Origin of the sequence: Bifidobacterium apicola, from assembly GCF_042846865.1 — a bacterium.
GTDB lineage: Bacteria > Actinomycetota > Actinomycetes > Actinomycetales > Bifidobacteriaceae > Bombiscardovia > Bombiscardovia apicola.
The window spans coordinates 1,672,476-1,787,818 of the sequence record NZ_BAAFQQ010000001.1 but is presented as its reverse complement, the minus strand read 5'-3'; the positions used below and the strand labels follow the sequence as shown (position 1 = coordinate 1,787,818).

Annotated in this window: 97 protein-coding genes, 5 tRNA genes and 1 pseudogene (2 of these 103 cut by a window edge); 22 read left to right on the top strand and 81 right to left on the bottom strand. The window is 58.5% G+C overall.

Translation table 11 applies throughout. The features are described from left to right. From uriT to ACGG9J_RS07435, 3 genes are all read right to left on the bottom strand, one after another. Positions 1-4, bottom strand: the beginning of a protein-coding gene (uriT, locus tag ACGG9J_RS07445; RefSeq protein WP_458859751.1) for a uridine transporter UriT. It extends 1,445 nt beyond the left edge of the window; only the first 4 of its 1,449 coding nucleotides appear in the window; its start codon is at positions 2-4; its stop codon lies off the left edge, out of view. A 5-nt stretch (positions 5-9) separates the two neighbouring features. Beyond that, positions 10-954 carry a uridine-preferring nucleoside hydrolase UriH gene (gene uriH, locus ACGG9J_RS07440; RefSeq protein WP_390134986.1) on the bottom strand — a complete coding sequence of 315 codons (945 nt, stop codon included), beginning with the start codon at positions 952-954 and terminating at the stop codon, positions 10-12. Positions 955-1,050: 96 nt separating this feature from the next. Next, on the bottom strand, positions 1,051-2,784 hold the full coding sequence (locus ACGG9J_RS07435) for a DUF2075 domain-containing protein (protein WP_390134984.1): 1,734 nt from the start codon (positions 2,782-2,784) through the stop codon (positions 1,051-1,053). Positions 2,785-3,280: 496 nt separating this feature from the next. On the opposite strand from ACGG9J_RS07435, the gene ACGG9J_RS07430 reads away from it, so the two are divergent. Beyond that, on the top strand, positions 3,281-3,613 hold the full coding sequence (locus ACGG9J_RS07430) for a nucleotide pyrophosphohydrolase (RefSeq protein WP_390135347.1): 333 nt from the start codon (positions 3,281-3,283) through the stop codon (positions 3,611-3,613). 10 nt (positions 3,614-3,623) lie between these two features. On the opposite strand, the gene ACGG9J_RS07425 is transcribed toward ACGG9J_RS07430, so the two are convergent. The 16 genes from ACGG9J_RS07425 to ACGG9J_RS07350 all read right to left on the bottom strand — a co-directional run bounded on the left by ACGG9J_RS07425 (position 3,624) and on the right by ACGG9J_RS07350 (position 21,196). Next, positions 3,624-4,379 carry an HAD family hydrolase gene (locus tag ACGG9J_RS07425; RefSeq protein WP_390134982.1) on the bottom strand — a complete coding sequence of 252 codons (756 nt, stop codon included), beginning with the start codon at positions 4,377-4,379 and terminating at the stop codon, positions 3,624-3,626. Between the two features lie 96 nt (positions 4,380-4,475). Then, positions 4,476-6,560 (bottom strand): DNA primase, encoded by a 2,085-nt coding sequence (gene dnaG / locus ACGG9J_RS07420; RefSeq protein ID WP_390134979.1) that lies wholly within the window; start codon positions 6,558-6,560, stop codon positions 4,476-4,478. Positions 6,561-6,617: 57 nt separating this feature from the next. Continuing rightward, positions 6,618-7,901 carry a deoxyguanosinetriphosphate triphosphohydrolase gene (locus tag ACGG9J_RS07415; protein ID WP_390134977.1) on the bottom strand — a complete coding sequence of 428 codons (1,284 nt, stop codon included), beginning with the start codon at positions 7,899-7,901 and terminating at the stop codon, positions 6,618-6,620. Positions 7,902-7,919: 18 nt separating this feature from the next. Continuing rightward, positions 7,920-8,378, bottom strand: coding sequence for an Ohr family peroxiredoxin (locus ACGG9J_RS07410; RefSeq protein ID WP_390134975.1), 459 nt, complete (start codon positions 8,376-8,378; stop codon positions 7,920-7,922). 70 nt (positions 8,379-8,448) lie between these two features. Beyond that, entirely contained in the window at positions 8,449-9,807 is a 1,359-nt protein-coding gene (gene alr, locus ACGG9J_RS07405) for an alanine racemase (RefSeq protein WP_390134973.1), read from the bottom strand. Positions 9,808-9,849: 42 nt separating this feature from the next. Continuing rightward, entirely contained in the window at positions 9,850-10,500 is a 651-nt protein-coding gene (locus ACGG9J_RS07400; RefSeq protein WP_390134971.1) for an N-acetyltransferase, read from the bottom strand. A gap of 376 nt (positions 10,501-10,876) precedes the next feature. Next, positions 10,877-11,359 (bottom strand): S-ribosylhomocysteine lyase, encoded by a 483-nt coding sequence (locus ACGG9J_RS07395; protein ID WP_390134969.1) that lies wholly within the window; start codon positions 11,357-11,359, stop codon positions 10,877-10,879. 62 nt (positions 11,360-11,421) lie between these two features. Next, positions 11,422-13,440 carry a RecQ family ATP-dependent DNA helicase gene (locus ACGG9J_RS07390; RefSeq protein ID WP_390134967.1) on the bottom strand — a complete coding sequence of 673 codons (2,019 nt, stop codon included), beginning with the start codon at positions 13,438-13,440 and terminating at the stop codon, positions 11,422-11,424. 91 nt (positions 13,441-13,531) lie between these two features. Next, on the bottom strand, positions 13,532-14,494 hold the full coding sequence (locus ACGG9J_RS07385) for a hypothetical protein (protein WP_390134965.1): 963 nt from the start codon (positions 14,492-14,494) through the stop codon (positions 13,532-13,534). Next, positions 14,491-15,351: an ATP-binding cassette domain-containing protein gene (locus ACGG9J_RS07380; RefSeq protein ID WP_390134963.1), complete on the bottom strand. Its 861-nt coding sequence runs from the start codon at positions 15,349-15,351 to the stop codon at positions 14,491-14,493. Before ACGG9J_RS07380 ends, ACGG9J_RS07385 begins: the two co-directional genes overlap by 4 nt. After that, complete coding sequence (locus ACGG9J_RS07375; protein ID WP_390134961.1) at positions 15,348-15,713, bottom strand: GntR family transcriptional regulator; 366 nt, start codon at positions 15,711-15,713, stop codon at positions 15,348-15,350. Before ACGG9J_RS07375 ends, ACGG9J_RS07380 begins: the two co-directional genes overlap by 4 nt. A 217-nt stretch (positions 15,714-15,930) precedes the next feature. After that, positions 15,931-16,752: an ABC transporter ATP-binding protein gene (locus ACGG9J_RS07370; RefSeq protein ID WP_390134959.1), complete on the bottom strand. Its 822-nt coding sequence runs from the start codon at positions 16,750-16,752 to the stop codon at positions 15,931-15,933. Continuing rightward, positions 16,739-17,533 (bottom strand): ABC transporter ATP-binding protein, encoded by a 795-nt coding sequence (locus tag ACGG9J_RS07365; protein WP_390134957.1) that lies wholly within the window; start codon positions 17,531-17,533, stop codon positions 16,739-16,741. Before ACGG9J_RS07365 ends, ACGG9J_RS07370 begins: the two co-directional genes overlap by 14 nt. 2 nt (positions 17,534-17,535) lie before the next feature. After that, positions 17,536-18,492, bottom strand: coding sequence for an ABC transporter permease (locus tag ACGG9J_RS07360; RefSeq protein WP_390135346.1), 957 nt, complete (start codon positions 18,490-18,492; stop codon positions 17,536-17,538). Positions 18,493-18,569: 77 nt separating this feature from the next. Continuing rightward, positions 18,570-19,547: an ABC transporter permease gene (locus tag ACGG9J_RS07355; RefSeq protein WP_390134955.1), complete on the bottom strand. Its 978-nt coding sequence runs from the start codon at positions 19,545-19,547 to the stop codon at positions 18,570-18,572. A 2-nt stretch (positions 19,548-19,549) separates the two neighbouring features. Beyond that, positions 19,550-21,196 carry an ABC transporter substrate-binding protein gene (locus ACGG9J_RS07350; RefSeq protein ID WP_390134953.1) on the bottom strand — a complete coding sequence of 549 codons (1,647 nt, stop codon included), beginning with the start codon at positions 21,194-21,196 and terminating at the stop codon, positions 19,550-19,552. Between the two features lie 144 nt (positions 21,197-21,340). Here ACGG9J_RS07350 and ACGG9J_RS07345 point away from each other — a divergent pair, with 144 nt between their 5' ends. Further along, positions 21,341-22,138 (top strand): type III pantothenate kinase, encoded by a 798-nt coding sequence (locus tag ACGG9J_RS07345; protein WP_390134951.1) that lies wholly within the window; start codon positions 21,341-21,343, stop codon positions 22,136-22,138. Here ACGG9J_RS07345 and ACGG9J_RS07340 read toward each other — a convergent pair. The 12 genes and pseudogenes from ACGG9J_RS07340 to ACGG9J_RS07285 form a co-directional block, all read right to left on the bottom strand. Continuing rightward, positions 22,095-24,197 (bottom strand): beta-galactosidase, encoded by a 2,103-nt coding sequence (locus tag ACGG9J_RS07340; RefSeq protein ID WP_390134949.1) that lies wholly within the window; start codon positions 24,195-24,197, stop codon positions 22,095-22,097. The two genes, ACGG9J_RS07345 and ACGG9J_RS07340, sit on opposite strands and share 44 nt — an antisense overlap. A 111-nt stretch (positions 24,198-24,308) precedes the next feature. Next, on the bottom strand, positions 24,309-25,085 hold the full coding sequence (locus tag ACGG9J_RS07335; RefSeq protein ID WP_390134947.1) for a pseudouridine synthase: 777 nt from the start codon (positions 25,083-25,085) through the stop codon (positions 24,309-24,311). Positions 25,086-25,094: 9 nt separating this feature from the next. Continuing rightward, on the bottom strand, positions 25,095-26,987 hold the full coding sequence (gene glmS, locus ACGG9J_RS07330) for a glutamine--fructose-6-phosphate transaminase (isomerizing) (protein WP_390135345.1): 1,893 nt from the start codon (positions 26,985-26,987) through the stop codon (positions 25,095-25,097). Between the two features lie 87 nt (positions 26,988-27,074). After that, complete coding sequence (locus tag ACGG9J_RS07325) at positions 27,075-27,887, bottom strand: amino acid ABC transporter ATP-binding protein (protein ID WP_390134945.1); 813 nt, start codon at positions 27,885-27,887, stop codon at positions 27,075-27,077. 16 nt (positions 27,888-27,903) lie between these two features. Next, the gene (locus ACGG9J_RS07320; protein ID WP_390134943.1) at positions 27,904-28,878 is read right to left on the bottom strand and encodes an amino acid ABC transporter permease; all 975 of its coding nucleotides are present in this window, start codon (positions 28,876-28,878) and stop codon (positions 27,904-27,906) included. Positions 28,879-28,987: 109 nt separating this feature from the next. Beyond that, positions 28,988-29,926: an ABC transporter substrate-binding protein gene (locus ACGG9J_RS07315; RefSeq protein WP_390134941.1), complete on the bottom strand. Its 939-nt coding sequence runs from the start codon at positions 29,924-29,926 to the stop codon at positions 28,988-28,990. Between the two features lie 289 nt (positions 29,927-30,215). Beyond that, positions 30,216-30,692 (bottom strand): SsrA-binding protein SmpB, encoded by a 477-nt coding sequence (smpB, locus tag ACGG9J_RS07310; RefSeq protein ID WP_390134939.1) that lies wholly within the window; start codon positions 30,690-30,692, stop codon positions 30,216-30,218. A 92-nt stretch (positions 30,693-30,784) separates the two neighbouring features. Continuing rightward, on the bottom strand, positions 30,785-32,188 hold the full coding sequence (locus tag ACGG9J_RS07305; RefSeq protein WP_390134937.1) for a CHAP domain-containing protein: 1,404 nt from the start codon (positions 32,186-32,188) through the stop codon (positions 30,785-30,787). Between the two features lie 86 nt (positions 32,189-32,274). Next, positions 32,275-33,198, bottom strand: coding sequence for a permease-like cell division protein FtsX (gene ftsX / locus ACGG9J_RS07300; protein ID WP_390134935.1), 924 nt, complete (start codon positions 33,196-33,198; stop codon positions 32,275-32,277). 734 nt (positions 33,199-33,932) lie between these two features. Continuing rightward, a pseudogene (ftsE, locus tag ACGG9J_RS07295) lies at positions 33,933-34,964 on the bottom strand (cell division ATP-binding protein FtsE); the annotation flags it as partial. Between the two features lie 97 nt (positions 34,965-35,061). After that, positions 35,062-36,195: a peptide chain release factor 2 gene (gene prfB / locus ACGG9J_RS07290; protein WP_390134933.1), complete on the bottom strand. Its 1,134-nt coding sequence runs from the start codon at positions 36,193-36,195 to the stop codon at positions 35,062-35,064. A 105-nt stretch (positions 36,196-36,300) separates the two neighbouring features. Then, positions 36,301-36,432, bottom strand: coding sequence for a hypothetical protein (locus tag ACGG9J_RS07285; protein WP_258326683.1), 132 nt, complete (start codon positions 36,430-36,432; stop codon positions 36,301-36,303). A 144-nt stretch (positions 36,433-36,576) separates the two neighbouring features. Here ACGG9J_RS07285 and dapD point away from each other — a divergent pair, with 144 nt between their 5' ends. After that, positions 36,577-37,536, top strand: a complete 960-nt coding sequence (gene dapD / locus ACGG9J_RS07280) for a 2,3,4,5-tetrahydropyridine-2,6-dicarboxylate N-succinyltransferase (RefSeq protein ID WP_390134930.1) — start codon at positions 36,577-36,579, stop codon at positions 37,534-37,536. Positions 37,537-37,580: 44 nt separating this feature from the next. Here dapD and ACGG9J_RS07275 read toward each other — a convergent pair whose 3' ends face one another. The 3 genes from ACGG9J_RS07275 to ACGG9J_RS07265 form a co-directional block, all read right to left on the bottom strand. Further along, complete coding sequence (locus tag ACGG9J_RS07275; protein WP_390134928.1) at positions 37,581-38,870, bottom strand: citrate synthase; 1,290 nt, start codon at positions 38,868-38,870, stop codon at positions 37,581-37,583. A 349-nt stretch (positions 38,871-39,219) separates the two neighbouring features. Continuing rightward, on the bottom strand, positions 39,220-39,996 hold the full coding sequence (gene map, locus ACGG9J_RS07270; protein ID WP_390134926.1) for a type I methionyl aminopeptidase: 777 nt from the start codon (positions 39,994-39,996) through the stop codon (positions 39,220-39,222). Between the two features lie 103 nt (positions 39,997-40,099). Further along, a complete protein-coding gene (locus tag ACGG9J_RS07265; protein ID WP_390134924.1) occupies positions 40,100-40,813 on the bottom strand; it encodes a DUF308 domain-containing protein in 714 nt (237 codons plus the stop codon). Positions 40,814-40,988: 175 nt separating this feature from the next. On the opposite strand from ACGG9J_RS07265, the gene ACGG9J_RS07260 reads away from it, so the two are divergent. Next, on the top strand, positions 40,989-43,082 hold the full coding sequence (locus ACGG9J_RS07260) for a M13 family metallopeptidase (protein WP_390134922.1): 2,094 nt from the start codon (positions 40,989-40,991) through the stop codon (positions 43,080-43,082). A 146-nt stretch (positions 43,083-43,228) separates the two neighbouring features. Here ACGG9J_RS07260 and ACGG9J_RS07255 read toward each other — a convergent pair whose 3' ends face one another. Beyond that, positions 43,229-43,720 (bottom strand): single-stranded DNA-binding protein, encoded by a 492-nt coding sequence (locus tag ACGG9J_RS07255; RefSeq protein ID WP_390134920.1) that lies wholly within the window; start codon positions 43,718-43,720, stop codon positions 43,229-43,231. Between the two features lie 1,159 nt (positions 43,721-44,879). Here ACGG9J_RS07255 and ACGG9J_RS07250 point away from each other — a divergent pair. Further along, complete coding sequence (locus ACGG9J_RS07250; RefSeq protein ID WP_390134918.1) at positions 44,880-45,734, top strand: exodeoxyribonuclease III; 855 nt, start codon at positions 44,880-44,882, stop codon at positions 45,732-45,734. A gap of 126 nt (positions 45,735-45,860) precedes the next feature. Here the strand turns inward: ACGG9J_RS07250 and ACGG9J_RS07245 are convergent, their stop codons facing one another. Continuing rightward, positions 45,861-47,675 (bottom strand): proline--tRNA ligase, encoded by a 1,815-nt coding sequence (locus ACGG9J_RS07245; RefSeq protein WP_390134916.1) that lies wholly within the window; start codon positions 47,673-47,675, stop codon positions 45,861-45,863. A 239-nt stretch (positions 47,676-47,914) separates the two neighbouring features. Here ACGG9J_RS07245 and ACGG9J_RS07240 point away from each other — a divergent pair, with 239 nt between their 5' ends. After that, entirely contained in the window at positions 47,915-48,379 is a 465-nt protein-coding gene (locus ACGG9J_RS07240; RefSeq protein WP_390134914.1) for a GNAT family N-acetyltransferase, read from the top strand. A 52-nt stretch (positions 48,380-48,431) separates the two neighbouring features. On the opposite strand, the gene ACGG9J_RS07235 is transcribed toward ACGG9J_RS07240, so the two are convergent. The 8 genes from ACGG9J_RS07235 to rpmE form a co-directional block, all read right to left on the bottom strand. Further along, positions 48,432-49,838, bottom strand: coding sequence for a PIF1 family DEAD/DEAH box helicase (locus tag ACGG9J_RS07235; RefSeq protein WP_390134912.1), 1,407 nt, complete (start codon positions 49,836-49,838; stop codon positions 48,432-48,434). Positions 49,839-49,878: 40 nt separating this feature from the next. Continuing rightward, on the bottom strand, positions 49,879-50,580 hold the full coding sequence (gene orn, locus ACGG9J_RS07230; protein ID WP_045935639.1) for an oligoribonuclease: 702 nt from the start codon (positions 50,578-50,580) through the stop codon (positions 49,879-49,881). A gap of 194 nt (positions 50,581-50,774) precedes the next feature. Continuing rightward, positions 50,775-52,322 carry an IMP dehydrogenase gene (guaB, locus tag ACGG9J_RS07225; protein WP_390134909.1) on the bottom strand — a complete coding sequence of 516 codons (1,548 nt, stop codon included), beginning with the start codon at positions 52,320-52,322 and terminating at the stop codon, positions 50,775-50,777. 66 nt (positions 52,323-52,388) lie between these two features. Then, a complete protein-coding gene (locus tag ACGG9J_RS07220) occupies positions 52,389-53,582 on the bottom strand; it encodes an MraY family glycosyltransferase (protein ID WP_390134907.1) in 1,194 nt (397 codons plus the stop codon). Continuing rightward, positions 53,579-54,238 (bottom strand): L-threonylcarbamoyladenylate synthase, encoded by a 660-nt coding sequence (locus ACGG9J_RS07215; protein WP_390135344.1) that lies wholly within the window; start codon positions 54,236-54,238, stop codon positions 53,579-53,581. The genes ACGG9J_RS07220 and ACGG9J_RS07215 overlap by 4 nt, the downstream gene beginning before the upstream one ends. 109 nt (positions 54,239-54,347) lie before the next feature. Further along, complete coding sequence (gene prmC / locus ACGG9J_RS07210; protein WP_390134905.1) at positions 54,348-55,298, bottom strand: peptide chain release factor N(5)-glutamine methyltransferase; 951 nt, start codon at positions 55,296-55,298, stop codon at positions 54,348-54,350. After that, a complete protein-coding gene (gene prfA, locus ACGG9J_RS07205) occupies positions 55,295-56,383 on the bottom strand; it encodes a peptide chain release factor 1 (protein ID WP_390134903.1) in 1,089 nt (362 codons plus the stop codon). Before prfA ends, prmC begins: the two co-directional genes overlap by 4 nt. A gap of 103 nt (positions 56,384-56,486) precedes the next feature. Further along, a complete protein-coding gene (gene rpmE / locus ACGG9J_RS07200; protein WP_015022244.1) occupies positions 56,487-56,699 on the bottom strand; it encodes a 50S ribosomal protein L31 in 213 nt (70 codons plus the stop codon). Between the two features lie 209 nt (positions 56,700-56,908). On the opposite strand from rpmE, the gene ACGG9J_RS07195 reads away from it, so the two are divergent. Beyond that, entirely contained in the window at positions 56,909-57,682 is a 774-nt protein-coding gene (locus ACGG9J_RS07195; protein ID WP_390134901.1) for a (S)-acetoin forming diacetyl reductase, read from the top strand. Between the two features lie 87 nt (positions 57,683-57,769). On the opposite strand, the gene ACGG9J_RS07190 is transcribed toward ACGG9J_RS07195, so the two are convergent. Beyond that, positions 57,770-58,981, bottom strand: a complete 1,212-nt coding sequence (locus tag ACGG9J_RS07190) for a MalY/PatB family protein (protein WP_390135343.1) — start codon at positions 58,979-58,981, stop codon at positions 57,770-57,772. Positions 58,982-59,081: 100 nt separating this feature from the next. Between ACGG9J_RS07190 and ACGG9J_RS07185 the strand changes: the two genes are divergently transcribed. Then, positions 59,082-59,948, top strand: coding sequence for a helix-turn-helix transcriptional regulator (locus ACGG9J_RS07185; protein ID WP_390134899.1), 867 nt, complete (start codon positions 59,082-59,084; stop codon positions 59,946-59,948). An 888-nt stretch (positions 59,949-60,836) separates the two neighbouring features. Here ACGG9J_RS07185 and ACGG9J_RS07180 read toward each other — a convergent pair. The 4 genes from ACGG9J_RS07180 to ACGG9J_RS07165 form a co-directional block, all read right to left on the bottom strand. Next, positions 60,837-62,741: an InlB B-repeat-containing protein gene (locus ACGG9J_RS07180; RefSeq protein ID WP_390134897.1), complete on the bottom strand. Its 1,905-nt coding sequence runs from the start codon at positions 62,739-62,741 to the stop codon at positions 60,837-60,839. A 406-nt stretch (positions 62,742-63,147) separates the two neighbouring features. Continuing rightward, positions 63,148-63,224, bottom strand: a tRNA-Ile gene (locus tag ACGG9J_RS07175). Between the two features lie 69 nt (positions 63,225-63,293). Next, positions 63,294-64,922, bottom strand: a complete 1,629-nt coding sequence (locus tag ACGG9J_RS07170) for a peptide ABC transporter substrate-binding protein (protein WP_390134895.1) — start codon at positions 64,920-64,922, stop codon at positions 63,294-63,296. 88 nt (positions 64,923-65,010) lie between these two features. Then, positions 65,011-65,637, bottom strand: coding sequence for an ECF transporter S component (locus ACGG9J_RS07165; RefSeq protein ID WP_390134893.1), 627 nt, complete (start codon positions 65,635-65,637; stop codon positions 65,011-65,013). A gap of 304 nt (positions 65,638-65,941) precedes the next feature. Here ACGG9J_RS07165 and ettA point away from each other — a divergent pair, with 304 nt between their 5' ends. After that, positions 65,942-67,618, top strand: coding sequence for an energy-dependent translational throttle protein EttA (gene ettA, locus ACGG9J_RS07160; RefSeq protein WP_390134891.1), 1,677 nt, complete (start codon positions 65,942-65,944; stop codon positions 67,616-67,618). A 46-nt stretch (positions 67,619-67,664) separates the two neighbouring features. Next, positions 67,665-68,570 carry an acyl-CoA thioesterase gene (locus ACGG9J_RS07155; RefSeq protein ID WP_390134889.1) on the top strand — a complete coding sequence of 302 codons (906 nt, stop codon included), beginning with the start codon at positions 67,665-67,667 and terminating at the stop codon, positions 68,568-68,570. A 104-nt stretch (positions 68,571-68,674) separates the two neighbouring features. Here ACGG9J_RS07155 and ACGG9J_RS07150 read toward each other — a convergent pair whose 3' ends face one another. From ACGG9J_RS07150 to ACGG9J_RS07105, 10 genes are all read right to left on the bottom strand, one after another. Then, positions 68,675-69,223, bottom strand: a complete 549-nt coding sequence (locus ACGG9J_RS07150) for a DUF3180 domain-containing protein (protein WP_390134887.1) — start codon at positions 69,221-69,223, stop codon at positions 68,675-68,677. Then, the gene (locus tag ACGG9J_RS07145) at positions 69,220-70,302 is read right to left on the bottom strand and encodes a dihydroneopterin aldolase (RefSeq protein WP_390134885.1); all 1,083 of its coding nucleotides are present in this window, start codon (positions 70,300-70,302) and stop codon (positions 69,220-69,222) included. Before ACGG9J_RS07145 ends, ACGG9J_RS07150 begins: the two co-directional genes overlap by 4 nt. A gap of 82 nt (positions 70,303-70,384) precedes the next feature. Beyond that, entirely contained in the window at positions 70,385-72,499 is a 2,115-nt protein-coding gene (gene ftsH, locus ACGG9J_RS07140) for an ATP-dependent zinc metalloprotease FtsH (protein WP_390134883.1), read from the bottom strand. Continuing rightward, positions 72,496-73,083 (bottom strand): hypoxanthine phosphoribosyltransferase, encoded by a 588-nt coding sequence (gene hpt, locus ACGG9J_RS07135; RefSeq protein ID WP_390134881.1) that lies wholly within the window; start codon positions 73,081-73,083, stop codon positions 72,496-72,498. The genes ftsH and hpt overlap by 4 nt, the downstream gene beginning before the upstream one ends. Next, positions 73,070-74,179 carry a tRNA lysidine(34) synthetase TilS gene (gene tilS / locus ACGG9J_RS07130; protein ID WP_390134879.1) on the bottom strand — a complete coding sequence of 370 codons (1,110 nt, stop codon included), beginning with the start codon at positions 74,177-74,179 and terminating at the stop codon, positions 73,070-73,072. The genes hpt and tilS overlap by 14 nt, the downstream gene beginning before the upstream one ends. A gap of 19 nt (positions 74,180-74,198) precedes the next feature. Then, complete coding sequence (dacB, locus tag ACGG9J_RS07125) at positions 74,199-75,650, bottom strand: D-alanyl-D-alanine carboxypeptidase/D-alanyl-D-alanine endopeptidase (RefSeq protein ID WP_390134877.1); 1,452 nt, start codon at positions 75,648-75,650, stop codon at positions 74,199-74,201. A 116-nt stretch (positions 75,651-75,766) separates the two neighbouring features. Continuing rightward, complete coding sequence (locus tag ACGG9J_RS07120) at positions 75,767-77,398, bottom strand: hypothetical protein (protein ID WP_390134875.1); 1,632 nt, start codon at positions 77,396-77,398, stop codon at positions 75,767-75,769. Next, positions 77,395-78,240 carry an ABC transporter ATP-binding protein gene (locus ACGG9J_RS07115; protein WP_390134873.1) on the bottom strand — a complete coding sequence of 282 codons (846 nt, stop codon included), beginning with the start codon at positions 78,238-78,240 and terminating at the stop codon, positions 77,395-77,397. Before ACGG9J_RS07115 ends, ACGG9J_RS07120 begins: the two co-directional genes overlap by 4 nt. Before the next feature lie 78 nt (positions 78,241-78,318). Beyond that, entirely contained in the window at positions 78,319-79,545 is a 1,227-nt protein-coding gene (locus ACGG9J_RS07110; protein WP_390134872.1) for a glycosyltransferase family 2 protein, read from the bottom strand. Next, the gene (locus tag ACGG9J_RS07105) at positions 79,545-80,984 is read right to left on the bottom strand and encodes an AI-2E family transporter (protein ID WP_390134870.1); all 1,440 of its coding nucleotides are present in this window, start codon (positions 80,982-80,984) and stop codon (positions 79,545-79,547) included. Before ACGG9J_RS07105 ends, ACGG9J_RS07110 begins: the two co-directional genes overlap by 1 nt. A 90-nt stretch (positions 80,985-81,074) precedes the next feature. Between ACGG9J_RS07105 and ACGG9J_RS07100 the strand changes: the two genes are divergently transcribed. Together ACGG9J_RS07100 and ACGG9J_RS07095 are read left to right on the top strand one after the other, a co-directional pair. Beyond that, a complete protein-coding gene (locus ACGG9J_RS07100; RefSeq protein WP_390135342.1) occupies positions 81,075-81,968 on the top strand; it encodes a glycosyltransferase family 2 protein in 894 nt (297 codons plus the stop codon). 60 nt (positions 81,969-82,028) lie between these two features. Next, a tRNA-Glu gene (locus ACGG9J_RS07095) sits at positions 82,029-82,100 on the top strand. A 127-nt stretch (positions 82,101-82,227) separates the two neighbouring features. Here the strand turns inward: ACGG9J_RS07095 and ACGG9J_RS07090 are convergent. Then, positions 82,228-82,527, bottom strand: a complete 300-nt coding sequence (locus tag ACGG9J_RS07090) for a hypothetical protein (protein WP_390134868.1) — start codon at positions 82,525-82,527, stop codon at positions 82,228-82,230. Between the two features lie 291 nt (positions 82,528-82,818). On the opposite strand from ACGG9J_RS07090, the gene ACGG9J_RS07085 reads away from it, so the two are divergent. Then, positions 82,819-84,843 carry a glycosyl hydrolase 115 family protein gene (locus ACGG9J_RS07085; protein ID WP_390134866.1) on the top strand — a complete coding sequence of 675 codons (2,025 nt, stop codon included), beginning with the start codon at positions 82,819-82,821 and terminating at the stop codon, positions 84,841-84,843. 98 nt (positions 84,844-84,941) lie between these two features. Here the strand turns inward: ACGG9J_RS07085 and ACGG9J_RS07080 are convergent, their stop codons facing one another. The 6 genes from ACGG9J_RS07080 to trmB all read right to left on the bottom strand — a co-directional run bounded on the left by ACGG9J_RS07080 (position 84,942) and on the right by trmB (position 91,755). Then, positions 84,942-86,249, bottom strand: coding sequence for an ABC transporter substrate-binding protein (locus ACGG9J_RS07080; RefSeq protein WP_390134864.1), 1,308 nt, complete (start codon positions 86,247-86,249; stop codon positions 84,942-84,944). A 131-nt stretch (positions 86,250-86,380) separates the two neighbouring features. After that, positions 86,381-87,427 (bottom strand): LacI family DNA-binding transcriptional regulator, encoded by a 1,047-nt coding sequence (locus ACGG9J_RS07075; RefSeq protein WP_390134862.1) that lies wholly within the window; start codon positions 87,425-87,427, stop codon positions 86,381-86,383. A 43-nt stretch (positions 87,428-87,470) separates the two neighbouring features. After that, a complete protein-coding gene (locus ACGG9J_RS07070) occupies positions 87,471-88,148 on the bottom strand; it encodes a DUF624 domain-containing protein (RefSeq protein ID WP_390134860.1) in 678 nt (225 codons plus the stop codon). A 22-nt stretch (positions 88,149-88,170) separates the two neighbouring features. Continuing rightward, positions 88,171-89,067 (bottom strand): carbohydrate ABC transporter permease, encoded by an 897-nt coding sequence (locus ACGG9J_RS07065; RefSeq protein WP_390134858.1) that lies wholly within the window; start codon positions 89,065-89,067, stop codon positions 88,171-88,173. Between the two features lie 6 nt (positions 89,068-89,073). Next, positions 89,074-90,045: a carbohydrate ABC transporter permease gene (locus tag ACGG9J_RS07060; protein ID WP_390134856.1), complete on the bottom strand. Its 972-nt coding sequence runs from the start codon at positions 90,043-90,045 to the stop codon at positions 89,074-89,076. A gap of 891 nt (positions 90,046-90,936) precedes the next feature. Continuing rightward, positions 90,937-91,755 carry a tRNA (guanine(46)-N(7))-methyltransferase TrmB gene (gene trmB / locus ACGG9J_RS07055; RefSeq protein ID WP_390134854.1) on the bottom strand — a complete coding sequence of 273 codons (819 nt, stop codon included), beginning with the start codon at positions 91,753-91,755 and terminating at the stop codon, positions 90,937-90,939. Positions 91,756-91,899: 144 nt separating this feature from the next. Here trmB and galE point away from each other — a divergent pair, with 144 nt between their 5' ends. The 3 genes from galE (at position 91,900) to ACGG9J_RS07040 (ending at position 93,179) form a co-directional block, all read left to right on the top strand. Beyond that, positions 91,900-92,910 carry a UDP-glucose 4-epimerase GalE gene (gene galE / locus ACGG9J_RS07050; RefSeq protein WP_390134852.1) on the top strand — a complete coding sequence of 337 codons (1,011 nt, stop codon included), beginning with the start codon at positions 91,900-91,902 and terminating at the stop codon, positions 92,908-92,910. Positions 92,911-92,982: 72 nt separating this feature from the next. Next, positions 92,983-93,056: transfer RNA gene (locus ACGG9J_RS07045), tRNA-Asp, on the top strand. Between the two features lie 47 nt (positions 93,057-93,103). Next, positions 93,104-93,179, top strand: a tRNA-Phe gene (locus tag ACGG9J_RS07040). A 66-nt stretch (positions 93,180-93,245) separates the two neighbouring features. Here the strand turns inward: ACGG9J_RS07040 and ACGG9J_RS07035 are convergent. From ACGG9J_RS07035 to ACGG9J_RS07025, 3 genes are all read right to left on the bottom strand, one after another. Beyond that, on the bottom strand, positions 93,246-93,785 hold the full coding sequence (locus ACGG9J_RS07035; RefSeq protein ID WP_390134850.1) for a low molecular weight protein-tyrosine-phosphatase: 540 nt from the start codon (positions 93,783-93,785) through the stop codon (positions 93,246-93,248). Then, entirely contained in the window at positions 93,785-94,453 is a 669-nt protein-coding gene (locus ACGG9J_RS07030) for a dihydrofolate reductase (protein ID WP_390134848.1), read from the bottom strand. The genes ACGG9J_RS07035 and ACGG9J_RS07030 overlap by 1 nt, the downstream gene beginning before the upstream one ends. An 89-nt stretch (positions 94,454-94,542) precedes the next feature. Next, on the bottom strand, positions 94,543-95,418 hold the full coding sequence (locus ACGG9J_RS07025; RefSeq protein ID WP_390134846.1) for a thymidylate synthase: 876 nt from the start codon (positions 95,416-95,418) through the stop codon (positions 94,543-94,545). Between the two features lie 142 nt (positions 95,419-95,560). On the opposite strand from ACGG9J_RS07025, the gene ACGG9J_RS07020 reads away from it, so the two are divergent. Further along, a complete protein-coding gene (locus ACGG9J_RS07020; RefSeq protein WP_390134844.1) occupies positions 95,561-95,974 on the top strand; it encodes an OsmC family protein in 414 nt (137 codons plus the stop codon). 94 nt (positions 95,975-96,068) lie between these two features. On the opposite strand, the gene ACGG9J_RS07015 is transcribed toward ACGG9J_RS07020, so the two are convergent. The 4 genes from ACGG9J_RS07015 to manA all read right to left on the bottom strand — a co-directional run bounded on the left by ACGG9J_RS07015 (position 96,069) and on the right by manA (position 100,672). Next, positions 96,069-97,115: a universal stress protein gene (locus tag ACGG9J_RS07015; protein ID WP_390134842.1), complete on the bottom strand. Its 1,047-nt coding sequence runs from the start codon at positions 97,113-97,115 to the stop codon at positions 96,069-96,071. A gap of 170 nt (positions 97,116-97,285) precedes the next feature. Then, positions 97,286-98,011 (bottom strand): C40 family peptidase, encoded by a 726-nt coding sequence (locus ACGG9J_RS07010; protein ID WP_390134840.1) that lies wholly within the window; start codon positions 98,009-98,011, stop codon positions 97,286-97,288. 70 nt (positions 98,012-98,081) lie between these two features. Then, positions 98,082-98,993: a CHAP domain-containing protein gene (locus ACGG9J_RS07005; RefSeq protein WP_390134838.1), complete on the bottom strand. Its 912-nt coding sequence runs from the start codon at positions 98,991-98,993 to the stop codon at positions 98,082-98,084. 293 nt (positions 98,994-99,286) lie between these two features. After that, complete coding sequence (gene manA / locus ACGG9J_RS07000) at positions 99,287-100,672, bottom strand: mannose-6-phosphate isomerase, class I (protein WP_390134836.1); 1,386 nt, start codon at positions 100,670-100,672, stop codon at positions 99,287-99,289. 176 nt (positions 100,673-100,848) lie between these two features. On the opposite strand from manA, the gene ACGG9J_RS06995 reads away from it, so the two are divergent. Beyond that, positions 100,849-101,136, top strand: coding sequence for a DUF2530 domain-containing protein (locus ACGG9J_RS06995; RefSeq protein ID WP_390134834.1), 288 nt, complete (start codon positions 100,849-100,851; stop codon positions 101,134-101,136). Here ACGG9J_RS06995 and ACGG9J_RS06990 read toward each other — a convergent pair. Then, positions 101,069-102,319 carry a sensor histidine kinase gene (locus ACGG9J_RS06990; protein ID WP_390134832.1) on the bottom strand — a complete coding sequence of 417 codons (1,251 nt, stop codon included), beginning with the start codon at positions 102,317-102,319 and terminating at the stop codon, positions 101,069-101,071. The two genes, ACGG9J_RS06995 and ACGG9J_RS06990, sit on opposite strands and share 68 nt — an antisense overlap. 201 nt (positions 102,320-102,520) lie before the next feature. Between ACGG9J_RS06990 and phoU the strand changes: the two genes are divergently transcribed. After that, positions 102,521-103,198, top strand: a complete 678-nt coding sequence (phoU, locus tag ACGG9J_RS06985) for a phosphate signaling complex protein PhoU (protein ID WP_390134830.1) — start codon at positions 102,521-102,523, stop codon at positions 103,196-103,198. Positions 103,199-103,385: 187 nt separating this feature from the next. Here the strand turns inward: phoU and ACGG9J_RS06980 are convergent, their stop codons facing one another. From ACGG9J_RS06980 to lysS, 4 genes are all read right to left on the bottom strand, one after another. Then, entirely contained in the window at positions 103,386-104,126 is a 741-nt protein-coding gene (locus ACGG9J_RS06980) for a phosphoglyceromutase (RefSeq protein WP_390134828.1), read from the bottom strand. 67 nt (positions 104,127-104,193) lie between these two features. Beyond that, on the bottom strand, positions 104,194-105,141 hold the full coding sequence (gene menA / locus ACGG9J_RS06975; RefSeq protein ID WP_390134826.1) for a 1,4-dihydroxy-2-naphthoate octaprenyltransferase: 948 nt from the start codon (positions 105,139-105,141) through the stop codon (positions 104,194-104,196). A gap of 66 nt (positions 105,142-105,207) precedes the next feature. Beyond that, positions 105,208-106,188 (bottom strand): 1,4-dihydroxy-2-naphthoate octaprenyltransferase, encoded by a 981-nt coding sequence (gene menA, locus ACGG9J_RS06970; RefSeq protein WP_390134824.1) that lies wholly within the window; start codon positions 106,186-106,188, stop codon positions 105,208-105,210. 24 nt (positions 106,189-106,212) lie between these two features. After that, on the bottom strand, positions 106,213-107,841 hold the full coding sequence (gene lysS, locus ACGG9J_RS06965; RefSeq protein ID WP_390134822.1) for a lysine--tRNA ligase: 1,629 nt from the start codon (positions 107,839-107,841) through the stop codon (positions 106,213-106,215). A 128-nt stretch (positions 107,842-107,969) separates the two neighbouring features. On the opposite strand from lysS, the gene ACGG9J_RS06960 reads away from it, so the two are divergent. Continuing rightward, positions 107,970-108,043: transfer RNA gene (locus tag ACGG9J_RS06960), tRNA-Pro, on the top strand. Between the two features lie 85 nt (positions 108,044-108,128). Here ACGG9J_RS06960 and ACGG9J_RS06955 read toward each other — a convergent pair. The 3 genes from ACGG9J_RS06955 to ACGG9J_RS06945 all read right to left on the bottom strand — a co-directional run bounded on the left by ACGG9J_RS06955 (position 108,129) and on the right by ACGG9J_RS06945 (position 113,147). Next, positions 108,129-109,601, bottom strand: coding sequence for an amino acid permease (locus tag ACGG9J_RS06955; protein WP_390134820.1), 1,473 nt, complete (start codon positions 109,599-109,601; stop codon positions 108,129-108,131). Positions 109,602-109,692: 91 nt separating this feature from the next. After that, entirely contained in the window at positions 109,693-110,130 is a 438-nt protein-coding gene (locus ACGG9J_RS06950; RefSeq protein ID WP_390134818.1) for a hypothetical protein, read from the bottom strand. Positions 110,131-110,135: 5 nt separating this feature from the next. Then, positions 110,136-113,147: a glycoside hydrolase family 2 TIM barrel-domain containing protein gene (locus ACGG9J_RS06945; protein WP_390134816.1), complete on the bottom strand. Its 3,012-nt coding sequence runs from the start codon at positions 113,145-113,147 to the stop codon at positions 110,136-110,138. Positions 113,148-113,370: 223 nt separating this feature from the next. On the opposite strand from ACGG9J_RS06945, the gene ACGG9J_RS06940 reads away from it, so the two are divergent. Then, entirely contained in the window at positions 113,371-114,390 is a 1,020-nt protein-coding gene (locus ACGG9J_RS06940) for a LacI family DNA-binding transcriptional regulator (RefSeq protein ID WP_390134814.1), read from the top strand. A 173-nt stretch (positions 114,391-114,563) separates the two neighbouring features. Continuing rightward, positions 114,564-115,343, top strand: the beginning of a protein-coding gene (locus ACGG9J_RS06935) for a DUF4037 domain-containing protein (RefSeq protein WP_390134812.1). Its footprint extends 1,251 nt past the window's final position; the window shows 780 of its 2,031 coding nt (coding positions 1-780); the start codon lies at positions 114,564-114,566; its stop codon lies beyond the right edge, outside the window.

Here is a 115,343-nt window from a genome sequence, read left to right as displayed (position 1 = left end):
TCATCGATCTCATCCAATCGCAGCGATGGCCTTGACCACCAGGTCCCAGAATCCCTGGAAGTCCAGCTTGACGGCCACCTGGGTGTGGCAGTCCTCGGCAGAAGGTTCCGGGCCGCGCAAGTCAGCCACGGTCATCCCGCAGGTCAGATCCCCCCGCAGCTCCACATCAACCGGGCAACGACGAGTGCTCACAATGGACGAGTCGATCAGATAGGCCACAGTGCAGGGGTCATGCACAGGCGGATCCACAAAGTCCTGGTTGTCCTGATAGGACTTGCGGAAGAAGTCCATCAGCCCGCTGACGAAATGGGCCAGATCAGTGCCGATGCCCTCGATGCGCTGCTGAACCTCCGGGGTGCACAGGGCCTGATGGGTCAGATCCAGCCCCACCATGGTGACCGGCCAGGGCTCGTTGAAGACGATATGTGCGGCCTCAGGATCCACCTTGATGTTGAATTCAGCAACAGCGCTCCAGTTGCCCACGTGGTAGCCGCCGCCCATGAGCACGACCTCGCGGACGCGATCGACGATGCGGGGTTCCTTGCGGACAGCCATAGCGATGTTGGTCAGGGGTCCAGTTGGCACCAGAGTCACTGTGCCCGGCTCCTCGCGCATGATGGTCTTGATGATCCAATCGACAGCGTGACCAGGATCCAGCGGCCGGGTAGGCTCAGGCAGCTCGACTCCGTCTAGACCGGTCTGGCCATGGATGGAGGCGGCCACCTCCTGAGGACGCACCAATGGTCTGTCACATCCTGCGTGGACCGGCACTTGGCGCGCGCGAGCCTTTTCCAGCACAGCCCTCGCATTGTAGGTAACCTTGTCCAAACTTTGGTTGCCGCCAACAGTAGTCACTCCGATCAGATCGATCCGCGGATCACCTACTGCCAGAAGGATAGCCACCGCATCGTCATGGCCTGGATCACAGTCCAGGATGATCTTGCGCGTCGTCATATAATCGCCTGCGCCTTTCTCTTGAACGTGTCATCGGCCATGGTATATGGCCCATGACATGTTACCCCTGATTGGCATTCCATCTATCCAGGCACGTCAGGCTGGTCGGTCTCGGACTTGGGCGAAGCCGCCCACTGCCCAGGCCAGCCGATCGCGAAGCTCAGAGTCCACCGCGAACAGCCCTAATCCGTGTACCCCCCGTTTGAGCAGCACATTGAACTCGTGCCGAAGATTGTCCACAGGATCCATCCCAGGTTCCGACCGTTGATTAGTCGCAAGTGTGTTACAGCTAAGCTTCGGCTTGAATTCGACCTTTCCATTCCTGTAGGTGACCGAGGGGCCAATGATGACCCCCGCATAATTGAGGTCAAAACCTTGGATGGTGAAGATGGAGCCCACCTCATCAATAGTGAAGGGCAGCTCGGCCCAAGCAATCCGGTGATTAGCAGCAGAATTTCCCTGCGCATCATATAGCTCGTAATTCCAGGGCATGGCGAATTCGCCCTCGTCGTCCTGACCCTCTTCGGCCCACACCCACTGGCCTGAACCCTCTTGGTGCAGTATGACCTGCCAGTGTCGGGAGGGATCGCGTGGATCCGGATGATTCTTGCTGCTGTAGGGCCAGTCATAAGTGGCCAAGAGTCGGCAAAGGCCCAAGGAGCCCTCGGCCCTTTGCTCTTGGTCCTTCTGACGAATGAACCTTCTCAAATCCTTAGGCGAGTCAAAAACCTTGATCTCATAAGGATGCTCCTGGGGATCCGGACGCAGTGGACCAATGACGCCATCCTTGGCTGTCATCCGATCCAGCCAGGCGCAGGTTGCAGGGTCAGCTTGAATACGCATCTGTTGATCCAAACGAACATGACTGACCTGGAAGGTATCCTCGTGCACAGACTTACCATCTCGTGACTTCTCGCGGATGAGCATAGACTGAGAGGCGGCCTCGTCATGCCCAGAACCCGTCAATCCTAGGAGCCGCCTTTCCTGGGCATCCACGAACTGGGACCCACGCAAGACCTGTTCCGGATCGAAGACGACAATGGCTACTTTTGCCCGCCGCAGAATGTCATAGAGCTGGTTGCTTCCAGAGTAGCTCTGCGAACCTTGTGTCAGCAGCAGGTGCGCCTCGTCAATCAGCACCACATCTGCCTTGGCATCAACGCTATTCATAGGGTCCGCTGCCCTGCCCGTGGACCGACCATTTCGATTGGTGTGCTTGCTGAACCGGTTGATGAACTGGACAGCCCCAACCACGCACTGGCCGCGTTTCTTTTGCAGTCCCAGCTTCAGTGCCATCTGGTTGTAGACATTAGCCTGCTCGGCCTGGTTGACAATGATGTAGGAGCGCTGCCTGGCCTTTGACGAATGGTTATCGTCCGTGCCGTTCAAGTTTCCATAGATGCCATATCTAGCACATATTTGATAGAAGAGATGGCTGAGCAAAACGGTCTTTCCGGTCCCTGACATACCCTGAACGACAATGACCTGGGTATCAGCATTAGCATCAATCCGCACCGGGCCCGTCGACTCCGTCATCGAGTGGAAACCCTCGCCACTTTTTTGAATAATGACCGACTCCAGCACATGCAGAACAGCCTCTTCAGCCCGCCGTTGTTCGTCGGTAAGCTTGCGGAAGGGCGAGGCCTTGAATAGGGCGGAGTCCAGGATCGCTTTCTCTTCCGGGAACAGATCGGGCTCCATCTCGTGCAGAGTCTGCCAGGCCTTGGAAAATATATTGTCGAATTCATCGCTGGTGTAGTACATGTCTTGAGCGTTAGTTCTACGGTTCATAACCAGCTTGACCGAGTCGACGCTCTGCATATACCCCATCAATCGATTTTCCATATCCAGCGTCAGAGACTTATTGAAGTGGCGATCACCGATAATGTATTGGCAAACCCTGTCGTGGTGATTGCGCATGAATCGTACCAAGCGTTCCCAATCCGTCCGAGTCCGTGGATCCAACTCAATATGCTGCCTGGTTCGAGAACGTATGTCATTGGTCTCCCCGACATAAACCACATAAGGAGACCCGCCACTATGCTTTTTGCCGCTGTCCCTTGCATTGGCGGAGACGATATATACCGTGGGATAGCGCAAGAATAGCTCCTCAAGGAGTCTATCCTCCAAATTACTGCTCTGACTGCCAACAGCTTTCCCTTGCTTGTACTCTGCAATGGCTTTGGAAAAATCTTCATCCCTGGAGTCGCCATAGGGCAAAGTGATCACCACAGGCTGCGGCGCGCTTGATGAATCCATGGTTTTCACTATGCCACGGACCCGCACCAATCTCATGGCAGGAGGACCGACTGATAGTCTCGAAATCATGATCAGCAAGGAAACAGAAACAGCTGTGATGGATTTTGTGCACGAACGCGACTGGGATCAATTCCACACCCCCGCTAACCTGGCCAAGTCCATCTGCATCGAAGCCGCCGAACTCCTGGAATGCTATCAATGGGGAGATGATCCCAGGGACGGAGACGAAGGCCACGTGACCGACGAACTGGCGGATGTGCTTACCTATTGCATCCAGCTGGCGGATCGGCTGGATCTGGACATGGATCGAATTATCATGAACAAACTGCAAAGAACGTCTGAAAGATACCCAGTGGCCACCTCTCGCGGTTCCAGCCGAAAATATCGGCCCTTGCAGTAGGCGAATGGATTCAGCAAGTCTGTGCTGCCGGTGACCCAGATGGTACGAGTCGCCTGGCGATCATTGCTGACAGGTCATCCAAGGTAACTCCAACATAGCTATTTATGGAAGCAAACTGAGGGCCTGATGAAGTGTCGACCGGATTGGTGCCGGTATAGGCCACTGTGGTGGCTCCTGAGGCCACGGCCGAGTTGATTCCCGTCAAGGTATCCTCAAAAGCCAAACAGGAGGCCATCTGAGCAGGTTTGTTGATGCCCAACAGACTGGCTGCATGCAGATAGGGCGCGGGATCAGGCTTCTGCGCCAACCCGTCGTCCCCGCAAACATAATCAGCGAAAGCCCCTTCGGGCGCCTTGGCCACCACAGCCCGAGCCATGCGGCGTGGCGACGTGGTGACCAGAATCGAGGGGATTCCAGCCTCAACAAGGCTTGCCAAAATGTCACGCACCCCGTCAATCCATGGCATGTGACGCGCCTCCATGGCGATCACTCCATCGATGAGCAAACCGGGGATCTGATCCTCAGAAACGTTAAGACCTCGATCGCGCATCAGCTTTGCCACCTTTGGCAGAGGTCTGCCAGAGACCTGCCAACCCATATCGGCATTCCAGTCTCCGCCATGTTCGTGTGCCAGATCCACCTCCGCCTGATGCCAGTAGGGCTCTGAGTCAATCAGAGTCCCGTCCATGTCCCAGAAGACAGCCAGCGGCCGACAACTCCCGTCAGACCGTGCTTTATCAGTCAATCCGGTATGGCTTGCTTGCATCTGATACTCCATGTTCATATATCCACCCTATCGGCAGGGCCCGTCGGAAGTTCAATGTCAACGAGAAAAAGAGAATTGACCTATCCAAGCACCAGTTCATTCAGCATTGCCGAAGACCTGGTTGCGCAGCTCATTGCGCTGGGTCTCGTATTGGGTGAGCTGACCAAGAAGATCGAACTTCTCCTGTCCGTCTGGCAACTGATTCATCCGATGCCGAGCAGAAGCAATCAGCCGCATGTAAGTGGCATCCAACAGTCTTGCCAAGAGCTCTGAGGCGTACTGACGCTCTTCCGGGCTAGGTTGCCTCAGCTGAGCATCCGCTTCCTTGGAGCCCACCCCCTGAACCTCTCCCCTGTTGACGACAATGGAGCCCGAGCCCTTCTGTCCATCCTCCTGATTATCCGTGTTCAAGGGCAGAGGCATGACGGCCAGCTCGTTGATGGCCGACTCCAACATGGGCCCGGCTGCTTTGGTCAGATTATGCATCCACAGTCCCTGAGGCGTCTTGCTGTCGGGCAGTCCTCCGGTCGCCTGCACAGCCCGATAGAGAGAACGGAAAATCGGTACCTCAAAACTGTCAGGACTGAGCTGAGCGAAAGCTTCCGATCCGACCGCACCGGGAATCTGGATAAGCACACCCATGAACTGCTGCTCACATATGAATACGGCATCATCGATGTGATGGTATCCCTGGCGAAGGGCGTCCTCACGCTGTATCCTGCGGCGTCGCATGGTATCGTCACTGCCATGGCCTGCACGTCCCTCCGATTCGCCCGCACCACGGTGAGGAGTGCGAATCGCATAGGCATCCTGGTCCTTCACATGCAGTCTGTGGCGTGCCTTGTTGACCTCCTGACGCAGCAGATCCAGATCCACGCCGATTTTCCTGGCGGTCTTGCGGGTGTAGACCCCCACCAGGGAGCGGTCCCTAATCTGGGCCAGAATGGGCGCCACTGCCTTGACTGCTCCCATCTGCCCGGTAGTGTACTGGGTGTCGAACATGGCCACGGCGGTGTCGATGACGAAGTCGTACAGCGGCTTGGCATGCTCGACCAAGGATCGCACGGCCTCGTCGCCATAGCGGATGCGCAGATCACAGGGATCCAGATTCTCCCGGGCCACCGCCACGAAAGTCTGGGTCAGAAAGCTCCCGTCAAGGCCGAAGGCATGCAGGGCAGCCTTCTGCCCGGCAGCATCACCATCGAAAGTGAAGACCACCCGGGAGCCTTGGACTGGTCCTACCAGTTGGATAGCCCCCAGGGCGTCGTCAGAGATGAGACGACGGACGATCTTGGCGTGATCCTCGCCGAATGCAGTGCCGCAGGTGGCTACGGCCGTGTCGACGCCGGCAAGGTGACAGGCCATGACGTCGGTATAGCCCTCCACAATGACCGCCTGCCGCTTTTTGACGATGGCCTCCTTGGCCAGGTCGATGCCGTAAAGCACCTGATTCTTGCGGTAAAGCTGAGTGTCCGGCGTGTTGATGTACTTGGCATTGATGCCGTCGTCCTCGTAGAGCTTGCGGGCGCCGAAACCCAGGGTGCGGCCTGTGGAATCCCTGATTGGCCAAGTGACTCTGCCCCGGAAGTAGTCGTAGACCCCCCGTTGCCCCTGCCTAGCCAGTCCGGCATCCAGCATCTCCTGCTGGGTGAAGCCTTTGTCGGACAGGTGGCGAACCAGGTTGTCCCATCCGCGGGGAGCGTATCCGCAGCCGAAATGGGCGCTGTCGGCCTGCGAGAAGGTCCTGCCCGCCAACAACTTGCGCGCCGCTAGCGCCTCCTTGCTCATGATCTGAGAAACGAAGAAACGCTGGGCCTCCTCATTGGCCTCCAGCAGTCGGGAACGTTTGGACCCGCGGCGCTGGTCCTGACGGGAATTCTCGTAATGCAGCTCGATCTGGTACTTGTCTGCCAGGATCTCGACAGCATCGCCGAACTCGACGTTCTCCTCACGCTCTACATAAGTAAAGACGTCACCGCCCAGACCGCAGCCAAAGCAATGCCAGACCCCCATGGAAGGACGCACTGAAAAGGAAGGAGTCTTTTCGTCGTGGAAGGGGCACAGACCCATGTAGGTGCCGGAACCGGAAGGCTTCAGGGTCACGCTTTCAGATACGATCTCGTACAGATCGGCCTTGGCTCTGACCTTCTCGATGTCTTCCTTCTTGATCATTCCGGACATGACACCCAGCCTACCGGTCCAGGGCGATGTGTTGCGCCCGGCATAAACGCCGTAGGCCTATGGGCAGACCAGGGAATGCAGGGCCAGCGCCGAGCCGTCAGTCAAGGAGGCCACCTGGTCGATGGCCACCCGCAGGCGCTCCCCATCCGAACCGGCATTACGCCAATCCTCCATGAAGACGTCCTCCAAGGCATCAGATGGCGCTGGCGAATCCGCCATCATCACCTCAACCAGGTCGGTCACGATTTTTAGCTGCTCTTCGTGGAATGGCTCCTGCTCTCGGGGAGCCATGACGAAATAGACAGCGATCCCCTTCAAGGCCACAATCTCATAGGAGGTCCGAGGAGGAATGACCAGTCCAGCCGAATACCTGGTCAGCGGACCTTGCCCGTGGCGACTTCGCGTAGCCGCCTCCACGGAGTCGGCAAAGCGGCCGATCAAATAGCTGGTGGTGTTTTTCAAAGTAGCCAGGGCGCGGCGTGAACCATCGAAGCCCAGCGGCAACATGCCGCGAACGGTCTCCAGGGCTCGGATCAGCTGGTCGGCATCCCAGCGGTCGCCATACCAGGATCGGGCGGCCCGGACCACACCATCGATGATCTGGGGCTCAGCCAGCCGTTCAGGCACGAAAGAACCGACCACGATGGCATCCTCCACGTCGTGGACGCTGTAGGCGATATCGTCGGCAAGATCCATGACCTGGCACTCCATAGGCGTGCTGACCTGCGGCGCCCCCTGCTTAAGCCAATGAAAGACCTCCTGGTCGTCAGGGTAGACGCAGAATTTGGCGGTCCTCTCCCCCTTTGGATGAGCCGAAGCCTCGGCCAGAGTCCATGGATATTTGACTGCAGCGTCCAGAGCAGCCCTGGTCAGGTTGACTCCTGCTGAACGTCCGTCCGGGTGGAAGACCTTGGGCTCCAGTCTGGTCAACAGTCGAAGGGTCTGCGCATTGCCCTCGAATCCCCCTATGTCGGAGGCCAGCGAGGACAAGGCACGCTCGCCGTTGTGGCCAAAGGGCGGATGACCCAAATCATGGGCCAGGCAAGCGCAGTCCACCACGTCGGGGTCGCAGCCCAACATGGTCCCGATCTGCCGTCCGATCTGGGCCACCTCCAAGGTATGCGTCAGTCGCGTACGGGCAAAGTCGTCAGTGCCGGCGACCAGGATCTGCGTCTTGGCTCCCAACCGACGCAGGGCTGAAGAATGGACCAGACGCGCTCTGTCCCTTTCAAAAGCGGTCCTGCCGCTGGTCTTTGGTGGCTCTGGGGCCCACCGTTCCTGGTCCCGGGCGGAGTAGCCCTCGGCCAGCAGGCGTGATCCGCCCCCTTCGTCAGTGCCCATCAGGCGCGCCCGGTCCGTTCAGTCAAGATCGTCCACGACCACCACTTCAGTGGGCACATTGCCCGCCGTGGCCTTGGAATAGGGGCAGAGCTCCTGTGTGCGTTCCACCAGGCGGGTGGCCAAATCGCGCTCGACGCCAGGCAGGCAAACCTCAATCAGCGCCTTGATGCCAAAGGACTCGCCCTGGTCGCCAAGGGAGATGTGAGTGCGCACCCTGCTCTGGGCCAGCTTGGTGGCTGGCACGCGCAGCTCTTTGCCTGCCAGGCCCATTGCTCCCTGGAAGCAGGCGCCCCACCCAATGGCGAAAAGCTGCTCGGGATTGGTGCCCTGACCCTTGCCTCCCATGGCCTTGGGCGTATCCAGGTCCAGAGAGAGATCCGGCTCATGGCTAACCGCATGGCCCTCGCGGCCTCCGGTGATGTCAGCCACGGCTGTGTACGAGATATTGCTGGGCTCATTTCCTGTATATGTAGTCATAGCCTCATCTCACCACTTATATTGCCCCTTGACAAGGCCCTCAGGCCAGGTTCTGCCTGTGATGGTGGTCTCAAAGAATGGATTCAGGGGCAAACAGGCGCAGGTCGGAAGAGTCTACCACATCATGCACACCAAGGTAGAGCCGTGGAATCCTGCCACGCAGGCAGGTGAAGATCTCATAGCTGATGGTGTCGGCAGCCCGGGCCCAATCATCAGCGGTTGGCTCAGCCTGATCCTCCCCTCTGCCTGGTCCGAAGAGAACAACGGTGTCCCCCTCGCTCACGCCCAAATCGGAAGCCATGCCCTTGAGATCGAGTACGCACTGGTCCATGCAGACCCTTCCAGCGACGCGAACCAAACTCGGCCCTTGACGAGTCATCAGACGGACGGGGCCGCCCAGGTGCTCTCGACCCAGAGCGCCTTCACTATCGAAGCCCGAGGCTGACCTATGTATCCCATCGGCGTAGCCCAAGGGCATGATGGCCGTGCTGGTGGGCTTCTCCGTCAGATAGGTTCGTCCGTAGGAGATGCCGTGACCGGCCGGCATATCCTTGACGGTGCCCAGCTGGGCCTGAAGGGTCATGGCCGGGCGCAATCCATAGTCAGCCGAAACCCCCATGGAGGGATCCGGCTCGTATCCGTACAGGCCGATACCTGGACGGGTCAGGTCATAACGTATCCCAGGACGGCTGAGCGTGGCGGCAGTGTTGGCCAGATGCCGGACTTCGGGCTTCATGCCTGCGGCCGTCATCCTGTCAGAGAACTCCTCGAAGAGAGAGATCTGCTCGTCAGTGGACGACACGAACTCGTCCACGCCAGGCATGTCAGCCACTGCCAGATGGCTGAAAAGCCCTACGGGCTCCAACAGCCCCTTGGCGGCCAAGCGGGAGAGCTCGCGCAGGGCATCCCCGAAGGTCTCAGGGGTAAAGCCGTTGCGCCCGAAACCGGTGTCCACCTTGACATGGACACGGGCAGGTCTGCCGACCCGATCTGCCGCCTGCGCCGCCATGTCCATGGTCTTCAAGGAACCGACGCCCAGGTCGATGTCAGCCTGGATCAGCTGGTCAAAGGGGGCGCGGTCCCCATTGAACATCCAGGATAGAATCCGGCAACGGTCGGAGCCGATGCCCGCCCGACGCAGGCGCAGGGCCTCGCTGGACTGGGCCGTGCCCAACCAGGTTGCCCCGCCTGCCAGTGCCGCTAGAGCAGCAGGGATGAGTCCATGGCCGTAGGCATCGGCCTTGACCACACCCATGACTGCAGCACCGGGGTTCGTGGAATGAACCAGATTCACCAAGGTGGCCATATTGGCCTTCAAGGTCCGCAAGTCCACGATGATCTGCCCGGGATAGGCCTGCAGAGCTTGATCGTAATGCTTTTTGCCCTCGGGTCCGGAGAACCGCCATGCCGGTGCTGCACTCAATGTCATGGCTCCATTGTGCGACGGCGCTGCGACCGTCGGCACTCGCCCTCAGACAGCGATCAAGCGCTTGGCTGCCCTTTCATGCTCCGCCAGGTCAAGGGGATGGCCGTGCCGCTGGTAGGCCACTCGCACGTTCTCAATCTCCTTGTTTTCAGGCATGATGATGTTGCCGCAGCGAGTGAAGCCATGAGTCTCCAGAATGTGCTGCATGGCGTAGTTCTTCAGCCCCGTATCGGCACGGATGTTCTCGTATCGGCGCATGCTCCAGTCAAGCAGGTCCCCGGCCGCGTGACGACCCAGTCCCGAGGCGGCCACCCGATGGATGGTGGTATAGGGCCGATCATCCAGCCAGCTGCCATCGATGACCCGGTAATCTGGTTCCGGATCGTGGAAGAGGGCGAAGACGCCGATGATGCGCTCGTGGCTGCCCTTGTGCTCGTCAAGCTCGGGTTCAGGGTAGACGGGATCCTCAGGAATTTGATCCATACCAGCCGCATCGTCCACCAACAGCATGGTGTGGCCCCCGGCGATGTCCTCGCGGATACGTTCGGGCAGGGGGTATTTATCCCCCCACTGATGGGGGTTGCCGGTCTCGGCCATCCGCTTTCTGGCATAGGCGTAGACGGGCATGATCGCCTCAAAGTCGTCCATGGTGGCATGACGGATCCAACGTGCGGTTTCCATCGCGTACCTGCTCACTGTGGCTACCTCTTTCTCGACCGGTGCGGCAGGGACGAGACCCGCCCCCGCGATTGCCGAAGTACGAGTGTATCCAACAGGAAGCTGTAGCGAAGTGAGTACGCATTGAGCGAATCAGGGAATAGTTTGGGCTATTCTGCACTTTTCTGAACACCCATTTCTATTCGTAAACGAAGGGCATGGGCGAAATTGACCATGCTGTGTCGACTGACCAGATATATTGGCATAGCCACAAGCCACTGGGGCTCTTCGCCAAATCGAACATCAGAAATCAGGCACAGGCAATCGGATCGTCTCACAGGCTTGACGAGAGGGCGCTGCAAAAACAAAAACTGGGCAGGGTCCGTCCCTCGCCCAGTTTCCACTTCTTCGAAGCTCAGACCAGCTTGCGCTCGTAAGGATCGGAGCTGATGCCGGCAGCCACGATGTCGCGGCTCCACTGTTTGGCCGAGAAGAGCGAATGGTCACGGTAGTTGCCGCAGGAGGTGATCTCGGTGCCAGGCACGTCGTCCCAGGTGGCCTTTTCGGCGATGAACTCCAGCGACTCCTTCAGGGCCTTGGCCACATCTTCGGTCGAATGACGGCCCCAGGCAAGCAGGTGGAAGCCCGTCCGGCAGCCAAATGGGGAGCAGTCGATATAGCCGGGAATGCGCTCGCGCAGAAGCACGGCGATGGTGTGTTCGATGGTGTGCAGTCCCGCAGTTGGAATGGCGTTCTCATTGGGCTGGACCAGACGCAGATCATAGTTTGAGATGATATCTCCCTGAGGGCCCTTCTCCTCGTCGATCAGACGAACGTAGGGAGCCTTGACCTTGGTGTGGTCAAGTTGGAAGCTCTCTACGATAGGTTTGTCAGCCATTGTTATTTCCTTTCTTGTCGGGCGCCCAGCATAAAAGCAACCGCGATGAAGTCATGTATCTCTCATGGTAGGCCGACCCGCCTATCAGATTCTGCCATGCCCCTGACCACATTCGCTCCTCTTCCGGCTGAGAAATCGGAGATGACCCCCATGAACTGGGGCCCATACTGCTCCAGCTTGTGCTGCCCCACCCCGTTGACAGCCAGAAAGGTCGCATCATCGACCGGCCGGAGACGACACATATCGTGCAAAGTCTTGTCGGAAAAGACGATGTAGGGAGGCTTGCCGATCTCGCGGGCTATGCGGGCCCGCAAATCGCGCAGCTTCTGGAAAAGTTCCCCATCCTCTGAGCTGGCATCGCTTGCTCCGGCCTGGTCGAGACCGTCATCGTCAGCCGTCAAAGAGGACCCGCCACCGTAGATCCTGCCTGAGGCAAGCGGGCGCTCCGTCTGCTTGATCTCGTAATGAAAGTCCGGACTGACCGTTTGCGCGGCCTTGGGTCCGAAATGGACCATGGGCAACCGTCCTTCGGTGATGTACAGATACCCGTCAGAGGCCATCTGATTGAGCACGTCGCGGATTCGCGCCTCAGGAACCTGGGCAAGAACACCATAGCTGGGACACCGATCCAAGCCTCGCCGAAGAAGGTCCTGCGAGCGCGAGCCCCGGAGGATTTGGGCGATCTTGCCGGAGCCGAACCCTTGGCTGACATCATGCACACACCTGCTGATGGCACGGGCCACATCGCTTACGTCGATGGTCTTGAAGGTGCTCAGACAGTTAGAGCAGTTCTGGCAGCCGCCGCTGACCGTGTCGGGATGCCCGACCGGGATGGCCTCCCCCTTGCCGGCCTCGGCAGGCGAAAGACCTGCGGCGGCCTGGTCCACCTCTTCACCGAAGTACCTCCGCATGTACTGGTGAAGACAGTCAGTAGTCCGACAATAGCCGATCATGACGTTGAGCAGACGCCGGTGCTCGGCTCTGACCGCTTCAGCCTGATCTCCAGTCAGCCTGTCGTTGCCGTTGTCCACGTCCAGCAGACGTCTGCGGGTGACTATATCGCTCTCATTCCACAGCAGGGAGCAACGGGCTGGCTCGCCGTCACGTCCTGCCCTGCCGGCTTCCTGGTAGTAGGCTTCGATGCTCTCAGGCATGTTGTGATGAATGACATAGCGCACGTTGGACTTGTCGATGCCCATGCCGAAGGCATTGGTGGCCACGACAACCTGCACCTTGTCGTTGATGAAGTCCCGTTGCGCCTGCTCCCTGTTCTGGGCATCCATGCCTGCGTGGTAGCTGACGGCGCCTACACCGGCCTTGGTCAGATCATCAGCCAGGGCTTCGGTCTCCTTGCGAGTAGCGCAGTAGACGATGCCAGAATCATCTCCATGCTTCAGGGCATACCGGACCACCCAACGATTCTTGTATTTGCTCTCCAGCTTGATCACGTCGAAGAAGAGGTTTGGCCTGTCGAATCCCGTCATCGCCACGTAGGGGTCGTTCAGGCCCAGCATGTATACGATGTCGCGACGAACCTTCTCGGTCGCCGTAGCGGTGAAGGCTGCCACAGTGGGCCGGTTGGACAGAAATCTGATGAAATCGCCGATACCCAGGTAGGCAGGACGGAAATCCTGACCCCACTGGGATACGCAGTGGGCTTCGTCCACAGCCAGCAGGGAGATCCTCGTATGCTGGGCGAATTCCCTGAATCTGGGAGCATCCAGCCGCTCGGGAGCCACGTAGAGAATCTTGCTGCGACCCTGGGCAGCCTGAGCCAGAGCCAGGGACTGCTCATCCATATCCTGGGTGGAATTGACGAACGAGGCCTGGATACCAGCATCCTCCAGCCCGTCCACCTGGTCCTTCATCAAGGAGACCAAGGGAGATATGACGATGGTCAAACCGTCCAGAAGAGTGGCAGGAATCTGATAGCAGATGGACTTGCCAGCCCCGGTCGGCATAACACCAAGGCAGTCCTGCCCATTCAGGATGGCCTTGACCAGATCCTCCTGCCCAGGACGAAAGGACTCATATCCAAAATACCGCTTCAGCGCCTGCTCTGCATCCTGGATGTCCACCATGGTTCCCCAGTCTATTGCCCGGGCAGGAGTCAAGCAGTGGGCGAAACGATCATGTGGTCAATTGTCACCGGGATGCGTAGGTATCCTGTCACTAGCCCAGAATGCTGAACCCTTGGATGGCTGGCAGCTGCCGACGGCTGGTAAGCCAATGGCTGAACAGGATGCATATGACGGAGAAGGCTAGGGTGAAGGCCACCTGTGGCCAGAGCACATACACGGTGACGTATCCCCATAAATCAGTATTCATGAAGGGGCTTAAGGTCTTGTACATCCAATGACCGCGCATAAGGTTGATCCCCTGAACCGCCGTTTGCTGCCATCCCCAAAAATTCCAGCCGGAAATCGAATGCCAGAAACCTATGCAAATCAACAGTCCTGCCAACAGCAGACATCTGCCTTTTCGATCAAGACAAGCGGCGAGGTCGCCCAGCACCTGGCCAAGCAAAACAAAGGCTATCTGCACCATGAAGACATGTAGCGCCAGAGCCAGCCAACGGGACGGCTGCTGAGCATACGACTGGTTAAAGCATGACGCACTCCAGGGATCAAGAGTGAGCCTCCAAGGCGAACAGCCCTGCACGAGAAACCTTTGGTATCCTTCCGTAAAGGGCATCCATCCGATTTGGCCTAGGCTGCTGGTAATTGCGACCACGATCATGAAAGCGGCTGTCGCCAGGGCCATGACCACATTGGAGATGATCTGGGTCCAAGCGATCGTGGAACGGGTCACGGCGTTGGAAATCAAGAGCCGGAAAGTCGTCAGCGAGCAGACAAAGGCAGTGGCCATGAGCACCATTTCGGTGAATAGACCAGTGAATCCTGAGCTCAAGGAAATGAACCCCATAACTCCCAGAGCGAGGACGAGAGCCCAAATCAAAAAGACGATCAGCCTCGGTATCACTTGTACGCGCAGGACCATCCTGGTCTGACCAGAAGGCGATAGGAAGCGCTTGATTCGGGCCCAGCCTTCAGCCGGTCCAGCACCTAGGCCGGGGCTATCTGACCCCGGCTTGGTCTTCGCCCCCACTGCCTCTGCAACTTGCGCCTTATTCATTGTGTCGTACCTTCCGTAATCTGGACGAAGTAGGTCTGCAAGTCCATGGGGGCGACAATAAGCCCCCTGGGCTGCTCGTCGGGCACCGGACCCTCGAAGCTGACGCGCAGCAGGTCGCCGATGCGCTGCCTGCCCAACAGCTTCGGGTCGCCCTGTGCAAGGTAGCCCTCCACGTCACGCGGACGGCCAGTGACAGTGGTCCCCAGGGCTGACAGATCATCCACGCTGAAAGATCGCAGGACCCGCCCCTGGTCGATAATCGTGGCGCGGGAGATGAGCTGGCTGACCTCGTTGATGATATGGGTAGCGATGATCATGGTCGGCCCGCGACGCTGATAGGCCTCCAGAATGAAGGAGTAGATCCTCTCCCTGGCCGCCGCATCCATTCCTGTCGTCGGTTCATCCAGAATGAGGTATTCCACAGGCAGGCAGAGCCCGATGACATTCTTGACCACCTGACGCTGCCCCATGGAAAGGGAGGCAAAGGTGTCAGCGGGCCTCAGCGCGAAGCTCTTAAGAATACCCTCAGCCAAGTGCCAGTCGAAACTGCCATAAAACCCCTCGGCCATGGCAAATGCTTCTCTAAGGTGCCGTCGGAATGGATAGGGCCAGGTTTCGTTGACCAGGGCCACGCGGCGAGCGATTCTTGAGTCGCTGACCAGATCGCTTCCATCCAGGTGGACCAGCCCCTGGTCCGGAAGTGCCCTGCCCGTCATCAGATTGCACAGGGTGGACTTGCCGGCCCCGTTCCGCCCGAAGAGTCCGTATATATTGCCGGGCTCAAAGCAGAGTGAGATCTCATCCAGGGCCTTCAGCTTTCCGTACGATTTGTCCACCTTGGAAACTGTCAGACTCATTGGTAGACCCTTTCTATGATGGCGTCCAGGTCCTTACGAGATACGTCCAGAGACTTGGCTTCTTCGACCAGATCCTGGAACCTTCCGTTCAGGAGTTCCCTCCTGCGACGCTCACGAACGCTCCTGCCCGCACCGGCGGTGACAAACATGCCCAGTCCCCGCCGTTTCTCCAGAAGGCCCCGGTCGACCAGCAGGTTCATCCCCTTGAGGACGGTGGCCGGGTTGATCTGGTAGGCGCTGGAGATTTCCGTGGTACTGGGAACCCTTTCACCTTCGGCCACCAGACCCTCGGCTATGGCTTCAGCCAACCGGTCTGCCACCTTCACGAAAACGGGCCGACTATCCGGTATTTCGATCGCCATCGTTTGACCGCCTTGTCTGCCTTGATTCGGAGCGCCGAACTCGGACCTTTATTACTGTTTATTACTTAGTTACTTGAGTAACTAACCAACAGTCTATAATTCGCTGTCTCAGCCGTCAAATCAGTTGCAGTCTTTATCCCTCCCTTTGCCCTGCACAGATACCCCCACTGCACTCACCCGATTCTGCTTGGCCAGGATGGAGGACGAGCCCTGGTACCTACAGGGTTGCAGCTGCCAGTAACTGACGGGTATAGGACTGCTCAGGATGATTGAGGATGGCCTTCACCGACCCCTCCTCCACCACCTTTCCCTGCCTGAGGACCATGACCCTGTCTGCTATGTGCTGGACCACACCCAGATCATGGGAGATGATGATCATGGACATACCATTTGACGAATCGCTCTGCTGTTTGGACTGGGCCATGATTGATTGAAGGGTATGGAGAATCCCTACGCGTGCTGAGACGTCGATGGCACTCATAGGCTCATCGGCCAAGAGTATCCTGGGCTTCACGATCAGTGCGCGGGCTATGGCCGCCCGCTGGGCCTGACCACCTGACAGATCGGAGGGGTAAGCCGTCATGATCCTGTCCGGGTCAAGCTGGACCTCTGACAGCACCTGGGCCACCCGATCAGCAAGGTCTTGTCCGCTCTCCCTGCGCCTGACAGCCAGCAGAGGTTCGGCTACCGACCGGCCGATGGTCCACCGGGGATCCAGGGAAGCAAAGGGGTTCTGGAAGACCAGAGCGGAGTCATGGGCAAGCGACTTGGCTGCCGCGGAACCATGGAGAACTGATTTGCCCAAATATGCCACCTGCCCGGCATCAGGCCTCAGCTGGCCCAGAAGCAGACGGGAAAGCGTGGTTTTCCCCGAGCCGGACTCCCCTATGATCGCCAGGCACTCCCCCGGCAGGAGGGAAACATCGATGCCGTCAACTGCAGCTTCTCGAGCCGTTCCACCGCCGGTGGAGGCATAGACCTTGGTCAGGCCCTCCCCGATCAGGATCGGATCGGCATGTGCACCGTCAGTCAGCCTCATGCTTGCCTCCATCTGTGCTCAGCGTCAACTCTCTGGCCGCTCGCACCAGGGTCCTGCCCTGCGGACTGGATGGACTACGCAGAATGCTCTGCATCTGTCCGCTTTCCACCACTCGCCCTGCATCGAGGATGTAGCAGTAATCGGCAACCCGGGTCAGGACTGAGAAATCATGGGTGATGAACAGCAGGGAGGCCCCGTTCTGGTCGACCAGGGAGACCAGCAGGTCCACAATCTGCCGCTGGGTTATGGCATCCAGGGCCGTGGTCGGCTCGTCCGCCAGAATCAGTCTGGGCTTGGTGACCAGGGCCGTGGCTATGGCCGCCCGCTGCTGCTGCCCCCCGGACAGCTCATGCGGGTAGGAGCCGGCCAGCCCCTCATCCAACCCGACCTGGGCCAATATCTCCATAACCCGTCTGCGCCGTTCCTGGGCGCTCAGACGATAGTGGCGACGGAGGGGAAGCTCAACCTGACTGTAGATCTTCTTGACCGGGTTCAAGGCCGTGGATGGATTCTGAAAGATCATGCCCATGCGGGAACCGCGCAGGTCCGCCAGGGACCGGTCGTCCGAACCGAGAATCTGGAGCCCGTCCACAAGAATGGATCCCGACAGGGAGGCCGTCAGTGGTGTGGTGCCCAAAATACTACGGGCGATCATCGATTTTCCAGAGCCTGAGGAGCCGATCAGGCCAACCCGTTGGCCGTCCTTCACCTGGAGATCCACCTGGTCGAGAATGGTGCGGCCATTGATGGACAAGCTCAGGCCGTCAATATTCAGCGACATGATTAGTCTCCCTCGCCTGCATGGATCGCATTCTTGATGTGATGACCGGAGTCATCTGATTGCGCAGACGTTTCCTGACGCGCAGATTGAAGAGTGGACCGTCCGGCGGCAGCTACGGCAGCCCTGAGCCTAGGGTTGGTAACCGGATCGATGGCATCACGCAGGACGTCACCGAACAGGTTCAGAGCAACCACCACCATGGTGACCACCAGTCCAGGCCAGAGCACAGTAAGTGGAAAGACATTGATGAACTTGACCGAGGTGGTCAGTGAGTGCCCCCAGGAGGGCAGACCAGAAGGAACGCCCACCCCCAGGTAGGTCAACCCTGCTTCAGCCAGCACGGAGGTCCCCGCCGACATGGAAAGCTGTACGCACAGGACCGGAATGACATTAGGCACCAGATGGGTGCAGAAGATTCTGAAGGATCCGACCCCGCTGTGTCGGGCGGATCGCACATAGTCCGATTCTGCTGCCAGGAGCGCTTGGGGCCGTACGATCCGGGCCAGGTTGAGTCCGTAACCGAATCCGCAGGCCACGACGACCACGGCGATACTGGGTCCCAGGGGAACAGCCAGGATCAGAGCCAGCAAAACTGTGGGCAGGGAAATCAGGGCATCGACCAGGACCACGACCGTCTGTGATACTCCTGAACGGCGCGAGACCATGGCCATGACCAGAAGAAGTCCCAGTACGCCTGATAGGAGGACCGCCAGAAGGCTGATGGCCATATTGGTGGCCGATCCCGCCATCAGCCAGGAAAGAATGTCTGCCCCGGTGCCATCTGTTCCCAGCAGATGGGCGCGGCTAGGGTCCTGCCAAATCCGGTACCCGTCGGTAGTCCAAATAGGAACCGGGGTCCAGAACCTGGAGATCAGGGAGACCAGGATCCATATGGCCAGAACAATAAGCGAGTATCGCCCCGAGGCCTTCCGCCACATGCTGGACAACACCACCCGCATCCGTCCGAAGAATCCCAGTTGGCCTGGGAATGTGGCCCTCAATCCCAGGTGGGGCCTGTCTGCGTGTTCCCAGCTCATCAGGCAGCCACCTCCTGTCTGGCCGCACCTCGAAAACGCGGATCGATCAGCCTATGGATAACGTCCACCAGCAGTCCCAGGAAGAGGAAGAAGGCCGCCAGCAAAAGGAGCTCGGATTGAACGGCCGGAAGATCCCGGTTGCCCACATCGGTGATCAGCATGGAGCCAAGTCCCGGCAGGGCGAACAGGTTCTCGCTGACCATGACCCCGGTGATCATCTCGGCCATGGTCAGTCCAATCACCGAAACCAGCTGGGGGGAAGCCAGCCGCAGACCGATGCGCAGAGCAGCCTGGGTCCGGGTCATCCCGCAGGCCATGCCCATGTCCACATACCCCGAAGAGAGCATGTCGCCCAACAAGGAGCGGGTGTACCGCATGATGCCGGCACCCACGATGATGCCGGTAGACAGCGCTGGCAGAATCAAGGCCGCCAAGGCCTGGCCCGGCTGAGCCCAGCCGAGTGCAGGAAAGCCCTGCGAGGGCAACAGACCAATCAGGCCACTGCCCTTGGCGAAGAGCATGATCAGCAGCAATCCTGACCAGAGGGCCGGTACTGATCCGCCCACGATGGCTACCATGTGGCTGAATGACTGCATCCGTGGCGAGCGGGCCAGAGCGGCCGCACAGCCCAAGGGAATGCCCAGCAACAGAGCCACGCCCAGTCCCAAAAGAATTAGCGGAAAGGTAATCTGGGCTCGGACACCTACCTGTGAGGCAATGGAACGGTTGGTCAGAATGGACCTGCCCAGGTCCCCTTGCAGAAAGTCGCTGATCCAATCCAGGTACTGCCTTGGGTAGGAGCGGTCCAGGCCCATCTGCCGACGCAGCCGCTCGACGCGTTCGGGCGGGGCATCCAGCCCGGCCATGACGGCGGCCACGTCACCGGGCAGGATGCGCAGAGCCAAGAAGATGAGCAGCGAAATGCCCATCAGCGCCAAGATGAAGAGCACCAGGCGCCGCATCAGAAATCTGGCCATGGTCACCCCCGCCTGTAGGTCACACCGGACAAGGGCATGAGGGACTGGTTCAGATCGACCGGGAAGCCCCCCAACCCCTTCCGCCAGGCCGTGGTAACCCGGTAGTTGAAGAGCCAGTCCGCCGCTGCGTCCTTGCTGACGATTCGGGCGGCCTGGGCTAGGAGCCTGTTGGAGTCATCAGCGGAGGTCGTGGCCATGGCCTGACGGTAAAGCTCCTGGACCTGACGATTGTCATAGTTGTAGTAGTAGCCGGGGTTGGCCCACTGGTGGAAGTCATGGCTCTCGCCATGATCCACCAAAGACAGGTCATAGTCCTTGTTGGCATGCACGTCCTGGAGCCAGACCGAAAACTCCACCACCCGCACATCCAGGTCGATGCCCACCTGACGCAGCTGCGAGCGCAGCTGATCGCCCAGTTCGCTGCCATAGGTGTTGGCATAGGTCAGTCGTAGCTTGAGCCGGTGTTCGGGACCATACCCGGCCTGGGCCAGAAGCCGCCGCGCCTGCTCCGGATTATAGGGATAGAGCCCGGTCAGATCCTGATAGCCGGGATCCAGGGAGGGTATGGGCCCGCCCAGGGCCCTGTCCGATCCGCCTCGGGAGGCGATCAGCTGACGATGGTCGATGGCATGGCGGATGGCCTGCCGCACACGCGGGTCGGATGTAGCGGCACCCTTGCTGTTCATGGCCAGGACATACTTGTCGGTATCGTCGCCCGCCTTGACCTGGAAGTCGGAGCTGTTACGGAAGGGGCTGGCCAGGTTCTCGGTGACCGGAGCCAGCACCTGCACATCCCCGCTACGCAGGGCGTTGACGGCGGCGTTGTCATCATTGAGGTAACGGATGACGATGGTTGGCGTCTTAGGCTTGTCACTGCCCCAGTAGTGTGGATCGGCCTTGAGCGTTACCGAGTCGTTTGGCCGGAAGCTTGCCAGCATGTATGGGCCGGATCCCACGGCCTGGGTCTTCATGTCGTAATGAGCCCGCCGGTCAAAGACCAGACCGGCCCGCCCGCTCAGTTGCCAGAGCAGATCCTGGTAGGGTCTGGACAACGTCAGGCGCACCGTCAGCGGATCCGTAGCCTCCACACCCTGGAAACCCTCCAGCATCTCGCTGCCTTGATAGTGGCCTGCCATGAGCTCGCGAATGGAGTCGACCACGTCCTGGGCCCGAAGAGCATGGCCGTTGGAGAAGCGGATGCCCTCATGCAGGTGGAAGGTGTAGACCAGACCGTCCTCGGAGATATTCCAGGTTTTTGCCAGCCCTGGGCGCACCCGATTCCTAGAATCTCGTGACACCAGACCCTGATAGACATTGCCGATCAGGAGCTGATCCAGCGCCGTACCCGACTGGTTGTGGATGTCCAGATTGGTAGGAGCCAGCTTGAGCCCCACCGTGACCGTATCCGCCACGCTCCCGCCCTCGGCTTGACCAGCGGCTCCACGATGCCCTGTCCACAGGGAGAGGGCCAAAGCCAGTGCCAGCAGGAGACTGAGCAGCTTCCAGGGCAGGGTGTTGCCGCCGGACTTCATGGGTCTGATCCTGGCGTTGAGTTCAGGGTCAGTGCTGGGGCCTGGCTCCTGGGTCACGTCTGTATCTTCTGCGGTCACGCTGTCATGGGCATGCGTGCCGTGTCGATCTGCATTCATTGACGAATCCTTATGCTGTGGTTGACCGCCATTCTGGTCGATCACCGCCCACCAGCATACTCCCTGAAGCCATCACCAGGGCTATGCGCTTAGGATGGATTCGGAAAGCGCCACGCGCCCGGACAACGGCAGGGAGGAAGAGACATGCTGCTGGCCATCGACATCGGCAACACCAACATCGAGGTCGGATTCATGGAGGGCGACCAGGTCGCCGCCTCCTACCGGCTGACCACAAGGATTGATCACACGGCCGATGAGTTCGGGCTTCTGCTGGGGCAGCTCATGGCCCTGGCAGGCTACAAGACTGCGGATGTGCAGGATGCCATCATCTCCTCAGTGGCTCCTGCGGTCATGCACGCCGTCAGATCCTGCCTGATCCGTTTCTTTTCCATCGACCCCATGGTGGTGGGCCCTGGTGTGAAGACGGGCATGAACATCCGTCTGGACGACCCGCGTTCCCTGGGTGCCGACTGCCTGGCTGACTGCGTGGGCGCCTTCCACCGCTACGGAGGGCCGGTATTGGTCATCGACTTCGGCACGGCCACCACCTTCAACTATGTGGATGACAGGGGCGCCATTCGCTCAGGCCTGATCGTGCCGGGTATCCGTTCAGGGGCCCAGGCCCTTGCCGGTCAGACCGCCCAACTTCCCCAGGTGGAGATCACCCGCCCGCAGACCATCATGGCCACGGGCACCAGGACGGCCATGCAGGCCGGACTCTACTACAACTTCCTTGGCGGCTTGGAAAGGATCATTCGCCAGTTCCGCAACGAGATCGGCCGAGACTTCCACGTAGTGGCCACAGGCGGCATGGGGCGTACCTTCTCACAGGACACCAACCTGATCGAGGTCTACGATCCCGAGCTGATCTTCACCGGCATGTACAGGATTCACCAGCTCAATGCCGATGGGCGACAACACGCTGCACCAGCGCGCCATTGACCTGCAGACTGGCCTGCTTTCCACCCGCGTCGACGCCAGCCAAGGAACCCACCAAGGCCTGTCCCTCCAGCTGAACCTGCACCGGATGCTTGGTCCGGTTGAACAGAAAGACGAAGCGCGTCCTGCCATCCCCGCTGATTCTCTCGATTCTCAGCAGTTCAGGATCAGCTTGGGCCGACCTCATATCGGCGATATCCAGCGCCTCCAGCAGAGAAGGAAGGACCTTGGCCAGATCCTGGGCATCCAGACGGCAACCCAGGTAGGCGGCCTTGCCATGACCCCAGTCATGAACGGTCATGGCTGGCATGCCATCCAAGCCTGTCCAAGAATCCGCCCTGTAACTTGCCAGGATCTTGGTGCCCTTGTCCAGACTGCCGATGACATCGGCCCAATCGTGCGCCGTAACCCCATTGGTCAGATCCAGATGGTCCGGCAGACCGGGCACACCGGGAGCCATGGGTCCGAATTCCTCGACCGACAGACCCAGCATGTCCCGAAGCGGCCCCGGATATCCTCCTGTCCAGACACGGTCCTGCTCGTCGGCGATCCCGCTTCCCCAAGTGACGATCAGCCGTCCTCCCCCATCTACATACTTGTGCAGCCGTTTGGAAAGATCGGCGTCGATCAGGTAGAGAGCCGGAAGGACCACCAGCGGATACTCCTCCCAGTTGGCTCTGACTGGCAGGACATCAGGTCGGATTGCGTTGTCCAGGAAAGCTCGGTACCAGACCGGCGGCTCCTGGCCATGCTCGACCCGATCGCTGGGCGAGGCTGTATGGGAGCTGGCCCACTGGCTTGCGTAGTCGAAGACCAGAGCCAATGGAGCCCTGGCCAGTGTGCTGCCGGCCATACCGGCCTGCGAGAGCCCCTGCAGATCCTTTCCCAACTGGCAGACGTCACGAAAGACGGCCGTGTCCTCGCCAGCATGAGGCAGCATGGCTGAATGGAACTTTTCCGCGCCAGCGCGGGACTGCCTCCACTGGAAGTAGCAGATGGCATCAGCCCCCAATGCCAGATGGGCCAGGGAATCGCGCTCCAGCTGCCCAGGCTCCTTGCGGGGATTGACCGCCCGCCAGTTGACCGCAGATGTGGCTTGTTCCATAAGCCACCAAGGACGCCGACGGGCAATGGCATCCACCAGGCTGGAAGAATAGGCCAGCTCCTCCAGATGATCCCTGCCCGGCGTCGCATAGTGGTCGTTGGATACAAAGTCCACCTGGTCGCCCCAGTCGTCGTAGTCCAGAGCGAACCCCTCAGCGCTGACCATGAAATTAGTGGTCAGCGGAATATCAGGGGTGACCTCCGCCAAAGTGTCGCGCTCGGCCATGTAGAAATCCTTGAGGGCATCCGAGCTGAACCGCTCGAAATCCAGCATGCGGCCCGGATTCTGAAAATTCCCCTGGCCGATGAAACGCGGAGGCAGAATCTGCGAGAAGTCGCTCAGCCTCTGTGACCAGAAATCCGTGCCCCAGGCGCGGTTTACGGCCTCGATGTCCTTGTACCGGCGGCGGCACCAGCGCTGGAAAGCCCTCATGGCATCGTCGGAATAATCGAAGCGATTGTGGCATCCATACTCATTGCCCACGTGCCATGCCACCAAATAAGGGTTGTCCCGGTAGTGCTCGGCCATGGCACGGCAGAGCTTCAAGGCATAGGAACGGAAGACCGGCGAGGTTGGCCGCCAGTGCTGCCGTGCCCCGGGCCAGACGGTATCGCCGCGCTCGTCCCTGAGCAGGACTTCGGGATGGGCCTGGGTCAGCCACAATGGAGGCGAGGCCGTAGCCGAGGCCAGGTTGACTCCGATGCCCGCCCGGCCAAGCTTGTCGATGATCCGGTCCAGCCAATCAAAATCGAAAACCCCCTGGCTGGGTTCTATGCGTGACCAGGAGAAGACCGCCAGGGCTACCACGTTGACTCCAGCCTTGGTCATGAGTCTGATGTCCTCATCCCATACGTCTTCAGGCCACTGATCTGGATTGTAGTCGCATCCGTACCAGAGGGACTGCTGACCCTTGAGATGCTTGGGCCATCGATAGGGCCGCCGTGTCGGTTTGCTCATGGGATAGAACCTCCTGGTCCGTCTTGATCCTCGGACGGGGATGCCTGCCGCGTCCACGTCGTCCCGCGGCTCCGGAATCCCCTGACCATTATGTCCCACCAGGGTGACTGTTCAGACTTCTCCTTGAGGATTCAAGGGAACAGAGGAGACGAAGGAGCGCATAGCTCCTGTGAAAGGATCAGTGAATTCCAGACGTCGAGCCACCAATTGCAGTGGCCTGGAGAAGTCGTCATAGGCCCGGGTCTGAATCCTGGGGTAGAGATCGTCGCCTGCTATGGGCAGACCCAGGGCGTTCATATGCACCCGAAGCTGATGGGTCTTGCCTGTCTGCGGATAGAGCGTGTAGGTGGCCAGGCATCCCCGGGAATCCGCCACTACAGGACCTTGGCCCACCGTCAGCTCGACCCGGGTTACGGCATTGACGGGCCCACGCTCCTCCCAGGCTTGGAGAACCCCTCGGCGTTTGATCACCCTGGAACGGCGCTCCAGCGGGAAGATCCGTGGCGGGCTCAGATGCCGCACAGTGCCAGTCCTCGCACGAATTGGTGGTCTTACTGGCGCCAGACACTGGTAAACCTTGCGCACGCGATGCTCCTGGAAAAGCATCTGGTAGGCCCGCCTGGCAGACGGATCTCGCACCAGGACCAGCACGCCTGCGGTGGCTCTGTCAAGCCTGTGGGCGGGTATGATGTCGGGCTCTCCGTACAGCTGGCGCATTCGGATCAGCACCGTGCCCGCGTACCACATCCCTCTAGGCGTGGTGGCCAGGAAGTGGGGCTTGTCGACCACAATGACGCGCCGGTCCTCGTAGATGACTTTGGGCTCGAAAGGGATCTGCGGTTCCTCCAGAACGATCCGATGCCCCCGCTGTCCAGACCCGACGACCATGGACAGCCCCTATTCCACAGTGACCGACTTGGCTAGGTTACGGGGCTTGTCCACGTCCAAGCCCTTGAGCTGGGCCATGTCCAGGGCGAACAACTGCAGAGGCACTACATCCACCAGAGGGCTGAGCAAGGTCGGGCAGGGCGGCCGCCAAAAGACTACATCGGCATAACGATCGGCATCAGGATCGCCCTCCTCAGCCACAACGATGGTGAAGGCGCCGCGGGCCTTGACTTCGTCGATGGCGGAGATGACCTTGTCGTGCAGCACATTGCGGCCCCGGGCGCTGGGGACGATGACCACCACGGGCTCTCCCGGCTCCACCAGGGCGATGGGGCCGTGCTTCAACTCACCCGCAGCAAACCCCTCGGTAAAGATATAGGCGATCTCCTTGAGCTTGAGGGCTCCCTCCAAGGCCACCGGATAGCCCACGTGCCGCCCCAGGAAGAGGAAGGAGCGCGCATTGGACATGCGCTGGGCCGTCTGCTTGATGACCTCGGCCTGTCCGTCCAGTACCTTCTGGATCTTGGCTGGCATGGCCTTGAGGCTGTCGATGGTCTGGTGGATCTCGTCTCGATACATGGTCCCCTTGACCTGGGCCAGGTAAAGCCCCAGCAGGTAGGCTGCCACGATCTGCGCCAGGAAGGCCTTGGTGGAGGCCACAGCCACTTCGGGACCGGCGTGGGTGTAAAGCACGGCGTCGGACTCCCTGGGAATGGTCGACCCCTGGGTGTTGCAGATGGCCAGAACCCGAGAACCCTGCTCGCGTGCATGCCGAAGCGCCATCAGCGTGTCCATGGTCTCCCCGGACTGGGAAATGGCCACAACCAGCGTGCGCGGGGTCAGTATGGGATCACGGTACCGGAACTCATGGGCCAGCTCGACCTCGACAGGAATGCGGACCCAGTGCTCAATGGCGTATTTGGCCACCAGCCCCGCGTAGGAGGCCGTCCCGCAGGCCACAACGATGATCTTGTCGATCTGGCGGAAGACCTCCTCATCGATGTGGACCTCGTCCAGATCCAGGTCGCCCGACTCGTCATACCGGCCCAACAGCGTGTTGGAGACCGCCGCAGGGTCCTCGTGGATCTCCTTGTCCATGAAGGAATCCCATCCGCCCTTTTCGGCGGCAGAGGCATCCCAATCGATGGTGTAGCGGCGCGGATGCCCCACCGGATGCCCCTGAAAGTCGGTGACCGTAACCTGGTCCCCGCTGATGCAGACGGCCTGGTCCTGCCCCAGCTCCATGGCCTGGCGGGTATATGCCACGAAGGCCGCCACATCGGAGCCCAGGTAGTTCTCTCCGTCCCCCAGACCGACCACCAACGGCGAATCATGTCGGATGCCCACCACCAGGTCGGGCTGCCGTGAGTCCACCGCCAGGATGGTGAAAGCTCCTTTGAGCATGCGAGCCAACCGCCTGATGGCCTCGAAGATGTCTGACTGGCCAGTGGCATCGATGATCTCCTGGGCGATCTTCCCCAGAAGCTTGGCAGCCACTTCAGTGTCCGTGGAGGACACGAAAGTATACCCTTCGGTCTCCAGGTCCAAACGCAGTCTGGATGCGTTCTCGATGATCCCATTGTGGATCAGCGCGACCTTGCCGTCGCGGCTGGTGTGGGGATGAGCGTTGACATCAGTGGGCTCGCCATTGGTGGCCCAGCGGGTGTGCCCGATGCCCACCGTGGCCCCAGGCATGGGCTTGGCCTTCAGATCAGCAGCCAGATTGTCCAGGCGCCCCGCCTTCTTACGCACGGCCACCTGCGCCATCCCCGGGGCGGCCAGGGCTACTCCGGCCGAGTCATAGCCTCGATACTCCAAACGTTCGAGACCCTTGAGGCAGACCTCCAAGGGCCTGCCGCAGGCCGTCCGTACTGACCCTGCATAACCGACGATTCCGCACATGGGCCCCAGTCTAGCCACGGGAGTCCGCGCGGTGCCTGTCCCGAATGCTTCTTGCCGGAATTTCTACAACCTGAACAGAGCCTGAGCCTAGAGCACGGTATGCAGGAATTCGGCAAACCTCTCGGTGTGAGGATGGTCAATAATATCCGGGCCTCCCTGCTCCATCACGACGCCCTGGTCCATGAAGACGATCTGCTCGGCTACCTCGCGCGCGAAGCCCATCTCATGGGTGACCACCACCATGGTCATGCCCTGTTGGGCAACCTGCCGCATGACCCCTAAAACCTCCCCGACCAGCTCCGGATCCAGGGCTGAGGTGGGCTCGTCAAAGAGCATGATGTCGGGGTGCATGGCCAGGGCTCTGGCGATGGCCACACGCTGCTGCTGGCCGCCGGAGAGCTGGGCAGGATAGTAGTCCATCCTGTTCTCCAGACCCACGCGTTCCAGCTGGGCCTGAGCCTCCTGACGGGCATCGTTCTTGGGAACCAGGCCCACATGGACCGGCGCCTCCATGACATTCTCCAGAGCGGTCATATGAGGGAAGAGGTTGAAACGCTGAAAGACCATGCCTATTTTGGATCGCTGTCTGGCAATGGCCCTGTCATCCAGGGTCTGCAGCACCTGGCCCTTGCCGGTATCGATCTTCCGGTATCCAGTAAGCTCGCCGTCCACATAGATCTCGCCTGCTGTGCGGGTCTCCAGCTGGTTGATCAGCCGCAGCAGGGTCGACTTGCCTGAGCCAGAAGGCCCCAGGATGGCGGTTACCGTGCCGGGCATGACCTCCAAGTTGATCCCCCGCAGCACATGTTGATCGCCGAATACCTTGTGGACATTCCTGATGGCTATGGCCGGATCCTTGCCGCCTTGACCGTCTTTCTTGATCTGCCTTTCCTCGTCCATGATTCTCCTCCTGCGCTCAGGCATTCAGCCCGGCCATCATGACCTTGTTGACCTTGTCAGCCTCCTGACGGGTCTGCGGGTCCTCGCCATCCTTGCTGTCCTTGGTCCCCGGCCCGGCCATGGGCCGCGAGTCGAAGCCCTTGCCATAGTGCTTCTCCAGCTGGGCTTGGAGGACCATCAGAACCGAGGTGATGACCAGGTACCAGATGCAGGCCACAATCAGCAACGGGATGGTTTTGTAGATGCGGTTGGCGATGGCGTTGGTGGCGAACTGGAGCTCCAGAGTGAAGGGCACGGCAAGAGCCAGGGATGTCGTCTTGAGCATGCCGATGGTCTCATTGCCGGTAGGCGGCACGATGATGCGCATGGCTTGAGGCAGGACGATCCGCCGCATGATCATGGATGGCGGCATTCCCAGAGCCTTGGCGGCCTCCTCCTGGCCAGGGTCCACAGCCTCGATGCCGGCACGGACGATTTCGGAAAGGTAGGCAGCCTCATTCAGTCCCAGGCCCAGAACCGTGGCCACGGTAGCGTTGAGCACGGTTTTGGTATCGACGCTCCAGAACTCGGGCCCGAAAGGAATGCCAATGGCCAGCTTAGGTATCAGCACGGAGAGCAGGCCCCAGAAGACCAGCTGGGTATATACAGGAGTGCCGCGGAAGAACCAGATGAAGAACCAGCTGACCCAGCGCAGAACCGGATTGGAGGACTTACGCATGACCGCCAGGATGATGGCCAGGATCGTGGCCAGGACCATGGCGTAGACGGTCAGAAGGAGGGTCCACTTGATGCCGTCCAGGACATGCTCATTGAAGAGGTACTTCCAGACCGTGGGCCAATCAAAATTGGGATTGGTCACCATGCCATGGATCAGCATGGCTACGAAGATGGCCACGATGACGGCAGCCACGATCGGCCCCGGCTTACGCACCGGTCTGGCCTGTATTCTGCCGGGGATCTGAACCGGGTCCGTCCCCTTCTTGCTATGCATCTCCTGCTTCCTTCCGTACCGCTGAACCCATTCAGGCCCAGCCTATCCAACCGGACCAACCGCTTAAAACGCGGGCCGGTTATTGCTCCGACCCGCGTCTGGACCTGATTCAGTCAGAGACTGCAGGGTTGATCTCGGCTTTTTCGACTGCTCCGCTCTGAACGCCCCAGTTCTTGAGAATCTTGGCGTAGGTGCCGTCATCGATCAGTTTCTGAAGAGCCGCCTGGGTGGCCTCAGCCATGCCGCTGCCCTTCTTCAGAGCGGCGCCTTGCAGGACGATGTCGGTATCCTTGCCCAGCTTCTCCAGCTGGCCATCGGTCTGCTTGATGGCATATCCGGTCACCTGCGAGTCGGCATAGAAGACATCGATCTTGCCGTTGACCACTGCCGTGGCGGCATCGGTCTGCTGCTTGTAGGACTGGACATCCACCGGCTTCTTGCCCTTGGCCTTGCACTCGGCTGAGATCTTGTCGGTCGCCTGCTGTTCTTCGATAGTGCCCGTCTGCACGCCGACCTTGACGCCGCAAATATCGTCAGGATTGATCTTGGAGGGGTTGCCCTTCTTGACGGCAAAGGCCGTGCCCGCCTTGAAAGTGGTAACGAAGTCGACAGACTGCATCCGCTCCTTGGTGATGGTGAAGCTGGAGATGCCCGCGTCATACTTGCTGCCTATGGCTGGAATGATGGTATCAAAGGAGGCGCTGACCATCTCTCCTTTGAGCCCCATTACCTTGGCAATGGCATTTGACAGGTCCACATCGTAGCCGATGGGGGTCTTCCCATCCTCATTCATGAACTCGCCAGGTGCATATGAGGTCTCCATGCCTACGGTCAGCTTCCCGTCCTTGGAAACCGACTCGGGCACCTTGGCCGCGATGGCCGGATCCTTCTTGATGCCGCTGACGTCAAAAGCCGCTGGATGGGAGCTGGTGGTCGCCTTGCCCGACGCACTGTTGCTGTCAGCTTCGTCGGTGGTTCCGCAGGCCCCAATGGATGCCAGCAGGGTGACACTCAGAGCCGCCGCCAGCACCGCCTTGATCTTGCCCATGTCTTCTCCTCTTCCGGACCGCCGCTGAGCGGACCCCTCATTGCTCTTGATCGACATGCACTATTATGCACACATTTGTATTTTTATGCACATATATAAAAGTTAACTCGCTTTTGCAGACTATCTATCTCGGTGATTTTCGGCTCAATTGCAAGCCAAAGACGCCATCTGAGACTGTTTACTGCCAGCAGCTCACGGCGTGTCGAATCTGCATAGAGCAGGAAGGCATCAGCAGACGACGATCAGTTTTCAGCAGGCTTATGCGAAGCAGGAATCGCTTGAGTGAAGCTCAGCCCCGTCTGTTCCGGTAGCGCATGGCCCTCTGGGCCTCGCGACGATCCTGTTCCTCCCTCAGGGACTGGCGCTTGTCATACTCGCGCTTGCCTCGCGCCACGGCAATCTCGACCTTGACTCTGCCGTCCTTGAAGTACAGGCTCAAGGGGACGATCGTGTACCCCTTGGCCTGAATCTGCCGTTCCAAACGAACGATCTGCTTGGCGTGGAGAAGCAGCTTGCGCTTGCGCTTTGGAGCATGATTGTTCCAAGTGCCATTGAGGTATTCAGGGATATTGGCGTTCTCCAGCCAGACCTCGTGCCGCCGGTCGATGCTGACAAACGACTCGGCCAGGGAAGCCCGCCCTTCGCGCAGTGACTTGACCTCAGTCCCGGTCAGGGCTATGCCGGCCTCGTACCGATCCTCGATCTGGTAGTCATGACGGGCCCTGCGATTCTGGGCGATCAAGGTTGTGCCGGTTTCCTTAGCCATAATATCCTCCTCCGGATCGCGCCAAGGAGGCTACCTGGCACTCCGGACAGCGATAGTAACGTTCCAAGCGGCGGACCTGGCCCGCAACGGCATCAGTAATGAACGTATTGGTAGTTGCCGGCCCCATAGACCGTCTCATAAGTCGGGAAGGAGGCGAAGCCGGTGCCTCCTTCGGAGATGAGCACCGATCCATCTGCATTGACCCGCTCGACCACAGCCACATGGCCATAGGTCCAGTCAGCGTTCCAATTCGTAACTCGCTGGCCGCGGGCGAAGACCATGGCAGCACCGACATGTGGGGTGTTGTTGACCAAATAGCCCAGGCCACGTGCATTGCCTGCCCACTCAGCCCCGTTGCCCATATAGGACCCCACAGGCAAAGCCAGCTGCGAACGGCGTATATAGGCCCAAAGCGTGCATTGCCGGGCAGGGTAAGCACTGCCTACTGAATTGCCAGTGTTATGGCCATAACAGAACCCTGAGCCCTCAGGACAGCTGCCAGGCACTGCATAATTCATGCCGGAGGCACCGCCACCTCCGTTGCCGCCACCGCCATTGTTGCTTGGCGGGATAGGCTGTGGAGCCGGTGACTGACCGGAGCCGCCACCACTGCTGATCTGCTGGGCTCCTCCGGCATGCGGGTCGGCGCTGCCGCCTGGATTGCCGGTATTCAGAGAGTCGATCATGGATTCGGTGGCCACGATTTCTGCAGCTTCACGGGCCGACTGCGTAGTCAGGGCAGCCTTTTGGCTCTCCAGCTGCTTGCGGGCTGCGGTGCCCTGGTCACGCAAGGCCTGCAGGTGGTCTTGTTTGGCCTGCGCCGCATCCAAAGCCTGCTGGGCTGCAGCCTGTTGCTGATCAGCCTTGGCCTTCAGGGTGCTGATCTGCTCCTCGATGGCCTCCAAGCGCTGCTTACGGTTCATAGAGGAGTTGAGGGTATTCGCTGCATCGTTGGCCGTATTGGCCTCGGACCTGGTTACAGCCGCATCGGACTGCATCTTGTCCACGAAATCCTGGGTGTTTGAAGACTTGGTTACCACGTCCATGATCTGAGAAGTCTCAGACCCGTGAAAGCTCTTTCTGGCCATCTGCGCCACGCCAGCCTTGGCATCGTCATAGTCAATGCCGGTCTGGCGTATCTTGGCCTCCAGATCTGCACGATCCTTGCGGGCAGCCTGCAGCCGGTCATTGGTGGCCTGGACCAAGCTGTCGGCCTGCTCCGCCTGCTGCTGGGCTTCTATGGCGCTCTGCTGCGCAGCTGGAATCTGGTTAGAAGTCAGATCGTCCAGGCTGAGTATCTGGTTGGCCAGCTGAGTGCTGACACCAGCCAGCTTGCTCTTCAGAGCCGCGTGGCTCTGAACTTTCTGCTGGTAGCTGCTCCAGTCGGCTCGCGCCGGTTGAGGCGCTGCGGTCAGTCCGAAGATCCCGCCGCCCAGCAGCATGGCCAGCGATCCTACGAGACCGCAGACAGCATCCCACCGTTTGGTACGATTCATGATCAAGTCCTCACTATCCCTTATTCATGCTAGTCAACATTATGACAGAGATTGTCCCCCCGGATCGATTCGCCCTCCGCCACGGATCAGGCCCTCAGATAACGCCGCAGGGAGATGGAGGAAGCCAGAGCAGACAAGAGCATGGCCCCCAAAATCAGCGCCGGAGCCATGAGCAGGACCGTGGACTGATCCACATAGGGCATCCATTGGACCGTGCGGGCCAGCCAGTCCGTGATGAACAGCTTGACGATGGCGCTCAGGGCTCCCACAGCCAGGAGCGAACCCAATAGAGAGGCCACCACGCCCTCCAAGATGAAAGGCAGCCGGATGGTCCAGTTGGAGGCCCCCACCAGCCTCATGATCTCGGTCTCATTTCTACGGGAGGCAGCACTCATTCTGATTGTGGTACCAGTAAGCAGAATCGCCACGACCACCATGACCACAGCCAGAACCAGAGTAACCGCTGTGGCCCTGTTGAGGATTTTGAATACCGGGTCGAATATCTGACGCTGATCGGAGACCTCCTCTACCCCATCACGTCCGGACAGCACCTCGGATACCACCTGGTATTTGGTCGGATCCTTGAGCTTGAGCCGCAGGGAGCCCTGCATGTCCGCTGCGGTCATGGTTCTTCCCTCGTATGTGCCATCCGGGTACTGCTTAAGGAAGGTGTTCTTGAAGAAGTCCTCCCGGCTTTGGTAGGTGATTTTGGCCACGGAGTCGCGCAGCTCGTTATTGATGGTATTTTCCAGTTTGACAATCTCGTCATTGGTAGGCGCCTTGCCGGTAGCGCATGAGGCCGCCTGGCTGGTTCCATCGGGGCAAAGCCAGACCACCACTTCCACTTGGTCGTACCAGTCTCCTTTGGCTTTGCTGATCTGAGCCTGCATAAGGCCCGATGCGCCAATGAAAAGGAAGGATATGAAGGTGACCAGCATGACCGAAAGGATCATGGACCCGTTGCGGCGGAGGTTGTCCCAGGTGCTGGAAAGGATGAACCGCAGTCTCATTGTGCCGCCTTCTTCATGTCGTGATGCTCATCCTGAGTTCGCGTGTCATTCTCCCCTTGGCGCTTTTGGGATGTCTTGAACGATTCGGGTGGAGCGGGAGGCGTCGGCGGCGCACCCATGGATTCGTCGCCGTCGTGCTTCAACTGGCCTATACCCTTGACGGATTCGCCGGTTGGTTCGACTGAGCCGGATCCATCGGACCACGAAGGCTGATCGGGCCTCTGAAATCGTTGTTTGCGATCAGCTGTCTCAGCGGAGAGGTTCTTCGACAATTGGCGGTTCTTGGCCTTGTCATCCTTCTTGGACTGACCATCGCCGCTGTGTTTGCCGCCTTGGTCACTGTCGCTATTGAGATCATCATGCGAAGGTCCCCTGCGGCCACTGCCTTGTTTCCTGTCCCGCTCCTGACTGCTCGAATCTTCTGCCTGCTGATTTTGAGGCCCGCTTCCAGAGGGCAATCCAGGCTCAGCAGCATCCGGACCAGGGGTGGACTTCCGGGATTTTCGGGGATCCGCACGCTCTGTCCGGGCGTGATTCGCGGACTCATCGCGATCAGTTCCTGCCATGTCATGGCCTGTGTCTGTGGAACCGTCATCCGACTGACCTGACCGATCCTGGCCACCCTGGGCCTCAGGCCTGCGGAATCGCTGATCAGAGTCCGTCTTCCGGTCGGGCTGTCCTGCAGCCGCGTCTTCGTGCCGACTGGAATCCTTCTTCTCGGACTCAAGACTGCCCAGCCCCTTGCCCCAGGTCAGAGTGTCCTCCACGGATGTGAAGACCTGACCATAACGTCCGGTTCTCCCCGAATGCATGGACTTGGCCAGCCGTGCGATCCCCTCGTCGCCGTACTGACCCTGATTGACGGCCTGCGCAACTGCCTGTACCACCTGCTTGGCCCCCTTGGTTCCGTCCTCTATAGGCTTGGCAGCCGAGCTATGCCCACCCTGCACGACAACCTGCACCGGGCGGCGCCCTGCAACTCCAGCCTCACGTGCACGATCCAGGGCATCGCCGTCGGCGGGATCCCCGATGGCATGATGAGAGCGCGCCGCCACTTCGGCATCCGGGAAGAAGCGCGAAGAATCGTAGGAGCCGTGGGCTTCGTCGCGCATGATCCGACCTGTATGCAGCTCCACCACCCGCTTGCGCATGGAGTTGACGATCTCCTCGTTGTGGGTGGCCATGACCACGGTTGTGCCGGTCCTGTTGATGGCGTCCAGGACCTCCATGATGCCCAGGGAAGTGGTGGGGTCAAGATTTCCGGTAGGCTCATCGGCAAGCAGAATTTCCGGATTGTTCACATAGGCCCGGGCCAGGGCCACACGCTGGGCCTCGCCGCCGGAGAGCTCATGGGGATAGTTGTTTTCCTTGCCCGTCAGCCCCACGGTCTTAAGCACCTGGGGTACCAGGGTCTTGATGGTGGTACGCCGAGCGCCGATGACTTCCAAGGTGAAGGCCACATTCTGCCATACGGTCTTATTGTTGAGCAGTTTGTAATCCTGAAAGACAAAACCGATGGAACGCCGATACCCAGGGACATCGCGGTTGCGCAGGCGTCGCAGGTCGTTGCCAGCCACACGGATCTCCCCCTCGGTGGCCTCCTCCTCGCGCAGAAGCAGTCGCAGCAGGGTGGTCTTGCCTGATCCGCTGGCGCCTACCAGAAAGACAAAATCCCCACGGTTGACATCCAGGCTGATGTCATCCAAGGCTGGACGGGACCCCTTGGGGTAGATCTTGGTCACGTCCTTGAGCGAAATCAACGCCATTGACACTCCGTTCCTCGGTACTCCCCTACAGAGGCTATCAAGAAGACCGACACTACTCACTCATGAAACACCGACCAGGCTTGAACCGGGCGAAGCTCTACTTGCTGGCTTCCTCCTCGCGGGCTTGGACTCGCTGCTGGTGCCGCCAACGGATGCCGGCCTCGATGAAGGCATCAATGTTGCCGTCGAAGACCCCTTGAGTATCAGAGGTCTCGTATCCGGTGCGCAAATCCTTGACCATCTGGTAGGGGTGCAGCACGTAGGAGCGCATCTGGTCCCCCCAGCTGGCCTTGATATCGCCGGCCAGCTCCTTTTTCTTCTTGGCCTCCTCTTCGTGCCGCAGAACCAGCAGCCGGGACTGCAGAACAGCCATGGCAGCCGCACGGTTCTGGATCTGGCTGCGTTCATCCTGCATGGTAACCACAATGTTGGTCGGCAGGTGGGTGATGCGCACGGCCGAATAAGTGGTGTTGACTCCCTGGCCGCCGGGACCGGACGAGCAGTAGGTGTCCACTCGGATGTCAGAGTCGGGGATGTCAATGTGGTCGGTGGGCTCCACCAATGGGATGACCTCGACAGCAGCGAAAGAGGTCTGCCGTCGGCCCTGGTTGTCAAAGGGCGAGATCCGCACCAGACGATGGGTGCCGCCCTCCACTGAAAGCCGACCGTATGCATAGGGGGCGTCCACCTGGAAGGTGGCCGACTTGATGCCGGCCTCCTCCGCGTAGGAGGTGTCCATGACCTTGGTGGAGAAGCCGTGCCGCTCAGCCCACCTCATGTACATGCGCAGGAGCATCTGGGCCCAATCGGCCGCATCCACCCCGCCTGCTCCTGAGCGGATGGTGACCACAGCGGCGCGCTCATCGTACTCTCCGTCCAGCAGGGTCTGAATTTCCATATCGTCGAGATCGGACCTCAAAGAGTCGATCTCCTTGCGCGCCTCCACCAATGTGTCCTGATCGTGCTCCTCCTGGCCCAGCTCCTGCAGAGCCTGTACATCGTCCAGCCGAGAGGAGGCGGACTCCAGATGCCTGAGCTGGGATTGCAGAGCAGAGAGCCTGCTGGTCACCTTCTGAGCATTCTCCTGGTCGTCCCAAAGTCCAGGCGCGCTGGCCTGACGCTCCAGATCAGCAATCCGGGAGCTCAGACCCTCCGGATCCAGCGCCTTGGAAATCGTCTCGTACTTGGCCTTGGCCTGTTCCAATGCCTGAGCAAAATCCATCTCTGCCATACCGTCTCACCGCTTTCCAGACCGGCTCCGCACGAGTCGGCCTCTGTCTTCATTCCCATCTGCCTGCCTGTGACGGCCGGATTCCCGCCGACCGGACGGGCCGGGTCAAAGGCCGCTGAAGATGGCAGGGATGACAAGACTAGCCAGCAAAGCCACAGCTATGACCAGGCAGACGACCCTGGCCGTATTGCGGCGCCGACGCTCCCGGCGCTCCCGCTCATGACTGTAGGCACTCATAGTCGATAATTTACCCATTGGCTGGGACCTGACGGTGACGATCCAGACCCGGCTATCGGACGGACCGTCTCTGTTTGAGCGTCGACCGGTTTATCCTGTAAGACAACTTGTGTCAATACGACTGTATCGCCTGAAGGAGGAACGATGAGCACAGCACGCACCGCATGGGGTTGGGGTCTGGCCAGCCAGGACGAGCAAGGTCGGACCCTGGATGTCTGGTATCCCAAGGCCGAGATCTCAACGCCGCCGACCCCGGCGAACCGCCCCAACCACGACTTCGGCGACCAGGTCCGCACCCAGCCCGATGCCCGCGGCATCCGCCGGGTGCCGGTCTTCACCGTGGCCGATCTGGACGGCCAGATAACCGATGCCGCCGATGCCTATCTGCGGCTTCATCTGCTCAGCATGCGTCTGACCCCACCCAACACCATGAATCTTGATGGAATCTTCGAACAGCTGACTACGGTGGTCTGGACCAACTATGGACCCTTTGCCGTGGAGGACTTCGCCCTGCGCAGATCAGACGTCATAGCTGCGGCCAGCCGGACCATGCCGGGCATCCCGGTGACACAAGTAACAGTACTGAGCGTGGATAAATTCCCCCGCATGGTGGATTACGTGGTTCCCGAGGGGGTACGCATCGGCAACGCCGACCGGATTCGGCTCGGCGCCCATCTGGCGCCGGGAACGACGGTCATGCACGAGGGCTTCGTCAACTTCAACGCCGGAACCCTGGGCCACTCCATGGTCGAGGGCAGAATCTCCCAAGGGGTCGTGGTCGGCGACGGTTCGGACATCGGCGGCGGAGCCTCCATCATGGGCACCCTGTCAGGTGGAGGCCGCCATCGGGTCTCCATCGGTCGGCACTCGTTGTTGGGAGCCAACGCCGGCATCGGCATCTCCCTGGGCGACGACTGCGTAGTCGAAGCCGGACTTTACGTTACTGCCGGCACCAAGATCGGCTTAGGCGACCAGGTGGTCAAGGGGGCAGAACTGAGCGGACGGGATCATCTGCTCTTCATCCGCGACTCCCGCACTGGCCAAGTCAGAGCCCTGCCCCGCAAGAAGGGGATTGAATTGAACGAGCGGCTGCACGCCAACTGAACCTGGACAGCCGGCCATCTGTTGGACTTCGGTGCTCATCGGACTCAGCGCTGTTCCATCGGCAGGTAGTCACGCGGCCCCTGGCCGGTATAGACCTGCCTGGGACGACCGATTTTCGTGTCTGGATCGTCCAGCATCTCCCGGTACTGGGCGATCCATCCGGGGATGCGCCCCAATGCGAAGAGCGTGGTGAACATTTCAGGATCGAAGCCGATGGCGCGATAGATGAGCCCGGTGTAGAAGTCCACGTTGGGATAGAGATGCCGCTCGACGAAGTAGTCGTCATGCAGCGCCAGGTCCTCCAGCTCCAAGGCCACGTCGAAGAGCTCTGCGTCCTCAGCATTCCTGTCCTGGTCGGGCTCGTCCATGAGCGTGTAAAGCCACTGCTTGGCTATGGCCGCGCGTGGATCGTAGGATTTATAGACCCGGTGGCCCAGGCCCGCGATTTTCCGCCCCTCGCTCTTGGCCTGGTCCACATAGCCTCGTACGCCCAGACCGGAATCCCGTATGCTCTTCAACTGGCGCAGCACAGCCTCGTTGGCGCCACCGTGCAGAGGGCCTGACAGGGTATTGATGCCGGCAGCCACTGCCGAATACAGGTTGGCCCTGGCTGATCCGGCAATCCGAACCACTGAGGTGGAGCAGTTCTGCTCATGGTCGGCATGGATAATGAGGAGCTTGTCCAAGGCCTGGACCTTGAGAGGATCGGCCTGATAGGGCTGGTAGGGCATGGCGAAGCTCATCCGCAGGAAGTCCTCCACATAGCCCCAGGTCCTGTCCGGATAGAGCAAGGGCTGGTCGCGGCGACGACGGTGGATCAAGGAGACGATGGTACGCACCTTGGCCATGATGATGGCGCTGGCCTCATCCAACTGGTCGGGATCGTCTACGTCACAGGTGTCCGGATGGAAGCCAGCAAGGGCGTTGACCGCCGCAGCCAGCACGCTCATGGGATGAGCCTGGCGGGGGAAGGACGAGAGCAGATGACGGAAGTCCTCCCCTACGACCGTGTGGCCCAGAACGTGGCCGCGGAACTGCTGGTACTGCTTGGCGTCAGGCAGCTCGCCGTGGGACAGCAGCCAAGCCACTTCAAGAAAATTTGACTGAGCACACAGGTCTTCTATGGCATAGCCCCTGTAGCGCAGTATGGACCGCTTGCCGTCAATGAATGTGATTCCCGAGACGCACTGAGCTGTGGTCTGGAAGCCGGGATCCAGTGTGACCAAGCCGTCGTTGCGCAGGGAGGAGACCAGAATGCCATCGGGCCCTTCGGTGGCACGAACGAGGGGAAGATCAACCTGTTCGGAATCGATGGACAACCGTGCTGTAGACACCACGCACCTCCTGTTAATCAACCAGTGAGGTGCCAGTGAGAGTCGACGGCCATGCCAGATCAGGCTACCGGCACCTGTACCGGCGTGGAATTGCCGACATGCTAGCAGAAACAACCACGACTTCGATTACCGGCTTGTAACTGCAAGCCTGAATCTGTCGCCGCCACCCACGACACGCAGGTCCAAGCCAGTACCGTCTTCGTTCCCGCACCAGCCTGTGGAAACAAGGCCAGGAAAGAAAAGGCCCTTATCAAACAGGGCCAGTAGCAAAGAGGGACCCAGGAGCATCCATATTATGGACATTCCTGGGTCTCTTATAGTCCCAATCCGGTCTCGGACAGCCCTCGAATCAGTCCCTGGTCGTCAGAATGACAGGCCCTTGTTCGGTGATGGCGATGGTGTGTTCGCTGTGGGCGCCGCGCGAACCGTCTGCAGAACGCAGTGTCCACCCGTCCTTGGGATCCTGGTAAATCTGATCAGTGGTCGCCAGGAACCAAGGCTCAATGGCGATGACCAGGCCCGGGCGCAGCTTGTAACCGTGATGAGGCGTGCCGTCATTGGGCACATGGGGATCGCCATGCATGATCCGGCCTACGCCGTGTCCGCCGAACTCCAGGTTGACGCTGTATCCGTTTTCATGGGCAACCTGACCGACTGCGGCGGAGATATCACCCAGGCGGTTGCCGGGCTGAGCCTGGGCGATGCCAGCTTTCAGGGCCTCTTCGGTGGTTCGAATCAGTCGCAGATCCTCTGGGTCGGCATGCTCACCCACTACGAAGCTAATAGCTGAGTCACCCACCCAGCCGTCCACGTTGATGGCCAGATCCAGGGAGAGCAGGTCGCCGTCCCTGAGGTTGTAGTCATAAGGCACCCCGTGCAGGACGGCATCGTTGACGGATAGGCAGATGTAATGGGCGAAGGGGCCGGTGCCGAAATCAGGCGCGTAGTCCACGTAGCAGGAGGTGGCTCCCCTGCGGGAGTTGATCCTGTCCTTGACGTAGTCATCCAGCTCCAGCAGGTTGACCCCAGGTTTGCTCATGGCTTTGAGCTCCTTGAGGATGCTGCCGACGAACCTGCCCGCCGGCTTCATCTGTTCGATCTCCTGCTTGGTTTTGAGCTCGATCATCCTCTGCGTCCTTTCATGATTGGTGCCCGCGGGTGCCGCCCCTCAGGATCCTGCCCAAGTACTACCTCTCAGTATTATCGGGTCAGTCGGACGAGTCCGGCTCTCAGTTCCGGCCGAAGGTGAAGGCCCTGATGATGGAGACGACTCCCAGCACCAGAAGAGCGCATCCACTGAAGATGACCAGGAAAATGACGGAGCTCAGCGGGTAGATCATGACGATGATCCCGGCGATGATGGAGACGATGCCAGAGAAGATGGCCCAGCCTGAATGCGGGAGCCCCCAAGAAGCAGCCAGGCTCATCACGCCTTCCATGATCCAGCTGATACCCACAATGATGGTGACCAGCAGTGTCAGCGCAGAAGCGGACAGGGCCGTGTTCCTGACGATGACAATGCCGCCGACGGCGATCAGAGCGCCAAAGAGGACACCCAGCACACGCCATCCGCCGGGAAGTCCTTTGGACACAATGGAAGTGGCCAGACGGACCACGCCGGAGATGATGAAGTAGATGCCCAGCACCACGGTCACTGCGATCAGGGTCTTGTCCGGCCTGAGCAGAAGGGCCAGGCCTAAAATGACTCCAATCACGCCCATAACGCCCATAATGACGCGGATGGCCCGCAGGGTTCTGAATCCCAGATCCTCGGCGATCATGGAGAACGGATCCATCCGTGGCGGGCGCCCCTGGTAGCCTGGGTATTGCCCATACTGGCCATAATCATTCTGACCATAATTATTCTGGTATTGGCCGTTATTCTGCGAAGAATCCTGACCACCGTACTGGTTGGGCTGACCGCCCTGAATGGGATCCGTCATACCGTCCTCTTTCACTCGCTCAGGACAACCAAGCGGCCGTCCTGTTACCGTTTTCTAAGTTTAAATCACCAATGAGGCAATCTCGGCTTTTCCCCTCGGCGGATGATTCGATGGCCCGAAGATCCACGGCAGCCCCGGAGCTTGGCATGTCACCAAAGATGGCTAGGCTTGTGGCATGGCACAATCTACAGAATCCACGACCTCCTCCGGACTTGATCCGGCCTCTTTCTCTTCGGTCATTCGCCCCCAGGACGACCTCTTCCGCTTCGTCAACGGCCCCTGGATCGACACCTACAGCCTGCCTGAGGACCGTTCCCGGTTCGGCTCCTTCGACAAGCTGGCGGAGGATGCCGAAGCACAGATCCATGAAATCCTTGAAGACCCGGAATCCCCGGCTGTCAAGTCAGCCCTGCTCTATCGCAGTTTTCTCAACACCGGAGCCATCGAGGCTGCGGGTATGGAACCCATTCGCCCAGACCTGCAGGCCATTGATGCCGTATCTGACAAGAAGGCGCTGACCAGCCTGCTCGGCCGACTCAACCCCACTGGTGGCCCCGATCTGTTCGGCATCGCCATCTATGGTGATCCAGGCAACGCCGGCACCAACGTGGCTCATATAGAGCAGGCCGGGCTGGGACTTCCAGACGAGGCCTATTACCGGGAGAAGAGCTATGCTCCAGTCCGCCAGGCCTACGCCGACATGGTCGCCTCCCTGCTCAGGCTCTCCGGCTACGCCGACGACCAGGAGGATGCCCACAGGCAGGCGGAGTCCTTCCTTGAGGTCGAGACGCGCATAGCGGCACGCCACTGGGACAACGTGTCCACCCGAGATGAGGATCGCACCTATAACCCCACTCCCCTGGCTGAACTGGAATCAACGCTCGCCGATTTCGATCTGCACACCTGGATCGAGTCCTGGCAAAAGGCATATGCGGCCAGCCCTGCAGCCGATCTTCAACCAGTCAATCTGAACACAGCCCTGTCCAGGACCATCGTGCACGAACCCTCCTTCCTGCAGGGTTTGAACGAGCTGTGGAAGACCAGCGACCTGAAGGATCTCAAACTCTGGGCCCGCGTGCACACCCTGATCGAGTGGGCAGGTTTGCTCAGCAGCGACTTCGATCAGGTCAGGTTCAACTTCTATGGCAAGGTCCTTTCAGGCACGACCAAGATGCGGGACCGTTGGAAGCGAGCCGTCTCCCTGGTCAACGGCATTTGCGGCGAGGAGGTCGGACGCGAATATGTGCGTCGGCATTTCCCAGCCTCCAGCAAGGCCCGCATGGAAACCCTAGTCGGAGACTTGATCGACGCCTACCGGGTCTCCATCACCTCCAGCAACTGGCTGGGCGAACAGACCAAGCTCAAGGCTCTGGCCAAGCTGGACAAATTCTCACCCAAGATCGGCTACACCGAGCACTGGCGCGACTATACGGCCCTAGCTGTGGATGAAAAGCTGGGCCTTGTCGCCAATGTGCGGCGGGCCAACCTCTACGAGTCCGGCTATCAGTTCAGCAAGGCAGGCCAGCCCGTGGACAAGGACGAGTGGCTGATGAACCCTCAAACGGTCAACGCCTACTACGAGCCCACCCTGAACGTCATCGTCTTCCCAGCAGCCATCCTGCAACCGCCCTTCTTCGATCCCGAAGCCGACGATGCCGTCAACTACGGAGGCATCGGGTCGGTCATCGGCCACGAGATCGGCCACGGATTCGACGACCAAGGCTCCAAATACGACGGCGACGGACGTCTACAGGACTGGTGGACCCCGCGAGACCGCGAGAACTTCGAACAGCGGACCAAGGCACTCATTGATCAGTACAACGGGTTCGTTCCCCAGCAGCTTGTTGAGAAGTATGCTGACAAGCCCGAGCAGGCACCTCATGTCAATGGAGCGCTGACCATCGGCGAGAACATCGGGGACCTAGGGGGCGTCAACATCGCCATCAAGGCCTATGCCCTCTCCTTGCAGAAGAAGGAGGGCGGCGCAGCCGGGACAGACGATGCAGCCATGGATCAGGCACTGGCATCGGCTCCGGTCATGGACGGCTACACAGGCCTGCAACGGTTCTTCCTGTCTTACGCCTCCATCTGGAGGACCAAAAACCGGGATCAGCTGGCTGAGCAGTATCTGCAGATCGACCCTCACTCCCCTGCTGAATTCCGTACCAACGGCATCGTCAGGAATGTGGATCGCTTCTATCAGGCCTTTGGGGTCACACCCAACGACGGCATGTGGCTGGAACCCTCCGCACGGGTCAAAATCTGGTAAACCCGCTTGATTAAGGTCATTGTTTGGTTGACGGCTTGAATTCAACCAGCTGTTCAAAGCGGGAGGCCGACGGCATCAGTCGCCCTCCCGCTTTCATTTTGCTCGATCGCAACAGTCTTCGCTTATCCGGCAATGGAAGCCTTCGATCATGTCCCCTCTACGGCAGATGATGCAGATTGTGCAGAGGCAGATGCGGTTTCAGACGACGAAGATGCCAGCGGCGTGGTCCATGGATCCGGACCGTCGGCACCCTCATCAATAGATGCCGCGCCCGATTGGATCCTGGTGAAGGTGTCCTGTCCCCGGGCCAGGTCGTGACCGATGCCATCCGCCACCAAGACCAGATTGCTATGCGGTTGACCGTCACTGGTCCATTCCTCCGTCGCCAAAGATCCGGAAACTATGACCGGATCGCCCTTATGCAGGCAGGCCAGAGCATTGACCGCCAGAGTCCTGAAAGCCTTGACCGTCAACCAAGTGGTCGACTTTCGTTTCCATGCCCCAACTGCAGCATCGTAATAGGCAGGCGTAGAACCCAGTCTGAAGGAGCAGACCGGCGTGGCCCCTGGCTGCCCCAGACGCGTTGGTTGTGTCCCCAAAAAACCGAAGACGGTCGTTTTTATGTCGTTGATGGACATACCGGAACCTCTCTGTTGATGTTATGAATCCGACGCTGTAAATCTGCCAGTCGATTCCTGATCTTGCAGCTGTGTGGCCATTCGACGGAGGATCCCAGACCGGAGCGCGGATAATCGGAGCGGGGGAAGGGACTGGCCCCAGCAAGGAATCCTCCGTCGAACGGTGAATCCATCCTGCCTCCGCCCACGTCCACATACCCAACCTGCAGACCATTGTGGTCGAACGAACTCGGCCTGATTCGTATTGTGGACAAACCACCCTTTTTCCATAAGAAGCATGAGAGAGGCCTATTCTCAGGAAGACCTATTTCATCGGGTCAAGCAAAGTGGATTTACTCGTAATTATGAAAATCGAAAACAAGGGAAAACACGATAACGGAAAATGGACGGCTTGGATGCCGGTCAATGTCAATGGCAATAATGCCTCGACCACTCATAATTGGTGATTATTCAAGGAGAGAGGTGGACGCAACATGATAGAAAGAGCGATTGCGGGCGTAGTGGCGGTAGTGGGATGCGTAGCGGGGATAGCGGCAGTTGCCTTACTCGTTACATTGTTGATTCGATGCTTCAGGAAGAACAGAACACAGCATGCATAAATCCAGACAATTGCTCATGAGCGGGCCCTGTCTTTTAATTACTATGACTTCATCGCCGATAATGGGTGGCGGCCCACGCGAAGGACAGGTCGCCACCCATTATCTCGTTCCCCTCCGCCTATATTGATGTTGATCCGATTACCTCATGGACGCTCAAGATGGACAGTCGCAACCAGTCACTATCCGTCAGGAAAAACACGAGTGCACAAAAAGAATGAGAGACTTAGGTAACTCCTTTCCGAACCCGAGAAGGTCACAGCCTCCTCGAACAGTCACAAAGCGTGAATCATTCCGGTCAAGGCTGACCCGCAGTCATGAAGCCAAGGCCGCAAGATTGACGAGAAAACCAGGCGAGCAGTGTTCGAATATGGCATTCACTCGGCATATCTCGATGGAGGCCTGATTTACCGATGCCTTTTGTGCAAATGCCGAAGAATACATCAGCTGAACCCGTAACTGGATTCGGGAGGTTCCCTTCATTGCCCAAGGCCATCAAGCATCGGTCCTGGGCTAAACTATGAGAGCAGATACATCGGCACGGTTTGGAAGGACCCGCAGTCATGGTTCACACGCTGGTCAGTTGGAATATCGATTCGCTCAATGCCGCCCTGCTGGGCAAGAGCAGCCGCAGCGCCCTCTCCCTGAAGGTGGTGGAGACCATCCGGGATCTGGACCCCGATGTCGTAGCCATCCAGGAAACCAAACTCAACGGTGACCAGAAGAAATCCGCAGGCATCCTTAAGGCACTCATGCGCTACTTCCCCGATTACCAGGAGGTGGACCGCCGCTCCGAGGCCCCGGCCCGCACAGGCTACGCGGGCACGCTCATGCTCTTCCGCAAGAGCCTGCCGGAGCCTACCGTGACCCGCCCCCGCATCGGTGCACCAGACACCATGGACGACGAGGGCCGCATGCTCACTCTGGAGTTCCCGGACTGCTTCGTCACCACGGTCTACACCCCCAATTCAGGATCGGGACTGGTCAGGCTCGAGCCGCGCGGCGTCTGGGATGATTGCTACCGTCGCTACCTGCAAGAGCTGGATGCCCGCAAGCCGGTCCTGGCCTGCGGCGACTTCAACGTGGCCCACGAGGAGATCGACATCGCCAACCCGGCCTCCAACCATCACTCTGCCGGCTTCACTGATCAGGAGCGCGAGAAGTTCGGCCTTCTGCTGGATGCAGGCTTCACCGACACCTTCCGAAAGATTCATGGCGATGCCGCCGGATTCTACGATGACCACCGCAGCGTCTACACCTGGTTCGCCCAGCGGGCTCCAAAAAGCAAGATCAACAACTCCGGCTGGCGCATCGACTACTGGCTGACCTCCAATCGGATCGCAGATCGAGTCAGCACCAGCGAACCCGTGGACACCGGCGAGCGCCAAGACCACCTGCCCATTCTGCTGCGCATCTGACCGGATGGATATTTGAACCCAAACCAATACAACCAAAAGGGTGGAGCCTTGGTCGCATGCATCATAATGCGGCTAGGCTCCACCCTCTATATTGGTTGCGATAAACAACTATAAACGCGGCATAACCTACTGCAAGGCCGTAATCCGATCAACGATCACCTGAGCGGCCTGATCGGCAGGAACTGCTTGCACCCCCGAACCGTCGCGGTTGCGGATCTCGATAGTGCCGTTGGCGATGGTGTCGCGACCGGCGATGGCGACCAAGGGCACCCCGATCAGCTCGGCATCCTTGAACTTGACCCCGGGAGACACCTTGGGACGGTCGTCGTAGATGACCTCCACACCACGGTCCTCCAAGTCGGCGACCAGCTTCTCGGCGGCATCGAAGGCCTCCTGCTTCTTGCCGGTGGCCACCACATGGACCGCGGCAGGAGCGACAACCTTGGGCCAGGCCAGACCCTTGTCATCGTGATGCATCTCGGCAATGCAGGCCAGCACACGGGAGATGCCGATGCCGTAGCAGCCCATCCAGACCGGCACCGCCTTGCCGTTGCTGTCCAGGACCTTCAGACCCAGTGCATCAGAGTATTTCAGCCCAAGCTGGAAAACCTGCCCGATTTCCACGCCACGCTCGAAGCTGAGCGGCCCGGAACCGTCAGGACTCATGTCCCCGTGACGGACCTCGGCGGCCTCCACCACTCCGTCGGCTTGAAAGTCACGCCCATAGACCGCATTGGCCAAGTGCACACCTTCGGCATCAGCACCTGTCACCCAGGCTGAGCCAGGTGCCACATGAGCATCGAGGAAGTAGCTGATATGGGCGGCAGACTCGGTGTCCGAACGCTGAGGGCCCAGCACTCGAGGACCGATGTATCCCTTGACCAGCTCGGGGTGGGCGGCAAGGTCAGCATCACTGGCCTCCTCAATCTCGGCCGGGGCGAACTGAGCCTCCAACCGCTTCATGTCCACCTGGCGGTCGCCCGGCAGGCCGACGGCCACCAGTTCCCGCCAGCCCTCAGGATGGTCATCGTCCGCAGGATGCTTGACGGCCACAATCAGGTTCTTCAAAGTATCGGCAGCGGTCCAGTCCCGGCCGTCCTCGCGCGGATGCAGCTGGTTGAACCGCTCTACCAGAGTATCGATGGTAGTCGAGTCGGGGGTATCCAGCTCTTGCATGGCGGGAGTCTCAGCGTAGTCGATCGGATCGGGACGCGGGGTGGTCAACGCCTCTACGTTCCACGCCTTCCCTGAGGGAGCAAGGGCGAAGGTGTCTTCGCCTATGGGCAGCGGAGCCAGGAACTCCTCGGACTCGGATCCCCCCATGGGTCCGGAGACCGCATGGACGATTACGTACTTGACACCCAGACGCCTGAAGATTCGCTCATAGGCGCCGCGCTCATCCTGGTAGGCCTTCTTCAGCCCCTCCTCGTCCACGGTGAAGGAGTAGGCGTCTTTCATAATGAACTCGCGGCCCCTGATCAGTCCGGCGCGGGGACGGAACTCGTCGCGGTACTTGGTCTGGATCTGGTAGAGGACAACCGGCAGGTCCTTGTATGAGGAGTACATGTCCTTGACCAAAAGGGTGAACATCTCCTCATGGGTGGGAGCCAGCAGGTAGTCAGCACCGTGCCTGTCCCGGAGGCGGAAGAGGTTCTCGCCGTACTCTTCCCAACGGTGGGTGGCCTCGTAGGGCTCGCGAGGCAGCAGGGCCGGGAAGTGGACCTCCTGGGCGCCAATGCCTTCGATCTCCTCCCGGACCACGGCCTGGACCTTGTCAAGGACTTTCAGACCCAAAGGCAGCCAAGTGAAGATGCCGGGAGCCACCTTGCGGACGTATCCGGCCCGCTGCAGGAGTTTGGCCGAGTCTACATCGGCATCGGCCGGATCCTCCCTGAGGGTCCGCAGAAAGAGGGTTGACATGCGCATGGCTTTGGTTCTCATACCTCCCAAAGATATGCGCGCAAAGGGACAAGCAGCCGTTGAGGATACCACATGACAATTCGCAAAAACCGGCCCCGAAACCAGGCAGTACTTATAAGTGAAAGTGGGTAAGTCCGCAACCTGGCATCTATCCAGCTCTACGCCTCACCATAAGGACAGCCAAGTTATAGTAGCTGTATATTGAACAGGATTTCTGATTCACCGCGACAAGGCAGGCACCTATGTCATCAGAACCGAATATGGCCATCCAGACCTTTGCCAACCTCGACACAAACCACATGCGACTCCTCTTGGAGGCAGACCCTTCGGAAGAGATGATCCGTGGCGTTTTCGCCCATTCCTGCGCCTACGAAATCCGAGTGGGACAAGCTCTGGCCGGTATCATGCTGCTTGTCAGACAAAACACGGATACCTTGGAAATCGCCAATATCAGCGTGGACCGCGCTTACCGCAGACAAGGACTCGGAAGCAAATTAATTGATCGAGCCAAGATGGAGACCGTCAGGCTGGGTTTGAGCAGACTGGAAGTCGGCACCGGATCCACCAGTTTCGGAGCCCTTTGCTTTTATCAGACATGCGGATTCCGCATGGACCGCATTGAGCATGATTATTTTGTACACCGCTATGGGCAGCCCATTGTCGAGAACGGGATCACCCTTAAAGACATGGTCCGCCTGTTGTGGCTTTTCGAACGACCCGAATGACCAAGGAATTGTTCGAACTCACTGCCGGGCCAAAACGTATAAGGGCAACCTTTCAGAAAAGCTGGTCCTGGCTGAATTCGTCTTCTGGCTCCTGACCTACGGCGCGCTTGGTGAAGGACTCAGGACCTTCATCCTTCAGACGGGCACAGGCCGCTTTGGAATCGGCCCTCAGACCTGCATCCAGAACGACGGCATCGGGAGAAACCAAGAAAGCATGCTCGTTGATGCCCGTCAGGTAGAGCCCATCCAGGCTTTCCACACGCGAAAGGGCCACGTAGCCCATCCCTGGCGCGAAGGTCCGTCTCAGGTCCATGACTGCCCTGTCCAAAGTCATCCCCTGGGACTTATGGATGGTGATCCCCCAAGCGCAGCGAAGAGGCACCTGGTTGACGGCGGCCAAGACCGTGTCCCCGTCCATGGTCTCCCAGGCGGCCGGCTTCATGGTGACCACGTTGCCGTTCTGGAAGGAGACGATCGGCCATCCTCCCTTGGCCGAGCTGGTGAATCCGCTGACTGTGCCGATGGAACCGTTGACATATTGATGATCCTGGTCGTTGCGCAGGGCCATGACCGCAGCTCCGGTCTTCAATGCCAGATCCTCGGGGGCCAGCATGTTCTTCTTCAGCCGTTCCACCAGTCTGGCCTCGCCCCGGGATGTGGCCTGGTAATGGTGGGCCTCTTCGTCGATGGAGGCCAGGCGCTGGTCGTTGAGCGTGTCGGCCTGTTTGTTGACCGGGAAGAGGTGGACCGCGACCTGGCCGGGGGCAGGCACCGCGCCGACACGAGCAGCCAGGACCTCATGATCCTCCTGGGTGACGCCGCCCTCCCTGATATCGGTCAAGACAGTGAGCAGCTGGCCGTCGTCCTGACGATGCTGCTCGGTCAGGTAACAGATGACCGGGTCCAGGTCCTGCCAGACCAGTGATTCTGTCACGAACCCGTCCGGGTCCTTGCCGGCCTGGACGTAGCGTTCCCGGGCAGCCTGGAATTCAGGGCTGGGTAGTATTCCTGCAGCCCGGTTGGACCTCGTCACCGGCGGCAGCTGGAAGAAGTCCCCGGAAAGAACCACCTGGATCCCTCCGAAGGGTTCGGGACTGTGGCGGACAGCCCTGCAAGCCTGGTCCACCATGTCGAAGAGCCAGGCATGCATCATGGAGACCTCGTCGATGACCAGGATGTCGGTGCCCTCGATCTGTCTGCGACGACGGGTCTTGATCCGCTTCAAGAGCGATTCAGTCATGCAGGCGGCGATGCCTACTCCGCTCCAGGAGTGGATGGTCTGGCCGTTGATGTGCGTAGCGGCGATCCCGGTCGAGGCGGTCATCGCCACAACCGCCCCGGCCTGACGTGCCTGGGCGACGAACTCATTGAGCACAAAGGTCTTGCCTGACCCGGGGGCACCTGTGATGAAGGCATTGGCCCCCGCACTCAATATGGTCAAGGCTTCGGATTGCTGCATGCCTCCATGGTGCCACGTCAGAGGTACATGGCCACGCCTGTCAGTAGTCGGTCTTCTCGGGCTTGTTGGCATCCTCGACAGGGTTGCCGGACTCTTCGTAATGGCGCAGAAGACTGGTCTGCTCGATCTGTTCCGCACCGGCCTTGGACTGGGCCTGGTCGGGTCCGGGAGCCGGAAGGAAGAACATGGAGCGGTAGTAGCGCAGTTCGTCCATGGACTCGATGATGTCGGCCAGGGCCCTGTGGCCGCCGTGCTTGGCCGGCTTGTTCTTGTAGACGTCCGGGTACCAGCGGCGTGACAGCTCCTTGAGGGTGCTCACGTCGATGACCCGGTAATGCAGAAGAGCCATCAGGTCGGGCATGTACCGGTCGAGGAACTTCTTATCGGAGCCCACGGAGTTGCCTGCCAGATGGGCCTTGCCGTTCTTGGGCAGGAAGGGCTTGACGTACTCGATCACCTGGCGCTGGGCCTCCTCCAGGTCCAGGCCGGTTTTCATCTCTTCGATCAGGCCGGAGGAGGTGTGCATCTTCCTGACGAAGTCCCCCATATGATCCAGGGCTGCCTGGGAGGGCTTGATGACCAGATCGATGCCCTTGTCCAGGACCTTCATGTTGAAGTCGGTGGGAACCACAGAGACCTCGCACAGCTCGTCATGGAAGATATCCAGACCGGTCATCTCGCAGTCGATCCAGATCATGCGGGATTCCTCCGCAGAGAAAGTCAGATCATTCTTATCGCTCATCTGTACGCCTTTCAGATCCGGGTTGCGCACCGGATCGCTCCTTCCGCCGCCTTGGACGGAACATTACAAGATACCGCCAGCACGTGACCAGCCAAAGGTTCACCTGCACAGCCGACCGGACCGTAACTGACATGAGATATGCAATCGGCGCAGGTCCTGATGAGATCCTGCGCCGATCACCTGCCTATGTAGGCTCAGTTGTGGAAGCCTGAGTAGTTGGGGGCCTCCTTGGTCATGACGATGTCATGGGGATGCGATTCACGCAGACCGGCATCGGTGATCCGAATGAACCTGCCTTTGCGCTGCAGCTCGGGAATAGTGCGGGCACCGGTGTAGAACATGGTCTGATGCAGGCCGCCGACCAGCTCGTAGAGCACGTAGTTGAGCGGACCGCGGTAGGGCACTTCGCCTTCGACGCCCTCGGGCACCACCTTGTCGGAGCTGGTCACATCGGCCTGGAAGTAGCGGTCCTTGGAGTAGCTCTTCTTGCCGCGCGGGGCCATGGCGCCCAGCGAGCCCATGCCCCGATAGACCTTGTACTGTTTGCCGTGCAGGAGGACCTTCTCGCCAGGGGCCTCCTCAGTGCCCGCCAGCAGACCGCCCAACATGACCGAATCGGCTCCTGCCACGATGGCCTTGGCGATGTCGCCCGAGTAATGAATTCCACCGTCAGCCACCAGCGGGACCCCAGCAGGGCGGCAGGCCAGCGCAGCATCGTAGACGGCAGTCAGCTGGGGCACGCCCACGCCAGCCACCACACGGGTGGTGCAGATGGAGCCAGGACCCACGCCGACCTTGACCGCGTCAACGCCAGCATCGATTAGCGCCTGGGCGCCCTCGCGCGTAGCTACATTGCCACCGATCACATCCACATGGTCGAAGGCATGATCTGCCTTGATTCGACGGATCATGTCCAGCATGAGCTTGGCATGGCCATGGGCGGTGTCCACGACCAGAATGTCGACTCCGGCATCTGCCAGGGCGGTGATGCGCTGCCAAGCGTCACCGAAGAAGCCAACGGCTGCAGCCACGCGAAGCCGGCCGCGCTCATCCTTGGTTGCCTCGGGGTACTGCTCGGTCTTGACGAAGTCCTTGACAGTGATCAGCCCGGTCAGCTTGCCCTCATCATCGACCAGAGGAAGCTTCTCCACCTTGTATTTGGCCAGAAGCTCGTGGGCATCCTCCTTGGTGATGTTGGACGGACCGGTGATCAGGTGGTCCTTGGTCATGATGTCGCTGACCTTAAGCCGGTCGAAGTCAGCCGGATTGACGAAGCGCATGTCACGGTTGGTGATGATGCCCACCAGCCGCTGCCGACGATCCACGACGGGCAGTCCGGAGACCTTGTAGGTGGAGCAGAGCTTGTCCAGGTCGGTCAGTGTGGCATCGGGGGTGACGGTCAGGGGGTCGGAGATCATGCCGGACTCGGACCGCTTGACGATGTCGACCTGATTGGCCTGATCCTCAATGCTGAGATTGCGGTGAAGAACGCCGATGCCGCCGTTGCGGGCCATGGCAACGGCCATGGTGGCCTCAGTGACGGTATCCATGGCAGCCGAAAGCACCGGGGACTTCATGGTGATGTTCCGAGTCAGCCGAGTGGTGGTATCTACTTCGGACGGAATGACATCGGATTCGTTGGGCAGCAGCAGGACGTCGTCATAGGCCAGGCCTATTTTCTGGAAGGCGTCGGGGAGTTGAGTGTAGGAGGAAGATTCGCTTTGTGGGTTTTCCATAGCCATAGAACCATGCTACAAGTGCTTGTTGACTGTTCCAAGAACCGTGTCCATGAGACCTGAATCGACGAATCAGTCATCCTTGCCCTTGTCCCCCCGGCGGCCCTTGCGATGCCGACTTGGTCTGGCCGCATGCTGCGATCCCTGGGCTGCCAGAATGGCGTTCTCACGCCTGATTTCGGGAAGACGACGGCGGTAGTAGGGGTAGAGGGTGGCGAAAGTCAGCAATATGGCTGCCAGCGCCAGGCCGATCAAGACATATCTCAGGGGGAAGAAGAGGATGAAGAGCGAGCCAAAGGCTATCAGCGCCGCCCAGCCCCAAAGAATAAGGACCGCAGACCGAACCGTGTGGCCGATGCGCAGCATGCGGTGGTGCAGGTGCATGCGGTCAGGATGCATAGGCGATTGCCCGTGGCTGAGACGCCGAACGATGGCCAGGCACATGTCCAGAACAGGCAGGAAAAGCACCAGGATGGGCAGAAGAATGGGCATGAAAGCCGGCAGATAGATGCTGGCGTGAATGGTCGCCGGATCCAGCCTGCCAGTGACCACAATGGAGGCACAGGTAATCAGGTATCCCAGCAGCATGGATCCGGAGTCGCCCATGAAGAGCTTGGCCGGATGCCAATTGTGAAGAAGGAACCCTACGCAAATGCCAACCATGGCCACATCGATCAGGGTGGCCAAGGAGGCATAGTCGGGTGAGATGCGGGCGATGATATAGGAGTAAATAGCGAAGGCGATGCCCCCGATGGCCACAATGCCTGCAGCCAGACCGTCCAGTCCGTCAACAAAGTTGACCGCATTGATGGAGGCCACGATCAGGAAGGCTGTGATGGCCATGGACAGGCTGGGCGAAGCTGCAACCAGTGAGCCCAGGGGCAGGGAGATGATCTGAATCCCTCCCCAGGAAACGAATACCGAGATCAACAGCTGGCCAGCCAGCTTGAGCATCCAGTCCAAGTCCCAGAGATCGTCGGCCATGCCCAGCAGGCAGATGCCCACGGCACCGGCCAGAATGACCCAGGCCTGATGGCCGGACTGGAAGAGGCCTGTGATGAAGGGAATACGTGAAGCGAAGCACATGGCCACGGCAAACCCGATCAGCATGCCCAGGCCGCCCATACGCGGAGTGGGCACCTTATGAACGTCGCGAGCGCGGACCACACCTACAGCACCGACCCGGATAGCGAGATGACGAACCATGGGCATAACCAGCCAGGTGGCCCCACCAGCAATGGCAGCAATGAACAGATATACCCTCACTGGCCCTCCTCTCCGCCTGACCGGTCTGAAAGAAGAGCACGGACCTGCGCCTCGCCTATGACGCCCTGCCGCAGCACCTGTATTCCGTCAGGATCAGCCTTGTCGACGGCCACTACCGTGCTGGCCACTGAGCCAGGAGTCGGTCCCCCATCCACGTAAAGGTCGACACTGTCACCCAGTTCAGCTCTGGCCTGCTGAGCAGTCTCCACGCTGGGATTGCCTGATCGGTTGGCACTGGAAGCAGCCAAGGGGCCGGTCACCTGCAGGAGCTCCCGGCAGATAGACGAGTCGGGCACTCTGACGGCCTGAGTGGGTCCCTCAGACTCTATCCGCGGGGTGCGCAGAGGGCAAGACTGCCCTACAAAGGCAATAGGCGAAAAAGGACCCGGCAGCAGCGCATCAGCCAGGCGATCCAGAGGTACAGGCAGGAGGAGATCCAGCCGGTCCATGGTTTCGATCCTATCCAGAAGCACCTGGATGGACTTGGTCCTGGGACGGTGCTTGGCTTGGAAGAGCCGATCAATGGCCGCGTCGTTGCATGGATCGCAGACGATGCCATAAACCGTGTCGGTAGGAATGACTGCCAGTCCCCCGGCAGCCACTACCCGGGCCAGCAACTGCGGCGACCGACTGTCATAGGTCATCACCCGGCTCATACCCTGCATCACGACCTTTCGGATCGACATGTTCATGTGACCAGCTACTAATCTATCCCAGGACCACGGCAGACCGCCAGGATGCGAAGAACCGCGGATCTGCAGCCACTCAGCTTGGCCGCCGGGCTGTCAGATAGCGGTCTCGGCCAGCCAGATCCTGATGAGTGCGTGCCTCAAGGTACCCTCGCTCCAGCGCGGCAGCGACCATGGCCGGCCCCTGAGAGGCATCATGTTCCACAACCAGCAGACCGCCGGGGGCCAGCAGGCTCCTGGCCCTGTCCAGAATGCTGCAGGGCAGGAGGCACCCATCAGGCGAACCGCCATAGAGGGCCAGACCCGGATCCCAGTCACGCACCTCGGGCTGGCCAGGAATCGCATCCATGGGAATATAGGGGGGGTTGCTGATGACCAGATCCACCTGGGAATCCAGCTCAGATAGGGTGGATGGATCCGTGGCATCAGCCAACAGCAGATGATAGTCGGACCCAGCCTCCCGGATGGCAGCCTCCTGAGCGGTGGCGTTCAATGCACCCCACCGATATGCCTCCTTGTCGATCTCCACCGCCCGGACCCTCGCCCCTGGAACCTCTGTGGCCAGGGACAGGCCGATGGCCCCACTGCCAGAGCACAGGTCCACCGCCACCGGGTGATCCGCTCCAGTCAAGGCATCCACTCCCGCCTGGACCACCGTTTCGGTCTCAGGACGTGGAATAAAGACCCCCGGGCCCATGAGGAGATCCAAATAACGAAAATAAGCGTGACCGAGAATGTACTGCAAAGGCTCGCGCTTGGACCGCCGCTGCAGATAGGACTGATAACGTTCCAAGGCCCCCAACCGGGAACCCTCAGCGTATGCGTGACCAGCATCTTTTGTCAGCAATTCCTCTACTGTCAGGCCCAAGAGCAGAGCCTGATCCAGCTGGTGCAGATCGCACCCAAGGACTTCGGCCAGAAGCAGCCTTGCATCATTGAGCGGAGTAGACACACCTGCCTGGGCCAGCAGGCGATGCCCACTATCAACCAGCTCAGCCAGACTGGTCTCACGCTCTTGTTGATTCACCCCTGCGAAGCCATCCTGCGGGCCTCATCAGCTTGGATGTCGGAGTCGATGACGGCCTGCAGATCGCCGTCCAGCACCTGTTCCAAGTTGTAGGCCTTGTAGCCGGTACGGTGATCCACGATCCGGCTCTCAGGGAAGTTGTAGGTCCTGATACGCTCGGACCGATCCAGAGAGCGGACCTGGGAATGGCGCATGTCGGCGGCCTGAGCGGCCTCCTCTTCGTGCTTCATGGCCAGCAGACGGGACTTGAGCACCCGCAGGGCGGCCTGACGATTCTGTATCTGGGATTTCTCATCCTGCATGGAGACCACGATGCCGGTGGGAATGTGGGTCATGCGCACAGCCGAGTAGGTGGTATTGACGGATTGTCCTCCCGGGCCAGAGCTCATGAAGATGTCGACTTTGAGGTCCTTGGGGTCGATCTCGATCTCATCGTCGTCCTCGTCGGCTTCCGGAAAGACAATGACTCCAGCGGCCGAAGTCTGAATGCGACCCTGGGATTCGGTGACGGGGATGCGCTGGACCCGATGCACGCCGCCCTCGTACTTGAGCGAAGCCCAGACGCCGTCGGCAGGAGCTACCTGGCCGCGAGAGCGAATGGCCAGCTGAGCATCCTTGACTCCGCCCAGCTGGGTGCGGTTCTCACTCATGATCTCTGTGGTCCAGCCACGCTTTTCGGCATAACGCGCATACATGCGCATCAGATCGCCAGCGAAGAGAGCCGCCTCCTCGCCGCCGCTGCCGGCCTTGATCTCCATGATCGTATCGCGGCCGTCATCGGGGTCACGTGGAATAAGAGCGGTGCGCAGGGTTTGTTCCAGGTCCGGTATGCGGTCAGCAATGGCCTTGGCCTCTTCGGCAAAGTCTGGATCCTCCCCTGCCATCTGTTCAGCTGCCTGGCTGTCTTCCAAGGCGCTTTGATAGGCCCGGTAGGCTTCGACGATGGGAGCGAGCTCAGCATGTCTGCGGCCCAACTTACGGATCTGCGCAGGATCTGAAGCCGTTTCGGGCTGACTCATCTGCTTTTCCAGGCGACCGTATTCCTCGACAGCAGCCACCGCCGCCGGAAACTGCTCCTCGTTCATCTACACCCTTCCAGTCCGCTCATCCACATGGTTCAAGTCATAAAAAACGCCAGACCCCACCGGGCATAGCAGAGCGACCCGGAAGGGACTGGCGTTGGAAGTGCTACTTGGTCCTCTTGCCGTAACGGGCTTCGAACCGAGCCACGCGACCACCGGTGTCCAGAATCTTCTGCTTGCCGGTGTAGAAGGGGTGGCAGTGCGAGCAGACATCAACCGTCATATGATCGCCGGGAGCGGTCGAACGGGTGATGAAGGTATTGCCGCACGAGCACGTGACCTCAACGGGATGATAATCGGGATGAATTCCCTGCTTCATGGTTACTCCTAGAGTCAAGGGCCCCGGGTCGACCGCCCCTGTGGCGGACGTGAACCGGCAACCGCGTAATAGTTTAGCGCAACCCGGGGAGATTACGGCAGCCTTGCGCCACACGCCGAATCCGTCAACCGAAGTGGCTGGTCGAGCTTCCTTTAGAATCGAACAGTCGGACCGATCGGCCCGACAAGGCAACAAAGGAGGGCACAGCAATGCAGCAGGAAGTGGCGTTCGTTACAGGCGCGGCTCAGGGGATCGGCGAGGCCATTGCCCGTCGACTGGCCAAGGACGGGTTTGCCGTTGCCGTGGCGGACATGAATACAGACAAAGCACAGGCAGTGGCTGACTCCATCAAACAATCAGGCGGACAGGCCATGGCTGTCACCGTGGACGTGACCGATCGCGTCCAGGTGCGCTCGGCCGTCGAGAAAACCGTTACCGCATTGGGCGACTTCAACGTGATCGTCAACAACGCTGGCCTGGGGCCGACCACCCCCATCGAGACCATCACCCCCGAGCTGTTCGACAAGGTCTACCACGTCAACGTGGCAGGAACCATCTGGGGGATGCAAGCCGCCGTCCAGGCCTTCCGCGATCGAGGCCACGGGGGCAAGATCATCAACGCCACCAGCCAAGCGGGGGTGGTGGGCAATCCCAATTTAATGCTCTATTCCTCCACCAAGTTCGCCATCCGCGGCCTGACCCAGGTGGCTGCACGCGATCTGGCCAAGGAGGGCATCACCGCCAACGCCTACGCCCCCGGCATCGTCAAGACGCCCATGATGATGGACATCGCTCATCAGGTGGGAGTCAACGCAGGAAAGGACGACGAGTGGGGCATGTCCACATTCTCGGATGGCATCGCTCTGGGAAGGCTTTCCGAGCCGGAGGATGTGGCCAATGCCGTAGCCTTCCTGGCCGGACACGACTCTGACTACGTAACCGGCCAGACGCTGATCGTAGACGGCGGCATGCAATTCCAATGAGTCTCCGATAGGATTCGTCCACATATGATGGACCCCCGCTGATCGGTTCTGCACGACAGCGAGGGTCTATTGCCATTCAGGGATCATTCAGGCGTTGAAGACGTACTTGTCCAGACGATCCATGGCCTCCTGGACACGGCTCAAAGGCAGCGCCAGGTTCATTCGGATGGCACAGGGAGCCTTGAACTGCCGTCCATCCTGGACGGCCACGCCCACATCCCAGGCACGCTTGAGCAGCTGGTCCAGGCTCAGATCGTGGTCCTTGCACCATTGCGTGCAATCAAGGAAGAGCATGTAGGTGCCCTGGGGCTTGGAAAGCTCGACTCCCTCGAAATGCTGCCGGATGTAATCGAAAGCATAGTCCACATTCCCGGTCAGGACCTGCCGGAGTTCATCCACCCATTCCTGGCCTTGGGGCTTGTAGGCTCCGATCAGGGCATGCATGGACAGAACATTCATATCGTTGTAGTGGGCCTTTGACGCCTTAGCCACAATCCTGTCGCGCAGGTACTTGTTATAGATGATGTGGTAGGAGCCGACCAGCCCGGCCAGGTTGAAGGTCTTGCTGGGCGCATAGAAGGCAGCCGTTCTGTTCCGTGCATCCTCGCTGACCGACTGAGTGGGGATGTGCTTGTTGCCTGCCAGGATCAGGTCTGACCATATCTCGTCAGAGATGACTACACAGTCGTTCTCTTTATATACCTCCATGGCCCTCTCGATCTCCCACTTCTCCCAGACACGGCCACAGGGGTTGTGCGGGCTGCAGAAGACCGCCACATGGATATTGTTCTCCTTGAGCTTGCGGTCCATGTCCTCGAAGTCCATCCGCCAAACACCTTGCTCATCCTTCTTCAAGGGGCTGTGCACAATGTGGTATCCATTGTTCTCGATGCAGGACGTAAAGCCGACATAGGTCGGGCTGTGGAGCAAAACTGCATCACCAGGAGCCGCAAAAGCAGTCAAGGTAGAGACCACCCCGCCCAGAACCCCATTCTCATAGCCGATGTCCTCGGCCGTCAGACCCTCCACACCGTTGCGGGTGCGCTGCCAGTTGATGATGGCATCGTAGTACTCATCAGTAGGATTGAAATAGCCGAAAGCCGGATGCTTGGCTCGCTCGATGATGGCCTCGGGTATGGTCGGCACCGTAGGGAAATTCATATCGGCCACCCACATGGGGATGATGTCGTAGCCCTCCTTGGGAGGGTCGGGAGCGAATCCAGGTTCAGCACCCAGACCGTCGACCGCAATGGCATCCTTGCCGTGCCTATCCATGATGCTGGTGAAATCGTAAGTCATAGTCAACCTCTCATCCCGTGCTGATCCGCTCACAGCGACCTTCCGTCAGTCTACAGCTGCGGCCTGGTTCTGAGTGTCCGCGTCCAAAGGCAAAACGACGATGGTACTATCTGCCTTGAGCCAGCTGATGGGGGTGATCAGAATGAGAGAATCAAAGCCAGTGTCATCTTCTCTACGGCCTTTTGTCCCGCTAGTGGACTTCCTGGGCGAAATCCTTGGGCCAAACACGGAAGTGGTTCTTCAGAATGTCAAGGATTTCTCGCATTCGGTGGTCGCCATCGCCAACGGCCACTTGAGCGGACGTACCATAGGCAGTCCCGCCACCGACCTGGTGCTGCGCATCTGGCAGAACCACGAATACGACCAGCGTGACTATCTGACCCATTACACTGGCTACACCATCCAGGGGCACCCCATGGTCTCCTCTACCTTTTTCCTGCGGAATGCGAAAGGACGGGTGATCGGCTTTCTCTGCATCAACACCGATAACTCCGCCTTCCGGCAGGCCAGTCAGCAGCTCAGGCGGGCAAGCGCCTATCTGGATGCACTAGGACTGACCGGACCTGCTGTGAAGCTTTTGGACCAGGGAACCCCGCCAGAGGAATCGGACACCAAAAGTGTCCAAGCCAAGCGGAATTCCAGTGCCATCCGCCCGAATGCCGGGACTGGAGCCGACCAATCGACTCATGAGGTGCTCTCAGTGAACACAGACGAACTGGTTACGCATAACATCGCTGACTTCGCCGCTGAGCTGGGTGTTCCTCCGGCAAGGATGAGCCGACAGGAGCGGCTGCAGCTGATCACACGCCTGGAGGGATCAGGAGTCTTCCTGATCAAGGGCGCAGTGGACACAGTCGCCAGGGCTCTAGGCGTCTCCTCCCCCAGCATCTACCGCTATTTGCACACGATCCGCAATGCTGCTTCCGGCCCCGATCAAGGCACTTCGGCTCGCCCTGCTCAGCGTTGACACACCCCCTTCAGGGTGTATGATTAATGGAAGATATACGGGGGACGTATACATGATGGACCTACAGGAGCTGAGCTGTTTTCAGTTCCAGAGGAGATGTACATGCGTTTAGTTTCCCGATATATGCAGACGACTCCGTCTCGAGCCTGTTCCGTATTCTCCTTACTGATAAATTCGCAGACTTAGCGGTTCTACGGAATCGCTTCCGGATCATTGTACTGTGCGTAGATCTTATGGTTGCCTAGTATGTATGTCTGCGGGCATTCAGGCCTGGATACACGTCTACAAGTGCTCTATGATCCGACATAAAAACGCGCCTAGCTCTTTTCCCCCGGCTTACATGTGAAGCCATACATATTGCATCGGCGGATCATGGATGCTAGAGCTAGGCGGCGAAAGGACGGCCCCGACGACAGCCGGGGCTGGTCCTTCTACTAAGACTATCAAGAAAGTTCGGTGTATAAAACCTACTTCGGTCCTCTGACAGTCATTGAAGACGAGAACCAGCGTTTGGGCATATTATCCAATTGACTGTGAGATAATAGACACAGATCATCCAATTCGTCCCATCAATAAAGCCCCCGGAACTTATAGAAGATTCCAGATGCTTGCTCGTGTTGGGACTCAGGAGCCTGAATTCTGGTCCGAACGATTATGAGTCAGATAGTTCGTGGGCAGAACTTATTACTACACTAGGAGATCCCGTCGCACACACACCCCGAGTGTCCCGATCGGCGTCCTAACCCCTCCGCACTAACAGGGGATCTTCAGCAAAATCAGCACACCATCCGCCTAACGACTGCCAACCCCAGCGTAACGATGCTCCGATTAGGCTGATGGCTTGTAGTCCATTCCCCGCGTTGGCGGGGGAATGGAGAATCATCACTATTATCTATTCTTCAGTTTTGTTCGCTTTATTGATAAAAGCGAGACACCAGCAAGCATGAGCCCAATCGCGGAGGCAACAAGCGTGCCGTTGTCTTGCCCGGTGTTAGACAGACTTCCCGATTTTCCTCCGGTATTAGGCAGAATTCCCGTCTTCCACACGGCGTACAGGACGATATCGTTGTCTGGCATGGTATCGATAGCAAAGTTCCATGTTTTCTGTGGAGGATCTTGTTTGGTACTCCACCCCGCAAACGTATAGCCAGGACGCGTGGGTTGCTCTTTCGGCTCCTGTATGGTGCTCCCAACGGCAATATTTTGCATGCCGGGTGCAGCACCGTTTCCTCCATTCACATCGAATGTGACGGTATGGGTGCTGACTGCCTGCCATTGCGCGAACAAGGTAATGTCGGCGCCGCGCAGGGTGTCTTTGGAGAAGTCCCACCACACTCCGTTGCCGTCTGCCCTGGTGTTCCAGCCGGTAAAGGTATATCCAGGTCTTGTCGGATTTGTCGGTGCTTGCACCAGATCTACCGATACAAGATTCTGCGCGGCGGGTGTTTCGCCTGTACCTCCGTTGAGATTGAAATTAGCGGTTGAATAGAAATCATTGTTCTTCTGGAAAAATGCAGTCCCGAGTGTTGCGTCTCTACTGGCAAGTCCAAACAGGAACGTCGAGTAATCGATGCCCTGTACCGAATCAGCCTGCCAGTCAGGTTGGGTTAAGCTATACCGCCAAAGAATTTTTTTCGACTTATCCGATTGTAGGCTATACACTCCTTTATTTTGTTTGTATAAATTCAGAAGATCTTCAGTGCCACTCGGATTTATTGGAAGGAATCCTGAAATAATCTGAGGCGATACTATCTTAAATTCATTGTTATCAATTGAGTCTGCATGATATCCCACGGGTGCTGGTGCTGTTCCGGCCCCGTTGCCCCACTCGTAAGGAGCCAGGCCTTCATTTGCGGCCCAAAGCTTGTCGGCTTTGTATGCATTGATCATATAAGACTTGTATTCATCAGACTTCGAGAACATATTGACCATGTAGTACGGGAACAGAAGCGTGAATGACGACATGTAGTGATCGGTACCATCTGTAAGAAGCTTGAGACCTTGATAATCCTTGGTGAGGAGGTTGGCTGGAGTGGCGTATTTATTCTTCCACAATTGAGCAGCTTTGCCTTGTGGCTTGTCAATGTTCTGGTTATACGCAAGCCAAGCCACGATGATATACTCATTGTAAGGATACGTTACAGCTTTGCTGTCCCCCGTTCCGTCCGCATTCATGATCATATAAATTCCGGCGGTTTCCGGGTCTGCTATGGCCGCGCCGAAATCGATGGAATGATACAGTTTGGCGACCATCGTATTAAGTTCTGGATCATCAAAGTAGTTGGCGGCGAATAGAGCCCCAGTCACGAAAATTGCTGTGTCAATGGTGCTGAACTCTGAATTCCATTCTCGATGGCCATCTTCCAAATTGATAAAATGCCGAAAATATCCGTTGGCGGTCCTCTCAGCGTGGAATCCTGGCGTGAGCCCGGTCATCGTTCGGATCGTTGTTTTCACATTTGAAAGAGCTTGCGGCTCCCAGCCTTTTTTGTGAGCAATCGCTTCCGACATGAGTCCGATGCCGGAGGCCGCGATGGAAGATGGATGATATGGCGGACTATCAGTCAGTAGTATGCTATCCCTGTATATGCCTTTCTCGTTTCGCAAATCTTTAAATACCTGGTAACCATTGTTAAACAATGTCTCTAATGTGTCTGATTCAGCAACGTTTTCTTTTTGACTGATTCCGTCAGCGCGGGCAGGATACGCAGACGATGCAAACGATATTGCCAATAAAGATAATGCCATTATGGGGGCAAGTATTAGCGTGATGTATTTATACGCACTCTTCATGTCAGGAAAACTCCTTTATTAAAATAGGGAGGGGGCTCTGCTGCTTTGCAAAGCTCAATAATCAACTCTATCGAAATGCATCAAGAGCGCAATGAAAAAAGGACTATTCCGAGCATGAAACATGTAATTGTTTTTTTCATTCTTACATGTGGTTATAGTCTCATCTGATCTGTTTATTCTGCCTTCTGGGATATGCCCGATTTCAGCAATCGTGATGATGCGACCAACCGTCCGAAGCTGTGGAAGCAGCTACACAGCAATAGCGACCAGGAATGCAACCAACGTATCCGTGCACTACTCGAACAAGGCAAAGGCGCGACCCTCGACATCCTCAAGGATCCGAACCTCAGCAGGGCAGCAAGCATGAGAAAACCCCCGCAGGCTTTGTGCCTGTAGGGGTTTCGTCTGGTGGGGCCTCAGGGGCTTGAACCCTGGACCGAACGATTATGAGTCGTTTGCTCTAACCGACTGAGCTAAGGCCCCGCGCCGACCTACCGGCCAGAGTCATGGTATCAAAACGACTCGTCATCAGCCAGATCCGGGCTGTCGGACCTACTTGGCGACCTGATTGTAGACAGGCAGACCCATGTATCCGAAAGGAGCCTGGCGGACCTGCTTGCCAGCCACTGCCGAGACCTTCCTGTACCAGAGCGGCAGCACCGGAAGATCCTTGAAGAGCACAGCCTCGGCCTGGCGGTAATCCTGCATGGCTTCGTCCTGGTCGGTCTTGGAAGCGGCCCGGGAGAGGATGGCATCATATTCTGCGCTCTTGTAATCCCCGTTGTTCAGACCTCTGCCATCAGCCTGGCTGGAGGCATATCCTTGAACCAAGTAGCCTTCGGGGTGGGGATAGTCCGAGGTGATGCCCGAATTGAAAATACTGTTGATCTGACGGTTATGAACAGCCGTATTGAATTCCTTGCCCGTAGGGAAGATATTCGGTTCCGTCTTGATGCCTAGAACCTGGGCATACTCATGCAGAACCGCATCAACCCAGTCCTTGTCGGTTCCGTCACCACTGTAAGCGATGCGAAGCGCGCCCTCCCAGGGAGATATGGCGTCAGCCTTCTTCCAGAGCCTGCGAGCCTGGTCCGGATCGTGGTCCAGCACCTCTTTGCCTTTGATGTCGTAGGCATTCCCCCTGATGGTGGGAGCAAGAAAATCAGTGGCCGGCGTAACCGAACCGGCGAAGACCTTGTCGGCTATTTCCTTGCGGTCCAAGGCATATGACAGGGCCGCCCGGCGGAGGGCGCCTTCCTGCCCCTGGAAATGCTTCAAGCCTTGCGGGATGGTCAGAGACCGGAAGGCCGGCCCCGGCTTAATCAAGGGCTGCAGGCCCGAATCGGTACGGAAGGTCTTCAGACGAGAGACCGGAACCGTATCGAGCACGTCAAGGTGGCCGGCTTGAACATCGGCATAGGCGGCATCAAGACTCTGGTAGTCCCTGAACTCCAGGCTTCCGTTCCGAGCCTTGCGAGGTCCCTTATAGGCGGGATCTTTCTCCAGCTTGATCCCCTGATTGGGCACCCATGACTTGAAGCGGTAGGGCCCGTTCCCAATTGGCTTCTTGCCGAAGGCTTTGATGTCTTTGTAGGCGGACGCCGGCAGGGGGAGGAAGGCCACATCTCCCACCTTGTAGGGGAAGGAGGAATCCGGCTTGCTCATGGTCACTTCCAGAGTCAGGTCGTCAACCACCCGAAGACCAGACAGAAGGGCTTTGGTGTCGCCCTGCTCGTCCTGCACCTGCTCGTACCCTGCGATGGTCGAAAAAGCTGAGGCCCCCAGCTGTCCGTTGGCCGCATTCGCTGCAAAAGACCATGAATCCGCGTAGGTTTTGGCAGTGATCTTCTCACCATCGCTGAAGGTGAGCCCTGGTTTGAGAACAATCGTGTACCGGCTTGCATCCTCATTGGGAGTAATCGATTTAGCCTCGACCAGTGTCTCTCCGCCTTTGGCATCGAAGGCAACCAACCCATCAAAGAGCTGGGTCACCACCTTCCAACCTGCAGTGTCGTTGGTGCTGGAGGGAATCAGGGGAGCCGTAGGTTCGGCATTGTTGACGCTGATGGCGGCCTGAGGGTCGACCCGGTCTTCTTCGGAAGCCTGAGATGTGCCGCAGGCGCCCGCTGCCAGGATGAGCGGTAGCACCGCTGCCGCAATGTAGGAACGAAGCTTGGTCATGGTAGGTCCCTTCCTGCCCGGTGCGGGCCTTGTCAGCTGTGCAACAAGAATATGATCGATACAGTCGGTTGGGTGCGGATGCTGATGTTCAGACCCGCCTGACATCCTGCCCGGATGCCAGCCGGTCCAGCGCACCGGTGCTGCCGATGGCCCGGAAGAGGAACCAGCTGGTCAGTCCAGCCAGGACCACTCCACTGATCAGTTCACAGATGGTGCCGATGATCCCCCTCGGGCTGAGGAGGGAGACCCCCTGATAGTAGAAGACCAGTAGAAAAGCGTTATACACCAGGGCTATCAGGATCCCTCCCAGAACGGTAGTTCCCAGGGTCCACCGGCGGTAGCGGAATATTCCGAAGGCCAACTCAGCGCAGAGGGCCTCGACGATGGCCTCCACAAAAATCATCGGCACGTTATAGGCGTTGCCAGGCAGAATCTCGACCAGGACGCTGATGATGCCAACATATACGGCCGCGCCAGGCTTGCGCAGTATCAACAGGGACAGTGTGCAGGGAAAGTAGAAGACCCCGTGCAAAAGGGCCGCCATACCCGGAAGAAGGGCCGTCATCAGGGGGAATATCCACGAGGCGAGCAGGCTGGCCAACCAGTAGATCAACCCTGACACCGCGCCCAGTCCAGCACCTACCGCAATGTCAAGCGGCCTCCAACGCAACCGATGAGCTGTGGAAATCTGATCCTGCTGCTGCTTCACCGTCATTGATACTCCCTTACGACCGTCATACAGCAGACGGCCCATTCCTCATGCGCACAGCGATAGTCCGGAACCCACCCATACCAGCAAAGGCCCGTCCGGCGTTCCTTGACCTGCGCATGCCGGGCGGGAACGTCGACTCAAGGCTACCCCGACCACGGAGGCAGAACCAGGGTCAGGTCATAGGTCTTGTTTATAGGCGGCCATCCGCCTGTCTCACCTCGCTTGTCAGCCCGGCGCATAAGTCAGAAGTTCCCACTACCATGAATGCAGTTTGCACTGTCTTTCTATGGTTCTGTGAGGTAGCTTCTTGGCCGAATTCATTTATCAGATGATCAAGGCGCGCAAGTCCTTTGGCGACCGCGTCATCCTGGACGATGTGACTCTGAGTTTCCTGCCCGGCGCCAAAATTGGCGTGGTGGGCCCCAACGGCATGGGCAAGTCCACCCTGCTGCGGATCATGGCCGGTCTGGACACGGTCAGCAACGGCGAGGCACAGCTCACCCCCGGCTATACGGTAGGCATTCTCCAGCAGGAGCCGCCGCTGGACGAAGACAAGACCGTGGGCGAGAACATTCGCATGGCCTTCGGCGACATCATGAGCAAGGTGGACCGCTTCAACCAGATCGGCGAGCAGATGGCCGACCCCAACGCCGATTACGATGCTCTCATGACCGAGATGGGCCAGCTTCAGGAGCAGATCGATGCCGCCAATGGGTGGGATCTTGACTCCCAGCTGGACCAGGCCATGGACGCCCTGCAGTGCCCCGACCCGGACACCCCGGTTTCGGTCATCTCAGGAGGCGAGCGCCGCCGCGTGGCTCTATGCAGGCTCTTGCTGGAAGCGCCCGACCTGCTTCTGCTGGACGAGCCAACCAACCACCTGGACGCCGAGTCCATCCTCTGGCTGGAGCAGTACCTGCATACCTACAAGGGCGCCGTTCTGGCCGTGACCCACGACCGGTACTTCCTCGACAATGTAGCCGAATGGATCTGCGAGGTGGACCGTGGCCACCTCTACCCCTACCAGGGCAACTACTCCACATACTTGGAGACCAAGGCCAAGCGTCTCGAGGTTCAGGGGCAGAAGGATGCCAAGCTGGCCAAGCGGCTCAATACCGAACTGGAATGGGTCCGTTCCTCCCCCAAGGCCCGGCAGGCCAAAAACAAGGCCCGCCTTGAGCGTTACGAGCAGATGGAGAACGAGGCCCGGAACAACAAGAAGCTGGACTTCTCCGAGATTCAGATTCCGCCGGGGCCCCGCCTGGGCTCCAAGGTGCTGGAGGCCGAACATATCCACAAGGCCTTTGGCGACCGCGTTCTGATCGACGATCTGAGCTTCACCCTGCCCCGAAACGGCATAGTGGGGGTCATCGGCCCCAATGGCGTGGGCAAGTCCACGCTCTTCAAGACCATCGTGGGCCTGGAGCCGCTGACATCGGGATCCCTGGAGGTCGGCGACACGGTCAAGATCTCCTATGTGGATCAGAACCGCGAGGGCATCGATCCTGACAAGAACCTCTGGGAGGTGGTCTCCGGGGGGCTGGACTTCATCGAGGTCGGCGGCGTCGAGGTGCCCACACGCGCTTATGTGGCCTCCTTCGGCTTCAAGGGCTCGGATCAGCAAAAACCGGCAGGCGTCCTCTCCGGCGGCGAGCGCAACAGACTGAACCTGGCACTCACCCTCAAGCAGGGCGGCAACCTCCTTCTGCTGGACGAGCCGACCAACGACTTGGACGTGGAAACCCTGGAAAGTCTGGAAAACGCTCTGCTGGCCTTCCCCGGCTGCGCCGTGGTCATCTCCCACGACCGCTGGTTCCTGGACAGAATTGCCACCCATATCCTGGCCTGGGAGGGCACGGACGAAAACCCGGCCTCCTGGTACTGGTTCGAGGGCAACTTCCAGGCATACCAAGAGAACAAGGTCAAGCGTCTGGGTGAGGAGGCCTCCAGGCCCCACCGCATCCACCGCAAGCTGACCCGCTGAGCAAAACATCACAAGCATCACAAGAGAGTGAGGGCCAAGGAGGAGTATGAGCACCGCGGATGAATCACTGGCCCGAGCCATCGCTGCGCTGGACGTACAAAAGCAGCAGCCTGTCGATGGCCGTTCCCGATTTCGGGGCGAATCGCTGGACTTCCCCACTGGTCGCCTCTATGGGGGCCAGCTGCTGGGCCAGGCCATCATGGCCGGCGGACGGACTGTGCCCGAAGGTCGGCTGCCCCACTCGATGCACGCCTATTACCTGCGTACAGGACTCCTGAAGCAGGACGTCCAGGCGGAAGTGGAGACCATTCGCGACGGACACTCCTTCTCCTCCAGACAAGTTGATCTGCGTCAGGGGGAACGGACCATCCTGAACGCCCTCCTCTCTTATCAGCAGGTCGGCCAGGAAGGTATCCGCTATAGCGATCCCATGCCGGCGGGCCTGCCGGATCCAGAGGATCTGCCTGGCTCCCGGGAACAGATGGAACCCTATGCCGACCAGTCCCCCTTCGCTGACTACTATGCCCGTCAGAGCCCCTTCGACCTCCGTCATGTAGGCGGTACGGTCCTGCTGGATGATGCAGAAAATGAGAATTTCGAAGATGACAGCAGGAGTCGTCAGGCTGTTTGGAGCCGCACCCAGGGAAGGGCCGACCTGGACCCGCTGATGCGCCGAGCCCTGCTGGCCATGGAATGTGATCAGATCATGATGGAACCTGCCCTGCGTCGTGCTGGGCTGAGCATGACCACTCCGGGGATTTCCTTCGCTTCCATCGACCATGCCATGTGGTGGTATCAGGATCTGGACCCTTGTGACTGGCACTGCTTCATTCAGGAGTCCCCCGTGGCCGATCACGGCCGCAGCCTGTGCATGGCCAAGGTCTACAACCGTCAGGGTGACTTAGCCGCCTTCATGGTTCAGGAAGCCATGATCAGGGTGCCTAAGGACTGAGCCACTGATCCTTAGGCTTCGCTCTTACGGTAAGCAGCAAGTCGAACTTCAGCGATAATAGGTCTGACGAGTTCAGGAATTCCTTGGCATCGTCATCAGCACGTTCAGCTGCGTCTATCATCCGCCGATTCGGCCTGCTTCTCGGCAGCATCGGCCGCATCGGCCATGGGCCTGCGAGTGGACTTGCGTCCGTCAGTTTTTTCAGGACCGTCGTTCGGGGGCAACTGGCAGAGCCACTCCCCCACTGCTCCGGCCACCACATCGATCAGACAGACCAAGGAAGCAACCAAGCACTCCTGCATGACCTGCGTGTAATAGGACGCGCCTGCATGACCCATGCTGATCAGTGCCTGACTGCCATACCAGCCCAAGAGGGCAGCACAGGCAATGCCCAAGGCCTTGCTCATAATCAGCACGTTGACCGCGAAGCGCAAATCCATCTCTTTGCGGTCTCCCTTGGCGTAACGATGCACTTGGAAGGCCATGATCAGGATTGCAGCCCCCAGCAGGAAGAGCAACAGACTGACCAGCCAGGGAACCCCCATGAGGTCCGTCCTGGTGGACATGCCCAGTTCCGAGATGCCAGAGCCTCCCAGCAGCCCCAGGACCAGGGCGACCAGATAGTGCGCGAGCGGGGTGCGGCGGGCCCTCATGACAGCCCGTCCAGAATCCAGTCCTCCGAAACCAGACTGATGCGATTACGGTCAGGAGCATGGTTGGCTAGTCTTGCCAGACAGGACCCGCCGGCCCCAGACAGGCAGTGCTCAGGCTCCAAATAGGCCCAGGGAATCAAAATGCGCGATGGGGCGTCAGGGGGCAGCAGAGGCGGGCGGTCCTGGGCAGGCGGAAGCGAGCCGTCCAAGGTCTCCACCTCCACCACATCAGCATCCAGTCCCCCCATCTGTCTGATAGGGGCGGCCACCATGTCAAGAGCTGACCGCAACTCCTCCAGATCCAGCGGAGTCTGCAGGATAACCACGGCCGATAGACGCTTATCTCCACGATCGTCCCGGTAGGCGTACAGGGGCGAGATGCCGACCAGTTGGCTGCCAGGGATCCCATCCAGAGCCGCAAGAGCCCGAAGCATGGTCAACCGGTCGGTTCCCGATGCCCCTTCCAGCGCGATCACATCACGCATCAGAAGACCCTGTGCTTTGGATTCTTCGGCAGTCAACTGGTTTGAAACTTCGTCCTCGTTTTCTGGATACGAGGACAGGCCGTCCTGTCTGGCGGAGGTCACGGAGTGACGCAGCCGCGCCCGCGCCGCATGACCAGGATCAGCCTGACCGGACAGCAGCAGGGAAGGATGCCCCAGCGCAGTATGCCTGCCGTGGTTTACCCGGCCAGACTCCATGCTGCCCGGATTGCCTTCCACCTGGTCGTCGGCCGCCCGCTCCAGGGTGACACCCACCTGAAAATCGACCCCTGTTCCCTGCTCAGCACCCAAACGAGTGACCGTGACCCGAGTACGGCGGATCTGGTGGGAGAGCAGGATGGCATCAGCCACCTTGGCGGTCAGGGATTCCAGAATCTCGTCAGTCGGTTCCTTGCGAATCAGATTGACTATCCGGCGAACGATCTGCACATAGTCAACGGTCTGAGTGCCGTCGTTGAGTCTGCCGGCCTCACTCAAATCCAGATAGAGTATGGCATCAACCTGATAGCCAAGTCCAGACCCTTGACCGTCATGCAGGGGTGCAACCTTGATGGAGCTCAGATGGATGGAATCCATGTTGTTCGCTCCTCCCTTGCCTTGGAACTTTCACTGCCGCACGACCAGAAACCGTACGCAGGGTGCCGAGCCAATTCCGAATTCAGTGCTGGTCCTCTGCGGATGGCCCGTTTACGCTGCGTCTGAGCTCCTCAGGAATCTCCACAGGGGGCAGCTCAGAGTCCGGCCGATCCGGTGCAGACAGCCAGAGCTGACGCTCAGGAGCCTTGCGCAGTCCAGCGAAGACAGCAGCCAGCTCATCCTTGTTCAGAGTCTCTTTGACCAGCAATTGTCGAACGAGCTCGTCCAGCACGTCACGGTTTTCGGTGATGATCTGCCAGGCCTCCTGGTGGGCTGTCTCGATAAGATTATGGACTTCCTCATCGATGGCCTCTGCCGTCTTCTCCGAGTAGTTGTGCGGCTTCAGAGCATCCAGCCCTGAATCCTGGTCGTTCTCATCGGCCCACTTGATGGCTCCCAGTTTGGATGAGAAGCCATACTGCAGAACCATCTGTCGAGCAATGCTGGTGGCCTTCTCGATGTCATTGGAGGCGCCAGTAGTCGGGTCATGGAAGACCACTTCTTCTGCCACGCGGCCGCCCATGGCGTAGGCCATCTGATCCAGCAACTCGTTGCGGGACTGCGAGTAGCGGTCCGTGGTGGGCATGACCGCAGTGTAGCCCAGGGCCCGTCCGCGCGGCAAAATGGTGACCTTGGTGACCGGATCAGTATGGTGCAGGGCCGCCGCCACCATGGCGTGGCCGCCCTCGTGATAGGCAGTGTTGCGCATTTCGGCCAGAGCCATGCCCTTGGTGCGCCGGCGAGGCCCGCTCAGCACACGGTCAATGGCCTCGTCAATAGCCCGGTTGTCGATCAGCTGAGCATCGGAACGCGCAGTCAGCAAGGCGGCCTCGTTAAGCACATTGGCCAAGTCGGCGCCGGTGAAGCCGGGCGTGCGCACGGCCACGGTGTGCAGGTCCACATCAGGCACGAAGGGCTTGCCCTTGGCATGGACCTTGAGGATGGCTTCACGGCCCTCCAGGTCAGGAGCCTCTACAGCCACCTGCCGGTCGAACCGGCCGGGCCTGAGCAGTGCAGGATCCAGAATATCGGGGCGGTTGGTGGCTGCAATGATGATCAGGTTGGTGTCGTTGTCGAAGCCGTCCATCTCGACCAGGAGCTGGTTGAGAGTCTGCTCGCGCTCGTCGTGACCGCCGCTCATGCCGGATCCGCGCTTGCCGCCCACTGCATCGATCTCATCGATGAAAATGATGGCCGGCGCATTCTTCTTGGCCTCGTCGAACAGGTCACGCACTCGGGATGCGCCCAGGCCGACGAACATCTCTACGAAGTCGGATCCTGCCATGGAGTAGAAAGGCACGCTGGCCTCGCCGGCGATGGCCCTGGCCAGCAGGGTCTTGCCGGTTCCAGGAGGGCCATAGAGCAGAACGCCTCGGGGTATGCGGGCGCCCAGTGCCTTGTACTTGGAGGGATCCTTGAGGAACTCCTTGATCTCCTCCACCTCCTGGACGGCGGCCTCCTCGCCGGCCACGTCCGAGAACTTGGTCTTGGGGGTCTGCCCGTCGTTGAGTCTGGCGGAGTTCTTCTTGCCGCCCATGCCGAACATGCCGCCGCCTGCTGCCGAGGACATGCGCGAAAGCAGGAACCAGAAGACCCCCAGAATGATCAGCATGGGAAGGATGGAGGAGATCAGATAGCTCATCATGCTGGTCTGCGGCACCACCGAGTTGTACCCCTCGGAGGGCTTGGCCTTTTCGACGGCCTTGACCACCTGCTGCCCCTGGGCCTCCACGTAGTAGAACTGTACGTCCTTGCCGAAGTTCTTGGAGGTGCGGTTACCACGGAAACCGGGCACGTCCTTGACGAAGTCGCTATTGAGCTTGAGCTCGACGACCTGCATCTTCTCGGTGATCTCAGCTTTCTTGACCATGCTGCTGCGGTCGTTCAGCAACTCCAGGCCATCCTGCGTGTCGATGGTCTGGGCGCCGTTTTGGCTGCTGAAGAAACCGAAGATGGCCAGGATGATGACCACGGCCAGTATTCCCCAAAGCCAAGGAGAATGCCAGAAAGAGCGGTTGCCCCCGTTGGGTCCAGAGCCATTGTTGCCCAAGTTAAAGTTGAAGGGATTGTTGCCCTTGTCACGGTTGTCCCTGCCTCCATTGGGCGGACCCTGCTGCGGTCCCTGCGAGTAGCTCATGACTGCCCCCCCTGTTCCTGAGTCGGGTCCATATATTCCTCGGACCTGAGTACGGCTATCGAGTCCAGATTACGGTACTGCTCGTCGTAATCCAGTCCGAAGCCGACAACAAATTCGTCGGGTATGGCGAACCCCGGATACTTGACATTCACCTCGACCTCGTGCCGCGAGGTCTTGTCCAGCAGGGTGAAGATCTCCACCGATGCAGCTCCTCGCTCCTTGAGATGCTCAACCAACCAGTGCAAGGTGTAGCCGGAATCGATAATATCCTCAACAATCAGAATATGCCGACCGCGCACATCGCAGTCCAGATCCATCCTTATGTCCAAGTCGCCCTTGGAAACGCTGGTTTTGCCGGCCGGATAGCTGGAGATGCTCATGAACTCGATCTGAACAGGAATGGTGACGGCCTGTGAGAGGGCGGCAAGCGTGTTGAAAGCCCCCTTGAGCACGGCCAGCATGATCGGGTTCTTGCCCCGGTAATCCCGGCTGACCTGCTCGGCCGTCCGGTTGATCAGCTCCTTTATCCGTTCCTTTGACACCAGTTCATGGTCGATATGGGATTGAATATCAGCGATGCGCATGGTCCCCATCATTGCATATGAGAATGACTTGACCCTTGCGGATTGCTGTATGGTAGCTGGGAAATCGGGGACCCTCCTGGCCGTGCCATCGACAAACCAAATCATCCAGAGCCCGAACCTGCACAGCTGTGAAACGAATGCCCAACCTAGTCAGCACGTGGGCTAGCAGGCGTGTGCGAAGAGCCGGATGACAGTCGGACAATCCTCGGGCATCCAAGCAGGCCAGAACCCCCTTGGCCCTCTGATCCGAATCAGGGCGGATGACCAGTCGCTGGAATAACTCATCCACCTGGGTATCCAGATAATCCTGATCCAGACGTGCCATATCCGCGCCCAATGCAAGACGGCGGACCATGTCCCGGCCAGCGAAGCGGTTCAACTCGGGCAGCAGGTCGTGACGGATGCGCGAGCGCAGCGGCATCGTCTTGGGAAGCGTACAGTCAGCAGGCTGATCATCGCCGTTGGTGGGGTCGTCCCACCAGCCGATCCCCTGTTGGCGGCAAATGGCCGTGGTATCCTTCCGGTCCAGGTCAAGGAACGGACGCAGGTAGCGCATCCCTCCCCGTTCCACACGCCGAGCCATTCCGGTGATGGCGTCCAGTCCCTGGGAACGGATCAGGCCTATCAGCACCGTCTCGGCCTGATCGTCACGAGTGTGCGCCAGAAGGACGGCCCTGGCCCCCAACTCGAGGGACTGCTCGGAGAGAGCCTGGTAGCGGGCTGCACGGGCATCGGCCTCAGGACCGGCCGAGGTGACGGGCACATCCACTCTGGCGACGCGAACCGGATCCAATCCGATCTTCCGGCAGGTTCCGGCCGCGCGCTCGGCGATCCGACCGGAATCAGGCACAAGACCATGATCGATCAGCAGGGCACCGCACTTCAGTCCGGTCATATCGGCTACCAGGTGTGCCACGCATGCCAGAGCCAGTGAATCCCGACCTCCGGAGCAGGCCACAAGAATCAGAGGTGCATCCGGATCAGGCTGATGCACCCCATGATGGGCGAACCGCTGATCCTGCAAGCCCAGGCCTTCCCGGTCCAGGGTTGAACGCAGAAGCCCCACCGCTTTTTTCATCTCCGCTGAATAGACCATAGCCCAAGCCGCTTCCCTCTCAGAGCCGATCCAAGGAACCGACCAGGGTGTCCACAGCATTCCGGGCCGCAGCCACATCCTCGGGATCGTTGACGACTACAGCAAAGACCAGAACGCCGCCGGAGCGTCGAATCACATTGCCTGCCAGTGAAGTCACATGGTCCAGGGTGCCGGTCTTGACCCGGATCAGCCCGTCGGCCTGGTCGTCTATTTTCCGTCTGGCTGCTGTGCCGGTCAGTCCCACCACCGACAGACCCTTGACCAGGGGGGTCAGCCCTTTCTTGGACAGGGCCAGCTGCTGAACGTCCGCCAAGGTGCCCACTTTCAGGGTGGAACCAGGAGTCAGCCCAGAGCAATCGGCCATGCTGAGGCCCGCAGTTTCCACGCCCAGCTTGTTCAGTGTGCTGGTAACGGCTTTCACAGCCCCAGCTGGGCTGTTGGGCATGTCCAAGGCCAGAGCGGCCAGACGGCCGAAAAGCTCAGCCAGACTGTTATCCGAGTTGCGCAACATCAGCGACATGACCTCGCTGAGCCGAGCCGAGCGGACACGGGCCAAAACCCTACCCTGAGCATAATCGATCCGCTCTGGCGCTTGGGCATTATCCACATGTATCCCGGACTGAGCCAAACGGCTGGCAAAGACAGCTGCAGCAGCCCCTGCCGGGTTCTCGACCCTGGGAAGATAGACTCCGCCTGCGTCCGGGTTAGCGTCAGGCTCGGCCCGTCCCTGCCGGGCCTCATCCACGGCCATGGAAACAGGCTCCTGGAAGTAGATTCCATCAGGATTGTTGTCTTCGATGCCCTTAGGCATCCGATCGTCGCCGAAGAGCGTGTCCTGATAGGTCAATGACACGCGGTCGATCCCCTGCTGGCGCAGGGCCTGGGCCGTCCGCTCGGCCAGAGTTTCCAGTCCGGCCCGACCGTTGACGTGCAGAGGATCGTCCTTGCCAGCGCCTAGAAGCATATCGCCATGACCGCGCAGGGCCAGCCTTGCCGACGAGGAAGAAGATGAATTCAGAACCGCCTCAGTATCCAGCTGGGATGACATGTCCAGAACCGAAGCGGCTGCCGCTGCGGTCAAGGTCTTCATGGTGGAGGCTGGCTGGCGTACCTGTTCGGCGTTCTTCTGAGCCAGCACCCGTCCATCAGCCTGCCGCACGACCAGGGAATATGCATTGCCCAGGCCAGGTGTATCGGCGAAAGCATTGACCAGTTGCTGGACCTGGCCGACATCCACTGCGGATCCAGTCCTGTCGGCGGCTGCGGTTGACGACTCGCCCATGATGACCGCAGGGGGGATCGTCGAATGACTGGTCTTAGCCAAGGTCAGAGGACCGGGCACCAGGTCAGCCAGATCCATGCCGGCACAGCCGACAACCAGCATGACAGCTACAAGCGCAGTCAAGGCCACCCGCCAGCGGCGCTTGGTCCGACGACGGCGCGTTATGCGCTGCTGATGTCTGTCACCCAATTGCTCTCTCCCGGACCTGCGCCCGCCGACCGAATTCAAAGGGGGCCCGGCGGCGCTCATGGACTTCGAATCGGTCGGCATCTTCCCACTAGCCTAGTACTCGTCCCGAGACGACTTCAGGACTGCAGGGAAGCATATCGATCCAGAGTCAGCAGAATGGCTGACTGTCGACGATCGAAGACCCGGGATCCTAAAGCGACACCCACGGCAAGCACAATCAAACCGTTCGCCAGTGCGACCGGCGCTGGAAGCCAGAGCGGTAGAATCCCGCCCTTGATCATGGTCGGCAATGCCACCAAGAAGGTGGGCAGCATGATCAGCAGGCTCGCCAGCAATTGCAGTATTGGCAGGAAGCCCTGAGCAACAGCACGCCCCTGCGGCGAAGTGAAGGGCCGGTCCATAGAGGGGACCGGATAGATCAGCAAGGCCGAGAAAATCTGAGCAACTCCCAGCCCAGACAGAAGCAATCCTATGGTCGCAGCCAGCATATCCAGGGAGATTACCAAGTCTCGTCCGCCCTTCATTGCCCCGGAGAGCACCAAAGTCACCAGCCCGAGCAGGAACATGCAGGGCATAGCCACAATCAGATGGCTGCGGACACGGGACAGCCGGTCCTCACGACCCTTCACCCCCGCAGCTATCTCCATGCACAGGGCGAGCCCATCGTAGGCCAAGATGTTGCCCTCGGGAATCTCCAGTATCAGGGCGCCCAAAACCAGTCCCAGCCATATCAGCATGGGCATCTGACGGAAGAGTATTGCGTACAGAACCATCAGCACCAGCAAAAGCGGATAGATAGACAGCTTGCGGGAATCCTGACGCAGATAGATCAGCAGCCGTGCGGTCATTGCATCCACAGCGTTCCGGGACCGGCCCAGCATCCCCAGTCCCTTGGAAGCTGTCGGCCGCTCAGCCCTCGCCCCAGTGTGCAAACGGTCATGGCGCAGACACAGCATGCCGATCATGAAGCAGAGAGCCAGTGTGGCCAGCTCCATAAACAGACGTCCAGCCAGAGCCCACCATGATCCCGAAAGAAGATCCTCAGGCAGACGGACAGCGGCACCCAGCGGCGTCCAAGCGAGCAAATCGGCCACGGATTTCATGGAGTCGGCGTCCACTGCCATGCCGTTCATAATCTCACTGCTCAACAAAGAGGGCAGTATGCACAAAACCATGATCACCATGGTGACCAGCAGATAGAGCCCGGACCGGGTGCGCCGAGAAACCATCAGTGTACCAACCAAGTCCAAAATTGCACGGGACAAGGCCAGCAACACCATGACAGCCATCAGAGCTGCTACCAAAGCCATGATCGAAGCTCCGACACCCATGCGGGCATAGATGGCCGTCAGGGCCAGAAAGCAGACAAGACCGGTCAATCCCGCAGGCCCGGCCAGCCCGGCCAGGTAGAGCCCCAATTGCAACTGACCGTCAGGAATCCCGTAAAGAACGAATCGCGAAGGACTCAGGATCGACCCCTGGCCCAGAAAGGTCAGTTGAATCAGGACCACCCCCAGAGTCAGCCCGACAAGAAACAGGATCAATACAGTCCCCATACGCTGGCGGTCGCCCGGACCGGCGCTGGGCAGCCAGCCCCCTAGTGTCAACGCAGCCTGCCAAGAGGCCAGAAAGATGCCAATGACCATGAGCAGGCTGATGATGGCCCCGACCATCTGCCAGGAGGAGCGCTTGACCGTTCCCCAGGTAATGGACCAACGCATGGCGATGATGGTGGCTGCCGTTCTCATTCCGCCTCCTGGTCTTCCTCGGACCCGGAACCGTTCAGCCAGGCGATCCGACGGGCCCGATGGCGGCCGCCGACGAGATCCAGGAAGCGATCCTCCAGATCCTCCCCTGCTGCGACCTGAGCCACCGTGCCATCAGCCCGAACCAGACCATGATTGATGATGGCTACATGCGTGCACATCCGCTCCACCAGGGCCATGACATGCGAGGAAATGACCACGGTTCCTCCAGTATCGACATACTCGACAAGGATGTCCTTGAGATTGGCGCTGGAGACCGGGTCGACCGATTCGAAAGGCTCATCCAGTACAAGAAGTCTGGGGGAATGAATCATGGCAGTAGCCAGGCAAATCTTCTTGGTCATTCCGGATGAATAATCGCAGACGCGCTTTCCTCCGGCATCGGTCAGGTCAAAAGCCTCCAGCAGGTCCCTGGCCCTGCCCAGCGCCTCCTCGCGCGGCATTCGACGCAGCATGCCCGAGTAGACCAGCAATTGCAGACCGGTCAGCCTGTCGAAGATCTGGTCGCCTTGGGGCATGACGCCTATGATCCGCTTGGCTGTATCCACGTCAGACCATACGTCCCTGCCCAGAATCATGACCTTTCCGGAGTCAGGCGCCAGGAGGCCGGTCACCATGTTCAGCGTGGTGGTCTTTCCCGCGCCGTTGGGGCCGACAATCCCATAGAAGGACCCCCTGGGAATATCCAGAGAGAGGGCATTGACAGCAGGCCGGCCCTGGTAGCACTTGACCAGGGCGCGAATAGAGACCGCTGCCTGTGGATCGGGCGGAGGAGCCACTGCCGTCTGGGCGGTCATGCTGGCTGATCGGGCTTCATCGGACATGGCCTTAAGTCTATCCCATCATTATCTCGCTCCCGGCCACCTCCATAATCTAGTTCGCATGTCGGCGGATGCCCGGTCTCAGTGCCCGGAGTGCTCGATGGGCTTCCATCCAGGATTGGCGAAAATGGCCTGGAAGGAGATGGGCAGGTAACTCAGCATGAAGATGGGGAAGCTCAGACAGTACGCGAAAAGCTCCTTGTTGGAAGCGCCTATCTTGTCCCGCTCGGCCAGCACAGTCAAAGCAGCCAGGCCCATCAGGGCCAGGACACCAAGAACCCCGGCTGCGATGCCATCTACCAGTGCAGTCATCTGGCTGGTCCAGGTCACGAAACCCAGAGCCGGGAAGAGCAGACCGAAGAAACAACGGACCAGGCCTAGGACGGTCAGCGGACAGATGAGAATGGTCAGGTCCACGGCCGAGAAGTCGCGTTCGCGGAAAGCCCGGGTGATCAGAGCGGGCCCATAGTAGCGAAAGACCTGAAGAAAGCCCTTGCTCCAGCGCAACCGCTGCCGCCAGCTCTGCTTGAAGGTGACCGGTTGCTCGTCATAAAGGATTGCTGTGCCGCAATAGCCGATGCGTTCGCCGTGCAGGACCGAATCCATAGTGAACTCCAGGTCTTCGGTCAACAGGTGGAACTTCCAGCCGTTGTTGCGCTCCATGACTTCCCTGGAGAACATGAACCCGGTCCCTCCCACGTGGCAGCTGGACCCGATGACCATCCTTGAGGTGTTGAGGAACCGGGATTCGCGGATAAACCATAGAGCCGAGCCGGAGGAGACCCAGTTGTCAGAGAAGTTGACTGAGTTGCGGTAGCTGGTCAGTATGCGGAAACCGGATTGGAAGGCCTTGTTCATCTCTTCGATGTAGTGACGGTCCAGGAGGTTGTCCGCATCGAAGACAAAGTAGGCATCGTATCGGGAGGCAAGGCCCCGCTCAAGTATCTGGTCCAGCAGAAAGGTCAGAGCGTAGCCCTTGCCCACCTGGTTCGGATCCTGCCTCTCCACCACATGACAGCCAAGGGATCTGGCCAGTTCGGCGGTGTCATCGGTGCAGTTGTCAGCCACCAGCCATATGTCGATCATTGAGGATGGGTAGGTCTGTTCCTTAATGGAGTTAATCAGATGACCGACCACCTGCTCCTCGTTGCGGGCGGAAATAAGGACTGCGAACCGCTTGTCGAAGGGAGCCTCGGGAAAGACCACCGGCTTGGAGACGAAAGAAATGACGATGCAGATGGCCTGGTAGACGATGCCTACCCCGCCCAGCAGCAGCATCAGAACGTCCAGCACTTTAAGCAGGGCCATCAGTGCCACTCCTTGCGGGGGTTGTCCTCCCCCTCGGAGGCCTCGTCCGCGGTTTCTGTGCCTTTGAGCGACCTGTGCCTTACGGGGGCCGAAGCGGACTTGGGTATGGGCACCGTAGCCGACTCGTCCAGGTCCTTGGTCGTCGGCGAAGACGCCGGGTAGAGCTCCCGAGCAATCGTCATGACAGGATCATCCACTCGAACCCTGGCGCTGGTCCCCTTGGCGGACCGGCTGCCGACATGGCTGGCCACCGGCTGGACCACGTGCTCGTTGAAGGCTTCGACACCCTCGACAACCTTGGACTTGCCTACCGGCTTCGGATCCTGCATGAGCGGGGAGTCAATCAGCTCGTAGTGCTTGACCGAGGCCGAGAATATGGCCTGGAAGCTGGCTGCCAGAGGCAGGGCCAGGAAAGCGCCCAAAGCGCCGAAGACCGCCCCCAATGCCAGCACGGAGAGGAAGGCGATGGCCGGGTTGAGGTCCATGGTCCGCTGGGAGATCTTGGGAGCCAGGATCATGTTTTCGATCTGCTGGTAGATGATGATGTAGGCCAGCACGATCACAGCAACCAGCAGCCCGCGGCTCCCCCAGGACACCACTACGGGAATGGCACCTCCTATGTAAGTGCCGATCGTCGGCACGAACTGGGATACCAGCCCGCAGAAGAGGGCCAACGGCAGCCAGTAGGGCACCTTGAGAATGACTAGGAAGACCGACATGCATGCTGCTGAAATGAGCGCCAGTATGGTCCTGCTGAACAGGAAGCTGGATATCTGGTCCTGGGCGATGGTCCAGACGAAGAGGAATCGGCGCTGGCTCCTGGGGGCAAGCCACTGGCACAGGCTGCGGCGCAACTTGGGGCCTGCGGCGGAAATGTAGTAGATGACCAGCAGGACGGTCATGATATTGATGAATGAACCCACCAGGCCCACAGTGGTGTTCAGGGCCTGCCCGGCAAAGTTTGTCACCCAGGAGGTCTGGACGTTCTTGACGATCTCCCCGCCCAGATCCTGCATGGCCGGCAGGTGCCAGGGAGTGCGGCTGGCGATGAATTCCGCCACCTGCTCATAGAGCGCCGGCAGCCCGTTGACCATGCCGATGACCTGCTGGACCAGCAGATTGCCGAACATGCCCATAAGGACAATCACAATGATGATCAGTCCTACCAGGGTGACCGCCGATGCCGCGCCCCGTCTCCAGCCATGCCTGACCAACCTGAGCACCAAGGGCTCCATGGCCAGGGAGACGAATATGGCAATCACCACATCCAGCACAAGGAATTCGATCTTCCACCATGAGGAGTAGGCGAACCAAGCCAGAAAGACGGCTATCGCCACATAGAGAAGGGCGCGGCCGAACCATTCAGGAGGTCGGCGCGGATCCCCCTTGGGCGGGAACACCGTCGCGAAATCAAAGCGCTGCTTTTGCTCGTTGGCCATATGTTCCATTATCCCAAGATGGCTGACATGGCGGGCTATTGAGCGCAGGTTGAGCCGACGGTGTATCCGGGCACACGTATCCTGATGGGTATGTTGACCGTTTCCATAGTCATACCCGCCTGGAATGAGGAAGAACGCATTGAAGACTGCCTCCTGAACGCCACTAGGCAGAGTCAGGCACCCAAAGAGGTGCTGGTAGTCGACAACCACTCCACGGACGCAACGGCCTCCATCGTCCAGCACTTCATCGACCAGAACCCCGACCAACATGTCAGACTCCTGCATCAGGACAGCGAACAGGGGCTGATTCCCACCCGCAATTATGGACTTGACCGGGCAACTGGCGACGTGCTGGGCCGAATCGATGCCGACTGCATGCTTCGGCCCAACTGGGTCGAGGTGGTATCCGGCATCTTCACACGGGATCCGGAGGCCATGGGCGCCACTGGTCCAGTGGCCTACTATGACATGCCAGGAAAACGTATCGGGCTCAAGGGGGACAACACCATCCGCCGGGCCATCTACCGGGCCGATGACGGGCAATACCTGCTCTATGGATCCAACATGGCCCTGCGAGCCACGGCTTGGCAGGCCATACGCAACCAGGTCTGCAGGGACAAGGAAGACATCATGCACGAGGATGTCGATATCTCTCTGCACTTGATCGATCAAGGTTTCAAGACGGTCTACTGCAAGGACATGAACGTGGGCATCAGCGCCCGCCGGATGGACACCTCCTTCACATCCTTCCGTCACTACATGCAGCGGTTCAAGAACACTTTCGACGCCCACCCGCAGCACACCAGAGAGCAGAAGCCTGAGCACACCCTCTATGCCATCTACCCCATCCTGCGAGCCTTCTACCCCGTGTACCAGAAATACCTGGAATCCGCCGACATCAACCCTGCTGAACGCGTCTGGATCCAGGAGCAGATGGAGCTCTTCCACCAGCGCGACCAGGAGCTGGACCAGGAGGATCACTGACCAGCAGACGGCACACCAGGCTTGCCTGGTCCATAGGGGGCGGGTATCATGGGCACGTTCGCCCCCGTCGTCTAACGGTTAGGACACCAGACTTTCAATCTGACAGCGAGAGTTCGACTCTCTCCGGGGGTACAAGACAAAGGGTTGGAAAATGGCGGAATACCGCCACCCAGCAGGTGCAAACAGAATTCAGCGCAAAACCTACATCGGGCTGTTTAGGGCTACTTCGAGCTAAAATAGTACACGCTACAGTACACACCTATGAGATTGAGACACGCATGTGCAGCCAGAAGCTCTTAAGCAGGAACTGTTCATAAAAACCAAAAAAGACTATTCTTAATACGGCGGCGCACAACGGGATAACGTCCAGCAGGATAGCAGCGAGATTTGCAGTAAATACAAATGAATGCTGCCCACCCGCAAGATCCGCCAATGCATATCCTCGCATAGTCGCTCCGGCAGGGACAGAACCGTAGATAAGTGCACCAGCTGGTTGCATCACTGACAATGATTGGCAAAGGGCCAAAGTCTGTTTTGCTGAGAATAAGGAAACGCGCATCACTCAAACCTGCAGACTGCAGCAAATCATAAAAAGGGCGTCGGGACGACGCATGCATGCAATCATCACGGCAGAGGAGCCGTTATTGCTAAAAGTATTGATATTGCCCCGACAGACCATCTCAATTGAGCCCAACCATGGTCTTCCGAGCTTCAGCAGTCACTGCACGCGAAGACATGAAGCATATGGAAAATACTGTAATAATTTCGGTAAATTTCATTTAATTTCAGCATCTCTTGTTAAGCTATGAATTGTCCATGATTCCCGGGATACAGGCACAACGGAGGCAGTATGCCCATCTCAATATCGTCGAGCACGTCCATACTTCAGCAAGACCAACAGAGCAAAAGCATCCCTGTAGGTTTCGCTGTCGCCAGCATCCGCCGGGATCTGGCCATGGCCCTCCTGCCAGGGACGACAACAGGAGCATCGATAAGGCTGATTCAAGCTGACTTACCTCCAGAAGGATACAGACTGTATGTAAGCAATGGCTCCCTTTGCATCGAAGCCAATGACGATTTCGGCTTCATATACGGTCTTTATGCATTCAGCCGCAATGTGCTGGGCATCCAAGACCTCTGGTTCTGGAACGATCAGCACCTGAAACCGGTGGACTCCATCGCACTGTCCGATGACTTCACTCTGGAGTCCACGCCGTCGGTCGTACGCTATCGCGGCCTCTTCATCAACGACGAGGTGCTGCTGGAACATTGGAAAGTTGACAACGATTCCGAACTCCCCTGGCAGCTGGCTTTTGAGACCATCTACCGATTGGGGGGCAACATGGTGATCCCCGGATCCGGACAACGTGGCGAACCGCACCTGGACTTGGCCCAACAGATGGGTCTATACATCAACCAGCATCACGTATGCCCTCTGGGCGCCCGCATGTTTTCTTCAGCATACCCGGACACGCCACCACGCTGGCCAGAAGAGCGCGAGCGCTTCGAACACCTGTGGCGGCAGGCCATTCATGACCAGACCGGCCAACGCACCATTTGGACCCTGGGTTTCCGCGGCCAAGGAGACACGCCTTTCTGGCAGTCTGATCCGCGACACACTTCCGACACAGATAGAGGGAAAGTCCTTAGCGAAGTAATAGACATTCAATACAGGATGGTGCAAAAAGCTGTGCCAGGCGCACCCTGTGTGGTCTACCTCTATGGGGAGATGATGGAGCTCTATCGTAAAGGCGTGCTCACCCTACCCCCGCAGGTGACCAAGATATGGTCCGACAACGGCTATGGACGCATGGTCTCTCGCAGACAATGGAACTCAGATCCTCGCATTCCTTCCATGCCTGACAGCCACGGCAACAACGGAATCTACTTCCATACAAGCTTCTATGATCTCCAGGCGGCCAACCACATTACAGCCAGCACCAACCAGCCTTCAGCGGTCATTGCTGAGCTGGAGCATGTTCTGCAATCCGGGGGTGACCAAGTCTGGATCATCAATGCTTCCAACATCAAGCCCCACGTCTACATGATTGCCTTGATAGCGGCCATGTGGCGACGGGGCAGCATCAATCCCAAGGTGGAGACTCAGCGCTATCTGACCGCCTACTACCACTGCAGAGACACCGAATCCTTGGAAAACCTGCTGAACGGCTACTGGAGATCAGCCATATGCTTCGGCCCCTGCTGGGATCAGCATGCAGGCGAGCAATACTATAACTATCAGTCCCGGATTCTGATTACCGGATTCCTGCATGACCGCCATGCTCCCTGCCCGCAATTGCGCTGGCTGACCGATGCCGACAACCTGAGCGATCAAATCGACTTGATCCGTTCCCAGGTAGGCCCGGCAGCCAGTGCTTATCAGCGTCTCGATCTGCAAGCTCGACAGGCAGCCCTGACCATGGAGCAGTCAGGCAACAATGATGGGGCAAAGCTTCTGAGGGATAGCATCGGTCTTGCTATTAGCATTCACTATCATTGCAGCACGGCCTGTCTTACCGTCTGCGAGTCGTTGCTGGCGGCCATAGAGACAGACTACGCCCGCGCTTTCTACCTGGCGGGGCTGGCACGAGACGAGTTCCGGTCAGCTGACCAGGCTATGCATGAACGCGAGCATGGAACCTGGCAAGGATTCTGGTCCAACGACTGCCTAACAGACGTCAGCGAGTCCGCTCAAGTCTGTTCCCAATTGATGGGCTACTTGCGCTGCATGGGCGATGGGCCATACTTCAATGGCTGGAAGCGTGAATTTACGTACCCCCGCAAAGAGCGCCAGGTCACTGTCATAACCAATATGGAGAAACATGAGGACGACGATCGGATCTTCACCGCCATGAAGGCCTTGCATTTCGACTAGGCAAACGACAAGGCAACGACCTGTCCGACACGGGCTGAGGCTCATGAAAACAAATACGCCGTCGATGGATATGCCCATCGACGGCGTTCGTCGCTTTATCAGCGAGCCAGAGACTCATTGGCCTCGTCGACAAATTGTTTGGCTGCGTCAGCAGCCTTGGTTTTCTTGTAGAGGAGGGACTCCTCCACTTGCGGCAGAGTCTGGGTATTGACCGTGGCGGCAGCAGCAGGGCTTGGCGGATTGATCGTGGAAGATTCGGGAATTACCGTCTCGTTCATAAAGGTCACGACCTTCTTTTCCTCCGGGCTCAACAAGGGAGTTATGGCTTCCAGAGAAGCCTTGGCCACCGGCAGGCCGCGGTCGGTCAGCATGGCCTTGACCGCCTGCTTGTCATTAGTGTAAAAATCAATGTACTTGGCTGCCAATTCAGGATGTTTACAGGTCTTGGCAATGACAAAGAACATGCCTGGCTTGACATAGTTGGCCTTTTTCAGATTTGCCGAAGGCCAGGGCGCAAGCTCCAGGTCTGCATCCTTGTCCGCCTTTTGCAGTGCCGTCAGTTGGGATGTGAATTTCATGGAGACCCAAGAGCGCCGAGAAGGTTCATTGCCGTAGACAAGAGGATCCTGTTCAACCGAACCGGTCTGGATCTCAGTGAAGACGTCAGGACCCAGATGCCACCCCTGATCAATGCCGTCTTGGTAGACCTGGAAGTAGGGCTGGAGATCAGCGGCATTCGCCCCCAGCTTCTTGTCCTTGAAGAGCGTCTTGCCCTGCCCTCTCAACACATACTCCATCAGCTCCGAAGCTTCGTAATACCGGAAGTTGGTCTTATAGCCCGTCTTGTCATGGATGGTTTTGGACATGGTTTTGAATTCATCCACGGTCATCGACTTAGGCATGGTCAGCCCTGCCTGGTCCAGAACCTTCTTGTTATAGATAAGCGCAGGCGAGGAGGAACCCAGGGAAAGGGCGTAGTACTTGCCATCCATTTTTCCTGAATCCAGCACATTCTTGTCGATTCCCTTGGTTCTGATGGTTCCATCTTTCATATATGGGCCCAGGTCCAGAAGCTGGCCGTTCTCCACATATTGCTTCAGATAGGAGTAATCCATAGCGACCACGTCAGGCATCTGCTTACCGGCCACCTGCGTGGACAGCTTTTTCCAATAGTCGTTCCATTCGAAGAAAGAACCCTTTACCTTGACGCCTTTATTGGCTGCCTCGAAGGCCTTGTTGACCTTGGCTTGACGTGCGTTGCGATCCTGATTACCCCACCAGGCCACCGTAAGCTCGCTACCCCCGGCGCTGGAATCGTCTTTCTTGGTTCCACTGCCGCAGGCTGCCAACGACACCAGCGTCGCACCAATCGTGACAACGGCGAGCAACCGTTTCATGTTCTTCATTGAACTACCTTTCTCTTTACCAGTGGAGCGTTAATACCAGCTTTCCACCTATGAAAATAGTAGCAAATGTGACACTGATTACATTAAAATTGCCATTTATTTCAGAAAACAACCACAAATACAGTGAAATTCTATCGGCGAGACTCAGATGAGGGCACTGCCGTGGAATCACGGGTAATCAGCATTTCCGGTATGACCAGCCCTTGGTTTTGATCACCCTGCAAAGTTTCATCCTCTGCTTGGCCCACATGGAGCATATCCAGCAGAATACGCATTGCGGAGCCGCCCAATCGTTCCTGTCGAACGTCTACAGTCGTAAGCCTTGGGCGGACCACTCGCGAGAGCACACTGTTGTCGAAACCAATCAGACTCAGATCCTCAGGAACTCGTACGCCACGTTCCAAAAGGCCGCCCAAGAGCCCCGTGGCCATCAAATCGTTGAAAACCACGATTCCAGTCAGGTCATGTTCCAGCATCACAGCGTCGCAGGCATTGATCCCACCACCGTAGGACGGCTCGAAGGGTCCCAGAATCCTACTCTCTAGTCCGAACTGATCAGCACAACCAAGAAAAGCCTCCCTGCGCTTCGCATTGGTCCATGACCCTTCGGAACCTCCCACATAAGCCACCTTGCGATGCCCCAATGAAGCCATATGCCGCATAGCCTGCACCATACCCTCCTGATCATCGGCACAGGCGGTTACGTACCCCTCCAGCTGGCGGGAGACCAGCACGGTCTTGGCGGGATCGAACCGGGCACGCAGCATGTCAGCCTCAAGCCTAGGGGCTATGACGATCTGCCCGGCAGTGGCAGCAGTCACACGGTCAACAACCTCGTCCGCATCCTCCACATTTAAATCATCGATAATAAGCTGGCATGAATGCTGATGAGCCACGGCGAATAGGCCCTTGAAGAGGTCAGCGAAATAAAAGTTGCCTATATCGGTAACCAGAATGCCGATGCTCTCTGCTCGAACTGCAGAGGATCGCCTCGGCGATCCGCCCGATCGGTAGCCCAAGGTCTGTGCAACAGCCCTGACGCGTTCGCGGGTCTGACTCTTAACCAATCCGCCGTTAAGGGCACGCGATACCGTGGCAGCCGATACACCCGCTTGCTTCGCCACATCATGAATGGTTGGCTCGCCCATTTCCATCACCTCGTCTATCCGATCATCCATGGCGAAAGCTTATCAGCAGGAAACCCCGTGGACAGCTACCGATCTACTCGTTCTTTACCAGTACATAGCGCTTCATAGCAGCCCAGCCAGCCATGTTGCCGACTAATCCCATGAGGACAAAACCGATAACAGGCATCACCGGAACGGTATAAGGAAGACCCAAATAGCACACTGCAAGAATCCCGGCATCAACGAACAGCACCAGGACAGTCATGGGCAGACAGAGCAAAGCCAGTCTTATTGCATTGGCCAATAGTGCGCCTACGCCCAGATCAGTAAAGGCGATCATGGGAAACAGGTAGATTGACGCAGATAAAAGAAGCAAAGCAATTACCAGGCAAAGAGCGCCCAAAATCGGAGCCAGGGGCAGCCCAGACCGGGGATAGAACCATACCCCAAGCATTGCAGCGGCTAGGACTGCAAGCAAGGACCATCCTGCAGGCAGGGATCTCCTCCACTGGTCTGCAAAGGCCTTTCGGAAATGATATAGGGGATAGCAGATACGCCGCTCCAGCATAAGCCCCAGCACCTTGCTCATTGCCGTCAGGGCGCAGGGTATGGTGACCACAGGAAGGCAAGAAACCACAAAAAGCAAATTGATGCCCACCAGGCGACCAGCATGCCACCGGAGAACGCTCAGCAGGAGCATGGGCCCATGAGGATTGTTGTCCGAACGTACACGATGTTTATGATCGCCGTAAAAGAAACCATACAGATTCATAGAGCGCCCACACCCCTTTCACTCATCCCTTGAGGCCCGATGTGCTGACCCCCTCTACCAGGTAGCGCTGGAAGAAGAGGAAAATGAGGATACTGGGCAGGATGGATACGGAGGCCATGGCAAACATGGCTCCATAGTCGGAGCTGGAACTCGGATCCGCGAATAGCTTCAACGCCAGGGAAACCGGGTAGCGTTCGGTATCCGATACGTAGAGCAAGGCCGAAAGAAAGTCATCCCAACGCCACATGAAGGAGAATATGCAGCCAGTGACGACGGCCGGAGTGATCAGCGGGCAAACCACACGGAAGAAGATTCCATAGTAGGAGCATCCATCCAATTTAGCGGCCTCGTCCAAGGAACGTGGAATGCCATCGATGAAGTTCATGATCAGATAGATGAAGAAGCCCTGAATGGCAAAGCAGTAAGGCACTATCAGCGGTAGATAGCTGTCGGTCCAGCCTAGTTTCTGATACCAGAGGTATTGGGGCACCATAAGCACCTGGGCAGGAAGCATCATTGACAGGAGCATGGCCACAAATAATATCCTCCGCCCAGGGAACCGCAACCGGCTAAGCGCATATGCAACAATGGCCGAAGAGGCTATCGTGCCGATGGTGGCCACAATCGAGATGAAGAGAGAGTTGCCGATGTATCGCAGGAAGGATGTTCCGGCAAAACCCTTGAAACCGTTGATGTAATTGTCCAGCGTCCAATGAGACGGGATCAGCTGCCCCGAAGTGGCAAGAACAGAAGCGGTCGGCTTGAAGGAGCTCAGCACCATCCAGACAATGGGATAGATCATGAGCAGGGCACAAAGCATAACCACAATGTGATAGAAGACTCTGCGCAGAGGGATGCCTCTGCGCACTGGGGCCGCAGAATCGTGCCGGCTGTTGGCATCAGCTGTAATGATGGTCATGATCAATCAGGCCTCCTCGTTGTAGACCCAGAACCGTTTTGTCAGGAAAAGCACACCGGTATACATTCCGATCAGCAAGAGCATGACCCATGCCATGGCCGCGCCATACCCGGCATGGTAACGAGTGAAGGACTCATCGTACATGTAGACCATGTAGAAAAGGGTCGTGTTCCTGGGCTTGCCCTGAGTGATGATGTAGCACTGGGTGAAAGCCAGGAATCCATTGATGGACTGCATAACAAGATTGAAAAATATGGTTGGTGTCAGCAAGGGCAGCGTGATCCGCCAGAACTGATACCACTTGTTGGCCCCATCAACGCTGGCCGCCTCATAGAGCTCACTGGGGATTTGCTTGAGGGAGGCCAAAAAGATAAGCATGGACGATCCGAATTGCCAAACCGAAAGGATAATCAAGGTCCAAATAGCAGTGGATTCATTTCCCAGCCAGGCGAAATGGCTGTGTATGCCGAACAAACCAAGGGCCTTGTTGATAACGCCATCTGCCGCGAACATCTGCTTCCAAAGGATGGCCACGGCCACGGAACCCCCCAGGATGGATGGCAGATAGAAAGCAGCCCTGTAGAAACCAGAGATGCGCGAATTACGCAAAAGCAGCATGGCCACCAGCAAAGCAAAGACCAACCTGAGCGGGGTAGAGATCAGAGCAAAGAAAAGCGTCACGCCCAGGGACTGCCAGAAGAGCGGGTCCGCAGTGAACATACGCACGTAATTGTCCAGTCCGATGAATTTCGGCTCGCCGATGATGTTGTAATCGGTAAAAGTGTAATAAAGGGAAAGAGCCAGAGGCACTATCAAGAACATCAGAAAGCCGAAGATGAAAGGGGCGGAGCATACGAGTCCGGCCACTTTCTCACGCTCCAGGAAATTGACAAGCCGACCATGAGGACGAAACCTCAGACCCGGCCCTTCTGTGGACCCATCGGCAGGAATCTTCCTGTCGGCCGCTTCTATGGCCATAGCGCAACCTCCTTGTATTCGACGCGACATCAGTCGGAAGCCTATGCGGCACAGCCGGATCAGCAAACCGCAAAACAGGGATCGTCAGCGATCATTCACCCTTGAATTTTTTGGTTATCGGTTAGAGCATCATGTGACTGCCCGTTACCGCACCCGGATCAACCGCAGCACTAACGACTCTACAACAAAATGAAAATAATGTCATATTCATTCCCGTTTTTCATGAAAATTCCATTTATTACATCATGACAACAGGCTTCTCTGCCCGACAGACGCATAACTCTCCGCCCAGCTCCATTTGAGCATATATTCTGCGCCGTGAGCACAGAGGCCCGAATCTGCTGAGTTCTCAAGCTCGGCATCAGGATCGAATCCCATACCGGACATCATCGCATCCCGACCATGGCAGGACCGTACCCATCCACAAGGCACAAGGTATGAGAAGCCTCTGACCCTAGGTGACAACGCAGAGACCGATAGGGTTGTAGCAGCGCACAGAAGATCCGGTCAGCGCAACCCAGGCGCCCCTTCTTTGGCGAATGGTCAGAATCAGCCACTGCCAGTTTCCGTCGAGTCGATCTCGACAATATATCCGGCGAAGTTTCTTCTGGGCCGTTTCCCGCTTGGCTGGACCCATGAGCCGCATCTAGATCCGCTGCAGCCGAGGAAGCCAAAACACATGCAACCTTGTTCCTCATACTGGCCGAAGCCTTGGGACCTCCAGAATCTGTTTGCATCGTGGTTCTAGGACCGCACGGCGTAAGCAGGTACAGGCTTCAGAGCTGGCCTTATTAAGGTACGACTCCATACCCAGCATCTGCCGTGGTCGGTCCTTATCAGTCCCGATACGGCCCGCAGACGAAGACCGCATGCCTCAGAATCCTCCTTCGATCATCCTTCTGCCACCACCTGGTAGGTCAGATCATGGATGGTCCTGCCGGCCAGCATGCCCTTGCGCTCGAAATTGGTCACGATGCGACCCTCAAATCGGTTCGACTCGGCAAAATCCCCGTGAGGCATCTCTTCCGCCAGAGCTGCAGTCCCCTTGCCTACATGACCCAAAGGCAACCGGACGGTTCTATCCCCCAAATTGCACAGACCCGGATGACCATCCAGCACCTCGTGCACATGCAGGGCATAGTCCTCGATGTCTGTAGCTATACGCCAAAGCCCCCCCGTGCGCAGGCACAGCACCACCGCATCGGCCAGGGCAGGCTGGATCAGCCGACGCTTATGATGCTTGGTCTTGGGCCAGGGATCAGGAAAGAAGGTCCAGAGCTCGTCAATCAGGTTCGCAGCCAGGTGCTCCAGCAGATCCGGGGCATTGACCTGGGCCAGCCTCAGGTTGGTCAGCCCCTCCTTGCCTGCCATGAGCATAGTATGGGCCAAACCGGGACGGTAGACCTCCAAGGCCAGGTAGTTACGTTCAGGATGGCTGCGGGCAGCAGCCACGATGTTCTCGCCCTGACCAGATCCGATTTCGACGGTCAGCGGTGCTCGCCGTTCCCAGATTCGATCAACCGCTTCCTGATCCAGCTGCAGATTCTGAGTCACCGACAGTGGGGACCCCTGCCCACGCAGGTTCAGCATGTAGAGTCCGGAATAGCGCTCCCAGGCTGCTTTCAGACGGGGACTGAGTCTGTCGGAGCGCAGGACGTATGAGACAATGGCCTTTCGACCGGATTTCTGTGGCTGCTCAGTGTTTTTCACCCTTCATGTATATCCTAAATATGGAGGTTGCATGGCCTGTAGCGAGTTTGTTTCCGTGATATACTCAAATTGAAACAAAATAGAACATTTGTACTCAAAATTGAACATGATCGCATCTGCGGTCTTCAAAGGAAGGCGAGGAAAATGGCCATTCTGGTGACAGGAGGGTGCGGATATATTGGCGCCCATGTGGTCCACGCCCTGCAGGAGGCGGGCAGGGAGGTCGTCGTGGTTGATGACCTCAGCTATGGCAAGCCCAGTCGGATCGGCAATGCCCGTCTTTACGGCGCTGACGTGGCCGCGCCAGGCGCCGATCAACGCCTGGCCGAGATCATCGAGGGGAACAAGGTGGACTCGGTCATCCACTTCGCCGCCCGCAAGCAGGTGGGCGAATCAGTGGAGAAGCCCATCTGGTACTACCAGCAGAACCTGAACGGCATGATCAACGTACTGTCGGCCATGGCAAAGACCGATGCCAAGAAACTGGTCTTCTCCAGCTCGGCCGCAACATACGGCGAGCCTCCGGTCGACGTGGTCCCCGAAGACGTGCAGCCCATGGTCCCCATCAACCCCTACGGCCAGACCAAGCTGGTCGGCGAGTGGATGGCCCGGGCCTGCGAGCAGCCTTACGGCATCCGCTTCTGCGCCCTGCGCTACTTCAATGTGGCCGGCTGTGGACCAGTCAGCCTGGAGGACCCGGCCGTCCTCAATCTCATCCCCATGCTCTTCGACAGGCTGCGGCAGGGCAAGGCGCCTGCCATCTTCGGGGACGACTACCCCACCCCCGACGGCACCTGCGTACGCGACTACATCCACGTCTCCGACCTGGCCGACGCCCATATCGCTGCCCTGGACTACCTGGACCGCGACCAGCGCCGCTACGATGCCTTCAATGTGGGCACCGGCCAGGGTACATCCGTTCGACAGATCGTGGACGAAGTCAAGAAGGTAACCGGGCTGCCCTTCACTGAGGCCATCAAGCCCCGCCGCGCCGGCGACCCACCGCACCTGATCGGCGACCCCACTCGGATCAACACCGAGATGGGCTGGCATGCCAAGTACGGCGTCGAGGAGATCGTCGAATCAGCTTGGAAGGCCTGGCAGGCCAACCCTGCCCACCACATCGACACCGATGGCTGGCAGCAGCAGGACTAGGCAGCGACGCGCCGGGGCTTGCATTCCTCCGGCGCTCATGTAAACTTTCCTCTTGGCTGTTCGAGCAGCCTCGGCTCCGTAGCTCAGTTGGTTAGAGCGCCGCCCTGTCACGGCGGAGGTCACCGGTTCAAGTCCGGCCGGAGTCGCTGGGAATGGTCTGACCCGGTTTGTCCGGGTCTTTTCGACTGTTCATGGCTCTGTAGCTCAGTTGGTAGAGCGAGCGACTGAAAATCGCTAGGTCAACGGTTCGATCCCGCTCGGAGCCACCAACCATTAAGCCCCTGAGATTCATGAGGAATCCAGGGGCTTAATTGATATTTACACGTATCTATCGTTCAGGACAGCTGTCTGACCACCCAGTCGACAATGTAGGGCGCGGTATGCTCGATCTGATCGATGGCCACCTCGAACTCATGGGGGCCGCCATACCAGGGGTCCACCAGATCGATTCGGCTCTCCCGACCTGGCGCCGGCTTGGGCAGATCCGGGTCGAAGCTGCGATACAGGTGAACGGCGGATCGCTTGCCTGAGGGCAGCAGACGCAGCAGGGCGCGCATATGGTCGGCTGTCATGGGCAGGAGCAGATCCGCGTCTTCGGCCTCCTCCCGGGTGATCCGATGGGCGAAGTGGTCGGTCGGCACCTCATAGCCTCGCGCGCGCAGAACCTTCTGGGCGCGCCGATCTATGGGGTTGCCGAATTCCTCGTCGCTGACCCCGCTGGATTCCACTCTGACCTGGTCCTCATCCAGTCCGCGATCTTGGAAGGATTTGCGCAGGATGACCTCAGCCATGGGCGATCGGCAGATGTTGCCAGTGCAGACGGTCATGACGTTGTAGGGGCCCCGTGAAGCCTTTCCTTCGGAATGCTGGGCCATCAACGCACCTTCCCATAGGTGATGTACCGGAAGCGCCGGATGGCATCCGCCTGATCCGGTTCGGCAGGGGTCATCCAACGGCTCTTGTCGCGCACCTGCCAGAACCGCTTGCTGACCAGCTCCTCCATATCAGGCACGAAAACGTCGGCTGGTGTCTGCAGATCCAGGTCAGTTACGTAAGCCGCATCAGCCAGCGGAAAGAAAGTGTTGAAAACCCCTGCGCCGCCGATGATCCAGATTTCGCTACGATCCATCCCATCATCAGGAATGGCTTCCTGCCTGGCCAGTTCCAGAGCATCGTCGGCCGCAGATACCACAGTGGCGCCTGGTGCCCGGAACCCTGGGTCGCTGGACAGAATGATGTTGTCCCTCTTGGGCAGGGGCCGCTCCCCCATGGAGACCCAGGTCCGCCGCCCCATGATGACAGGATGGGATACGGTAAGCTCCTTGAAGTGCCGCATATCCTCGCTCAGATGCCAAGGCAGCGCATTGTGGTAACCAATGGCGCCACGCCGACCGTCAGTGGCCTGCGCCTGCGCCCAGATCATATTGACCGATGAGCGGCGGCCCATCTCTTCTTCCTGATGCCGCCAGTCCTCATCGCCTAGAAGCCCGGCCTGACCGGGCTCGGGTTCGTGATAGCCGCTTCGACTATTGTCATGCTCCATCTGTTGCGTTCACTCCTCATAGTGAGTAGATATACGAGTACATTCTAATCTTCGGATCCGACGGTGCCCGTATTCGGCTCAGCGCACCATCAGACAGCCACTGGGGCTTTGATGGCGGGGTGGCATTGGTAGTCCACCACCTCGAAGTCTTCATACTGATAGGAGAAGATGGAGTCGGCCTTGCGGATGCGCATGGTCGGGTAAGCATAGGGTTGGCGCGACAGCTGCTCCAGAACCTGCTCCACGTGGTTGTCGTAGACGTGGCAGTCGCCGCCGGTCCAGACGAACTCCCCAGGCTCAAGACCTGCCTGCTGGGCCATCATCAGAGTCAGCAGGGCGTAGGAGGCGATGTTGAAAGGAACCCCAAGGAACATGTCGCAGGAGCGCTGATAGAGCTGGCAGCTCAGCCTGCCGTCGGCCACATAGAACTGGAAGAGCGCATGACAGGGAGGCAGGGCCATGCTGTCAACCTGGGCCGGATTCCAAGCAGTGACGATCATTCGACGGGAGTCCGGATGGGTACGTATCAGATCCAGCACCTTGGCGATCTGGTCGATGGTGTGATGAGGGTCCTCTGGCGTCGGGGCGGGCCAGCTGCGCCACTGGACTCCATAAACCGGGCCCAGATCCCCGGTTTCCGGGTCGGCCCATTCGTCCCAAATATGCACGCGGTTCTCCTGCAGCCAGCGAACATTCTGCGATCCCTTCAGGAACCAAAGCAGCTCATAAGCAATTCCACGGAAGTAGACCTTCTTGGTGGTGATCAGAGGGAAGGAATGCGACAGATCGAAGCGCATCTGCCGCCCGAACAGGGATATGGTGCCGGTGCCCGTCCTGTCGGATTTGAGAGTGCCCTCGCGCAGGATGGTGCGCACCAGGTCCTCATAGGGGGTGGGAATGTCCGAGTCGGGACGCTCAGGGATACGTGTACGAATACGCTGCAGTTCTTCGGGAGTCAAGGCCATGCGGCCATACTATCAAGTCCTCCGTCAGCTGAGCGTGCCCCGGTGACGAATCGCACACTCCGGGTTAGATTGGAGGAGCGGGTCCGGCCACAGGGTCGGATCCGGATGACGCACCCGCCGGGTGCCGGACAAGGAGGAACAGATGGGCAAGAGACTTTGGGTCGAACGCGATAAGGACGGCACCTGGAATGCCTATGGGGACAATGGGGCCCACATCACCTTCGGCAAGGGCGAGGATCAGTTCAACCCGGGCGATCTTATGAAGATCGCCCTGGCCGCCTGTGGAGCCCTCTCCAGCCAGTTCGCCGTGGAGAGCGCCCTAGGCAAGGGCAAGGGAGCGAAAATCGTGGTAGACGGCACCTACGACACCGACGACGACGCCTACTTGAGCTTCGATGAACAGGTGGATGTCGATGCCACTTCGGCCAGGCTGGCCCAGGAGGACGCGGACAAGCTGGAAGAGCGGGTCCGCCGCCATATTGCCAAGTCATGCACCGTGGCCCACACCTATCAGCGGGAGACCCCAGTCAGGATCTCCGTCAAAGTTCGTCACTGATCTGACGAGGATAGATGATCGAGCGGGGATTGCCAGGTTCATTGAACTTCGGGGATCCCCGCTCTTCGTCGATGCTGCCGCTGAATCGACCGTCTTACTCCTTATGCTCGGGATCGATGGTCGACTCCAGGTCAGCCAACTGCTCGGGCTTGGCCATATCCACAGAAATCCGCTCCACTCCGGTGATCTCGGCCACATCCGTGCTTTCAGCTGCGTCGGCTGCGGCCTTAAGACCGGACTCCTCGGCCTCCACGTACTTGCGCGGCACCACGTAAACAGGGCTGACCGCATGCTGCAGGAGACCCTGGCTGGTAGATCCCAGCAGGAGCCCGGTGAAGCCGCCGCGGCCCCGCGAGCCTACTACGACCACGTCATGGGTCTTGCTGGCCTGCGTCAAGGCCTCAACGGCAGACCCTGGCACCACGGTCTTGTTGATGCGCAGATCCGGATAGGTCTTCATGAGCGGGGCGATCCGAGTATTGAGGTCATCCAGATAGGAGTCCATGACGCTGCGCTCCTCAGCCGAACCTGTGCCGGTCAGTCCGGAGATGTTCGGCACTGCCGACATGACGTCAAGTTCAGCATTCCAGCTGTCGGCAAAGGCAGCGGCGATCTGCAGGGCCTTAAGGCCCCACTTTGACTCGTCGGAACCCACGGCGACCCGCTTGATATCGTTGCTCAGATGCATCAGATTGCCATCGTCGTCAGTGTAGGGAACGACCACGATAGGGCAGTAGGCATAGGCAGGCAGGCTGGAGCTGGTGGTTCCCAGCAGACGTTCGGCCAGGCCACCCTTGCCCCGGTTGCCGATGACTATCAGCCGGTAATTGCGGCTGAGCTCCACGAAGACCGAGGAGGGATCCCCGGTCACGATCAGCGTGGCTGCACCGACCCCCTGCTCATCGGCGATGGCCTTGGCCTTGGAGAGTATCTCCTGGGCATCGTTGTGAGCAGCCACGTCGTCCCCCATGGTGGTGTACGTCGCGTCGAAGGAGACGGCCGCATACGAGGGAAGGGAATAGGCACAGACGATCTGCAGGGTCAATCCTGCATGCTTAGCGTAGTTGGCAGCCCACCATGCCGCCTTGTAGCTGGCGTCCGAGCCATCGACGCCTACCAGAACAGCCTTGTCGTTGCTCATCCGACGACCTCCTTTACACTTGGCGATGACAAACCGACACCGCTCCTTCTGCCAGAATATCGCATGCGGCCCTGATCAATAAGCTGGCAGGGACCAACACGCGAGGAACATCAGCTTTGGATATGCAAAACGCCCCCGTAGGGGCGTTAGGTCTGCATGAAAGCTATGCCTCAGACCAGGCGACGATAGTAGAAAGTCTGGTAGACCGCCTGAACCCTGACGCAGCTACCTGGAGACGGGGCGTGGATCATACGTCCGCCGCCAACATAAATGCCTACATGGCTGCCATCGGGGGCCACCATCAGGTCGCCAGGGGCCGGATCCGTGACCGGCACACCAGCCGAACCCTGGGCAGCGGCAGTGCGGGGAAGACCGATGCCGAAATGAGCAAACACATACTGGGTGAACCCAGAGCAGTCGAAGCCCTTAGCAGGATCAGTCCCGCCAAACACATAGGGAATTCCCTGGAACTGAAGGGCGTAGTTGACCACCTCTGCACCCGTGCCAGTGGCCGGCACATCTGTGACTGGGTTCTCGGTGCTGCCACGAGCAGCCGAACGGCTAACCTGCATGGATTGACGCTGACTGGCTGCAGCCTGGGCCTGCTCGCGAGCCTGCTGGGCTCTGGCCTCGGCATCCTTCTCTGCCTGAGACTTAGTCGCAGGAACGCTTAAAGACTCAATGCCACCCCAGCTGCTGTCTTTTTCGACAGTGGTCGCCGTCGACTCGGTCAGCAGATCGGCGCGCACCTTGCTGCCAGGAGTGAATGAACGTGACGAAGTGACTGCGGCTTCACTGCCGTCACTGGCCTGGGCCACGGCGGGTATACCGATGGAGAGCATGCCACAAATCGTGACCGCTGCCATCAAGCTCACATACTTGCGTGTGTTTTTCATCAAGCACAATTCTATCACGTATCAAGAACAAGGACCAGCGAAAATGGGACAGGATCCGCGCAGCCGAGAATCAGTAATGGATGTAACTCAGAGCGTGCACGTTGGACAAGGTACGAGAGTAAGTCTTTCCGTTCATGACAGCACCACACTCAGAAGTGACGATGGAACCGTCGGGATTGATCTTCTCAACGATGGCCACATGGCCGTAGAAGGAATCCGAACCCTCCTGGCCAGCCTGGAAAACCACGATGTCGCCGACATTGCGTGGTGTACTGTCCACCCAGTAGCCCAGTGAGCGGGCCGAGCCAGACCAGTCCTTGGCGTTGCCCATATAGGAGCCCACCGGCAGACCCAGCTGGTGACGACGGACGTAGGCCCACCAGGTGCACTGGCTGAACTCGTAAGCGTTGCCCGCATCTCCAGTGGCATGGTTGGGATCGAACCCTGCCGGCAGCACTGATTGGTTGGCATCCATCAGCACGGCTACTACCGGGTTCTTGGCCGATGATTTAGACATCTGCCCGGCATCGAATGCAGCCTCGCCAAGATCCCAGCTGCCTTCGTTGCGCTGTGACGCCGTCGCCAAGGGCTGACGGTAATCAGAACGAGAGACCCTTGCACCTCCATTTGCACTGGAGGAGCCAGTGGAGGAAGAGGGGGTGACCAAGTTGATTGCGACGCTGTCGGCCAGAGGCAGGGACCAGTCGCTCCGAGCCTGGCTGACGGCCATGGAGGAAGCCGCAGCACCGACCAGGACAGTCAAGGCCGAGCCGGTCATGATATGGGAGCGACGGGCCGAGGCCTTGGCCGCCAAACGAATGGACCTGCGGGTTCGAGGAGCTACCTCGTTGAGCTTGGCCGCCAAGGCATCATCAAGACCTTCAATGCCCACTGCATGGGTTACGCCCGTCGATCGGCTGGTCGGCGAACTGCCGACACCTGCGCCTCGCGTGGCCGAAGCCCTGTGCGCAGCATGCTTCATCTAAAATCACTCCCGTTTATGTTCCGACGCGACTTTCGTGCCGTATCACGAACCATCACAAGGGAACACCATAACGCAAGCAAGAACCCGGGCCAAATCACCCGAATTGTCCATACTGGTGTACTCAAGCATGGCTTCGGTGGTCGCTCATCTTCGACAACCACGGAATACGCTAGGATTATACGGACATGAGGCGGACATGGGCAAACCCGCATGCGTGCCGCTCACCACGGCGTGTCCCACGGTTTTGAACCGCGCCTGGTCCACCCTGAGCGAACCATGTTCATATGAGGTCAGACTGGCGTCGAAGCCAGAAGGAAGGATCCGCCTGCATCGTCGAAACCTTCAGGCATGGTGATGTCGACACGGCCATCCTCGGAGGGAATGAAGAGGGCCCGACCCTGGTCCAGTACGCAGGACTGGTCCGCAGCTGTACAACGGATCCTGCCATCAGTGCAGACGATGATACGCGGTCCACTGCGGGGAATCATCAGGTGGCGAGGCCCCAGTCGCTCTATCAAATCCCCGTAGCGCTGCTGAAGCCTGTTGAGCAGGGGCCAAGTGGCTCCGCCCTCCTCCACATGTCCGTATACCAGCATGTATTCGTTGATCTTGGGCCGGTAGGTCACCATATTATGCATGATCAGTGTGGCAATCATGGAGCTGGACGGATCAATAGGGGCCGAAGGCTGGCAGTCCAGGCTGCGCAGCAGGTTAGGAATATCTCGATGCTTGGGAGTCATGCCGGCCCTGAGCACGTTGTCGGAGTTGGTCATGATCTCAGCCGCAGTGCCATGGATGTATGCGTGAGGAGTCCCGGCGGGGATATAGACCGAATCGCCCTCCTCCAGATCTACAGGATTGAGCATGAGCAGGCAGAGCACGGCTGGATCCTCCGGGAAAGCTCGTGCAGCGCGCAGGGCATGGCTCAGTACGGCTCCGGCCCGTTTTGACCGCAGCCGCCCAGCAGCAGCCTCCAAGGCTTCCTCCAGGCCACGGGCCGCCTCTGGTTCAGCAGTCACAGCGGCGTGGAAAGCCCGGAAGATACGTCGACGGGAGTCCGGCCAGATCAGCGAGGAGACCGGCATCACGGCATCCGCCGAAGCGAAGCGGGCAGGAGGAACCCCCAGATGGAAGGTGCGGGCGGTCAGCGCCTGGGTCATCAGGCCAGCAAGAGGATGGTCCACTGCACGCAGGAGGGTCAGCTGCGCGGAGATGGTTGCAAAGCCTACACAGGCCTGGAAGGGTTCCAGGGCCACCACCATCTCGTTCTTGGCCAGACTGTCATGAAAGGAGCGGCTGGGATCATCGTCGGACACTCCCAGGGCATTCTCTCGGTTGAATCCGGCACGAGCCTCGAAATCCAGCGGATGCACCTGCAGGGACAGAGGAATGCGGGCCGAGATGATTTTGAACAGATAGGGCAAGGTGGGGCCGAAGAGACGGGAGTCGCGCTCCCCCAACATGGCCATGGGGTTGCGGCGAATGGCTGCGGTCAGAGGCAGCAGCGACCCATCGGGCAGGGTCAAGGGCGAGGGGGATTCGGTGTGCCCGCTGAACCACATCTCCGCCAAAGTATCCCCCTGGCGTCCGTCTGACTCATGCAGGTGAAACATGTGCTGCAGTCGGTCGTGTGAGCCCCAGGCGTAGTGCTTCTCCACAGCTTGGATCGGATACACGCACTCCCCCTTTCCACGGGAAATCCCTCCATGGGCCGGTGCATACGAACCCACCAATCCCCGTCATGATAAGACAAGGGCCGAGGCCTGGGCAAGGCGTGGGAGTCGCCGCATGTCAGCTTCGAGTCTGTGCGCCAAGTTGTCAGGCATGTCATTGTGAACGGTACAGTGGGGGTATGAAGCTGGCTCCCATTTTCGACCCGGACGCCCGGAGGCCATCACCGCGGCCCGTGCAGGTGGATCTGCGACGCATCTTCCTGTTCGGCACTGGTGTCTGGATTCTGGCGCTGGTCCTGGTGGGCATCCTGGCTCTAGCCGGGATGACAGTCACCAAGCCTTTGATCGTATGTCTGTCCGGGGTCGGCGTCGGCATCCTGCTGATGATCTGGGAATATTTCAATCGTTGGGATTATCGCCGCCTTGCCCAGCAACCGGATCCTGAGCCAGAGGAAGCATCAGCGTAAAGGTGCTCCCCTCTCCTGGTGAGCTCCAGACAGTGACCGAGCCGTGGTGGGTCAGGGCTACATGTTTGACGATGGCCAGCCCGAGGCCGATGCCTACGGCAGTCTCTTTATTCTGATTGTCAGCGCGGTAGAAGCGCTCGAAGATCCTGTCCTGGTCCGCCTTGGATATGCCTCGGCCGTGGTCGACCACCCTGATTTTTGCGTAATGCCCGTCATTCGAGGCCTGTGCCACCAGCGAGACAGTAGAACCGGAAGATGAGTAGGAGATAGCGTTCTCCACCAGCTTGGCAAGAGCCACTCTGATCTGTTGTCCGTCGCCGTGAATCGTCAGCGGCTGGTCACATCGCCATCGCAGGGTCACATGGGCCTGATCAGCTCTATCCTGCTCATCTTGCGCCACTGCCCCGATCTGTTCAGACACATCAAGCACGTTCTCCCTGTTGGGTTTGATCCGCTCCTGAGCCCGAATCAACAGAAGAAGATCCTTGAGCACATGCCCCAGATATGCGCTGTAGCGCTGGACCGAGGAGGCATCCTTGGAGACGCTGCGCAGGTGGCTGCGAAGCAGGTCTGGGTCATCCCCATCCAGGTCTGAGGTGGTTTTGAGCTGTGCCGCTAGCTCTTCCAAGGCTTGGACCGGCTTAAGCATCTGCTCGGATACGTTGGTCATGAAAGCGTCCCTGGTCCGGACGAACCTGACCGAATCGCTCACGTCATCGACCAGCACCACCACCAGGGACTCATCAATGCGCCCCAGGGTGACCTTGAGCCAATTCCTCCTAGACACCGCCTGGGCCTGAACATGGGCCGCATCCCCAGGATCATCGGCATCCTCAAGATCCCAATCATCGGATTCCGGGCTCTCGGCTGCGGTATCCAGAGCGAATTCAGTAGGCGTTCGCGTAATCAGATTGAAGCTGCGTCGCCCGCCCGAACGCCGTACCTGCGCGATGGCTTCAATGATCTTCGGATCCGCAATCTCATCGTTGCTGACGATTCCCAGCCTGTAGGCATCCGGGCTGGAGCGAACAACCTCGTCATCGCCATCGATCACAACTGTGGCTGCGGGGATGAGCGCCAGCAGGGCTTGGGTCGAGCCCTCCAAAGCCTCGCCATCGGTCTGTTCACCGTCCTTGTTCCGGTTGCCCATAAGGCTGCGTAGGCGGTCCACGAACCGTCCCATAAGGACTTCCCTCCAGTCCGGCGCCGACCCCGGACACTGCGACATCAACCAGATCTCATCGGCAGTTCCAGCTTTATTCTCGCATATCCGACATTGATTGCCGCTCCGATAGCCCGACATTCTTCGGGTCTGACTTTCTCTTGCCACCTGGGTCACATAGACTGTAGTCATATCGTTGACCGAAGCCGAAAGGGAAAAGACATGCGTGTGATTTTCAACGAGGAGCTGGGGCTGGTGGCCGACGATCTCGATCGTATGGCTGCCAAGGTTCGCGATGCCATCAAAAAAGCCGGGCGATCCCTGATGGACTGCGACGTAGAGACTGCCCAGGAGGTCATCGACGGAGATGCCGATATAGACAACCTCCAGGCCAGCATCATCGATCAATGCATCAGGCTTCTGGCCAAGCAGAGCCCTGTGGCCACTGATCTGCGGGTGGTGGTCTCCACGCTGAGCCTGTCAGCCACCTTTGAACGCATGGGAGACCTGGCCAGGCATATCGCTGAGACGGCAAGACGCTCCTATCCCGAGCCCACCCTGCCCGCAGAGGTCATCCCCCTGTTCAAACAGATGCAAGCCTTTCTGGACGTCATGGCCGATCGCCTGGTCGAGATGCTCTCCGACAGGGACACGACCATAGCCGAGCAGATCATCGTCAGCGACGACCAGATGGACAAGCTCCACCAGCAGACATTCGGTTATGCCCTTTCAGACGACTGGAAGGGAACCAGGCAACAGCTGATCGACCTGGTCCTGGTAGCACGGTTCATGGAGCGACTGGGAGACCACGGCGTCTCTGCGGCCCGGCGCGTGGTCTACATCGTCTCGGGCTTCGACCCCTCCAAGGACCCCAAGGATCTGGACCTCGATCTGGACTGACTAGACGGCAGAGGGGCGGCCCGCCACCTGACAGCTGTCGGATGGCGGGCCGCCCCTGCTTTTCCAACCACTAAGAATGCGAAAGGTGGCGCCTTCCGCAAAAGGAGAAGACACCACCTAGACAGCTTTGGATGCTCTGCGCCCTAAGGCTGATTTCACGCCATTGGACGGATCTACCTGAAGGGGCTTACTTCTGGCCCTGGGCCGCAACAGCAGCAGCACCGGCTGCGGCTGCTTCCGGATCCAGGTACTCACCGCGAGGCTTGATGGGCTTGAAGTTCTCGTCCAGCTCATAGACCAGGGGAATGGCCGTGGGGATGTTGACCTTGGCGATCTCTTCCTCAGTCAGGTTGTCGAGCATCTTGACAATGGCCCTCAGGGAGTTGCCGTGAGCGGCGATCAAGACGGTCTTGCCGGTCTTGAGCTCAGGAACAATGTCGCTCTCCCAGTAGGGGGTGACGCGCTTGACCACGTTGGCCAGCGCCTCGGCGCGGGGCACGGGGGCTCCGGCATATCGAGGATCATGGGACTGCGAGTATTCGTCGTCAGGATCGATTTCAGGCGGCGGGGTGGCATAGGAACGACGCCAGAGCATGAACTTCTCGTCACCGTACTTCTCACGGATCTCGGTCTTGTTCTTGCCCTGCAGAGCTCCGTAGTGACGCTCGTTCAGCCTCCAGTCGCGCTTGACAGGGATCCAAAGGCGGTCGGCCTCGTCCAAGGCGATGTTGGCGGTGTTGATAGCTCGGCGCAGCAGCGAGGTGAAGACGATGTCCGGCAGAACACCCTTATCCTTGAGCAGCTTGCCGCCCTTGCGGGCTTCCTGCTCGCCCTGCTCGGTCAGCGGGACGTCCACCCAGCCGGTGAACTGATTGGTGTTGTTCCATGCGCTCTGGCCGTGCCTGAGCAATACTAGTTTGTAGGTCATAGTGAAAATTCTAAGACCTGAGAGGGACGGTTTGGCGGACCTACAGCTCCCCCTGTAGAGCGGTCTCTTAAAGCAGGCAGACGCCCAGCCAGCAGAACCCAGTCAGCAAATCGGTATAGCCGGATAGCGCGAACGCTCTGCTGAAGCGGTTCCGACAGCTGGCCATCGTAGTGGCAACAGCCATCACCACGACAGGCAACAGACAGAGCAGACGTGGCCAGGCGGCTGCAAGGGAGCCGCCAGATAGGGGCCATGACTCGATAACGCCCAGGATCACTGCCAGTGCATAGCAGGACCCCATCAGGATCAACGTGCCTCTGGCTCCGATGAAGGAAGACAGCGTGTACTTGCCAGCCAAGGGATCCGCATCGATGTCACGATAGTTGTTGATCTCCAGAACGGGAATGCAGATAAGGCCGCCAACCAGCGCACCAATGAACCCATGACGGTCGATGCTGCCAATCTCCAGGTACTGGGTGGCCAGCACGCCCACCAGACCGAAGAAGATCATGATGCTCAGTTCCCCCATGGCCATATAGCCGTAGGGGTGTTTGCCTCCCGTGTAAAACCAGGCTCCCAGCAGACAGAAGATGCCCACCAGGATCATCCACCAGTGGCCAGTGACCCAGCACAGGATCAGACCGGACAGGCAGGCCATAAAGATGTTGAGATAGGCGGACAACAGGACCTTGCGAGGTTCAACCCCACCGGCCACCCCTCTTCTGGGCAGATCAGGCACTGAGCCGTCAGCGCCCGCGCCTGAAAGGCTGCTCCGGCCTTCGTCAGTGCCTCTGATGCCGTCGAAGTAGTCATTGGCCAAATTACAGGTACTGTGGATGAACACAGCCGTCAGACAGCAAAGAAGGGCAATAATCCAGAAGCGCGCATCCGGCCCCGATCCTTGGCTGAACCGCTGCCGAAGAGCCACCGCCATGCCAATCAGAACCGGTGTGGGCGAGCAGAGCAAGGCTGAGGGTCGCAGTGCGTCCTTGTATTCCTGAAGTGTGATGAACATAATTGCCTGATTATCCACCAAATCGCTTGAAAGTCGACTGCCCGACTAGCAGAGTACCAGGAATCCTCACAGTTGCAGGAGCAGGCCCGCCGACCAGCACAGGGCAGAGACCAGGGTGCCTTTGCCAGCCATACCGAAGGCCTTGGGCAGCTGGCCACGGGCAAAGGCCCGACAGATCAACAGAAAAACAGCGGCCACCGGCAGAAGGATCAGCACAAGAGGGAAGCCTGGCAGGCCATGTCTCATGACAGCCGGGACGAATTGAATCAGGCTCAGGACCAGGCTCAGAATGTAGACCAGATAAATGGAGATAGCTGCTGCACGCGCACCCACCAGAACTGCGTATGTGTGCTTGCCTGCCACGCGGTCGTCGTCCAAGTCCCGGTAATTGTTGAGCATGAGCAGGCCCACGGCATTGAGCCCGCAGACGCAGGCACCCAGAAAGCCGGTGACATCGACCCTGTCAATGAGAAAGTACTCGGTACCCAAGGTGGCCACCAGGCCGAAGAAGATGAAGACGCTGACCTCGCCCAGTCCGTGGTATCCGTAAGGATGAGGGCCACCCACATAACACCAGCCGGCGATCAGACAGCAGACTCCGACCAGGATCATCCACCAGTGACCGGTCAGCGCCATGACGGCCAGACCCATAAGACAGGTGAAGGCCGCCGAGATCATGGTGGCATACAGCACCTGCCTGGGCGGTACGCCTGCGGCCACCAGACGTCTGGGCCTGCCGGAAGCAGCCTCTTCACCTCCACGGCCGGAGTCGGTGCCGCGAACACCATCGGCATAGTCATTGGCAAAGTTGGCTGCTATCTGCATGGATAGGGCGAGCAGGACCAGCAGAACCACGATCAGAGCCAAACGTCCCGGCGTGGCCGCTTTCAAAGCGGGATCGACAGGCGAGGGCGAACAGGAGCTGGTGCACTGTTCCAGGAGCCGTGACCGTTTCAAGACCGCAGCCGAAGCGCCCACGCAGACAGGCGCCACCGAGGCGGGCAGCGTCCTGGGACGCATGCCGTCCATCCACAGTCTGATATTCATGGCTGCTGCTCCCCTGCCATCACTTCAGACCAGCGGCTTGACCAGAGGGAAGGTGATGGTCTCACGGATGGATGCCCCGGTAAGGGCGATCAGCAGACGATCGATGCCCATGCCCATGCCGCCAGCGGGAGGCATGCCCACGCCCAGAGCCTCCAGGAAGTCCTCGTCGATGTCCATGGCCTCGTCGTCGCCGTGGCTGGCCATCTTGGCCTGCTCGACGAACCGCTGCCGCTGGACCACAGGATCGTTGAGCTCTGAGTAGCCTGTGGCCAGCTCGAATCCGCGAACGTAAAGGTCCCATTTCTCGACCACGCCCGGCTTGGTGCGATGGGCCTTGACCAGGGGCGAGGTTTCAACCGGAAAATCACGCACGAAGGTCGGCTCATACAGCTTGTCCTGCCAGAAATGCTCCCAGAGGTGCTCGACCAGCTTGCCGTGGTTCTCGGCCGGCTCCTCCTCCAGGCCCAGTTTGTCAGCGATGGTCCGCAGATGGTCCACGCTGGTCTGTGGGGTAATCTCCTCACCTAGGGACTCGGAAAGGGACTCATACATGCTGATTTGGTGCCAATCGCCGCCGAAGTCATACTGGCTGCCATCCTGCAGGGTCACCTTGAGCGATCCAGCCGTGGCCATAGCCGCCTTCTGGATCAGCTCCTTGGTCAGCTCCCCGATGGTGTCATAGGTGCCGTAAGCCTGATAGGCCTCCAACATGGTGAACTCCGGGGCATGGGTGGCATCCACGCCCTCATTGCGGAAGTCGCGGTTTATCTCGAAGACCCGCTCAATGCCGCCAACCAAGCAGCGCTTGAGGAAGAGTTCAGGGGCTATGCGCAGGTAGAGGTCGATGTCGAAGGCGTTCATATGCGTGGTGAATGGACGGGCCGCAGCGCCGCCATGCACAGTCTGAAGCATGGGGGTCTCGACCTCCATGAAGTCGTGGTCATCAAAGGTGCGCCTCAGCGAGGAGACGGCCTTGGAGCGGCGGCGGACCATGGCCCGCACATCCTCATCCGCGATCATTGCCAGGTAGGGCTTGCGGGTGCGCTGCTCCTCGGTCAGCTCTTTATGAAGGGCCGGCAGTGGCTGCAAAGCTTTGGCTGCGATGTTCCACTCGGTAGCGAAGACGGAGAGCTCACCAGTCTTGGATGCAACCACGCGGCCGCGCAGGTAGAGGTGATCGCCCAAATCGACCAGCTGCTTGAACCGCTTCAGCGAATCGGCGCCGATCTCACGCTTGGAGATCATGCCCTGGATTCGGGTGCCGTCGCCCGCCGCCAGCTGGACGAAGCAGAGTCCGCCGCCGTTGCGCAGGAAGAGGACCCTGCCGGCGATGCCAACCACATCCTCAGTCTCCTGGCCTGGCTCAAGGCGGTCCTGATACTTGCGGCGCACGTCCTCGATGCGATCCGTCACATCCAGATGGACCGGATAGGGCTCAATGCCTTCCTTAAGCATGAGAGCCCTTTTGGCTACACGCATGCGCACCTGTTCGGGATGGCTTTCAGGGCCGTCCGCCAGGTTGCCGGGATCAATGGCGTCATCCAACTGGGCGCCCTGATCGATCTTCTCCGTAATGGCCATATCCTGGTCAAGCAGTGCTTGAGCACGCTCGACCGTCGTCAGACGAGGGGTTTCTTCCGATGAGTCATTCATAAATCGCTATTTTACGCATGAGCCGGTACTTGATCCCGGTTGCCGCCTAATGGCAAGCGGCTGAATGGCCGCGCCGCGCAGACGATGGTGTTTGGCCGACGGTACGTGTACTATATAGAACGTTGTCACGGGGTATAGCGCAGCTTGGTAGCGCGCTTCGTTCGGGACGAAGAGGCCGGGGGTTCAAATCCCCCTACCCCGACAAGCAAGAAGGGGGAGACGAGCATCGTCTCCCCCTTCTCTTTTACACCGATGACATATGCCTAACCGGAAAAATAATCAGCCAGTCACGAATTTTGTTCCAGCATGCTATCAGCGGTGGGGCGCAATTCTTCAGAGGCAGCCTCCGGGTCCTCTTTCTTCAACTTGTTTATATACCGCATGTACCAGAGCATGGCAAGCCCTATGAAGACGACTACGCCACCCACATTATAAACCAGTGTCAACCAGAGGGGCTGGCCAAGCGGAATGGTGCCCGCTACAAAGACAAAGGCGAAGACGCAAAGCAGGAAAACGGAAATAGTCAATCCAAACGTCCTGTTTCCCATCTTGAAGGAACGCTCGACACCATCGAACTTCAGCCTGAGCATGAAATAGGCCAGAAGAATCAGCAGAGGCGGAATCAAGGCCGTGGCTGCAGTCATATTGATGACAATCTGCAGCAATTCGTTGACGTTATTGGAGCCCAAGGCAGGAATGATCAGAATCGGAACCACAATTGCAAACTGGAGCCACGCTGCACGCCAAGGAATGCCTTGTTTGTTCAACTCGATAATCTTGCCGCCGAAGATACCGCTGGGAATCTCAGAGAAGAAAACCTTGACAGGCGCGGAGGTCCACATCATCAAAGATCCCAAGGTGGCAGCCAGCAGAATTAGGCCGACGATACGCTTCACGACCGGGGCCGAAATACCTACCCATTGTCCAACGGCACCCATCACGGTGAAGATGCCAGTCGACAGATCAAGCTTGCCCACAGGCACGAAGATATTCATGACGATTGATGCACCTGCATACAGCAGTCCTATTACCAGGCCTGCGATGATGATAGTGCGGACGAATGCCTTGACTCCCCCCTTGAGATCATTGACAAACACGCCGACGGACTCAGCGCCGCCTACACCCTGGATGATCCAAGCCAGTGTTCCGAGGAATGCCCAGGTTGTGGCAAACGTGCTCAGATCAGGGGAAAGGGTGGAGGCATTGATGGGGGTGGCGGGTTTAACTCCGCCAATCAGCGAGCCTACAGAGAGAAGGATGAATAAAACCGTCAGACCAAGAGCCGCCATAGCTCCGAAGGAAGAGATATTTCCGATCCACTTTGCCCCTTTAGTCGAAACCCAGGTTGCGATAGCGAAAATAACGATCTCCGTCACTGTAATCCAGAATTGGCTCATCTGTCTGTTCTCGCCGAAGAAAAGGAATGAGGCATAGATGATGATGTTCGGAAGTATGGAAGCGAAGTAGAACAGGTTGACGAACCAATAGCAAAAAGCCGTCAAAAAGGCCCATGACCCTCCCATGGACGTCTTCACCCATTGATAAACGCCGGATTCCGAGTCCTTATTCAAGGACACAAACTCGGCTATGACCAGAGTAAACGGTACAAAATACAAAACAGTGGCAATGAAAAACGCAGGGGCGGCGCTCAAACCGATAGCCACATTGTTGTTGATGACGTTCTTAATGCCGAAAACGGCAGAAACAGTCATGCCAAGCAGTGCTACCTGCCCTATTGTGGCTCGTTTCTCAGCACTCATGATTTAGCTCCTTATTAATGTATGAAAGTGATTCGATAGTCGCTGCAAGGTCGAATGGCGACTTCTTGACTGAAAAGAAAGGATGCATCGTTTACAGATCCTCAATGGTGACGTGCAGGACATTGACGTGTGCCTGTGAGCCAGGAATTATCCTGACCGCTTCATCAATATCGCAGACAAGGATCTGTCCCCCTTCGACGGTGATTTTGTCTCCCGAACCGTGGAACAGCTCCCTGTCTGAAAGGTCGTCATACTGGCAGGAGACAGAAAGGCGACTTTTCTGTGCGATCTCGACCGTAAAATCAAAATCCATGCTGGCCAAAACGGTGAAATACCGTCTGTGACCGATGAAATCCGCGCTTGACAAACTTGTCGCCGAATCCCACCAGTACGTCACCGAGTCCCCCACGGAATAAGCGACGTTTTGAAGAAGCCCCGGCGCTTTGGTCAACGCTTCCTGAGATCTGGCCCACTTCTTGGCTGCACCAGTGGCCTTGTCAAAATAGGACCGCGTCTTGAAAAGATACATACCGGTCAATCCTCCTCGAAATTCGTCAGCGCCGACGTAAGGTCATCTTCATAGAGTGGTCGCAACGAGAACGTGAAATCAAACGATTCGAAGCGAATACGGTACTTGTCGAGTACTTCGGAGCCCCATGAATTGGAACCCAGACCCAGCACTTTCTCATTGATGTTCAAAGTGACTGAAGATCGCTTTTGCAGATCAGTCGTGTGCCGAGCCTGATCGATGTCCTCGCTCTTGTAAGGCCAAGCGGAGAATGAGAAAGGATGCTCAGCACTGTTGGATGGCCGTGTTACCAGGAGGCCGTTCCCACGATGATTCGTCAGCGCAACCCAACGCACATCACCTCTGTTGGCGCAATCCTGCGGAAACACATAGGGCGTGAACATGGAATCCACATCCGTGGACCACCTGCCAATGACATTGGCCGTTTTTGAATCCGGATAATTCTCACCCGGCCCCCGTCCATACCACTCGACTTGACGACAGTCACCAGGCAGCTCCATGGATATGCCCACTCGGGGAATAATGTCATGGTAATTCCCATAGGGAGTGCCTTGAGCCCGCACTTCCAGACGCCCCTCAGGCCGAATGCAATAGGTCAGGATTACATTCATGCCGAAATCGTAGGAGGGAGGCGCTATTCGTTCCTCCACACGGACCAAGGCATGTCCGCCGTCCTGGGAAGATGAGATTCCTCCGACCACCGTCTGCATTATCTGAATATTCTTGGACATCCAGATCGAGTCGAACTCCTGCTGATGGTTATCGATCAGGGGCGTCCAGAATCCCAGGCGAACGGGAGAAACCAGCAAGTCCTTGCCGTCTCGACTCCATTTTCTCAGTTCGCCTGTGGCTTTGTCGAAGAGCATCGCACTCTTTTGCGTCTGCACCTCGATTGAATCAGCCCCATCCCTGACTTCGACAGGTTTTGATTTCGGTGCAGCAAGGGGCGGAACGGCAACGTTCTGAATATCAAACTGATAGATTCCAATCTGGAACATGGCCGGCGCCCAGCTATGGGATTTGGTGGATATTACTCGCACAGACAAACGGGTTTCCCCCACTGGGGCAGTCTTGATTCGAACTGGAATCGACTTAGTCTCGCTAGGGGCAAGGGGTCCTGGCTGAACATGTTCAGTGAAAGCCTCACGGCCATCGTATAGGGTTGCCAGCTCCAGTTCGATATCGCTCAGATCTGTGAAGAACCGCTTGTTCTTCACAAGCAGCTTGCCATGATCGTAGCTGACAGACACAGGACAGATGACCTGCTTGTACTCTTCAAGCCCGGGCCCAGGTTCCTGCCAGGGAAAGACCATGCCATCAATGCAGAAATGACCGCTATTGGGATAATCGCCAAAATCTCCGCCATACGCATAGAATGAGCGCCCCTGTGCGTCCTTCTGCCGCAGCCCTTGATCGCCCCATTCCCAAATGAAGTGCCCTTGAATGCAATCCCACTTGTCCAGCACTGCCTGGTACTCGCTCAATCCGCCGGGACCATTGCCCATGGAGTGCCCATATTCACAGATGATTCTTGGTTTGGGATTAGGGTGTTCGCCAAAGTCGTTCATCTGGCTCACACGCGAATACATGGTTGAAATCACGTCAACGCTATCTGCGTTCCTGTCCTCTTCATAATGGGTCGGACGGTAGGGATCGATCTCCTTGCAACGCTTGACCATTGAATCGATATTGCAACCGTAACCGGATTCATTGCCCATCGACCAAATCACAATCGAAGCGTGATTCCGCTCTTGCTTTACCAACCGTGTAATCCGGTCGACGTATGGAATACGCCACTGAGGATCATCGGTCAATCGATTAATTTGACCCACATCGTCGAATCCGTTGGTCTCCATATCGGTTTCAGCCAGCACCATGAGGCCGATCTGATCGCACAACTCATAAAACCGCGGGTCATTGGGATAATGCGAGGTTCGTACGGCATTTATGTTGTGCTGCTTCATGAGCTCAAGATCTCGGCGAACTCTAGGCATGCCCACCGCTCTGCCATGTCTGTCATCGAAATCATGACGATTGACGCCGTTCATTTTGAAGTACGAGCCGTTGAGCAGCATCCGCCCGTCAGCAATGGTCACTTCCGACAGCCCGAGGCGATGTGGAACATATTCAACAGTCTCGTTTCCGCATTGCACACAGAGCATCATCCGGTACAGATAAGGTGCCTCTGGATTCCAGAAAACCGGGTGATCCAAGGTGACGCTGGTAGAGGTTCCCGGAACAGCATCAGCGGACGATATGACTTTATCTCCCTGCGCAATGGTCCACACAACCTTGTCTGCCGGAGAATCGGCCAAATCGAGAGTCACCTCTGCATTGCCCTCCTCCGTACGGTGGGTGTGCACAAAGAAATCAACGAGTCCCTGCACTGGTCTTTCCAGTAAATAAAGATCGCGGAAGATTCCGCTTGCCCACCACATATCCTGATCTTCCAAGTAGGTGCCATCACAGAATTGGAGGACCTTGATCGCAATCAAGTTCTCTCCGTCCAGGAGGAAATCGGTGATATCGAACTCGGCTGAAAGACGCGACCCTTTAGTCATGCCCACATAGCGGCCGTTCAGGTAGAGTTCTGCGTAACTTTCCACACCATCAAACCTGAGGATGGTTCGATACCCATCGGCTGGCATGTCGATATCAACCGTTCGAACATACACACCAGTAGGATTTGCGGATGCCACCTTCGGAGGATCGACTGGGAAGGGATAAAGTTCATCAGTGTATTGGAACTTGCCGTATCCATCTGCCTGCCACATATGAGGCACATCTATTTTGTCCCAGTCAGCATTGAATTTGGACAAATCCTCCAAAGTCACCCGACCAGGTCCGTCGAACAGCCGAAACTGCCATTGGCCCGTTAAATCCATGAACCCCTGGGATAGTTCGCGCGACATCGTGCTGGCCAGTTCCCTGCTTTTATAGCCAAAGAAGTATGCATGAGCAGGCAAACGATTCCTTGATGTCAGTTCTTGGTTTTCCCAGTCGTTAATTGTTCCCATCTATACGCTCCTTTGCGACAGGCGCTGCTATTGTGCAACCGGTTGTCTGCAACGATACGTCATCTTTGACAATTGTGCAACCGGTTGTATTTCTGCTGATTGCTCGGCCGCAAGATAACCACCCTGGATATTCTGTATCGATGCAGAGTGAAATGCCTTTACCATCGGCATCGATGACCGGCAGATACAATATCAACAAACGTCATATAAAAGAGAAGGTCACATGGGCTTAATTCGGGGTAGCAAACGGATCACTCTGCATGATGTAGCTCAAAAGGCAGGTGTTTCTCGCTCCACAGCTTCGCGAGCCCTGAATGGTTCAAAACGTATAAGCAGACAAACCACGCAGCGCGTCAAAGATGCTGCACGGGCGCTCGGTTTCGTTGCTAACGCACAAGGCAGGGCCCTGGCTATTGGACGTTCGGAAACCATATCCATTCTGATTACCGAACCGCTTGACGAACTGCTCTCCGATCCTACCTATGGTGCCTTCCTGCGCGGAATATCCGAAGAGCTTTCGCACACCTCGTATTTGCCTGTACTCATGCAGGCCTCTTCCGCTTTTGAACGTAAACGAGTTCAAACACATTTAGAACAACATACGGTCGACGCGGTTATCAACATCTCCCCATACGAAGGAATGGAACTTTTGAAATCCATACAGAATCAGCATCTTCCAGCCGTTCTGTGCGGGCAGCTGCAGAATAACCCTTACACCACGGTCTTTTCGAACGTCTATTCCGACGATGTCGAAGGTGCAGCCATGGCAGCGAAAGCAATGCAGAAACGAGGAAGAAAACAAATCGCCATCATTCTGGGGCCTGCAGATAATCCAGCAGTGCCAGATCGCCTGGAAGGGTACCGATCAGTATACGGAGCAGGCCTTGACGAAAGTCGAATCGTATATACGGGGTGGGATGAGTCATCAGGTTATTCCGCAATAAGCCACTTGCTCGATCTCGATATATCCATTGACGGGCTCTTGGCCGGCTCCGACCGCATAGCCGCAGGAGCTATTGCTGCCCTTGCCTCCAGGAATCTCAGCGTACCTGACGATGTCTCTGTAATAGGTTACGACGATCATCCTATAGCTGCGCGAATAAAACCAAGACTGACCACGATCCATCAGCCCTTGCTTGAAGAAGGGCGCGTGGCTGCTCAACTTGCCTTGGCCATGATTAACGGAGAAGAGCCCAGCACAAAAATATTGCACATGCGGCTTATCAATCGGGAGTCCCTTTAAGGGCTTGCCGAATTTTCCATAATCCACCATCTGACAAGGTTTTAATTATAGCTTTCTCAATCATCAAAACAGCGAATTTCATCACAGTCGCCGCGCCCTGCAAGCTTTTCAAAGCCTACGATAGTACTAGTGGTTTTAATGGCGAGCACATCATGAAACGAGTTGGAGACCGAATGCAAGAGAGTGGACAAGTAGACCAGACCTATCACGATGGCCCGGCTCATACGAATGCTAACAACGGCTTCGACACCCAAGCCTTCCTGGATGGTCTGGACGCCATCTTCAACGCCGGCAAGGCCCGCGACGAGGCTGAGCCCTACCTGCAACAGGCGCTGGTGGATGCGGAGAATGCAGGCGACGATGCCGGACTGCTGACCGTGCTTAACGAAACCATGGGATTCTATCGGTCCCAAGGCCGCCACCAGGAGAACATGTGGATGATCCAACGCGCCATCGAGCTGGCCACTCGCATGCGCATCGAAGGATCCGAGGCCTGGACGACCACCCTGATCAATGCGGCCACAGGACTGCGGGCGGCCAAGAAGTACGACCAGGCTGAAGACCTCTACCGGCAGGCACTTGCCTCTGCAGCCAAAACCCTTGGCCCCAAGGACCGGAGGCTGGCAGCCCTGCACAACAACCTTTCCATGCTCTACAGCGAAACCGACCGGCCCGACCAGGCTGAACAGGAGCTGCGCCAGGCCATGGGCATCCTGGAAGATTCCAGCACCGATCCTTCCCGGGACCTGGATCTGGCCACCACCCACACCAATCTGGCCCTCCTGCTCATGCAGCGCAACGACAGCCCGCAGGCCTTGCAAGAGGCCTGGGACCAGGCTCGCACAGCCTTGGGCATCTATCGAACCGGCCACCTGGAGAACAGCGCACACTATGCCTCGGCCCTAGCGGGCTTCGCCCAGGTCTGCTATATGACCGGACGGTTCAGCCAGTCG

Coding starts and splice junctions, on each gene's coding strand:
- uriH (WP_390134986.1), bottom strand. CDS start 954: ATGACGACGCGCAAGATCATCCTGGACTGTGATCCAGGCCATGACGAT.
- ACGG9J_RS07435 (WP_390134984.1), bottom strand. CDS start 2,784: ATGGGGTATATGCAGAGCGTCGACTCGGTCAAGCTGGTTATGAACCGT.
- ACGG9J_RS07430 (WP_390135347.1), top strand. CDS start 3,281: ATGATCAGCAAGGAAACAGAAACAGCTGTGATGGATTTTGTGCACGAA.
- ACGG9J_RS07425 (WP_390134982.1), bottom strand. CDS start 4,379: ATGCAAGCAAGCCATACCGGATTGACTGATAAAGCACGGTCTGACGGG.
- dnaG (WP_390134979.1), bottom strand. CDS start 6,560: ATGTCCGGAATGATCAAGAAGGAAGACATCGAGAAGGTCAGAGCCAAG.
- ACGG9J_RS07415 (WP_390134977.1), bottom strand. CDS start 7,901: ATGGGCACTGACGAAGGGGGCGGATCACGCCTGCTGGCCGAGGGCTAC.
- ACGG9J_RS07410 (WP_390134975.1), bottom strand. CDS start 8,378: ATGACTACATATACAGGAAATGAGCCCAGCAATATCTCGTACACAGCC.
- alr (WP_390134973.1), bottom strand. CDS start 9,807: ATGACATTGAGTGCAGCACCGGCATGGCGGTTCTCCGGACCCGAGGGC.
- ACGG9J_RS07395 (WP_390134969.1), bottom strand. CDS start 11,359: ATGGCTGACAAACCTATCGTAGAGAGCTTCCAACTTGACCACACCAAG.
- ACGG9J_RS07390 (WP_390134967.1), bottom strand. CDS start 13,440: ATGGTGGACATCCAGGATGCAGAGCAGGCGCTGAAGCGGTATTTTGGA.
- ACGG9J_RS07385 (WP_390134965.1), bottom strand. CDS start 14,494: ATGAATAAGGCGCAAGTTGCAGAGGCAGTGGGGGCGAAGACCAAGCCG.
- ACGG9J_RS07380 (WP_390134963.1), bottom strand. CDS start 15,351: ATGAGTCTGACAGTTTCCAAGGTGGACAAATCGTACGGAAAGCTGAAG.
- ACGG9J_RS07375 (WP_390134961.1), bottom strand. CDS start 15,713: ATGGCGATCGAAATACCGGATAGTCGGCCCGTTTTCGTGAAGGTGGCA.
- ACGG9J_RS07370 (WP_390134959.1), bottom strand. CDS start 16,752: ATGAGGCTGACTGACGGTGCACATGCCGATCCGATCCTGATCGGGGAG.
- ACGG9J_RS07365 (WP_390134957.1), bottom strand. CDS start 17,533: ATGTCGCTGAATATTGACGGCCTGAGCTTGTCCATCAATGGCCGCACC.
- ACGG9J_RS07360 (WP_390135346.1), bottom strand. CDS start 18,492: ATGCGGGTGGTGTTGTCCAGCATGTGGCGGAAGGCCTCGGGGCGATAC.
- ACGG9J_RS07355 (WP_390134955.1), bottom strand. CDS start 19,547: ATGGCCAGATTTCTGATGCGGCGCCTGGTGCTCTTCATCTTGGCGCTG.
- ACGG9J_RS07350 (WP_390134953.1), bottom strand. CDS start 21,196: ATGAATGCAGATCGACACGGCACGCATGCCCATGACAGCGTGACCGCA.
- ACGG9J_RS07345 (WP_390134951.1), top strand. CDS start 21,341: ATGCTGCTGGCCATCGACATCGGCAACACCAACATCGAGGTCGGATTC.
- ACGG9J_RS07340 (WP_390134949.1), bottom strand. CDS start 24,197: ATGAGCAAACCGACACGGCGGCCCTATCGATGGCCCAAGCATCTCAAG.
- ACGG9J_RS07335 (WP_390134947.1), bottom strand. CDS start 25,085: ATGGTCGTCGGGTCTGGACAGCGGGGGCATCGGATCGTTCTGGAGGAA.
- glmS (WP_390135345.1), bottom strand. CDS start 26,987: ATGTGCGGAATCGTCGGTTATGCAGGGTCAGTACGGACGGCCTGCGGC.
- ACGG9J_RS07325 (WP_390134945.1), bottom strand. CDS start 27,887: ATGGACGAGGAAAGGCAGATCAAGAAAGACGGTCAAGGCGGCAAGGAT.
- ACGG9J_RS07320 (WP_390134943.1), bottom strand. CDS start 28,878: ATGCATAGCAAGAAGGGGACGGACCCGGTTCAGATCCCCGGCAGAATA.
- ACGG9J_RS07315 (WP_390134941.1), bottom strand. CDS start 29,926: ATGGGCAAGATCAAGGCGGTGCTGGCGGCGGCTCTGAGTGTCACCCTG.
- smpB (WP_390134939.1), bottom strand. CDS start 30,692: ATGGCTAAGGAAACCGGCACAACCTTGATCGCCCAGAATCGCAGGGCC.
- ACGG9J_RS07305 (WP_390134937.1), bottom strand. CDS start 32,188: ATGAATCGTACCAAACGGTGGGATGCTGTCTGCGGTCTCGTAGGATCG.
- ftsX (WP_390134935.1), bottom strand. CDS start 33,198: ATGAGACTGCGGTTCATCCTTTCCAGCACCTGGGACAACCTCCGCCGC.
- prfB (WP_390134933.1), bottom strand. CDS start 36,195: ATGGCAGAGATGGATTTTGCTCAGGCATTGGAACAGGCCAAGGCCAAG.
- ACGG9J_RS07285 (WP_258326683.1), bottom strand. CDS start 36,432: ATGAGTGCCTACAGTCATGAGCGGGAGCGCCGGGAGCGTCGGCGCCGC.
- dapD (WP_390134930.1), top strand. CDS start 36,577: ATGAGCACAGCACGCACCGCATGGGGTTGGGGTCTGGCCAGCCAGGAC.
- map (WP_390134926.1), bottom strand. CDS start 39,996: ATGATCGAGCTCAAAACCAAGCAGGAGATCGAACAGATGAAGCCGGCG.
- ACGG9J_RS07265 (WP_390134924.1), bottom strand. CDS start 40,813: ATGACGGATCCCATTCAGGGCGGTCAGCCCAACCAGTACGGTGGTCAG.
- ACGG9J_RS07260 (WP_390134922.1), top strand. CDS start 40,989: ATGGCACAATCTACAGAATCCACGACCTCCTCCGGACTTGATCCGGCC.
- ACGG9J_RS07255 (WP_390134920.1), bottom strand. CDS start 43,720: ATGTCCATCAACGACATAAAAACGACCGTCTTCGGTTTTTTGGGGACA.
- ACGG9J_RS07250 (WP_390134918.1), top strand. CDS start 44,880: ATGGTTCACACGCTGGTCAGTTGGAATATCGATTCGCTCAATGCCGCC.
- ACGG9J_RS07245 (WP_390134916.1), bottom strand. CDS start 47,675: ATGAGAACCAAAGCCATGCGCATGTCAACCCTCTTTCTGCGGACCCTC.
- ACGG9J_RS07240 (WP_390134914.1), top strand. CDS start 47,915: ATGGCCATCCAGACCTTTGCCAACCTCGACACAAACCACATGCGACTC.
- ACGG9J_RS07235 (WP_390134912.1), bottom strand. CDS start 49,838: ATGCAGCAATCCGAAGCCTTGACCATATTGAGTGCGGGGGCCAATGCC.
- orn (WP_045935639.1), bottom strand. CDS start 50,580: ATGAGCGATAAGAATGATCTGACTTTCTCTGCGGAGGAATCCCGCATG.
- guaB (WP_390134909.1), bottom strand. CDS start 52,322: ATGGCTATGGAAAACCCACAAAGCGAATCTTCCTCCTACACTCAACTC.
- ACGG9J_RS07215 (WP_390135344.1), bottom strand. CDS start 54,238: ATGAGCCGGGTGATGACCTATGACAGTCGGTCGCCGCAGTTGCTGGCC.
- prfA (WP_390134903.1), bottom strand. CDS start 56,383: ATGAACGAGGAGCAGTTTCCGGCGGCGGTGGCTGCTGTCGAGGAATAC.
- rpmE (WP_015022244.1), bottom strand. CDS start 56,699: ATGAAGCAGGGAATTCATCCCGATTATCATCCCGTTGAGGTCACGTGC.
- ACGG9J_RS07195 (WP_390134901.1), top strand. CDS start 56,909: ATGCAGCAGGAAGTGGCGTTCGTTACAGGCGCGGCTCAGGGGATCGGC.
- ACGG9J_RS07190 (WP_390135343.1), bottom strand. CDS start 58,981: ATGACTTACGATTTCACCAGCATCATGGATAGGCACGGCAAGGATGCC.
- ACGG9J_RS07185 (WP_390134899.1), top strand. CDS start 59,082: ATGGTACTATCTGCCTTGAGCCAGCTGATGGGGGTGATCAGAATGAGA.
- ACGG9J_RS07180 (WP_390134897.1), bottom strand. CDS start 62,741: ATGAAGAGTGCGTATAAATACATCACGCTAATACTTGCCCCCATAATG.
- ACGG9J_RS07170 (WP_390134895.1), bottom strand. CDS start 64,922: ATGACCAAGCTTCGTTCCTACATTGCGGCAGCGGTGCTACCGCTCATC.
- ACGG9J_RS07165 (WP_390134893.1), bottom strand. CDS start 65,637: ATGACGGTGAAGCAGCAGCAGGATCAGATTTCCACAGCTCATCGGTTG.
- ACGG9J_RS07155 (WP_390134889.1), top strand. CDS start 67,665: ATGAGCACCGCGGATGAATCACTGGCCCGAGCCATCGCTGCGCTGGAC.
- ACGG9J_RS07150 (WP_390134887.1), bottom strand. CDS start 69,223: ATGAGGGCCCGCCGCACCCCGCTCGCGCACTATCTGGTCGCCCTGGTC.
- ACGG9J_RS07145 (WP_390134885.1), bottom strand. CDS start 70,302: ATGGATTCCATCCATCTGAGCTCCATCAAGGTTGCACCCCTGCATGAC.
- ftsH (WP_390134883.1), bottom strand. CDS start 72,499: ATGAGCTACTCGCAGGGACCGCAGCAGGGTCCGCCCAATGGAGGCAGG.
- hpt (WP_390134881.1), bottom strand. CDS start 73,083: ATGCGCATCGCTGATATTCAATCCCATATCGACCATGAACTGGTGTCA.
- tilS (WP_390134879.1), bottom strand. CDS start 74,179: ATGGTCTATTCAGCGGAGATGAAAAAAGCGGTGGGGCTTCTGCGTTCA.
- ACGG9J_RS07120 (WP_390134875.1), bottom strand. CDS start 77,398: ATGAGAACGGCAGCCACCATCATCGCCATGCGTTGGTCCATTACCTGG.
- ACGG9J_RS07115 (WP_390134873.1), bottom strand. CDS start 78,240: ATGTCCGATGAAGCCCGATCAGCCAGCATGACCGCCCAGACGGCAGTG.
- ACGG9J_RS07110 (WP_390134872.1), bottom strand. CDS start 79,545: ATGGCCCTGCTTAAAGTGCTGGACGTTCTGATGCTGCTGCTGGGCGGG.
- ACGG9J_RS07105 (WP_390134870.1), bottom strand. CDS start 80,984: ATGGCCAACGAGCAAAAGCAGCGCTTTGATTTCGCGACGGTGTTCCCG.
- ACGG9J_RS07100 (WP_390135342.1), top strand. CDS start 81,075: ATGTTGACCGTTTCCATAGTCATACCCGCCTGGAATGAGGAAGAACGC.
- ACGG9J_RS07090 (WP_390134868.1), bottom strand. CDS start 82,527: ATGCGCGTTTCCTTATTCTCAGCAAAACAGACTTTGGCCCTTTGCCAA.
- ACGG9J_RS07085 (WP_390134866.1), top strand. CDS start 82,819: ATGCCCATCTCAATATCGTCGAGCACGTCCATACTTCAGCAAGACCAA.
- ACGG9J_RS07080 (WP_390134864.1), bottom strand. CDS start 86,249: ATGAAGAACATGAAACGGTTGCTCGCCGTTGTCACGATTGGTGCGACG.
- ACGG9J_RS07075 (WP_390134862.1), bottom strand. CDS start 87,427: ATGGATGATCGGATAGACGAGGTGATGGAAATGGGCGAGCCAACCATT.
- ACGG9J_RS07070 (WP_390134860.1), bottom strand. CDS start 88,148: ATGAATCTGTATGGTTTCTTTTACGGCGATCATAAACATCGTGTACGT.
- ACGG9J_RS07065 (WP_390134858.1), bottom strand. CDS start 89,067: ATGACCATCATTACAGCTGATGCCAACAGCCGGCACGATTCTGCGGCC.
- ACGG9J_RS07060 (WP_390134856.1), bottom strand. CDS start 90,045: ATGGCCATAGAAGCGGCCGACAGGAAGATTCCTGCCGATGGGTCCACA.
- galE (WP_390134852.1), top strand. CDS start 91,900: ATGGCCATTCTGGTGACAGGAGGGTGCGGATATATTGGCGCCCATGTG.
- ACGG9J_RS07035 (WP_390134850.1), bottom strand. CDS start 93,785: ATGGCCCAGCATTCCGAAGGAAAGGCTTCACGGGGCCCCTACAACGTC.
- ACGG9J_RS07030 (WP_390134848.1), bottom strand. CDS start 94,453: ATGGAGCATGACAATAGTCGAAGCGGCTATCACGAACCCGAGCCCGGT.
- ACGG9J_RS07025 (WP_390134846.1), bottom strand. CDS start 95,418: ATGGCCTTGACTCCCGAAGAACTGCAGCGTATTCGTACACGTATCCCT.
- ACGG9J_RS07020 (WP_390134844.1), top strand. CDS start 95,561: ATGGGCAAGAGACTTTGGGTCGAACGCGATAAGGACGGCACCTGGAAT.
- ACGG9J_RS07015 (WP_390134842.1), bottom strand. CDS start 97,115: ATGAGCAACGACAAGGCTGTTCTGGTAGGCGTCGATGGCTCGGACGCC.
- ACGG9J_RS07010 (WP_390134840.1), bottom strand. CDS start 98,011: ATGAAAAACACACGCAAGTATGTGAGCTTGATGGCAGCGGTCACGATT.
- ACGG9J_RS07005 (WP_390134838.1), bottom strand. CDS start 98,993: ATGAAGCATGCTGCGCACAGGGCTTCGGCCACGCGAGGCGCAGGTGTC.
- ACGG9J_RS06995 (WP_390134834.1), top strand. CDS start 100,849: ATGAAGCTGGCTCCCATTTTCGACCCGGACGCCCGGAGGCCATCACCG.
- ACGG9J_RS06990 (WP_390134832.1), bottom strand. CDS start 102,319: ATGGGACGGTTCGTGGACCGCCTACGCAGCCTTATGGGCAACCGGAAC.
- phoU (WP_390134830.1), top strand. CDS start 102,521: ATGCGTGTGATTTTCAACGAGGAGCTGGGGCTGGTGGCCGACGATCTC.
- ACGG9J_RS06980 (WP_390134828.1), bottom strand. CDS start 104,126: ATGACCTACAAACTAGTATTGCTCAGGCACGGCCAGAGCGCATGGAAC.
- menA (WP_390134826.1), bottom strand. CDS start 105,141: ATGTTCATCACACTTCAGGAATACAAGGACGCACTGCGACCCTCAGCC.
- menA (WP_390134824.1), bottom strand. CDS start 106,188: ATGAATATCAGACTGTGGATGGACGGCATGCGTCCCAGGACGCTGCCC.
- lysS (WP_390134822.1), bottom strand. CDS start 107,841: ATGAATGACTCATCGGAAGAAACCCCTCGTCTGACGACGGTCGAGCGT.
- ACGG9J_RS06955 (WP_390134820.1), bottom strand. CDS start 109,601: ATGAGTGCTGAGAAACGAGCCACAATAGGGCAGGTAGCACTGCTTGGC.
- ACGG9J_RS06950 (WP_390134818.1), bottom strand. CDS start 110,130: ATGTATCTTTTCAAGACGCGGTCCTATTTTGACAAGGCCACTGGTGCA.
- ACGG9J_RS06945 (WP_390134816.1), bottom strand. CDS start 113,147: ATGGGAACAATTAACGACTGGGAAAACCAAGAACTGACATCAAGGAAT.
- ACGG9J_RS06940 (WP_390134814.1), top strand. CDS start 113,371: ATGGGCTTAATTCGGGGTAGCAAACGGATCACTCTGCATGATGTAGCT.